This is a genomic window from Kocuria coralli (assembly GCF_008831305.1).
Taxonomy (GTDB): domain Bacteria; phylum Actinomycetota; class Actinomycetes; order Actinomycetales; family Micrococcaceae; genus Kocuria; species Kocuria coralli.
In genome coordinates this window covers 1-115343 of record NZ_ML708613.1, presented here as the reverse complement: position 1 = coordinate 115343, position 115343 = coordinate 1, and the positions used below count along the sequence as shown (strand labels likewise).

102 protein-coding genes, 3 tRNA genes and 2 pseudogenes (1 of these 107 running past the window's edge) are annotated in these 115343 nt (G+C 67.3%); 61 read left to right on the top strand and 46 right to left on the bottom strand.

Annotated elements, in window-relative coordinates; translation table 11 throughout:
- Positions 1–853: the 5' portion of an iron-siderophore ABC transporter substrate-binding protein gene (locus tag FCK90_RS04825; RefSeq protein ID WP_158033168.1), read on the bottom strand. It extends 146 nt beyond the left edge of the window; only the first 853 of its 999 coding nucleotides appear in the window; the start codon lies at positions 851–853; the stop codon falls past the left edge of the window.
- Positions 854–1005: 152 nt separating this feature from the next.
- On the opposite strand from FCK90_RS04825, the gene FCK90_RS04820 reads away from it, so the two are divergent.
- Genes FCK90_RS04820 through FCK90_RS04805 form a run of 4 tightly spaced genes read left to right on the top strand, consistent with a single transcriptional unit; the run spans position 1006 to position 4973 of the window.
- Entirely contained in the window at positions 1006–2052 is a 1047-nt protein-coding gene (locus FCK90_RS04820; protein ID WP_246179993.1) for an iron chelate uptake ABC transporter family permease subunit, read from the top strand.
- Positions 2049–3125: a FecCD family ABC transporter permease gene (locus FCK90_RS04815; RefSeq protein WP_158033167.1), complete on the top strand. Its 1077-nt coding sequence runs from the start codon at positions 2049–2051 to the stop codon at positions 3123–3125. Before FCK90_RS04820 ends, FCK90_RS04815 begins: the two co-directional genes overlap by 4 nt.
- Positions 3122–3961, top strand: coding sequence for an ABC transporter ATP-binding protein (locus FCK90_RS04810; RefSeq protein ID WP_158033166.1), 840 nt, complete (start codon positions 3122–3124; stop codon positions 3959–3961). Before FCK90_RS04815 ends, FCK90_RS04810 begins: the two co-directional genes overlap by 4 nt.
- A 28-nt stretch (positions 3962–3989) precedes the next feature.
- Positions 3990–4973, top strand: a complete 984-nt coding sequence (locus FCK90_RS04805; protein WP_158033165.1) for a siderophore-interacting protein — start codon at positions 3990–3992, stop codon at positions 4971–4973.
- Positions 4974–5032: 59 nt separating this feature from the next.
- Here FCK90_RS04805 and FCK90_RS04800 read toward each other — a convergent pair whose 3' ends face one another.
- Together FCK90_RS04800 and FCK90_RS04795 are read right to left on the bottom strand one after the other, a co-directional pair.
- Positions 5033–5974: a pyridoxal-phosphate dependent enzyme gene (locus FCK90_RS04800; RefSeq protein ID WP_158033164.1), complete on the bottom strand. Its 942-nt coding sequence runs from the start codon at positions 5972–5974 to the stop codon at positions 5033–5035.
- Positions 5975–6112: 138 nt separating this feature from the next.
- Complete coding sequence (locus tag FCK90_RS04795) at positions 6113–6640, bottom strand: GNAT family N-acetyltransferase (protein WP_220433276.1); 528 nt, start codon at positions 6638–6640, stop codon at positions 6113–6115.
- A 432-nt stretch (positions 6641–7072) separates the two neighbouring features.
- Here FCK90_RS04795 and FCK90_RS04790 point away from each other — a divergent pair, with 432 nt between their 5' ends.
- Positions 7073–8635: an ABC-F family ATP-binding cassette domain-containing protein gene (locus FCK90_RS04790; RefSeq protein WP_246179992.1), complete on the top strand. Its 1563-nt coding sequence runs from the start codon at positions 7073–7075 to the stop codon at positions 8633–8635.
- A gap of 12 nt (positions 8636–8647) precedes the next feature.
- Here the strand turns inward: FCK90_RS04790 and FCK90_RS04785 are convergent, their stop codons facing one another.
- Genes FCK90_RS04785 through FCK90_RS04770 form a run of 4 tightly spaced genes read right to left on the bottom strand, consistent with a single transcriptional unit; the run spans position 8648 to position 13802 of the window.
- Positions 8648–10270, bottom strand: coding sequence for an MFS transporter (locus FCK90_RS04785; protein WP_158033163.1), 1623 nt, complete (start codon positions 10268–10270; stop codon positions 8648–8650).
- 49 nt (positions 10271–10319) lie between these two features.
- Complete coding sequence (locus FCK90_RS04780) at positions 10320–11264, bottom strand: PfkB family carbohydrate kinase (protein WP_158033162.1); 945 nt, start codon at positions 11262–11264, stop codon at positions 10320–10322.
- Positions 11261–12757: a purine-cytosine permease family protein gene (locus tag FCK90_RS04775; protein ID WP_158033161.1), complete on the bottom strand. Its 1497-nt coding sequence runs from the start codon at positions 12755–12757 to the stop codon at positions 11261–11263. Before FCK90_RS04775 ends, FCK90_RS04780 begins: the two co-directional genes overlap by 4 nt.
- 31 nt (positions 12758–12788) lie before the next feature.
- Positions 12789–13802 (bottom strand): ADP-ribosylglycohydrolase family protein, encoded by a 1014-nt coding sequence (locus FCK90_RS04770; RefSeq protein ID WP_158033160.1) that lies wholly within the window; start codon positions 13800–13802, stop codon positions 12789–12791.
- Between the two features lie 157 nt (positions 13803–13959).
- Between FCK90_RS04770 and FCK90_RS04765 the strand changes: the two genes are divergently transcribed.
- On the top strand, positions 13960–14418 hold the full coding sequence (locus tag FCK90_RS04765) for a PTS sugar transporter subunit IIA (protein ID WP_158033159.1): 459 nt from the start codon (positions 13960–13962) through the stop codon (positions 14416–14418).
- A 19-nt stretch (positions 14419–14437) separates the two neighbouring features.
- On the opposite strand, the pseudogene FCK90_RS04760 reads toward FCK90_RS04765, so the two are convergent.
- Positions 14438–14902 (bottom strand): annotated as a pseudogene (locus FCK90_RS04760) (DNA/RNA helicase domain-containing protein); the annotation flags it as partial.
- Between the two features lie 1066 nt (positions 14903–15968).
- On the opposite strand from FCK90_RS04760, the gene FCK90_RS04755 reads away from it, so the two are divergent.
- The 3 genes from FCK90_RS04755 (at position 15969) to FCK90_RS04745 (ending at position 18501) form a co-directional block, all read left to right on the top strand.
- The gene (locus FCK90_RS04755) at positions 15969–16802 is read left to right on the top strand and encodes an alpha/beta fold hydrolase (RefSeq protein WP_158033157.1); all 834 of its coding nucleotides are present in this window, start codon (positions 15969–15971) and stop codon (positions 16800–16802) included.
- Between the two features lie 60 nt (positions 16803–16862).
- Entirely contained in the window at positions 16863–17993 is a 1131-nt protein-coding gene (locus FCK90_RS04750; RefSeq protein WP_158033156.1) for an AI-2E family transporter, read from the top strand.
- Between the two features lie 64 nt (positions 17994–18057).
- The gene (locus tag FCK90_RS04745) at positions 18058–18501 is read left to right on the top strand and encodes a PTS sugar transporter subunit IIA (protein ID WP_158033155.1); all 444 of its coding nucleotides are present in this window, start codon (positions 18058–18060) and stop codon (positions 18499–18501) included.
- 97 nt (positions 18502–18598) lie between these two features.
- Here FCK90_RS04745 and FCK90_RS04740 read toward each other — a convergent pair whose 3' ends face one another.
- Positions 18599–19792: a zinc-dependent alcohol dehydrogenase gene (locus FCK90_RS04740; protein ID WP_158033154.1), complete on the bottom strand. Its 1194-nt coding sequence runs from the start codon at positions 19790–19792 to the stop codon at positions 18599–18601.
- Positions 19793–19964: 172 nt separating this feature from the next.
- On the opposite strand from FCK90_RS04740, the gene FCK90_RS04735 reads away from it, so the two are divergent.
- The 5 genes from FCK90_RS04735 (at position 19965) to nrfD (ending at position 28024) form a co-directional block, all read left to right on the top strand.
- A complete protein-coding gene (locus tag FCK90_RS04735; RefSeq protein WP_158033153.1) occupies positions 19965–20786 on the top strand; it encodes a PTS sugar transporter subunit IIAB in 822 nt (273 codons plus the stop codon).
- 52 nt (positions 20787–20838) lie between these two features.
- Positions 20839–22368 carry a PTS ascorbate transporter subunit IIC gene (gene ulaA, locus FCK90_RS04730; protein ID WP_158033152.1) on the top strand — a complete coding sequence of 510 codons (1530 nt, stop codon included), beginning with the start codon at positions 20839–20841 and terminating at the stop codon, positions 22366–22368.
- Positions 22369–22503: 135 nt separating this feature from the next.
- A complete protein-coding gene (fdh, locus tag FCK90_RS04720; RefSeq protein WP_181954193.1) occupies positions 22504–25860 on the top strand; it encodes a formate dehydrogenase in 3357 nt (1118 codons plus the stop codon).
- Positions 25857–26912 carry a 4Fe-4S dicluster domain-containing protein gene (locus FCK90_RS04715; protein WP_158033149.1) on the top strand — a complete coding sequence of 352 codons (1056 nt, stop codon included), beginning with the start codon at positions 25857–25859 and terminating at the stop codon, positions 26910–26912. Before fdh ends, FCK90_RS04715 begins: the two co-directional genes overlap by 4 nt.
- The gene (nrfD, locus tag FCK90_RS04710) at positions 26909–28024 is read left to right on the top strand and encodes an NrfD/PsrC family molybdoenzyme membrane anchor subunit (protein ID WP_158033148.1); all 1116 of its coding nucleotides are present in this window, start codon (positions 26909–26911) and stop codon (positions 28022–28024) included. Before FCK90_RS04715 ends, nrfD begins: the two co-directional genes overlap by 4 nt.
- 38 nt (positions 28025–28062) lie before the next feature.
- Here the strand turns inward: nrfD and selD are convergent, their stop codons facing one another.
- Positions 28063–29091 (bottom strand): selenide, water dikinase SelD, encoded by a 1029-nt coding sequence (selD, locus tag FCK90_RS04705; RefSeq protein WP_158033147.1) that lies wholly within the window; start codon positions 29089–29091, stop codon positions 28063–28065.
- 156 nt (positions 29092–29247) lie between these two features.
- Between selD and FCK90_RS04700 the strand changes: the two genes are divergently transcribed.
- The 3 genes from FCK90_RS04700 to selB all read left to right on the top strand — a co-directional run bounded on the left by FCK90_RS04700 (position 29248) and on the right by selB (position 32699).
- A tRNA-Sec gene (locus tag FCK90_RS04700) sits at positions 29248–29343 on the top strand.
- A 66-nt stretch (positions 29344–29409) separates the two neighbouring features.
- Entirely contained in the window at positions 29410–30909 is a 1500-nt protein-coding gene (gene selA / locus FCK90_RS04695; protein ID WP_158033146.1) for an L-seryl-tRNA(Sec) selenium transferase, read from the top strand.
- Positions 30909–32699, top strand: coding sequence for a selenocysteine-specific translation elongation factor (gene selB / locus FCK90_RS04690; RefSeq protein WP_158033254.1), 1791 nt, complete (start codon positions 30909–30911; stop codon positions 32697–32699). Before selA ends, selB begins: the two co-directional genes overlap by 1 nt.
- Before the next feature lie 69 nt (positions 32700–32768).
- Here selB and FCK90_RS04685 read toward each other — a convergent pair whose 3' ends face one another.
- Positions 32769–33293 carry a TetR/AcrR family transcriptional regulator gene (locus FCK90_RS04685; protein WP_158033145.1) on the bottom strand — a complete coding sequence of 175 codons (525 nt, stop codon included), beginning with the start codon at positions 33291–33293 and terminating at the stop codon, positions 32769–32771.
- A 52-nt stretch (positions 33294–33345) separates the two neighbouring features.
- Here FCK90_RS04685 and FCK90_RS04680 point away from each other — a divergent pair, with 52 nt between their 5' ends.
- The gene (locus tag FCK90_RS04680; protein WP_220433275.1) at positions 33346–34182 is read left to right on the top strand and encodes an SDR family NAD(P)-dependent oxidoreductase; all 837 of its coding nucleotides are present in this window, start codon (positions 33346–33348) and stop codon (positions 34180–34182) included.
- A 93-nt stretch (positions 34183–34275) separates the two neighbouring features.
- Here FCK90_RS04680 and FCK90_RS04675 read toward each other — a convergent pair whose 3' ends face one another.
- Positions 34276–34776, bottom strand: coding sequence for an SRPBCC family protein (locus FCK90_RS04675; RefSeq protein ID WP_158033144.1), 501 nt, complete (start codon positions 34774–34776; stop codon positions 34276–34278).
- 237 nt (positions 34777–35013) lie between these two features.
- On the opposite strand from FCK90_RS04675, the gene FCK90_RS04670 reads away from it, so the two are divergent.
- Positions 35014–35544, top strand: coding sequence for a DUF4282 domain-containing protein (locus tag FCK90_RS04670; protein WP_181954192.1), 531 nt, complete (start codon positions 35014–35016; stop codon positions 35542–35544).
- A gap of 380 nt (positions 35545–35924) precedes the next feature.
- Complete coding sequence (locus FCK90_RS04665; RefSeq protein WP_246179991.1) at positions 35925–38003, top strand: catalase; 2079 nt, start codon at positions 35925–35927, stop codon at positions 38001–38003.
- Positions 38004–38108: 105 nt separating this feature from the next.
- Here the strand turns inward: FCK90_RS04665 and FCK90_RS04660 are convergent, their stop codons facing one another.
- Complete coding sequence (locus FCK90_RS04660; protein ID WP_158033141.1) at positions 38109–39617, bottom strand: protein adenylyltransferase SelO; 1509 nt, start codon at positions 39615–39617, stop codon at positions 38109–38111.
- A 305-nt stretch (positions 39618–39922) separates the two neighbouring features.
- Here FCK90_RS04660 and FCK90_RS04655 point away from each other — a divergent pair, with 305 nt between their 5' ends.
- The 3 genes from FCK90_RS04655 to FCK90_RS04645 are packed head-to-tail and all read left to right on the top strand — an operon-like array spanning position 39923 to position 41771.
- Positions 39923–40669 (top strand): ATP synthase F0 subunit B, encoded by a 747-nt coding sequence (locus tag FCK90_RS04655; RefSeq protein ID WP_158033140.1) that lies wholly within the window; start codon positions 39923–39925, stop codon positions 40667–40669.
- Positions 40666–41136 carry a phage holin family protein gene (locus tag FCK90_RS04650; RefSeq protein ID WP_158033139.1) on the top strand — a complete coding sequence of 157 codons (471 nt, stop codon included), beginning with the start codon at positions 40666–40668 and terminating at the stop codon, positions 41134–41136. Before FCK90_RS04655 ends, FCK90_RS04650 begins: the two co-directional genes overlap by 4 nt.
- The gene (locus FCK90_RS04645) at positions 41133–41771 is read left to right on the top strand and encodes a DUF3618 domain-containing protein (protein WP_158033138.1); all 639 of its coding nucleotides are present in this window, start codon (positions 41133–41135) and stop codon (positions 41769–41771) included. The genes FCK90_RS04650 and FCK90_RS04645 overlap by 4 nt, the downstream gene beginning before the upstream one ends.
- Before the next feature lie 224 nt (positions 41772–41995).
- Here FCK90_RS04645 and FCK90_RS04640 read toward each other — a convergent pair whose 3' ends face one another.
- Both FCK90_RS04640 and FCK90_RS04635 read right to left on the bottom strand, forming a co-directional pair.
- On the bottom strand, positions 41996–42802 hold the full coding sequence (locus FCK90_RS04640; protein WP_158033137.1) for a tryptophan-rich sensory protein: 807 nt from the start codon (positions 42800–42802) through the stop codon (positions 41996–41998).
- A gap of 28 nt (positions 42803–42830) precedes the next feature.
- Entirely contained in the window at positions 42831–43328 is a 498-nt protein-coding gene (locus FCK90_RS04635) for an FBP domain-containing protein (protein ID WP_158033136.1), read from the bottom strand.
- A gap of 221 nt (positions 43329–43549) precedes the next feature.
- On the opposite strand from FCK90_RS04635, the gene FCK90_RS04630 reads away from it, so the two are divergent.
- The gene (locus tag FCK90_RS04630; RefSeq protein WP_158033135.1) at positions 43550–44896 is read left to right on the top strand and encodes an FAD-dependent oxidoreductase; all 1347 of its coding nucleotides are present in this window, start codon (positions 43550–43552) and stop codon (positions 44894–44896) included.
- Positions 44897–44953: 57 nt separating this feature from the next.
- Here the strand turns inward: FCK90_RS04630 and FCK90_RS04625 are convergent, their stop codons facing one another.
- The 3 genes from FCK90_RS04625 to FCK90_RS04615 are packed head-to-tail and all read right to left on the bottom strand — an operon-like array spanning position 44954 to position 47704.
- On the bottom strand, positions 44954–45805 hold the full coding sequence (locus tag FCK90_RS04625) for a Rossmann-fold NAD(P)-binding domain-containing protein (RefSeq protein WP_158033134.1): 852 nt from the start codon (positions 45803–45805) through the stop codon (positions 44954–44956).
- Positions 45806–45854: 49 nt separating this feature from the next.
- Positions 45855–46352 (bottom strand): DUF3995 domain-containing protein, encoded by a 498-nt coding sequence (locus FCK90_RS04620; RefSeq protein ID WP_158033133.1) that lies wholly within the window; start codon positions 46350–46352, stop codon positions 45855–45857.
- Complete coding sequence (locus FCK90_RS04615) at positions 46352–47704, bottom strand: CYTH and CHAD domain-containing protein (protein WP_158033132.1); 1353 nt, start codon at positions 47702–47704, stop codon at positions 46352–46354. The genes FCK90_RS04620 and FCK90_RS04615 overlap by 1 nt, the downstream gene beginning before the upstream one ends.
- Before the next feature lie 126 nt (positions 47705–47830).
- Between FCK90_RS04615 and FCK90_RS04610 the strand changes: the two genes are divergently transcribed.
- The gene (locus FCK90_RS04610) at positions 47831–48223 is read left to right on the top strand and encodes a response regulator transcription factor (RefSeq protein WP_158033131.1); all 393 of its coding nucleotides are present in this window, start codon (positions 47831–47833) and stop codon (positions 48221–48223) included.
- Here the strand turns inward: FCK90_RS04610 and FCK90_RS04605 are convergent.
- From FCK90_RS04605 to erm, 6 genes are all read right to left on the bottom strand, one after another.
- Entirely contained in the window at positions 48164–50020 is a 1857-nt protein-coding gene (locus tag FCK90_RS04605; RefSeq protein ID WP_158033130.1) for an XrtP-associated glycosyltransferase, read from the bottom strand. The genes FCK90_RS04610 and FCK90_RS04605 overlap by 60 nt on opposite strands.
- Positions 50021–50196: 176 nt before the next feature.
- Positions 50197–51573 carry an FAD-binding oxidoreductase gene (locus tag FCK90_RS04600; protein WP_158033129.1) on the bottom strand — a complete coding sequence of 459 codons (1377 nt, stop codon included), beginning with the start codon at positions 51571–51573 and terminating at the stop codon, positions 50197–50199.
- Positions 51573–52928 (bottom strand): MFS transporter, encoded by a 1356-nt coding sequence (locus FCK90_RS04595; protein ID WP_158033128.1) that lies wholly within the window; start codon positions 52926–52928, stop codon positions 51573–51575. Before FCK90_RS04595 ends, FCK90_RS04600 begins: the two co-directional genes overlap by 1 nt.
- A gap of 136 nt (positions 52929–53064) precedes the next feature.
- Positions 53065–53751: an MOSC domain-containing protein gene (locus FCK90_RS04590; protein ID WP_158033127.1), complete on the bottom strand. Its 687-nt coding sequence runs from the start codon at positions 53749–53751 to the stop codon at positions 53065–53067.
- Positions 53748–54359 carry a flavin reductase family protein gene (locus FCK90_RS04585; RefSeq protein WP_246179990.1) on the bottom strand — a complete coding sequence of 204 codons (612 nt, stop codon included), beginning with the start codon at positions 54357–54359 and terminating at the stop codon, positions 53748–53750. The genes FCK90_RS04590 and FCK90_RS04585 overlap by 4 nt, the downstream gene beginning before the upstream one ends.
- A gap of 13 nt (positions 54360–54372) precedes the next feature.
- Positions 54373–55134 carry a 23S ribosomal RNA methyltransferase Erm gene (gene erm / locus FCK90_RS04580; RefSeq protein ID WP_158033126.1) on the bottom strand — a complete coding sequence of 254 codons (762 nt, stop codon included), beginning with the start codon at positions 55132–55134 and terminating at the stop codon, positions 54373–54375.
- Between the two features lie 351 nt (positions 55135–55485).
- Between erm and FCK90_RS04575 the strand changes: the two genes are divergently transcribed.
- The 4 genes from FCK90_RS04575 to FCK90_RS15680 are packed head-to-tail and all read left to right on the top strand — an operon-like array spanning position 55486 to position 59372.
- On the top strand, positions 55486–56463 hold the full coding sequence (locus tag FCK90_RS04575; protein WP_158033125.1) for an ABC transporter substrate-binding protein: 978 nt from the start codon (positions 55486–55488) through the stop codon (positions 56461–56463).
- Positions 56464–56470: 7 nt separating this feature from the next.
- On the top strand, positions 56471–57526 hold the full coding sequence (locus tag FCK90_RS04570; RefSeq protein ID WP_158033124.1) for an iron chelate uptake ABC transporter family permease subunit: 1056 nt from the start codon (positions 56471–56473) through the stop codon (positions 57524–57526).
- Positions 57523–58587 (top strand): FecCD family ABC transporter permease, encoded by a 1065-nt coding sequence (locus FCK90_RS15685; protein ID WP_246179988.1) that lies wholly within the window; start codon positions 57523–57525, stop codon positions 58585–58587. The genes FCK90_RS04570 and FCK90_RS15685 overlap by 4 nt, the downstream gene beginning before the upstream one ends.
- Positions 58584–59372, top strand: coding sequence for an ABC transporter ATP-binding protein (locus FCK90_RS15680; protein ID WP_343029886.1), 789 nt, complete (start codon positions 58584–58586; stop codon positions 59370–59372). The genes FCK90_RS15685 and FCK90_RS15680 overlap by 4 nt, the downstream gene beginning before the upstream one ends.
- A 73-nt stretch (positions 59373–59445) precedes the next feature.
- Here the strand turns inward: FCK90_RS15680 and FCK90_RS04560 are convergent, their stop codons facing one another.
- Both FCK90_RS04560 and FCK90_RS04555 read right to left on the bottom strand, forming a co-directional pair.
- On the bottom strand, positions 59446–62058 hold the full coding sequence (locus FCK90_RS04560) for a replicative DNA helicase (protein ID WP_246179987.1): 2613 nt from the start codon (positions 62056–62058) through the stop codon (positions 59446–59448).
- 414 nt (positions 62059–62472) lie between these two features.
- Positions 62473–62841 carry a hypothetical protein gene (locus tag FCK90_RS04555; protein WP_158033122.1) on the bottom strand — a complete coding sequence of 123 codons (369 nt, stop codon included), beginning with the start codon at positions 62839–62841 and terminating at the stop codon, positions 62473–62475.
- A 131-nt stretch (positions 62842–62972) separates the two neighbouring features.
- Between FCK90_RS04555 and FCK90_RS04550 the strand changes: the two genes are divergently transcribed.
- The 3 genes from FCK90_RS04550 (at position 62973) to FCK90_RS04540 (ending at position 65478) form a co-directional block, all read left to right on the top strand.
- Positions 62973–63488, top strand: coding sequence for a MarR family winged helix-turn-helix transcriptional regulator (locus FCK90_RS04550; protein ID WP_158033121.1), 516 nt, complete (start codon positions 62973–62975; stop codon positions 63486–63488).
- Between the two features lie 152 nt (positions 63489–63640).
- Positions 63641–64804, top strand: coding sequence for a CE1758 family FMN-dependent luciferase-like monooxygenase (locus FCK90_RS04545; protein ID WP_158033120.1), 1164 nt, complete (start codon positions 63641–63643; stop codon positions 64802–64804).
- Positions 64801–65478 carry an FMN reductase gene (locus FCK90_RS04540; RefSeq protein WP_158033119.1) on the top strand — a complete coding sequence of 226 codons (678 nt, stop codon included), beginning with the start codon at positions 64801–64803 and terminating at the stop codon, positions 65476–65478. The genes FCK90_RS04545 and FCK90_RS04540 overlap by 4 nt, the downstream gene beginning before the upstream one ends.
- A gap of 153 nt (positions 65479–65631) precedes the next feature.
- Here FCK90_RS04540 and rplI read toward each other — a convergent pair whose 3' ends face one another.
- The 8 genes from rplI to FCK90_RS04500 all read right to left on the bottom strand — a co-directional run bounded on the left by rplI (position 65632) and on the right by FCK90_RS04500 (position 73098).
- Positions 65632–66081 (bottom strand): 50S ribosomal protein L9, encoded by a 450-nt coding sequence (gene rplI, locus FCK90_RS04535; RefSeq protein WP_158033118.1) that lies wholly within the window; start codon positions 66079–66081, stop codon positions 65632–65634.
- A gap of 20 nt (positions 66082–66101) precedes the next feature.
- A complete protein-coding gene (gene rpsR, locus FCK90_RS04530) occupies positions 66102–66338 on the bottom strand; it encodes a 30S ribosomal protein S18 (protein ID WP_047688597.1) in 237 nt (78 codons plus the stop codon).
- Between the two features lie 148 nt (positions 66339–66486).
- Positions 66487–67098 carry a single-stranded DNA-binding protein gene (locus FCK90_RS04525; protein WP_158033117.1) on the bottom strand — a complete coding sequence of 204 codons (612 nt, stop codon included), beginning with the start codon at positions 67096–67098 and terminating at the stop codon, positions 66487–66489.
- A 101-nt stretch (positions 67099–67199) separates the two neighbouring features.
- Entirely contained in the window at positions 67200–67541 is a 342-nt protein-coding gene (rpsF, locus tag FCK90_RS04520; RefSeq protein ID WP_158033116.1) for a 30S ribosomal protein S6, read from the bottom strand.
- 136 nt (positions 67542–67677) lie between these two features.
- Positions 67678–68955 carry a hypothetical protein gene (locus tag FCK90_RS04515; RefSeq protein ID WP_158033115.1) on the bottom strand — a complete coding sequence of 426 codons (1278 nt, stop codon included), beginning with the start codon at positions 68953–68955 and terminating at the stop codon, positions 67678–67680.
- A 15-nt stretch (positions 68956–68970) separates the two neighbouring features.
- A complete protein-coding gene (locus tag FCK90_RS04510; RefSeq protein WP_158033114.1) occupies positions 68971–70227 on the bottom strand; it encodes a glycosyltransferase 87 family protein in 1257 nt (418 codons plus the stop codon).
- Entirely contained in the window at positions 70220–71524 is a 1305-nt protein-coding gene (locus FCK90_RS04505; protein WP_181954191.1) for a glycosyltransferase family 87 protein, read from the bottom strand. The genes FCK90_RS04510 and FCK90_RS04505 overlap by 8 nt, the downstream gene beginning before the upstream one ends.
- Positions 71525–71595: 71 nt before the next feature.
- The gene (locus FCK90_RS04500) at positions 71596–73098 is read right to left on the bottom strand and encodes a CCA tRNA nucleotidyltransferase (RefSeq protein WP_158033112.1); all 1503 of its coding nucleotides are present in this window, start codon (positions 73096–73098) and stop codon (positions 71596–71598) included.
- A 95-nt stretch (positions 73099–73193) separates the two neighbouring features.
- On the opposite strand from FCK90_RS04500, the gene FCK90_RS04495 reads away from it, so the two are divergent.
- The 6 genes from FCK90_RS04495 (at position 73194) to FCK90_RS04470 (ending at position 80063) form a co-directional block, all read left to right on the top strand.
- A complete protein-coding gene (locus FCK90_RS04495) occupies positions 73194–73700 on the top strand; it encodes an NUDIX hydrolase (protein ID WP_158033111.1) in 507 nt (168 codons plus the stop codon).
- Between the two features lie 62 nt (positions 73701–73762).
- On the top strand, positions 73763–75418 hold the full coding sequence (gene murJ, locus FCK90_RS04490) for a murein biosynthesis integral membrane protein MurJ (protein ID WP_158033110.1): 1656 nt from the start codon (positions 73763–73765) through the stop codon (positions 75416–75418).
- 152 nt (positions 75419–75570) lie between these two features.
- Positions 75571–76998: a hypothetical protein gene (locus FCK90_RS04485; RefSeq protein ID WP_158033109.1), complete on the top strand. Its 1428-nt coding sequence runs from the start codon at positions 75571–75573 to the stop codon at positions 76996–76998.
- Between the two features lie 198 nt (positions 76999–77196).
- Positions 77197–78225, top strand: a complete 1029-nt coding sequence (gene trxB / locus FCK90_RS04480) for a thioredoxin-disulfide reductase (protein ID WP_158033108.1) — start codon at positions 77197–77199, stop codon at positions 78223–78225.
- 31 nt (positions 78226–78256) lie between these two features.
- Positions 78257–78589: a thioredoxin gene (gene trxA, locus FCK90_RS04475; protein ID WP_158033107.1), complete on the top strand. Its 333-nt coding sequence runs from the start codon at positions 78257–78259 to the stop codon at positions 78587–78589.
- 256 nt (positions 78590–78845) lie between these two features.
- The gene (locus FCK90_RS04470; protein ID WP_158033106.1) at positions 78846–80063 is read left to right on the top strand and encodes a peptidoglycan-binding protein; all 1218 of its coding nucleotides are present in this window, start codon (positions 78846–78848) and stop codon (positions 80061–80063) included.
- 72 nt (positions 80064–80135) lie between these two features.
- Here FCK90_RS04470 and FCK90_RS04465 read toward each other — a convergent pair whose 3' ends face one another.
- From FCK90_RS04465 to rpmH, 8 genes and pseudogenes are all read right to left on the bottom strand, one after another.
- On the bottom strand, positions 80136–81380 hold the full coding sequence (locus tag FCK90_RS04465; protein ID WP_158033250.1) for a ParB/RepB/Spo0J family partition protein: 1245 nt from the start codon (positions 81378–81380) through the stop codon (positions 80136–80138).
- A 1140-nt stretch (positions 81381–82520) separates the two neighbouring features.
- Positions 82521–83429 carry a ParA family protein gene (locus tag FCK90_RS04460; protein WP_158033249.1) on the bottom strand — a complete coding sequence of 303 codons (909 nt, stop codon included), beginning with the start codon at positions 83427–83429 and terminating at the stop codon, positions 82521–82523.
- Positions 83430–83663: 234 nt separating this feature from the next.
- Positions 83664–84290: a 16S rRNA (guanine(527)-N(7))-methyltransferase RsmG gene (gene rsmG, locus FCK90_RS04455; protein WP_158033105.1), complete on the bottom strand. Its 627-nt coding sequence runs from the start codon at positions 84288–84290 to the stop codon at positions 83664–83666.
- Between the two features lie 60 nt (positions 84291–84350).
- The gene (locus FCK90_RS04450; protein ID WP_158033104.1) at positions 84351–85031 is read right to left on the bottom strand and encodes a Jag family protein; all 681 of its coding nucleotides are present in this window, start codon (positions 85029–85031) and stop codon (positions 84351–84353) included.
- Between the two features lie 322 nt (positions 85032–85353).
- Positions 85354–86337, bottom strand: a pseudogene (gene yidC, locus FCK90_RS04445) (membrane protein insertase YidC); the annotation flags it as partial.
- A gap of 12 nt (positions 86338–86349) precedes the next feature.
- The gene (yidD, locus tag FCK90_RS04440) at positions 86350–86877 is read right to left on the bottom strand and encodes a membrane protein insertion efficiency factor YidD (protein WP_158033102.1); all 528 of its coding nucleotides are present in this window, start codon (positions 86875–86877) and stop codon (positions 86350–86352) included.
- Positions 86874–87251 carry a ribonuclease P protein component gene (gene rnpA / locus FCK90_RS04435; RefSeq protein ID WP_158033101.1) on the bottom strand — a complete coding sequence of 126 codons (378 nt, stop codon included), beginning with the start codon at positions 87249–87251 and terminating at the stop codon, positions 86874–86876. The genes yidD and rnpA overlap by 4 nt, the downstream gene beginning before the upstream one ends.
- A 97-nt stretch (positions 87252–87348) precedes the next feature.
- Positions 87349–87486: a 50S ribosomal protein L34 gene (gene rpmH / locus FCK90_RS04430; RefSeq protein WP_123824324.1), complete on the bottom strand. Its 138-nt coding sequence runs from the start codon at positions 87484–87486 to the stop codon at positions 87349–87351.
- 540 nt (positions 87487–88026) lie between these two features.
- Between rpmH and dnaA the strand changes: the two genes are divergently transcribed.
- From dnaA to FCK90_RS04365, 14 genes are all read left to right on the top strand, one after another.
- Complete coding sequence (gene dnaA, locus FCK90_RS04425) at positions 88027–89640, top strand: chromosomal replication initiator protein DnaA (RefSeq protein ID WP_220433274.1); 1614 nt, start codon at positions 88027–88029, stop codon at positions 89638–89640.
- Positions 89641–90327: 687 nt separating this feature from the next.
- Entirely contained in the window at positions 90328–91452 is a 1125-nt protein-coding gene (gene dnaN / locus FCK90_RS04420; RefSeq protein ID WP_158033099.1) for a DNA polymerase III subunit beta, read from the top strand.
- A gap of 63 nt (positions 91453–91515) precedes the next feature.
- The gene (recF, locus tag FCK90_RS04415) at positions 91516–92733 is read left to right on the top strand and encodes a DNA replication/repair protein RecF (RefSeq protein WP_158033098.1); all 1218 of its coding nucleotides are present in this window, start codon (positions 91516–91518) and stop codon (positions 92731–92733) included.
- On the top strand, positions 92726–93346 hold the full coding sequence (locus FCK90_RS04410) for a DciA family protein (RefSeq protein ID WP_158033097.1): 621 nt from the start codon (positions 92726–92728) through the stop codon (positions 93344–93346). Before recF ends, FCK90_RS04410 begins: the two co-directional genes overlap by 8 nt.
- A gap of 347 nt (positions 93347–93693) precedes the next feature.
- Positions 93694–95826 carry a DNA topoisomerase (ATP-hydrolyzing) subunit B gene (gyrB, locus tag FCK90_RS04405; RefSeq protein ID WP_158033096.1) on the top strand — a complete coding sequence of 711 codons (2133 nt, stop codon included), beginning with the start codon at positions 93694–93696 and terminating at the stop codon, positions 95824–95826.
- 105 nt (positions 95827–95931) lie between these two features.
- A complete protein-coding gene (gyrA, locus tag FCK90_RS04400; RefSeq protein ID WP_158033095.1) occupies positions 95932–98613 on the top strand; it encodes a DNA gyrase subunit A in 2682 nt (893 codons plus the stop codon).
- Positions 98610–99302, top strand: coding sequence for a DUF3566 domain-containing protein (locus tag FCK90_RS04395; RefSeq protein ID WP_158033094.1), 693 nt, complete (start codon positions 98610–98612; stop codon positions 99300–99302). The genes gyrA and FCK90_RS04395 overlap by 4 nt, the downstream gene beginning before the upstream one ends.
- Before the next feature lie 106 nt (positions 99303–99408).
- Positions 99409–99482, top strand: a tRNA-Ile gene (locus FCK90_RS04390).
- 32 nt (positions 99483–99514) lie between these two features.
- Positions 99515–99646 carry a DLW-39 family protein gene (locus FCK90_RS15515; RefSeq protein WP_220433273.1) on the top strand — a complete coding sequence of 44 codons (132 nt, stop codon included), beginning with the start codon at positions 99515–99517 and terminating at the stop codon, positions 99644–99646.
- Between the two features lie 24 nt (positions 99647–99670).
- A tRNA-Ala gene (locus FCK90_RS04385) sits at positions 99671–99746 on the top strand.
- Between the two features lie 72 nt (positions 99747–99818).
- A complete protein-coding gene (locus tag FCK90_RS04380) occupies positions 99819–100922 on the top strand; it encodes a tyrosine-type recombinase/integrase (protein WP_158033093.1) in 1104 nt (367 codons plus the stop codon).
- 121 nt (positions 100923–101043) lie between these two features.
- Positions 101044–101541, top strand: a complete 498-nt coding sequence (locus FCK90_RS04375) for a hypothetical protein (RefSeq protein ID WP_158033092.1) — start codon at positions 101044–101046, stop codon at positions 101539–101541.
- Positions 101542–101705: 164 nt separating this feature from the next.
- Positions 101706–102077: a hypothetical protein gene (locus FCK90_RS04370; RefSeq protein WP_158033091.1), complete on the top strand. Its 372-nt coding sequence runs from the start codon at positions 101706–101708 to the stop codon at positions 102075–102077.
- Positions 102078–102105: 28 nt separating this feature from the next.
- A complete protein-coding gene (locus tag FCK90_RS04365; RefSeq protein ID WP_158033090.1) occupies positions 102106–102447 on the top strand; it encodes a hypothetical protein in 342 nt (113 codons plus the stop codon).
- An 85-nt stretch (positions 102448–102532) separates the two neighbouring features.
- Here the strand turns inward: FCK90_RS04365 and FCK90_RS04360 are convergent, their stop codons facing one another.
- Entirely contained in the window at positions 102533–102988 is a 456-nt protein-coding gene (locus FCK90_RS04360; protein ID WP_158033089.1) for a hypothetical protein, read from the bottom strand.
- Positions 102988–103368, bottom strand: coding sequence for a hypothetical protein (locus tag FCK90_RS04355; protein WP_158033088.1), 381 nt, complete (start codon positions 103366–103368; stop codon positions 102988–102990). Before FCK90_RS04355 ends, FCK90_RS04360 begins: the two co-directional genes overlap by 1 nt.
- A gap of 612 nt (positions 103369–103980) precedes the next feature.
- On the opposite strand from FCK90_RS04355, the gene FCK90_RS04350 reads away from it, so the two are divergent.
- From FCK90_RS04350 to FCK90_RS04335, 4 genes are all read left to right on the top strand, one after another.
- Positions 103981–104313, top strand: coding sequence for a hypothetical protein (locus FCK90_RS04350; RefSeq protein WP_158033087.1), 333 nt, complete (start codon positions 103981–103983; stop codon positions 104311–104313).
- Between the two features lie 169 nt (positions 104314–104482).
- A complete protein-coding gene (locus FCK90_RS04345) occupies positions 104483–104818 on the top strand; it encodes an ImmA/IrrE family metallo-endopeptidase (RefSeq protein WP_181954189.1) in 336 nt (111 codons plus the stop codon).
- 129 nt (positions 104819–104947) lie between these two features.
- The gene (locus FCK90_RS04340) at positions 104948–105163 is read left to right on the top strand and encodes a hypothetical protein (RefSeq protein ID WP_158033085.1); all 216 of its coding nucleotides are present in this window, start codon (positions 104948–104950) and stop codon (positions 105161–105163) included.
- Positions 105164–105254: 91 nt separating this feature from the next.
- Positions 105255–105443: a helix-turn-helix domain-containing protein gene (locus FCK90_RS04335; protein WP_158033084.1), complete on the top strand. Its 189-nt coding sequence runs from the start codon at positions 105255–105257 to the stop codon at positions 105441–105443.
- A gap of 290 nt (positions 105444–105733) precedes the next feature.
- Here FCK90_RS04335 and FCK90_RS04330 read toward each other — a convergent pair whose 3' ends face one another.
- A complete protein-coding gene (locus FCK90_RS04330; RefSeq protein ID WP_158033083.1) occupies positions 105734–106501 on the bottom strand; it encodes an endonuclease/exonuclease/phosphatase family protein in 768 nt (255 codons plus the stop codon).
- Between the two features lie 60 nt (positions 106502–106561).
- Positions 106562–106657: a twin-arginine translocation signal domain-containing protein gene (locus FCK90_RS15995; protein ID WP_181954188.1), complete on the bottom strand. Its 96-nt coding sequence runs from the start codon at positions 106655–106657 to the stop codon at positions 106562–106564.
- A 163-nt stretch (positions 106658–106820) separates the two neighbouring features.
- On the opposite strand from FCK90_RS15995, the gene FCK90_RS04320 reads away from it, so the two are divergent.
- From FCK90_RS04320 to FCK90_RS04300, 5 genes are all read left to right on the top strand, one after another.
- Positions 106821–107291 carry a MarR family winged helix-turn-helix transcriptional regulator gene (locus FCK90_RS04320; RefSeq protein WP_158033081.1) on the top strand — a complete coding sequence of 157 codons (471 nt, stop codon included), beginning with the start codon at positions 106821–106823 and terminating at the stop codon, positions 107289–107291.
- Between the two features lie 93 nt (positions 107292–107384).
- Positions 107385–108839, top strand: a complete 1455-nt coding sequence (locus tag FCK90_RS04315; RefSeq protein WP_158033080.1) for an MATE family efflux transporter — start codon at positions 107385–107387, stop codon at positions 108837–108839.
- A gap of 197 nt (positions 108840–109036) precedes the next feature.
- Complete coding sequence (locus FCK90_RS04310; protein WP_158033079.1) at positions 109037–110491, top strand: phosphatase PAP2 family protein; 1455 nt, start codon at positions 109037–109039, stop codon at positions 110489–110491.
- 295 nt (positions 110492–110786) lie between these two features.
- Positions 110787–113399 carry a phosphoenolpyruvate--protein phosphotransferase gene (gene ptsP, locus FCK90_RS04305; protein WP_158033078.1) on the top strand — a complete coding sequence of 871 codons (2613 nt, stop codon included), beginning with the start codon at positions 110787–110789 and terminating at the stop codon, positions 113397–113399.
- Positions 113400–113436: 37 nt separating this feature from the next.
- On the top strand, positions 113437–115296 hold the full coding sequence (locus tag FCK90_RS04300) for a PTS transporter subunit EIIB (RefSeq protein WP_158033077.1): 1860 nt from the start codon (positions 113437–113439) through the stop codon (positions 115294–115296).
- Positions 115297–115343: the final 47 nt, after the last annotated feature.

Sequence of the window (115343 nt, the reverse complement as noted above, 5' to 3'; positions counted from 1 at the left end):
TCCACTGCGGATCGTCGGTGATCTCCGTGGAATCGATGTAGATCGGGAAGGCCACGATCAGGTCGGCCTCCATCTTGTCGAGTTCCTCGCTGGAGATGTCGGCGGAGAATCCCAACGCGTCGACCGGGAGCTCCTGCACGACGGGGTTCTGCACGAATCCGAAGCCCTCGAGGGTATCCACCCGGTTGCTGCCCTCGATGTAGGCGCCCCAGCCCTCGCTGGTCTTCGTAGCCGCCGTGACGGTCTTCCCTTCCCAGCCGGGGTGCGACTCCGCCACCGCCGTATTGGCGTCCTCGACCTCCTGTCGCAGTTCCTCGCCCTTCTCGGGCACGCCCAGGGCGGTCGAGATCATCTCGACCTGCTGGTCCTGCGTCGTCAGGTAGCTCTCGCCGCCCTCCGGGATGCCGATGGTCGTGGCGATCTCGGACAGACGGTCGTAGCGGTCCTTGTCGCCGCTGCTGCGGACGTCGAGGATGAGGTCGGGCTCCAGCGCCGCGATGGCCTCGTAGGAGGGCTCGAGGGTCTCGATGATCTCGGGGGACTCGTCGTACGCGCCCTCGGCCCATGGCCCGACGCCGTCGCCGCCGAACGCCAGCCAGTCGGAGGCCCCCACAGGCTGTACGCCGAGCGCCAGGGCGGTTTCGGCATCGGCCCAGCCGAGAGCGACCACGCGCTCGGGGGCCTCATCGATCGTGACATCGCCGAACGCGGTCTCTACGGTCTGCGGGAAGGTTCCCTCCACGGCGGAGCCGGATTCCGCGCTCTGCGCGTCGCCGTCGCCTCCCGAGGCGCATCCGGTCAGCAGCAGTCCGAGCGCGGCGAATCCCGCCAGTGCCCTTAGGGTGAGTTTCATCATCAGGACCTTTCGTTGTCCACGCTATGTGGCGCTGCGACTTGGTACGGTGAGCCCGGCTTGCGCCGCCCCGGCCAGCTCTTGGCGTCTGTTCAGGCCGATACCAATCATCGCTTAGGTTAGTCTAAGCTAACCGGGTGATGGTGAATACGATGTCGCCGCCCGCTTCCGAGAAGGAGGCTGCCGCGGCAACGGAGCCGGCCGGAGTGCCACGGCGACTGGCCGGGCTCCTGGTCGCCCTGGCCTGCCTGGCGCTCGTGATCGTGCTGAGCCTCATGCTCGGCGCCCGGGATGTTCCCCCCGGAACCGTGTGGAGAGCGCTGACCGGAACCGCGACCGGCATGGATGCCGACGCAGTGGTCGATCTCCGATTGCCGCGCACCGTCCTGGGCCTGTGCGTGGGCATGGGCCTCGGTGTCGCCGGGGCGCTCATCCAGGCCGTCACCCGCAATCCACTCGCGGACCCCGGCATCCTCGGGGTCAACTACGGCTCCGCCTTCGCCGTGGCACTGGGAGTGGGCGTGCTCGGCGTCACCGCCCCGGCGGGATACGTCTGGTTCGCCTTCGGCGGCGCGCTCGTCACCACGGTGGTCGTCTACCTGATCGGCTCGGTGGGGCGGGGGTCGGCCAGCCCCGTCCGGATCACCCTGGCCGGGGTGGCGATCGGCGCGGTGCTCTCCGGGATCACCACCGCCCTCGTCCTGGCCGACCCGGTGGCATTCAACCGCATGCGCGCCTGGGAGGCCGGTTCATTCGCCGATCGCGGGTGGGAACCCGTCATCGCGGCCGCCCCGTTCGTGGTGATCGGGCTCGTCCTCGCCGTCTATCTGGGCTCCTCCCTCAATGCCGTCGCGCTGGGCGACGATCTGGCCCGCTCTCTGGGCGCGAAGGTCATCCGCACGCGCATCCTCTCGCTGATCGCGATCACGCTGCTCGCCGGCGCGGCCAGCGCCATGGCCGGGCCGATCGCATTCGTCGGCCTGATGATCCCCCACGTCGCCCGGTGGATCGTCGGGCCGGACCAGCGGTGGATCATCCTCTACTCCATCCTGTTCGCCCCCATCCTCACGGTGGCCGCCGATGTCCTCGGACGTCTCGTACTGCCCACCGGCGAGATGCAGGTGGGCATCGTGACCGCGTTCCTGGGCGCACCCGTCCTGATCGTCCTCGTACGCCGGCACCGGGTGAGTGCGCTATGACAGGACTTGCATCCCAGAACAGCCCCGAGGTCTCACCGCAGGCCGGCCGCGACGGGCATCTCAGCTTCCCGGTGCCCGGAGGGGCTTTCCGGGTCCACCGCCGTTCCTTCATCGTGGGCCTCGTCGTCACGGCGTTGACGCTGCTCCTGGCGCTGGTCGCACTGGGTAGCGGGGACTATCCGCTCAGCATCCCCGAAGTGCTCACCGCGGCGTTCACCGACCAGGGGTTCGCGAGCAAGATCGTCCTGGAGTGGCGCCTGCCGCGCGTGCTGGCCGCCGTCGCCTTCGGGGCGGCGCTGGCCGCCTCGGGGGCGCTCTTCCAGACGCTGACCCGCAATCCCCTGGGCTCCCCCGATGTGATCGGCTTCTCGACGGGCGCCTACACCGGGGCGATCGTGTCGATCACCCTGGTCGGCTCCACCTTCCTGAGTGAGTCCGTGGGTGTGCTGCTGGGCGGGCTGATCACCGCCCTGGTCGTCTACCTCCTCGCCTGGCGCGGAGGGGTCCAGGGCTTCCGGCTGATCATCGTGGGCATCGCGGTGACAGCGGCGCTCAGCGCCGTGAACACCTACCTGCTGCTGCTCGCGCAGACCGAGGTGGCCATGGCGGCCTCGATCTGGGGCGCCGGGTCCCTCTCCCTGGTCGGCTGGTCCGACCTGGCACCCGCCCTGCCCGCGCTGATCGTCCTCGGGGTCCTGACCGCCCTCGTCGTCCCTCCGCTGCGCCAGCTCGAGCTCGGCGACGACGCCGCGCATGCGCACGGCGTCAGGACCGAGCCCACCCGGCTCGCGGTGCTGGCCGTGGGCGTCGCCCTCATCGCGATCACCACCGCGATCTCGGGGCCCATCGCGTTCATCGCACTGGCCGCACCCCAGATCGCACGCCGGATCACGCACAGCCCGGGCACGCCCGTCGGCGCCGCCGCCACTGTCGGAGCACTGCTCCTGCTCGCCGCGGACACGGCCGCTCAGCACCTCATCCCGGGATCGGTCCCGGTCGGCGTCGTCACCGTCGTCATCGGCGGCGTGTACCTCGTCGCCGTTCTCGTCCAGGAAGCACGAAAACAACTATGACCCAGCATCTTGAGAATTCCGCCGTGACCCAGCCCCCGGCTGCGGAGCCGAGGCTGCGAGCCGACGACGTGACCCTCGCCTACGACAAGCGGGTGATCTCGGAGAACCTCTCCGTGGACGTCCCCGACGGATCCTTCACGGTGATCGTCGGGCCCAACGCCTGCGGCAAGTCGACGTTGCTGCGAGCGCTCTCGCGCCTGCTCCGCCCGGCTGCCGGAAGCGTGGTCCTCGACGGCAAGGCGATCTCGTCCTACGGTGCGAAAGAGACCGCCAAGATCGTGGGGCTGCTTCCGCAGAGCTCCATCGCTCCGGACGGCATCACCGTGGTCGATCTCGTCGCCCGCGGCCGCTACCCGCACCAGGGCCTCATCCGTCAGTGGAGCAGCGCGGACGAGGCCGCCGTGGAGAACGCCATGGAGGTCACCAACGTGGCAGCCCTGCGCAACAGGCTCGTGGACGAGCTCTCCGGCGGACAACGTCAGCGCGTCTGGGCGGCCATGGCACTCGCCCAGCAGACACCCATCCTGCTGCTGGACGAGCCCACGACCTTCCTGGACATCGCCCACCAGATCGACCTGCTCAACCTTTTCGAAGACCTGAACCAGGCCGGAAACACCCTGATCGCCGTGCTGCACGATCTGAACCAGGCCGCCCGGTACGCCACGAACATGATCGCGATGAAGGGCGGGCACGTCCTCGCGCACGGTGCGCCGAAGGACGTGGTGACCGCCGACCTGGTTCATGAAGTCTTCGGGCTGGAGTGCCTGGTGGTCGATGACCCCGCCACGGGCACGCCGCTCGTGATCCCGAAGGCACGCGTGCGCAGCGCACCCTGAACCACCCCTGTCGACCACAAGGAGCACTATGTCCCGCCCATCCACCGGCGCCTTCGAGGCCGAGGTGATCGCCGTCGAGGATCTCAGCCCCAGCTTCCGCCGCATCACGTTCGGCGGCGGGGGCATGGAGGACTTCGGCATCCCCCATCACCCTCGCGACCAGCGTTTAAAGATGATCATCCCGCCCCGGGGCGACAGCCCGGCCTTCGATCTTCCCGGTTTCCTCGCCGAGCAGGAGGAGAGCGGGATCTCCTGGTACCAGGCGTGGCTCCAGCTGGACCCCTCGGTCCGGGGGACCATGCGCACCTACACCGTGAGGGAGTGGCGCGATGCGCCGCGCGAGCTCGTCGTCGACATGGTCCTGCACACCGACGACGACGGCCACAGCGGGCCCGCCTCCCGCTGGGCGCTGGAGGCCGAGCCCGGGAGCAGGCTGCACGTCCTCGGCCCCTCCAGGCACGGAGAGCCCACCCTGGGAGGCATCGAGTTCGATCCCGGCAACGCCCGCCACATCCTCCTCGTCGGCGATGAGACGGCAGTGCCCGCCATCGCCTCGATCCTCGATCACATCCAGGACGCCGAGGTCACCGGGCAGGCCGTGCTGGAGGTTCCCACGGAGGCCGACATCCAGGAGCTCCCGGGCCCCGCCGGGTTGGAGGTAGTCTGGCTGCCTCGCGGAGACGCACCGGTCGGATCGCTGATCGAGCCGGCTGTCCGTCGCGCGGTCAGCGCCGAGCGCGTGTCCGCGCCCGGCAGCGACACCGCCACCGAGATCGAGGACGTCGACATCGACCGGGGGATCCTCTGGGAGGTGCCTGCAGCGCTCACCAACGCCGCCCACGACAGCGGGTCCGACGCCGAGGCCCGGGAACGTCCCTTCTACGCGTGGATCGCCGGCGAGGCCGCCGTCGTGAAGAGCCTCCGGCGCTATCTCGTCCGCGACATCGGCGTGGATCGCGGCCAGGTGGCCTTCATGGGCTACTGGCGCAGCGGTCGAGCCGAGGGCGAGTAGCCGGCGGGCTCCGCCAACGAGGCCACGGCGGGATCACGGGCATGATCGCGGGCGGGCGGTCAGCCGAGCAGTGCGGCGTACCGGTCGATGTCCACGTTTCCTCCGCTGAGCACGATGCCCGCGCGTTGGCCCGCGAGGTCCGGTGATTCCAGCACGCACGCCAGCCCGAGCGCGGCGGTGGGCTCGACCACCAGCTTCAGGTTGTGGGCGATCAGCCGCATCGCCTGGACGATCTGCTCCTCGGAGACGGTGCGGGCCTCCACTCCCTCCCGCCGCATGATGGCGAAGGTCAAGGGGGACAGCGCCGTCGTCTGAACGCCGTCGGCGATGGTCCTCGGGACGTCGATGCTCACGATCCGTCCTTCGGCCAGGGAGCGCTGGGCGTCGTTGCCGGTCTCGGGTTCGACGCCGATGATCGCCACCTCACGCCGATGGGCGTGGGCGGCCAGTGCCACCCCGGAGGTCAGGCCCCCGCCGCCCAGCGGGGTCACGACGACGTCGAGGTCCGGGACCTGCTCGCACAGCTCACGGCCGACCGTGGACTGGCCGGCGACGACGTCGGGGTGGTCGAACGGCGGGATCAGGACGGCGCCCTCCCGCTCCGCGATCTCCCGGGCGATGCGGACCCGGTCCTGGGTGTAGCGGTCATAGTCCACCACCCGCGCTCCATACCCCTCGGTGGCCGCCCGCTTGATCCGCGGGGCGTCCTCCGGCATCACGATCGTGGCCGGCACGCCGGCCAGCTGTGCGGCCAGGGAGATCGCCTGGGCGTGGTTTCCGGAGGAGAAGGCGACCACGCCGCCGGCTCCCGCCTCCTGGGCACGGCTCACGGCGTTGTACGCCCCGCGGAACTTGAAGGCACCGGCGCGCTGCAGATTCTCGCACTTGAAGAACAGCTGCGTGCCGGTCAGGGCGTCCAGCCGCGAGGAGGTCATGACCGGCGTGCGATGGGCCACCCCGTCGAGGCGAGCGGATGCGGCGTCGATATCGATCTCGATCATGCGTACGCACTCCTCCGTCTTGAGCCACCGTCTTTGAGACATCACCCTTGGGACACCACCGGACGGCCCCATTATCGCCGCCCGCTGCCGTGACGTGCTGATGACCGTCAACAGGCCCAGGAGATGGTCATCTGCACGTCAGCGGCGATGCATCTCCATCCGGATCAGCTTCGGTCCGGTGGAGGCCTGCGGCAGGACGGAGGACTCCTGGAAACCCGCCGTGCGGAGCAGCCTCATGGAACGGGTGTTGGCCCGGTCCACGTGCACCACCAGGGTGAGACGGCGCGGCAGGGTGTTCACGAGTTCCCTGAGCGCGCCCTTGGCCAGCCCTCTCCCCCACCAGCGCGGGTCCACCCAGATGCCGATTTCCAGGGCCCCCTGGCGGTCCTTCTCCGCCGTGACCAGGCCCGCTCTCGACGTCGTCGTCGCATGCCCCGACGGGGTGAGGATGACCCACCATCCACCGGCGGAAGCGGAGTTCGTGGCCCTGAGCCCCTGCGCGAATCTCCTGGAGGCCTTCTGCGGCGACCATGGGCGACCGTCACCCACATAGGCGACGACCGCGGGGTCGGCGGCCAGGGACTGGAACCAGGGTTCGTCTCCGGCGACCACCGGGCGCAAGGCGACCGGCGTGGACCCGCCGCTGCTCCAACGTGAAACTGACACGGTCACCCCTGAGACGCTCGGCGGACTACCGGCCGGCACGGGGCTACGGTCCCTGGCCGACCGTCGACACCTACGAAATTACCGAATCTCGGCGACGATCGGGAATGCATGACACGCCCGGGCGGCTGCGGATGGTCGGGCAACCAGTAGAATCGACGGCATGTCTTCTCCCATCGCGATGATGAAGCCCTGGACCGCCCGCTGACGGCGGCACGGTCCACTCCCCTTTCGATCTGACCTGCTCCGCCGTCCAGGAACCCTCCGGGCGGCGTTTCGTCATGCCCGGATCCGCAGACGAAGCGAAAGCGCAGATCCTTGGACAAGACTCACTCAGAAACAACGAACGCAGATCTCCGGCACGCTCAGCTCGATAACGGCGATGCGCCGGCCGCCGGTGCGGCTGCGCATGTCGGCGCGCGTGGCCTCACCGTCGTGCGCGGGGGCCGCGTGGTTCTCGACGGCGTGAACGTCACCATCGCGCAGGGCACCCGCTTGGCGGTGGTCGGCGAGAACGGCCGGGGCAAGACCTCGCTCCTCCACGCACTGGCGGGAGTTCTCAGCGCCGGATCCGGCTCCGTGACCCGGGCTGGAACCGTGGGGCTCTCCCAGCAGGTCCTGGAGGCCGGCAACGACGAGACGGTGGGAACCGTGATCGCCGCGGCGACCCGGGCCTCACGGGAGGCACTTCGCGCCCTCGACGAGACGGCCGAGCAGCTGGCCCGGGGGAACCCTGCAGCCGAAGGGCTCTACGCGGACGCCCTGGAGGCGTGCAACCGGCTCGAGGCCTGGGACACGGAGCGCCAGGTCGATATGGCCCTGCAGGGCCTGAACGCCTGCCGGGACCGGAGCACGCCCCTGGGGAGTCTCTCCGTGGGGCAGCGGTACCGGGTGCAGCTGGCGTGTCTCATGGCGGGCGACTACGAGACCCTGCTGCTCGATGAACCCACGAACCATCTCGACTCGGCCGCCCTGGAGTTCCTGGCGGACAGCCTCCGGCACCGCCGGGGCGGATTCGCGGTGGTGACCCACGACCGCCGGCTCCTGCGGGAGGTCGCCCGGACCTTCCTGGACCTGGATCCCAGCGCCGATGGGCGACCCCAGCTGTACTCGGGCGGCTACGAGGGGTGGCAGGAGGCGAAACGGGCGGCCCGCGCCCAATGGGTCCAGGCCTACGAGGCCCAGCAGGCCGAGCACCGGCGGCTGGCCGATGCGGTCGTCGAGGCGCAGGACCGCCTCAGCACCGGATGGCGGCCCGAGAAGGGTCACGGCAAGCACCAGCGGCAGTCTCGCGCACCGGGCGTCGTCCAGGCACTGCGCCGACGGCAGGCCGAGCTGGAGGCGCACCGGATCACCGTGCCCGAACCGCCGGTGCAACTCGCCTGGCCGGAGCTGACGACCCGGCGGGGCCTGCCCATCATCAGTGCCCGGGGCATCACCCGGGAAGACCGCACCCGTTCATCGGTAGACCTGAGCATTTCCGGCGGCGATCGCCTGCTGGTCACCGGCCCGAACGGGGCGGGCAAATCGACGCTCATGGCGATGCTCGCCCGGGACCTCGAACCGAGCACCGGAGAGGTCGGGCATCTTTCGGGGGCTCGCGTGACGCATCTCAGCCAGGAAGTGCCCCGCTGGGACCCGCGGCAGACGGCTCAGGAGGCGTTCACCGCTCACGTGCAGCGCCTTGTCGTGCACGGCCGCCTGAGGGAGAAGGAACGTATATCCCTGACGGCTCTGGGGTTGCTGGACTCCCGGGCCAGGGCGGCACCCATCGGCGGGTTGTCCCAGGGACAGCGACGCCGGCTGCACCTGGCGATGGGGCTGGCCGAACGGCCTGACCTGCTGATCCTGGACGAGCCCACCAACCATCTGTCGGCGAATCTGGTGGACGAGCTGACGCAGGGGTTGCTGACGACCCCTGCCGCCGTCGTCGTCGCGACCCACGACCGGCAGATGCTTGCCGACCTAGCGGCATGGGATCGGCTCGAACTGGGGTGAGCGGGAGTCGGGTCAATCGCCCGCCGGCGCCGGCTCCACGGTTCCCGCGAGGGCCTCCCCCTGTCTGCGCTGTGCTCGTCGCCGCTCCTCCTCACGGCTGGGAAGGCCCACGCGAACCGCGATCGCCCCGGCCAAGATCACGCCGGTGCCGATGAGGAACGCGACGAGGGAACCGTCGAGCAGGCTCGCCCGCGCTCCGGCGAGAATCTCTGCGGTGTACTGCGGATACTCCCCGGCGACTTGCACGGCCGATGCGAACGAGGTCTGCAGCGCGTGCGTGACCTGCTCGCTGAGGCCGGCGGCGTCGGGATCCGCGGAAATCCTCGCCGAGACGGCTGCCGAGAAACCGCTCGCGAGCACAGCGCCGAGCAGTGCCTGCATCACGGCGCCGCCGAGGTCGCTCTGCAGATCCGAGGTGGCCGAGGCCATCCCCGCCCGGTGCACGGGAGTGCTGCTCGTCAGCGCGCGGCGGGAGGCCGTCATCACGAATGTCACGCCGAGACCGATGACGAAGAAACTGGTCCCGACCAGGGCGTACGGCGAATGCTCGCGCCAGAACAGCATGCTGACCATGGCCAGCAGCAGGAAACCGTATCCGATCAGCATCGTGCTTCTCGTGCCGAGTCGCCCGACCGCCTTCGCCGACAGCTGCGCGGCGAGGAACAGGCTCAGGACGGCGGGGATCACCGCGAACCCGGCTTCCAGCGGGTTGTATCCCATCACGCTCTGCATGAACTGCTCGCCCACGAACAGCGCTCCTCCCAGCGTGCCGACGGCGATGAGCCCACCCACCGCCGGGAGCCAGAACAGGCGCTGCCGTGCCACCTTCAGGTCGAACAGCGGGAAACGGGCCCGCACCTCCCTCCATCCGAACAGCGCGAGCAGAACGACGGCGGCTGCGAGCAGCACCCCGCCCCGCACCGATCCGCCGGGGGCGAAGACCATGCTCACCCCGAGCACCAGGCAACCGAGTGCGGCAGCCGAGAGCAGGCCGCCGGCATGGTCGACGGGATCGCCCGACTCCCCCACGTGCGAGGGCACGAAGAGGAGGACGAGCACGAAGGCGACGACGGCCACCGGAACACTGAGCATGAACACCCACGGCCAGGACGCGAAGGTGAGCACCACGCCGGCGAGCACGGAGCCGGCGATGGTTGCCATGCTCGACACGCTGGACCAGAACGCGATCACGCCTGTGCGCCCCGGCCCCTCCGCCCAGAGCGCGGAGATGAGGGAGAGGGTGGTCGGATAGGCCATGCCGCCGGCGAGACCCACCAGGACCTGTGCCACGATGAGCGCCTCGACCGACCAGGACAGGCTCGAGAAGATGCCGGCAAGCACCGTGCAGGCGATGCCGGCCAGCAGCATCTGCTTACGGCCGTAACGATCGGCGAGAGCGCCGAGGTAGAGGACGGAGATCGACAGGCCGAGTCCCGTGGCGAGGGCGACCAGATTGAGTGCGGTCTGGGAGGCATCGAACCGCAGGCCGATCGAGGGCACGGCGATCCCTGCGACGACGGTGTTGATATTGCACACCACGGCCGCGACCAGCAAGGCGGCCAGGACCCAGCGCGCGCGGGGCGGGGTCTCAGCCCGAAGCGTCTCCATGGTGTCCTTCCGGAACTGATCACTCATTCCGGGGAAATCCTATAAGTGCCGTGGGCCGGGACCACAGCCCCCGCCGTCAACCGGTGAGGGCGGCATCGATCTCCGCGGTCGCTGGGGCGGTTGCCGGGCCGGATCGGGTGACGGCGAGGGCGGCAGCCGCGTTGGCCCGCCGTACCGCTTCCGTCAGAGGGGTCCCGGCCGCGAGCGCGGCGGCGAGCACCCCGGTATGGGCGTCACCGGCGCCGTTCGTATCCACGACGGCCACCGGGTAGCCGGGTACGAAGACCGGCTCGTCGCCGGAGATATAGGTGCCCTCGGCGCCGTTGCGCAGCAGCACGGTACCGCGGAGGTGCCCGGCCAGGAGGGACAGCAGCCCTGCCGGGTCAGCGGGGGGCCTGACGCCGAGTCGTCTCGCGGCCAGCCCGGCCTCCCGGGCATTCAGCGTCCAGATCGAGGCGTGCTCCTTCATGACCTGCCAGGCAGCGTCCGGGATGTCCGCGATCAGGGGCGAGGGATCGAAGACGATCGTCGCCTGCGGGTGCACGGTGGGCACCCATTCCTCCAATGCCGCACGATTGCACTCGTGCAGCAGCGAGTATCCCGACACGCAGATGACGTCAGTCGCGCGGGTTGGGGTGCTGCGCAGGTGCCTCGCTCCTGCGAGCCCTTCCGCACCGACCGAGGTGACGAAGGTGCGCTCCGCGTGCTCGTCGACCATCGCCACGCTGAAACCGGTGTCCGGTTCCGCCAGCGGGGCGGACGGCACCCTCACCCCTTCGGCTGCCAGCGCATCCGTCACGATACGGGCGAACGGCCCGCTGCCCACGGCGCCGAGGTAGAAGACCTCGGCGCCGTCGCGACGGGCTGCCGCCATCGCGTTGAACCCGCCGCCGGCGGTGATCCGGGATCCCGTCGCGAGCACGTCACCTCCGAGCGGAGGAAGCGCGGGAATCTGCATCACGACATCGACGATCGCCTGTCCCGCGTGCAGGACCCTGCCTTTCGCCGTCGTCGCGGTCATCGGCGCCGCCCCGCTTGCGCCGCATCCGGCGCCCGGCGTGCACCGCCGAGCGCGAGGTAGCCGAGGAACGCCACGGTGAAGGTGATCACCCAGCCCAGCCCGTTCTGCCCCGGCCACGTGCCGTGCAGGGGGCCGACGAACCACGGCGCGTCGGTCGGGCCCGCGAGGGTGAACAGATACCCGCTCACGATCGCGACGGCCCAGACTCCGGTGGCCCGCCATTCGACGCCACCCGTGTACCAGAAGGGCGAGCCCGGGGAGAGGTCGAGCAGATCGTCCCCGCCGTAGTCGCGCCGGCGGATCATGTCCGCGATGAAGACACCCACCCAGGCGGTGATCGGCACGGCGAGGAGGACGATGAAGGAGATGAACGGGTCGTAGAAGTTGTCGGCGATGAGCAGGAAGTACACGGCGCCGAGGGTGGTGATCACGACGTCCAGGAACACCGCGTACACCCGCTTGATGCGGATGCCGAGGGTCAGCGTGGTCAGGCCCGCCGAGTACACGGACATGTGGTTGCTGACCAGCAGGCCGCCGAACGCCGTGATCAGGTAGACGACGGCCAGCCAGCCGGGCATCACCTCGGTGACCGCCCCGACCGGCCCGTTGGCAGCCGCCGCGATCTTCGGATCCCCCGATCCCAGGATGCTTCCCAGCGAGATCAGCAGCACCAGCGGGATGCCGGCCCCTGCGGCAGCGCTCATCACCAGTCGCCCGGCGGGGACGCGGTCGCCCTGGTAGCGCGACATGTCAGCGCCGGCGTTGGCCCAGCCGATTCCCGTTCCGCCGGCGATCGTCCCGATGCCGACGATGAGCGCTGCGGTCGATCCGGCCGGCGCCGCGAAGACGGGCTGCCAGTCGATGCGGGTGAGCAGGTACACGGCGACGACGATGTTCAGCGCGCCGAAGACCCACGTCGCCCACTTCTGGATCACCATCAGCGTGGCATGCCCGAGTCCCGACACCAGCACGGTGCAGAAGACGAAGACCGCGATGCTGACGAGGGCGATGACCGGAACCTGCTTCGGGTCGCCGTCGGTGCCGAACAGCAGCGCGCTCATCGCGATGAGCGCGAATGAGGCTGTGGCGGTGTTGACCGTCTCCCAGCCGAGCCGGGAGGCCAGGGAGACCAGGGTCGGGCCGATGTTGCCTCGCACTCCGAAGACCGCCCGGGAGAGCGTGAGGCTGGGTGCATGTCCGCGACGCCCGGCGATCGAGATGACCCCAACGAGCGCGAACGAGCCGAAACCGCCGGCCGCCGCGGCGATGACCGCCTGCCACAGGTTGAGCCCGCCCTGGATGAGCGAGATGCCGAGCGGCAGCCCCAGGATCGAGATGTTCGCGGCGAACCAGGCCCAGAACAGCTGCATGGGGCGACCGGAGCGCTCGGCCGGGGGCACCGGCTCGATACCGCGCTGTTCGACTGCCCCCAGCCGGGCCGGCGCGATAGGAGGGGTGCCCTCGATGGGCTGAGCCGGGGCGGAGCCTGACATGGCGCTCTCCTTCGTTCAGGTGTTCAGTGCCTCAGGCGGCAGCGTGGCGCAATCCGAGCAGGCCGTCGACGAGCGTCCGCAGATCGAGATCGTTGATGGACAGCACCCGATCGGCGACCTCTCCGGGCCAGGCGTGCCGGCCGTGCAGGGCACCGAGCACGGCGCCGGCCATCGCGGCCATGGTGTCCGTGTCCCCGCCGAGCGCGGTGGCATGCAAGAGCGTGGCGTAGGGACCGTCACCGAAGCGGGAGATGAGCGCGAAGACCGCGGGCACGGACTCCTGCGAGGCGACCGAGGTGCCCACGACGTCCGCGACGAACTCCAGCGCCGCTGCCGCATCGAGGCCGGCGACCGCCTCGGCCGCCCAGCGGATGCGGGGGCCGACGGCGCCTCCGGCCGCCCAGTTGCCGGTCCCGGCGAGCGCGTCCGCAGCCTCAGCCGCCACGGCGACCACGTCGGGCATCGTGGCGTCCGGGTGCTCCAGGGCGTAGGAAACAGCCATCCCCACCGCGGCGGCCGCAGAGAGACCGAGGCCGGTGTTGTGGGTCAGCCGTGAGGCATCGGCCACCGCCGGGAGCAGCCTGTCGGGAGGAAAGGCGATCCCTACCGGCGTGATGCGCATCGCCGCTCCGTTGGTCGTCCCGCCGCGTCCCGGGTCGTCCTCCGGCGTGGCACCGCCCTGGATCGCCGCGATCGCGGCTTTGGTGGACGGGCCGAGCAGATCGCGGGAGCCCTTGGCCTCCATCCCGCGTTCCCAGTCCGCCAGCGCATCGGCGAACCCGCGGGGCTCGATCCGGCCGTCTCCGGCGATGAGCAGCTCTCCCAGCAGCAGTGCCTGCTCGGTGTCGTCGGTGATGGTGCCAGCGGGCATCAGGGGCGCGATCGGCTGGTCGGAGACCGCGTCCACAAGGCCGCGGATCGTGCCGTAGGTCCGCGCGATCTGCTCGCGGCTCATCGACTGGGTGGGCATCCCGAGAGCATCGCCGATCGCCAGCCCCAGTAACGCCGCCTCGGCGCGATCATGCAGTGACGGGAAACGACTCATGCGGGTGCTCCGGACCTGGTAGTGCGGCGGACGTGCTCCGGGTAATCCTATAAACGGCGCAGGCCGGCAGATAGCGGCCACGAGGCAGTCAGGACTCTTTCCCGTCCGTCCCCCGATCCGGGCCCTAAAAACCCTCCGTCTCACTTAGTGTGTAGCTATGGCGCAGCTGCATGAACTGGTGACTCCGGGGTCCATCCGACTCAATGTTCGCGCGCGTGACTGGCGAGAAGCGGTCCGGGTCGCGGGGAAGCTGCTGACGAACGCCGGCGCGGGGACGCCCGGGTATACGGATGCCATGATCGAGAACGTCCGCGACCACGGCCCTGCCATTGTGATCGCCCCGGGTTTCGCCTTCGCCCATGCCCAGGCCCCCGCCCTGGTCAAGCACACGGGTATGGCGTGGGTCCGGCTGAAGAAGCCCGTGAACTTCGGCAGCGACGTCAACGATCCCGTCGTCCTGATCGCGGCGCTCGCCTCGGCCGGCAGCACGGAGCACATCCAGGCCATGCGCCAGCTGGTCTCCGTGGTCGGCAACGAGTTCACTCGCACCCGTCTTGAGTCGGCGGTGGACGTCGAGGAGTTCCTCTCGGTGCTGGGCCGCGTCGACAAACGGTGACCTGAACGGTCCGTGCTTCTCAGGGCGCAACGGCGCCGGGGATGAACTGTGAGAGCCACCGCCGCAGGTCGGGATCGCACGCATAGACATAGGTGCCCCGCATCCCGCGGGTCAGCAGCACCGAGTAGATATTGGAGATGTAGCGCAGAAGGTCTTGATCGGTGGTGATCTGCTGCCGCATCCGGTTGTTGCGCTTGCCCACCTTGTCCTTGTAGTCGGCCCGATGAACGACGAGTTCCCCGGCATCCGGGTCGAAACCCAGATCCGGACCGATGACGACCCCGGCGTAGTTGAGGTCGTAACCCTGGACGGTATGGATCGACCCGACCTCCTCCACGGAATTCTTGGAATTGATCCAGTCGGTGTCCGTGGAATTCCATCTCAAAGCGACCCCATCGATCTCGATGTCGTATGCCTGGGGATCCTTCCGGCTGCGCCACTCCCAGGCGTGTCCGGCGACCACGCGTGCCAGGCCACCCTCCCGGTCCCGCGTCTTAAATCACTAGAGCATAATTGCAATGGACTCGGAGGCCTGTTACGGTTTTTTTGGCAAGCATCCCATTCGGAGCACTAGTGAGGAATAAATTCGAATCGCAAAACTTTCCAGCGCAGTCGCTGAATCCGTCCTTGTTGCCTAGTGACAGCACCCTCCGCCATGGCGAAAAATAACCAAGGGCATGGGGAGCTTGGAATCTCAACTCAAGATTTCAATTCCAATCTAGACCAGGATGGCCTAGAGACCTGGGGCAACCTCACACAGGGCAGCGGGACGAAATTATGAGGACCGTCAATGACCCTGAATTCACCGGCGTAGGCATGAGCCAGCTCAGGACGATCAACTTCCAGACTGATAAATGGATCGGCGAGGGAAGGGAACCGCATCTCCAACCGATGGTACTTCAAGAAGTGAAATGTTTTCCATATCACCAGTAGAACTGGCCCTAGTATCCTTCTGGATATTAGGGATAGTTCTCTTCGCAATCCTAATACTTCCAAACAGATTAATATCCAGGCCTCGAAAATTTATCACACTGTTTGCTGTACTTGCCCTCCCAGTCCTGGGTACCACCATAGTAATTATGATATGGATTTCATCCCCCACAGGTAGTCCGAATATAGACCTCGATAGTCCTGCCGACGATAAAACCTAAACCGAAAAATATACACCGCCCTAGTTGACGGCGCGAGGCCGAAGATCTTCTCGGTGATCTCCTTGAACCTCTTGGTCAGCGTCCCGTGCGCCTGGGCGGCCAGCTGATGATCCTCGGATCGCGGTCCCCGGCCCGGGTGATGTCCCCTTGGGTGAAGTCAAAGGACTCGACGCTAAAGCTGGTCATACTTGGTGCTCCTGCCCCGCGCCTTGTCCACGGGATACTTCTCCCGCGTGCGTTCGAGCTTCCTGAGGATGACCTCCTCCGGATCAACCGAGGACACGACCCGCAGCACTCATGTCCGTCTTCCACCCCGCCCCTTCCGGCGACCCCGCGGGCCCCGATAGGCTGCCGAACGGACTGACCATTCCGACTCACCCCAGGAAGCAGGCTCCTCACATGGCACAGGTAAAGACCTCGGACGGTGTCAATCTCCACGTCGACGACGCCGGCGGTGAGGGTCTGCCGGTGGTTCTCATCCACGGTTGGCCCCTCTCCGGCGCGGCCTGGGAGCACCAGGCCCAGGCGCTGAAAGCAGCCGGGTACCGTCCCATCACCTACGACCGCCGTGGTTTCGGCAACAGCGACAAACCCGCTGGGGGCTACGAGTACGAGACCCTGGCCGCCGACCTGAAGTCCGTGCTCGAGACTCTCGACCTCGACCGGGCCGTGCTGGTCGGCTTCTCCATGGGCGGAGGCGAAGTGGCGCGCTACATCGGCAACTACGGCACGGATCGCATCGCGGCCGCCGTGTTCGCCGCCGCCATCCCTCCGTACTTGGAGAACACGGAGGACAACCCCGACGGCCCGCTCACCCAGGACGTGGCCGAGGGGATGGAGAGCGGCCTCAGGGCCGACCGCGAATCGTTCTTCGACGAGTTCACCACCAACTTCTTCAGCGCCAACGGCACCCTGATGGTCGACGAGACCGCCCGCCAGGCCGCGATCGCCCTCGCCCGGCAGTCCGATCAGACGGCGGCCCTGGGGTGCATGGAGGCGTTCGGGACCACCGACTTCCGCGAGGATCTCCCCAAGATCGACGTACCCACCCTGATCGCCCACGGCGACGCCGATGCGATCGTGCCGCTCGAGGGTTCGGGGCAGCGGACCCACGAGGCGGTCGCGAACAGCCAGCTGCACGTGATCAAGGACGGGCCCCACGGCATCACCGACAGCCACGCGCCTGAATTCAACGAAGCCCTGATCGGCTTCCTGGACGGTCTCAACACCTGATCCGGTTACTCACAACAAAGGCACAGCCTCCTTACGGTTTGCCGGGCGTAGCATCAGCGCGTGAGCGCGGATGCGAAGACTTCTGGGTCCGGGCCCTGGTCTGACCGACTGGGCCGGGCTGCCACACGCGGACTCCAGTTCCTGATCCTGGCCGCGGTGGCGGCCCTGGTGGTCTACGCGCTCCTGGCGGTCAAGGTCGTCGTCCTCGCGCTGCTGATCGCCTTGATCCTCGCCTCTGCCGTCCGCCCGGTCGTCTCCTGGCTGGAGCGGCATGGCTGGCCGGGATGGGCATCGGCGATCCTGGTGTTCCTCGCCCTGATCGTGGTGCTCGGCGGGATCACCACGGGCGTCGTCTTCGGCATCCGGAACGGCTGGTCCGATCTGATCAGCGCCGCCTCCTCCGGATGGCAGCAGCTCCAGGACTTCGTCCACGACAGCCCTCTGCCCATCCCTGTGGATGCCGACACCGTGAACGCCGCGCTGTCCCAGCTGCAGGGTGCGCTCACCAGTCCCTCCGCGGAGCAGAGCGCCCTGACCGGCATCTCCGTGGCCTCGGAGGTGCTGGCGGGCACGCTCCTGATGCTGGTGACACTGTTCTTCTTCATCATGGACGGACCGCGTCTCTGGGCTTTCGTCCTCAGCTGGTTCCATGGTGACGTGCTCGAGAGGATCGCGGCCTCCGGTGAACGGACGGTGCGCACCCTGGGCGGCTACACCCGCGGTATCGCGCTGATCGCCACGGTGGACTCGCTCCTCATCGGCCTGGGCCTGTGGATCCTCCAGGTTCCCCTGGTGATCCCCCTGACGGTGATCATCTTCATCACCGCCTTCATCCCGATCGTGGGCGCGCTGGCAGCCGGGGCGCTGGCCGCGCTCGTCGCCCTGGTGGCCAACGGGCCCATCACGGCGTTGATCGTGGTGGCCATCCTGATCATCGTCCACCACCTCGACGGCTACTTCCTGCACCCCCTGGTCATGGGCAAGGCGGTCCACCTGCACGGACTGGTCATCCTTCTGGCGCTGTCGGCCGGGACCTTCCTGGGCGGGGTGGCCGGTGCCGTGCTCGCCGTGCCCCTGACCGCCGTCGCCTGGTCCGTGATCAAGATCTGGACCGGCCGCGATCACGATGAGCCCGGCACCGCCGTCGTGGAGAACGGGACCGACGACGAGGCAGGGCCGGCCCCTGCCTGAACACTCCTGCGTCTCAGGCCGTCACCGTCTCCTCACGAGCCCCGATACTCCGTAGGCTGTGACCATGGCGACGTTGCATGAACTCGTGACCCCTGACTCGATCCGTCTCGACGTGTCCGCGGGCGACTGGAGGGAGGCCATGCGCGCCGCCGGGGCGCTGCTGGTCTCCGCCGGGGTCAGCGACGACTCCTATACCGAATCGATGATCCGCAATGTCGAGGAGAACGGGCCGTACATCGTCGTCGCCCCCGGGATCGCCTTCTCCCACGCCCGGGATGAGGACAACGTGCACCGCACCGGGCTCTCCTGGGTCCGGCTCCAGGAACCGGTGAACTTCGGCCACGAGTCCAACGACCCCGTCGTCCTGGTCGCAGCCCTGGCCGCCAGGAACAGCTCGGCGCACATCATGGCCACCAAGCAGATGGCCGCCCTGCTGGATGATCCCGAGAAGCGCGAAGCCCTTCGATCCGCTGCCACGCCCGAGGACTTCCGGGCAGCCCTGCAGTAAAACCCTGCGGTGCCGGGCCGGTTCCCCACGCCCCCGGCGGCCGGGGTCCACCCGCCTCAGCTCGGCGAAAAGACCGGTGCTGTCTACCTATGCGCCGTCACCGCGTTGGATCCAAGACCACCTTGATGCAGCCGTCCTCCTTCTTCATGAATTTCTCATAAGCCGCGGGAGCTTCCGATAGCGGGATGCGATGGGTGGCCAGGTCTTCCAGGCCGAGCACGTCCTCGCCCTGGAAGACGATCTCAGAGAGTTCATCCGTCCACTGGCGGACGTGGCACTGCCCCATCGCGATACGCAGCCCCTTGTCGAAGATGTCCTTGAGGGGCATTGGATTGGCATTACCCGCGTAGACGCCGCTGACCGACACTGTCCCGGAGCGGCGGACGCCCTGGATGGCAGTGAGCAGGGCATCGAGGCGATCGACGCCCGCCTTCTCCATCATGGGCCGGGCCACCACGTCCGGAGCCTTGCTGACCGCCTTGACCACCGTTTCCGCCACTGGATTGCCGTGGGCCTCCATGCCGACCGCATCCAAGGTCGAATCAGCACCACGACCGTCCGTCAGGTCGAAGATCGCTTCCGACACGGAGTCGACCTTGCGCAGGTCGATCACCTCGGCTCCCCATTTCCTGGCAAGCTCCAGACGTTCGTCCACCATATCGACGGCGATGATCTTCCCGGCATTGCCCTGCTGACGAGCTGAACGTACGGACAGCTGGCCCACCGGCCCCAGGCCGATTACCGCCAGGGAGCCGCCTTCGGGGACATCGGCCCACTTCACTCCCTGCCAAGCAGTGGGCAGGATGTCCGAAAGATAGAGGGCTCGCTCGTCGGCGAAACCATCCGGGACCTTGACCGGACCGAAATCGGCATGCGGCACGCGCACGTACTCCGCCTGGCCACCGGGCACCTGCCCGTACATCTTGCTGAACCCGAAAAGAGAAGCACCGGCCTCGAAATCGGTATTCTGCGTTGTCTCGCACTGAGCGAAGAAGCCCCGCGCGCACATCCAGCACCGGCCGCACGAAATGTTGAAGGGGACCACCACCCGGTCGCCTTCCTTGAGAGTGCCCACGCCGGAACCGACCTGTTCCACGGTGCCCATGAACTCATGGCCCAGGACATCACCCTGATCCATGTACGGCCCGAAGACGTTGTACAGATGAAGGTCTGAGCCGCAGATCGCTGTAGAACTCACCCGGATGATCGCATCCGTGGATTCCTGGATCTGAGGGATGGGGACGTTGACTACCTCGACCTTGCCGGGGGCCTGCCAAGTCAGTGCACGCATGTCTGCCTCCTCGTGTCCGCCACGCTTTATAAGCGTGGCTTACTAGCGTGTCACAGCATGTTGTCGTGGTCCAGGTCTCCCTCCAGGCCGCGGTGACTGGCTGCTCCCTCCCTCTAGCCCACCGGGCGGCAATGTATGGCCCGGCCCCGGGGCGGGCCATACGATAAGAGGCATGGCGACGCTGCACGAACTCGTGACCCCTGACTCGATCCGCCTCGATGCTGAGGCGGGCAGTTGGCAGGAGGCCGTCCGCGCCTCCGGAGAACTGCTGGTCTCCGCCGGGGTCAGCGACGATTCCTATACCGAGTCGATGATCCGCAATGTCGAGGAAAACGGGCCGTACATCGTGGTCGCGCCCGGTTTCGCCTTCGCCCATGCCCGGGCCGAGGACGACATCCATCGCACCGGGATGTCCTGGGTCCGGCTCAGGGAACCGGTGGCCTTCGGCCACGAGTCCAACGATCCCGTCTCCTTGATCGCGGCGCTGGCGGCACCGGATTCCACGGAGCACATGCAGGCGATGCGCCAGCTGGCCACCCTTCTCGGCAAACGGGCATCCCGCCAGGCCCTCGACGAGGCCACGACGACCGAGCAGTTCCACGCCGCACTGGACACCGGGAAGGAGCCGGAGGCCCAGGCGGCGCGTCCCGCTCCCGCGACGGCGGCCGGTGCGGCCGGTGGCGAAAGCTCGCGGAGCGCTCGCAAGACCAAGGACCACATCCTGACCGTGTGCGGCAACGGGCTGGGCACCAGCCTGTTCCTGAAGAACACTCTCGAGCAGGTCCTGGACCAGTGGGGCTGGAGCCCGTACCTGACGGTCGAGGCCACGGACACCATCTCCGCGCGCGGCAAGTCCAAGGACGCCGATCTCATCATGACCTCGGGTGAGATCGCCCGGACCCTGGGCGATGTCGGCATCCCGGTGAAGGTGATCTCGAACTTCACCAGCACCGAAGAGCTCGACGCCGCTCTGCGCGACTCCTACGACGTCTGACTCCGCGCCCTTCTGATCCACCCTCCTCCGATCGACACGTGACAGGACAACGATGAACTGGTTAGTCGCGATCGCAGAATTCCTGGTCAACGAGATCCTCTCGGTGCCGGCTTTCCTGATCGGCATCATCACCGCCGTCGGGCTGATCGCACTGCGCAAGAGCACGGGGCAGGTGGTCGGCGGTGCCATCAAGGCCACGCTGGGGTTCCTGCTGATCGGGGCCGGCGCCACGCTGGTCGTGGCCTCGCTCGAACCGCTCGGCGTGATGATCCAGGGAGCCACGGGCGCCCAGGGCGTCGTCCCGACCAACGAGGCCATCGCGGGCATCGCCCAGGCCGAGTTCGGCGGGCAGGTGGCGTGGCTGATGATCCTGGGCTTCGTGGTCTCGCTGCTCCTGGCCCGGTTCACCCCGCTGCGGTACGTGTTCCTGACCGGCCACCACGTGCTGTTCATGGCCACCATGCTCACGATCATCCTGGCCACCGCGGGCTACAGCGGTGCACTCGTGGTGGGCGTGGGCGCGCTGCTGCTGGGCATCCTGATGGTCTCCCTGCCCGCCCTCGCCCACCCGTGGACCCGGCGCATCACGGGCGACGACAGCATCGCGATCGGGCACTTCGGCACGGCGGGGTACATCGCGGCCGGCGCCACGGGCCGGCTGGTGGGCGGCAAGAGCCCGTCCTCGGAAGACCTGAAGCTGCCCGAGGGACTCAGGTTCCTGCGTGACTCCATGGTGGCCACCGCCCTGTCCATGGCCCTGATGTACGTGGTGCTCGCCATCCTGTTCATGGCCCGGGCGGGGACCGAGGTCGCCTTCGAGGCCTTCGAGGGCGGCGCCGCCAACGTGGGGAACTACCTCATGACCTCGGTGACCTACGGCCTGCAGTTCGGCGTGGCGGTGGCGGTGATCCTCTTCGGCGTGCGCACCATCCTGGGCGAGCTCGTCCCCGCCTTCCAGGGGATCGCTGCCAAGGTGGTCCCGGGTGCGATCCCCGCGCTCGATGCGCCGATCGTGTTCCCCTACGCGCAGAACGCCGTGCTGCTGGGCTTCATCTCGAGTTTCGCGGGCGGTCTGGTCGGGCTCGTGGTGCTGTCCACCTGGCTGAACCCGGCCTATGGCATCGCCCTGATCCTGCCGGGGCTGGTGCCGCACTTCTTCACGGGTGGCGCAGCGGGTGTCTTCGGCAACGCGACGGGCGGACGGCGCGGCGCCGTGGCCGGCGGTTTCGTCAACGGCCTCATCATCACGTTCCTGCCGGCGTTCCTGCTCTCCGTCCTGGGCACCTTCGGCGGCGAGAACACCACGTTCGGCGACGCGGACTTCGGCTGGTTCGGCCTGGCGGTCGGCTCGGCCGCCCGGATCGGGGAGATCGGCGGGCTGATCCTGATCGTGCTGATCGGCCTGGTGGTCCTCTTCGCCGCGATCCTGGTCCAGCGCAAGCTGGTGGATCGGGGCTGGGACCCCTCGCCGGCCCGGCCGCGGCCCGGGGGCGACGACGAGCCCGCACCGGCAGTGCCGTCCCAGAGCTACGCCAAGATCCCGCCGCCGGCCGGCGCACCCGCGCCGCCTCCGCGCGAGTAGCGGGCGACGCCATCAGTGACGTGCGAATGACCGTGGTTCCCCGGTTCCAATGGTCATTCGCACGTCAGGGAGGCGCTGCGGACCTGTTGCCTCCGGCCGTCCCGCGGTGTCCGTGGTGTGGGTTACATTGACTGCATGGCTCGGTTCAGCTTCCTGGAATGGCCGGTGGTGCGGCAGCTGCGCACCGCCGATTCCACGGCACGCAGTTCCGCGACCGTCTCCGAGCACACCCGGGAACTGACCTCCCGCAACGCCACCGCCGACCGGGTGGTGCAGAGCGTATGCCCGTACTGCGCCGTGGGATGCGGGCAGAAGGTCTACGTCAAGGACGAGAAGGTCATCCAGATCGAGGGGGACCCGGACTCCCCCATCTCCCGCGGCCGTCTCTGCCCCAAAGGCGCCGCGAGCGAGCAGCTGGTCAACGCCCCGGGCCGGCAGTACCGGGTCCTCTACCGCGCACCCCGGGCCACTGAATGGCAGAAGCTGGACCTCAGCCAGGCCGTGGACATGGTGGCCGAGCGCTTCATCGAGTCCCGGCGCCGCAAGTGGCAGGACCAGGACGACGCCGGCCGGCGCCTCCATCGCACCATGGGCATCGCCTCCCTGGGCGGGGCCACCCTGGACAACGAAGAGAACTACCTGATCAAGAAGCTCTTCACCGCGGCCGGGGCGATCCAGATCGAGAACCAGGCCCGCATTTGACACTCCGCCACCGTTCCCAGTCTGGGAACCTCTTTCGGCCGCGGCGGCGCCACCCAGTCGCTGCAGGACATGGCGAATGCGGACTGCATCGTCATCCAGGGTTCCAACATGGCGGAGTGCCACCCGGTGGGATTCCAGTGGGTCTCGGAAGCCAAAGCCCGTGGTGCCCGGATCATTCACGTGGACCCGCGGTTCACCCGGACCACGGCCATCGCCGACAAGCACGTCCCGATCCGGGCCGGCTCCGACGTCGTGCTCCTGGGCGCCCTGATCAACTACGTCCTGACCCATGACCTGTGGTTCGAGGAGTACGTGCGCGCCTATACGAACGCCTCCTTCCTGATCAGTGAGCAGTTCCGCGACACCGAGGACCTCGAGGGCCTCTTCTCCGGCTACGATCCGTCGACCGGCAAGTACGACCCCGCCTCGTGGGCCTACCAGCGGGAGCGCCGGGACAGCGCGCCGGAGGACGCCCAGACGGACCGGCCCGGAGACGCCGGTGCGCCGTCGGACGCCTCTGCTCACGACGGCTACGGGGACGGCGAGGCCGAAGGGGAATCCCACGGAAGCGGCGGCCCGCCCGCGGCCTCCGAGCCACTGCGGGACGAGACCCTGCAGGACCCCAGCACCGTCTTCCAGATCCTCAAGCGCCACTACAGCCGCTACACCGCCGAGATGGTGAGGGAGGCGTGCGGCATCTCGGAAGCGGATTTCGAGTACCTCGCCCGGTCGATCACCGAGAACTCCGGGCGGGAGCGCACCACGTGCTTCGCCTACGCCGTGGGCTGGACCCAGCACACCCTGGGCGCGCAGTTCATCCGGACGGCCTCGATCCTGCAGCTGCTCCTGGGCAACATGGGGCGCCCGGGCGGCGGCATCATGGCCCTGCGCGGGCACGCGAGCATCCAGGGCTCCACCGACATCCCCACCCTGTTCAACCTGCTTCCCGGCTATCTGCCCATGCCCAAGGCGGAGCTGGAGACGGTCCAGGACTACATCGGCGCCATCGCTTCCAAGCAGCAGAAGGGTTTCTGGGCCAACGCCGATGCCTACACCGTCAGCCTGCTCAAGGCGTGGTGGGGCGATGCGGCGCAGCCGGACAACGACTGGGCCTACGACTACCTCCCGCGGCTCACGGGCGCCCACGGCACGTACCAGACGCTCACGGAGATGCTGGCCGATGAGGTCGAAGGCTACTTCATCCTGGGCCAGAACCCCGCCGTGGGATCGGCCAACGGGCGGATGCAGCGCATGGCGATGTCCCATCTGAAGTGGATGGTGGTCCGCGACTTCAGCCTGATCGAATCGGCCACCTGGTGGAAGGACGGCCCGGAGATCGACTCCGGAGAGCTGCGCACGGAGGAGATCGACACCGAGGTGTTCTTCTTCCCCGCCGCCACGCACGTCGAGAAGGCCGGGACCTTCACCCAGACCCAGCGGCTGCTGCAGTGGCGCCACCAGGCCGTCTCACCGCCGGGAGACTGCCAGAGCGAGCTGGCCTTCTTCTACGAGCTGGGCCTGCGCATCCGCGAGCGCCTGAAGGACTCGGGGGACCCCAGGGACCGTCCGCTGCTGGACCTCACCTGGGACTACCCGGTGGACGACGACGGCGACCCCGATGCCCTGGCCGTCCTGGCCGAGATCAACGGACGGCACCTGACCGGACCTGATCGGGGGAAGCCGCTGTCCTCCTACACGCAGATAAAGGCCGACGGATCGACGGAGGGCGGCTGCTGGATCTACACGGGCGTGTACGCCGACGGGGTCAACCACGCCGCGGACCGGGTTCCGGGACAGGAGCAGGACGAGATCGCCGCCAAGTGGGGGTGGGCCTGGCCCGCCAACCGGCGGATCCTCTACAACCGCGCCTCGGCGGACCCCCAGGGCAAGCCGTGGAGCGAACGCAAGAAGCTCGTCTGGTGGGATGAGGCCGCCCGCAAGTGGACCGGGGACGACATCCCGGACTTCCCCGTGGATCGCGCCCCGGGCACGGAGGCCCCCGACGGTTCGGGCGGACCCGACGCCCTGGACGGCGACGACCCGTTCATCATGCAGGCCGACGGCAAGGGCTGGCTGTTCGCGCCCAAGGGCATGGTGGACGGTCCGCTGCCCGCCCACTACGAACCTCAGGAGTCCCCGGTCCGCAACCCGCTCTACGCGCAGCAGCCCAACGCCACCCGCGAGCTGTTCCCCCGGTGGGACAACCTGACCGCCGCCAGCCGGGGCGTGCCGGGGGCCGAGGTGTACCCGTACATGTTCACCACCTACCGGCTCACCGAGCAGCACACGGCGGGCGGCATGAGTCGGTGGCTGCCCTACCTCGCGGAGCTCCAGCCGGAGATGTTCTGCGAGGTCTCCCCGGAGCTGGCGGCCGAGCGGGGCCTGGAGCAGAACGGATGGGCCACCCTGGTCTCCCCCCGGGCGGCCATCGAGGCGAAGGTGCTGATCACCGAGCGGATGACCCCCCTGGAAAGCGGTGGCCGCACCGTGCACCAGATCGGCCTCCCCTACCACTGGGGCGTGGGCCGGGAGGCCGTGGTCAGCGGCGACGCAGCCAACGATCTCCTGGGCATCACCCTGGATCCCAACGTGCACATTCAGGAGTCCAAGGTGGGACTGTGCGATATTCGTCCCGGAAGACGCCCCCGGGGAGCCGCACTGGTGGATATGGTCACGGAGTACCAGCAGCGCGCCGGCCTGACCCCGCAGACGGGCAACGAACGCGTCACGGACCCGGCGCGGGAGCTGCCGGGCAGAGAATTGCCGGCCGGAGAGGAGGGGCAGGGATGACCGCCCAGCCAGGACGACAGGTGGCGAACCCCACCGCCGACGCCCACTACGAGCACCCGCATTCGCGCCGGGGGTTCTTCACGGACACCTCGATCTGCATTGGCTGCAAGGCCTGCGAGGTCGCCTGCAAGGAGTGGAACCGCAACCCCGCCGACGGCGACTACGAGATCCTGGGCTCCTCCTACGACAACACCGGCGCGCTGGGCGCGAACACCTGGCGGCACGTCGCGTTCATCGAGCAGGATCGCGAGCGCATCGAGCAGGCGCGTTCTTCCGGGCGGGCTCTGGTGGATCTAGGAATGCCCGGGGTCGGCCCGCCACCGGCAAGAACGGGTTCGGCGAGGACAGCACCGAGCGCTACGGCCTCGACAGGGGAGACGGGAGGGGCGCCGTCGTCGGAGGGAACGGCTCCCCCTGACTCGCCCGAGTTCCGCTGGCTGATGTCCTCCGACGTGTGCAAGCACTGCACGAACGCGGGGTGCCTGGACGTATGCCCCACCGGTGCCCTGTTCCGCACCGAGTACGGGACCGTGGTTGTCCAGGAGGATGTCTGCAACGGGTGCGGGACCTGCGTGGCCGGCTGCCCGTTCGGGGTGATCGAGCGGCGCACCGACGGCCTGGTCACCACCCCGCCGAGCCGTGACCTGCCTGCCAGCGTCAAGCGCCCGCAGACCGGCATCGCCCAGAAGTGCACGCTGTGCTACGACCGGATGAAGGACGACGAGACCCCGGCGTGCGCCAAGACCTGCCCCACCACGTCGATCAAGTACGGTCGCCGGGAGGAGATGCTCTCCACCGCTCGTGAGCGGGTGGCGCAGCTGCACGAGCAGGGCATGACCGAGGCCAGGCTGTACGGCGCCAATCCTGACGACGGCGTGGGCGGCACCGGCTCGATCTTCCTGCTGCTGGACGAGCCCGAGGTCTACGGCCTGCCACCGGATCCCAGGGTCCCCACCGCCGACCTCCCGCGCATGTTCAAGCGCGCCGGCCTGGCCATGGCGGGGATGGTCGCCGCCACGGCCACCGCCTTCGCCCTCGGGGGCCGCCGGTGACCGCCTCCGAGTTCGACAGCTACCGGCCGCCGGAACCGCCGCGTCGCCGTCGTCGCGACCGGGACCGCCGCTCCAAAGGGGGCGCCGGGAGCTGGTTCAAGCGCGGCGGCGACGGCGCCCGGGAGATGCCCGTGGTCCCCGATGCCGAGGTGGAGCCGTATACGTCCTACTACGGGCGTCCGGTCGTCAAGGCGCCGCCGTGGAAGAAGGAGATCGCCCTCTACCTCTTCCTGGGCGGGGTGGCCGGAGGTTCCGCGTTGCTGGCCCTGGGCGGCCAGGTCACGGACCGCACGGCACTGCGCCGCAACGGCAGGCTGGCCGCCCTGGGTGCTGCCGGTGCGGGCAGCCTGGCGCTGATCACCGACCTGGGACGCCCGGAGCGGTTCCTGAACATGCTGCGCACCATCAAGCCGACATCACCCATGAGCCTGGGCTCCTGGGTGCTGGCCGCTTTCAGCACCTGCGCCGGCGTGGCTGCGGCGGCGGAGGTGGACGAGCTCACGGCCGAGCGCCTGCCCCTGGGTCCCCTGCGCGCCGTGCTGAGGACGACGGCCCCGGTGGCGGGCGCGGGAGCGGGCCTTCTGGGGGCACCGCTGGCCGGTTACACGGCCGTGCTGCTCTCGGACACCGCGGTCCCCACGTGGAACGCCGTGCGCGAGGACCTGCCGTTCGTCTTCGTCAGCTCCGCCTCGCTGGCCGCTTCGGGTCTGGCCATGATCACCACTCCGGTGGCGCAGGCGGGGCCGGCGCGCGCCCTTGCCGTCATGGGAGCGGTCGGCGAGCTCGTGGCGCAGAACGTGATGGAGCGGCGTGCGGATCACGTGGCGGCCGAGCCCCTGCACCAAGGCCGTCCCGGGCGGATGCTCTCCTGGAGCGAACGACTCGTGGTGGCCGGCGGGCTGGGGACGCTGCTGGCGGGACGCCGCCGCTGGGCCGCGGTGCTCTCCGGCGCGGCCTTGCTCACGTCATCGGCCCTGACCCGGTTCGGGGTGTTCTATGCGGGCCTGGAATCCGCCAAGGACCCGCGGTACACGGTCGAGCCCCAGCGGCGTCGTCTGGAAGCCCGCCGGGCCGCGGGACAGACCGGCGATTCGATCACGACGGCGGGTTGAGGGACGGGTACCGCTGCCACCGCCGTCTACCGGATCGCCTACCGGACGCGGATCGCGCCGGCCTCCGCACCCTCCGCGGCCACGGTCTCACCGATCACCGGATGCCCCGGCAGCTCACCGACCACCAGCAGGCCTCCGGAGGTCTGAGCGTCGGCCAGGAGGAGCAGGTCCTCCTCACTGATGCCCGGACCCGCCTCCAGGTGAGGGCGCACCCAGTCGAGATTGCGCCGGGTGCCGCCGGAGATGAACCCGTCGCGCAGGGCCTCGGCGGCGCCGTCGACCAGGGGGACCGCCGACCGGTCGATCACCGCGTTCACCCCCGAAGCCCGGGCCATCTTGAACAGGTGACCCAGGAGGCCGAATCCGGTGACGTCGGTCGCGGCGCAGACGCCTGCCGCCACCGCCGCCTGTGAGGCATCGCGGTTGAGCTGGGTCATGGTCTCGATCGCGGCCTCGAACACCTCACCCGTCTGCTTGTGCCTGTTGTTGAGCAGCCCCAGGCCGATGGGCTTCGTCAGCGTGATGGGCAGCCCGGGCGCAGCGGCGTCGTTGCGCAAGAGGTGATCCGGACGGGCCGTCCCGGTCACGGCCATGCCATACTTGGGCTCGGGGTCGTCGATGGAGTGCCCGCCGATCACGGGGCAGCCGGCCTGCTTACCGGCATCGAGGCCGCCGCGGAGCACCTCCGACATCAGCTCCATGGGCAGGACGCCCCGGGGCCAGCCCACCAGGTTGATCGCGACCACCGGCGTACCGCCCATGGCGTATATGTCGGAAAGGGCATTTACAGCGGCGATGCGCCCCCAGTCGTACGCGCTGTCCACCACCGGGGTGAAGAAGTCCGCGGTGGACAGGACGGCCAGATCGTCACGGACCCGCACCGCGGCGGCATCGTCGCCGTCGTCGAGCCCGACCAGGACGTCGGGGGCGGACTGCCCGGCCAGGCCCCGGACCGCATCCTCGAGCTCGCCGGGCGGGATCTTGCAAGCGCAGCCGCCCCCGTGGGCGTAGCTAGTCAGGCGGTTCGGCTGGACGACGGACTCGGCAGGTGATTCCCGGGGTGCCATATCGCCACGGTACCCCTCACGACTGCACCGGGGGAGCGCGACCTATGGCCGTCTCTTGGTGCGGCGCGCAGAGCCTCCGCTCAGGAGATCCCCTTCGGTAAAACGGGAAACCGCCCGAAGCTGCCCCGGTCCCGGTCCGGTGATAGATTCGCGCCCGGAGGCGTCCGTGTTCCTGGTGGGCACCCCGGTCTTCAAAACCGGTGAGACCGAGTAGCTCGGTCTGGCGGGTTCGATTCCCGTCCGCCTCCGCCAAGACCTCAGGCACCCCGGCCGGTTCGACCCGTGACGTGTGGTGACCGTGTTCCGGAAGGTGCGCCCGTGGCTCAGGCCGACCCCCGCCGCAGGATTCCGCGCACCGACCGCGTGCTCGACCTCCCGGAGGTCGTCGCGGCTCGTGAGCATCTCTCGGAGGCGACCGTCCGGGCGCTGATCCAGGCCGCCCAGGAGCGCGCACGGGCCGGGGAGATCGCCCCGGAGGACGTGATCCCCGTCGTCGTCGAGAAACTGTCGGCGCGCTCGGCGACCACGCTGTCCCCGGTGCTCAACGCCACCGGGATCGTGGTGCACACCAATCTGGGCCGGGCACCGCTATCCCCCGCGGCTCGCCAGGCGGTACGGGACGCAGCGGGCTACGTGGACGTGGAGATGGACCTGGTCTCCGGGCGGCGTTCCCGCCGTGGCTCCGGTGCGCGTGAGGCGCTCCTGGCGGCGTGCCCCGCCGCGGAGGACGCCCTGGTGGTCAACAACGGAGCGGCCGCGCTGGTGCTGGCCACCACGGCCCTGGCCGCCGGGCGGGAGGTACTGATCAGCCGCGGGGAGTTCGTGGAGATCGGGGCGGGGTTCCGGCTCTCGGACCTCATGGCCTCCACCGGCGCCGTGCTCCGCGAGGTCGGCACCACCAACCGGACGCACCTGAGCGACTACGAGCACGGCCTCAGCGAGCGGACGGGGTGCATCCTCAAGGTGCACACCAGCAACTTCCGGGTGGAGGGGTTCACGAGCGCCGTCGGCATCGCCGCGCTGCGGCCCCTGGCGGATCGGTCCGGCGTGCCGGTGGTGGCGGACGTGGGCAGCGGGCTGCTGCACCACGATCCCCTCCTGCCCGACGAACCCGATCTGACCACCGCGCTGGAAGCGGGCGCTGACCTGGTCATCGCCAGCGGCGACAAGCTGCTGGGCGGCCCCCAGACCGGGCTGCTGCTCGGCAGCCGTCAGATCATCCAGAAGCTGGCCCGCCACCCCCTGGCCCGTGCCGTCCGCTGCGACAAGCTCGCGCTGGCCGCGCTCGAAGCCACCCTGAGCGGCACTACGCCTCCCGTCACCCGGTACCTGCACGCCGACCCCACTCGCCTGCGCGAGCGCGCCGAGCGCCTTGCTTCCCTCGTCGGGGCCCGGATGGTCCCGCACGATGGCCGCGTGGGCGGCGGCGCCGCCCCCGGAGTTCCGCTGCCGGGCTGGGCCGTCGAACTGCCCGAGAGCCTCGCGCTGCCGCTGCGCACCGGGGCGCCCGCCGTCGTCGCCCGGGTGCACGACGGCTCCTGCCTGATCGACCTGCGCTGTATCCCCGAGGACGACGACGGACGACTCGCCGCGGCCGTGCTCGACGCCCTGACTGAGGTGGGTCTCCGCCCGCCGAGTGGGCGATCTGCTATCCCCACCCCACCGAGTGGGCGTTCCGATGCCCCCACCCCGTCGAGTGGTCAGTCTGATCGCCCATCGGAGCTGATGGGCGATCAGACTGACCGCTCGGGAGACGGAGCGGGTCGGCCAGACAGAGCAGACGGTCCGGAGGGCCGAGACCCCCGGGTGAACTCTTGATGCACGTCGTCGCCACCGCGGGGCACGTGGACCACGGCAAGAGCACCCTGGTCCGGGCGCTGACGGGAATGGAGCCGGACCGCTGGGCCGAGGAGAAGCGCCGCGGACTGACCATCGACCTGGGCTTCGCCTGGACCACGCTGGGCTCCGGGAGCACCGTCTCCTTCGTCGACGTCCCGGGGCACGAGCGCTTCCTGGGCAACATGCTGGCGGGGCTGGGGCCCTCGCCCGTGGTGTGCTTCGTGGTCGCCGTCGACGAAGGCTGGCAGCCGCAGTCCAGCGATCACCGGGATGCGGTCGCCGCGCTGGGGATCCGCAACGGGATGATCGTGCTGACCAAGGCCGACCTGGCACCGGAGAGGGTGCAAGCCGTCTCAGCGCAGGTCCGCACCGAGCTCGGAGGAACGGGGCTGGAGAACGCGCCGATCGCCGTCGTCTCCGCCACCACAGGGGCCGGGCTCGATGACTTCCGGGCCGCCCTGGACCACGTGCTGGCCGCGGCGCCCGCCCCCTCCGCATCCGATCGGCTGCGGCTGTGGGTGGATCGCGCCTTCTCGGCCCGCGGTGCGGGGACGATCGTCACCGGAACCCTGGGGGCGGGTGCCCTCCGGGTGGAGGATCAGCTGACGCTGCATCAGGCCGACGGCTCTGCGGCCGTCTCGATCCGGGGGCTGCAGAGCCACCACCAGGCCGTGGACCGGATCGGGCCGGTCACGCGCGCGGCCGTCAACCTCCGGGGCATCTCCTCCGACCGGATCCACCGCGGCGATGTGCTGCTCAGCCCCGGTGCCTGGCCGCTGACCCGTGAATTCGATGCCCGCCGCTCGACCGGCCCCGCATTCACCGACGTTCCCACCGAGGTGGTGGTGCACATCGGCTCGGCAGCGCTGCCGGCCCGGCTCCGGACCTTCGACGGCGACCACGCCCGCCTGCGCCTGGACCGCCCCATGCCCCTGGTGCCGGGCGACCGCGTGGTGCTGCGCTACCCCACCGGCGAGGTGGTCCTGGGCGGGGCGCACATCCTGGATGTCGAGCCGCAGGCGCTCACCCGCCGCGGTGACGGCACCCGGCACACCGCGTGGCTCGCAGCGCTTCCCGACGACGGCGACGCCCGCGCCCACGTCCTGCGACGCGGAGCTGTCACCCAGGATCGGCTCGAGCGCCTGGGCCTGACTATGACGCCGGACGCCCGGATCCGCCGGATCGGGGACTGGTGGGTGTCGGAAACGACATACGAGAGATGGGCAGCCGACCTGCGCGCAGCGGTCGAGAAGCTGCATGAACGGGATCCGCTGGCTCCGGGCATGAGCATGGGTGCCGCCGCGGACCTGCTGGGCATCGCGGACCATCGCCTCGTCCGCGCGGTCATCGACGCCACCGGTCTCACCCACGCCGCCGGTCGCATCGCGGTGCCCGGCCGGAACGGCGGGCTGGGAACGGCGGAGCGGGCCATCGGCGAACTCGAAGCCCGGTGCGCGGCGCATCCGTTCGAGGCGCCGGAAGCCTCGGACCTGCACGACCTGGGACTCGGACCCCGGGAGCTCGCCGCCGCCGAACGGGCGGGACGGCTCCTGCGGCTCGGAGGCGGCGTCGTGGTCGGGCCGAGGACCCCGGCACTGGCCATGCGGGAACTGTCCCGGCTGGAGCAGCCCTTCACCACCAGCCAGGCGCGCCAGGCCCTGGGAACCACCCGCCGGGTCGCCATCCCTCTCCTGGAGCACCTGGACACGAAAGGGTGGACCGTCCGGCTGGATGGAACGCATCGGAAGGTCGCCGGGGCACGGACCTGAGGACTGTCCTGGACGTACTGGTCCGACGGACTGGCCGATATACCGGCCCGGCGACGTCGACCATGAACGCTACCGATCCAGTGCCATGACGGCACGGACATGGCCGGTCAGCTCCTGACCCTGGAACTGCGGCAGCCGCATGAACCACCGGTAGAAGATCGGGGCCAGCAGCATCTCGGTGACTCGTGCGGGCTCACGGGCCCCCGCTTCACGTACCAGATCTCGGATTTCGGCGATCTGGGGCGCGAGAAGCCGCTCCCTGAACTCTTGCGCCACGGTCTCGTCGGTCTGGATCGAGGCCGCCAGGACGCGCAGGAGCGAGCATTGCGGTTCGGCCGAGATCTCCTCGATGGCCGCACCGAGCACGGCTTCGACCGAGTCGGCGCCCTGCTCATCAGTCGGCGGAGCCTCCTCGCCCTGGGCCAGTGCATCGAACAGAATCGCCGTCACGGAAGGCCAGCTCCGGTACAGGGTCTGCTTGCCGACCCCGGCCTCAGCGGCGATCCCCTCCATGGTCAATGCAGTCGGCCCTGCGCGCCGCGCAAGATCGAGGACTGCGGTGTGGACTCGCTTCACGGTACCGGGTCTGGCCATGTCTCATTGTATAAACGAGACGTACCGTCTTGTTTAGTGTTTGAATGGTCGCATGACGACCTCACAGACCTGGATGATCACCGGAGCCGGTCGCGGTCTCGGGTTGGCGCTCGTCGAACGAGCCCTGGCGGCCGGGCACAACGTAGTGGCTACGACACGCGGCGCCCGCTTCCCCATCGAGGACCCCCGGCTGACCGTTCTCCACCTGGACGTGACGGACAGGACGGCCTGTCTGGAGGCGGCCGATCAGGCCGTGCGGGTCTCCGGCCGTCTGGATGTACTGATCAACAACGCCGGCTACGGGCTGGTCGGGGCCATCGAGGAGGTGTCGGAGGACGAAGCGCGGGCCATCCTCGACACCGACCTGCTCGGCCCGCTGTGGATGAGCCAGGCGGTGCTGCCCATCATGCGATCCCAGGGAGGGGGCCACATCGCGCAGATCTCCTCCGTGGGCGGAGTGGGCGCCATGCCCTTCTTCGGTCTCTACAACGCCGCCAAATGGGGACTCGAGGCTTTCAGCGAGGCCCTTTCCGGGGAAGTGGCCTCCTCGGGCGTCCGGGTGACGATCGTCGAGGTCGGGGCCATGGACACCGAGTGGGCAACAGGAAGCATGCGGTTCGCCCGGCCCCGCCCCGACTACGACGGCATCCGGTCCGAGAAGCTCGGTGCCTCGGAGGTCCCCTGGCCCAGCGAACCCGGCTCCACGGGAGGCGGCACCCCGCCCGCCGAGGTTGCGGAACGACTGGTCCATCACATCGCGAGCCCTGAGCCGGGACCTCTCAGGCTGGTGATCGGCGATGATGCACCTTCGCAGATCGCGACGGTGCTCGACCAGCGTGCGCGCGACTATGCCCGTCAGGACCACTACACCGCGGCAACCAGGACGTGACGCGGCGTCCGAGCCGGGACCGGCATCTCTGCGACCGGCCCGTCTTCGGAGCGCCGCGGAGAAGCCCGCGTCCGCGGACGCGTCTAGAGGAATCTAGAGGAACAGCTCCCGGTAGTACTGGGCCTGCGCCGGGTAGTAGGCGTCGAACTGGACCTCCAGGGGGTCATTGCCCGACTCCGCGGCCACCAGCCGATCCAGGTAGAACTCCCAACCGGGCCCTACCTGACTCGCCATCTCCGGGTCGCTGAGCCGGTGCGACAGTTCCAGGGTGACTTCCGTGGGCTCGCGCTGGATCAGGTCGAGCTCCATATGCCAGCCGTCCGGATCCTGCCCTGTCTCGAGAACCAGCTGCCGGGGGGCGTCGCACTGCAGGATCCTGACCTTCTCCTGCGGGGCACCCTCCTCCGCGTTGAGCTGGACGTGGACAGTCCCCGAGGCGGGATCGCCCGTCCAGGGGCCGAACCATGCGGCGGTCCGGTCGGATTCGGTGATGGACGCCCAGACTTCCTCGATGGGTGAGCTGAAGGACCTGGAGACCACCAGGTAGCTCTGGTCTGCTCGGGAATGGCGACGTCCTGTGGGGTTCGGGGCCATGATCTCCTCTTGGTCGGTCGCGGTAGGTCCATGATCCCTAACCGCGCCCCGTCCTGACAACGGAACGCCGCGGGATTTTCCCGCTCAGGCGATCGACCGGCCGCAGTCTGAAGGTCGGCCTCCAGCCCAGAACAGAGGTTGCAGATTCATACGGCGGAACACACCGTGGCTCGCCTTGCTCCGCGGGCGCCCGGGAGCGTTGACTTGGAGGCACCTACCCCCGACCGAAAGATGATCATGTCCCATACTCCCCCCGAACCCTCTAACGAACCTTCCAACGGCAACGAAGAGAACCGGCCGGGCGACTCCACGCCTCCGAGCAACCAGCCGGGCCCGCCTCAGTACGGCTCCGCATCGCAGCCCGGGCAGCACTACCAGCCGGGGCAGGCCTCCGGAGGGTCCTACGGATACGTGCCGCCCCAGCAGCAGTCCGCTCCCGGTTACGGTGGCGCCCCCCAAGGACCGCGCGGCTCGGGTGACGCGGGCTTCTTCCAGGCCCTGTTCGACCTCACCTTCAAGAACTTCGTGACCATCCGCTTCGCCGGTGTGATCTACGTGGTCGGCATGGTGGCGCTGGTCGTGGCCTGGCTGATCATGACCATCGCCTCCTTCACCCAGTCGGCCGGAGTAGGCCTGCTCTTCTTCCTGCTGGGCGCGATCGTCACGTTCCTGTACATCGTGCTGTTCCGCGTGACCCTGGAGTTCTACGTCGCCATGGTGCGCACGGCGCAGAACACCTCGATCCTGGTGGACCAGCAGAAGCGCTAGGCATCGTCCCGCCCCGCTGAGATGCGAGTTGGCCCGCCCATCAAGGCTGATGGGCGGGCCAACTCGCATCTCAAGGTCTTCAGCACCGATACGGCGGGCAACCACGAGGGCGGAGGGCGAGGGGCGGGGAGAGTTCGTTGCAAAACAGCTGCGATCGCGCCGTATGTGTCGTACGGTAAAAAAGTCAGCAAGCTGATGTTTAATCGCATGAGCTGTACCTCCTCAAGCAACTGCCCGAGAACTGCTTCGAAGGATGACCGATGAACGACAGCAACACCTTCCCCGAATCCTCAGAGACGCGGACCGGCAGCACCGCCCCGCGTCGCGCGACCCCCTCAGGCCAGGCCCTCCCCGGAGCTCCGGCACCGGAGGAACCAGAGATGAACGAGCCGACTGAGCCCAGGCCGCCTCTGCCGTCAGATCCGGATCAGGCCGCACCTGCCGCCCGTACCGCCACCGGCAATCCCGCAGAGGGCGATCCCGCGGACCGAGCTCAGAAGTCCAGCTATCTGACGACGGCGCAGGGTGGACGCCTGACGACCACCGACCACTCCTTACGAGCAGGTGACCGCGGGCCCATCCTGCTCCAGGACCATCACCTCCGTGAGAAAATCACGCATTTCGACCACGAACGCGTCCCCGAACGGGTGGTCCATGCCCGCGGTGCAGCGGCACACGGCGTCTTCCGAGCGAACGGCGCAGCCAAGACAATCTGTCGCGCAGGGGTCTTCGATGAAGGCAAGGAGACGGAGGTTTTCGTCCGCTTCTCCACGGTCCTGGGCTCGCGGGGGTCAGCCGACACCGTCCGGGACACTCGCGGTTTCGCGGTGAAGTTCTATACCGATGAAGGCACGTGGGACCTGGTGGGCAACAACATCCCCGTGTTCTTCATCCAGGACGCCATCAAGTTCCCGGACATCGTCCACGCCGCCAAGCCGCACCCCGACCGCGAGATCCCGCAGGCGCAGAGCGCGCACGATACCTTCTGGGATTTCGTGACCCTGCACACCGAGGCCACCGCGCACACGATGTGGAACATGTCCGACCGCGGCATTCCGCGCTCCTACCGCATGATGGAGGGCTTCGGCATCCACACCTTCCGGGTGAGCAATGACAAGGGTGAGACGAGCCTGGTGAAGTTTCACTGGAAGCCGCGCCTTGGCGTCCACTCCTTGGTCTGGGAAGAGGCCCAGATCGCCAACGGCATGGACCCGGACTTCCACCGCAGGGATCTCGCGGACGCCATCGAATCCGGCGCCTACCCGGAATGGGATCTCGGCGTCCAGGTGCTTCCCGATAGCAAGGACGAGACATTCGAGGGCATCGATCTCCTGGATCCCACCAAGATCGTTCCCGAGGAACTCGCACCCGTACAGATCATCGGCACCATGAAGCTGACCAAGAACCCCACGAACTACTTCGCGGAGACAGAGCAGGTGGCTTTTCACCCCGGTCACCTGGCGCCAGGTATCGATGTAACGGCCGATCCATTGCTGCAGGGCCGGCTGTTCTCCTACCTGGATACTCAGATCAGCCGCCTGGGAGGCCCCAACTTCGCTCAACTCCCCATCAACCGGCCTCACGCTCCGGTCAACGACATGCACCGTGACGGCATGCACCAGACCGCCGTGCATTCGGGGGTCGCCCCCTACAAGCCGAACTCGCTGGACGGTGGCTGTCCGTTCTTCGCGGGCTCTGACGACGCGGCTCTGATCGACGTACCCGTCCACGTCGAGGGCCAGGCCACCCGGGAGAAGCCGGCGAGTTTCGAGGACCACTACTCTCAACCCCGAATGTTCTACCGCAGCCTTTCGCCCGTGGAGCAGGAGCACACCGCCTCTGCCTACGCCTTCGAACTCGCGAAATGCTACGAACCGGTGATCCGCGAACGCGCGGTCAAGGTCCTGGGGAACGTCGATCAGGGGCTCGCCGAGTCCGTGGCCGCCAAGCTGGGGCTTCCCGCCCCCGACCCCGTCGACCTCGACCCGGTCACGGAGAGCCCTGCCCTGTCACAGGTGGGCCGCGAATGGCCCACGGACGGACGGCAGGTCGCGATCCTGACCTGCGCGGAATCGGACGCAGCGGCCGTAGCCTCACTCGCCGAGCAGATTTTCGACGTCGGCATGGTGCCGCTGGTCGTCGCTCCCACCGGACAGCCGCTGGGCAAGGGAGATTCCGCCGTCGCGATTGCACGAACCTATTTCACCGCTCGTTCGATCGAGTTCGACGCCGCCGTGCTGGCGGACCTCCCGGCTGAGCCTGAACCCGCCGTGGGTGTCATGCTCGGGGAGTTGCAGCGTCAAGGCAAGGTGGTCGCCGTCGTCGACTCCGCTGTGGCGGCCGCCGAAGCCGTGGGGCTGGATCGCGACTATGAGGGCACGCTCGAGGTGAATGGGCTGTCCGCAGTTCTGCCGAGCCTGCTCAACGAGCTCGCTCATCATCGCGTGTGGGCGAAGTAGCCGTCCGCTGACCAGCCCCTCCACTGAGATGCGAGTTGGCCCGCCCATCAAGGCTGATGGGCGGGCCAACTCGCATCTCGGCGCATGAGCCGCATCAGGAGAGGCTTACGTGCCGCAGAAGGTCACGAACGCCGACGACGCCTCGCCGGGCCCTTCCAGCCCCGCCCACTCCGGCCGCTGGCGGAACGGGTCCCTGACCGCCGCCAGAAGGCGGTGGAAATCGTCCAGGTCGCCGCCCTCAGCACGTTGCAGTGCGCTCTCCAGATGGTGGTTGCGGGGGATGTACACCGGGTTGCTGCGCTGCATCAACGCGACATCCGCCGCACCGCCCGACCACCGCTGCAGCAGCTCGTCCCGCTCGGCCGACCAGGACCCGAGGGCGTCGTCGTCGTGGATCAGCTCTTCCGGCGTGCCCGCGGTAAGGGCGCGGAAGAACAGCGTGAAGTCCGCCTCCTGCGCTTCGAGCAGATCCAGGGTCCGTTCCGTGAACGCGCGGATCTGCCCCAGCGCCTCGCTGCCGTTCTCAGCCTCGGGCTCCGGCAGACCGATCCCGAGTTTGGCGGCCATTCCGCGGGCCACCGCAGCGTCGTAGGCAGGCTCGAACTCGTAGAGCACCTGCGTGAGCGACTCGACCGCGGCATCGGGGTCCGAGGCATCGATGAGATCGACCAGGGTCTCGGCGAAGCGGGAGAGGTTCCACAGACCGATCGCCGGCTGATTGCGGTATGCGTACCGGCCGGTCTGGTCGATGGAGCTGAACACCGAGGCCCGCCGGAAGGTGTCGATGAACGCGCACGGTCCGTAGTCGATGCCCTCCCCCGAGATCGTCATATTGTCCGTGTTCATCACGCCGTGGACGAAGCCGACCAGCATCCACTGGGCGATGAGTTCCGCCTGGGCATGCGTGACACTGCGCAGCAGTTCCAGATAGGGGTTCTCCGCATCGGCCGCTGCGGGCCAGTGCCGTGCGATGGCGTAGTCGGCCAGTGCCCTGCGGACCTCCATGGGGCGGTGGACCGCGGCGAACTGGAAGGTGCCGACCCGCAGGTGACTCGCGGCCACCCGCGTGAAGATCGCCCCCGGTTCACGCCCGCGGCGCATCACCTCCTGCCCGGTGAGGACCACGCCCAGGCCGCGGGTGGTCGGGATGCCCAGGGCGTGCATGGCTTCCCCCACCAGATACTCGCGCAGCATGGGGCCCAGCGGGGCCTTGCCGTCGCCGCTGCGGGAGAACGGGGTGCGTCCCGTGCCCTTGAGGTGCAGGTCCCGGCGGTCGCCGGCACGGTCGATGACCTCTCCGATCAGCAGTGCGCGACCGTCGCCGAGCTGCGGGTTGAACTGCCCGAACTGATGCCCGGAGTAGGCCTGAGCGTACGTTGCCGCACCGCCGTCGGCGGCATCGGGTAGCTGGCCGGAGAGGAAGCTCAGCCCCTCCGGCGAGCGCAGGAAACCGGGCTCTATCCCCAGCTCACCGGCCAGGGCGTCATTGGTCGCCACCAGGAACGGCGACGGCGCCTGCTCGGCCCGCCAGCGCACCGACAGCTGGGGGATGTCTTCAGCGTAGGAGTGTTCGAGTTCCGGTCGAACCACTCGTTCGATCGTGGTGTCCGTCATGACTCCACCTCCCGATTGATGCGAAACCCTCTAGTTTCAGGTCTCTTCTCTTACCGCCGACCGCCCCGCTCCAGTTGATTGTGGCGCGGGCCATGCGATGAGCAGTCTGATATCGCTTGGCGCATTCGTCTGCATGACATGCGGGAGATGTAAAACCACGGGCACCGTGGGAGTTGTTCCCAACTATGTGGATGAACCGCCGCAGGTCCTCGGCGGTTGCTCACCAAGGGCAGGGCATTAGAGCCATCTGAGAGCGATCATCTGTATGCTTACTATTACTTCTCGCGGTTCAGAAAGGACTCACCATGAGCAACGATCCCAACGCTCGTCCCGTTCACGGAGGCGCCGGAGCCACTCGCACGGATGGCGCCCCCGACAAGAAGGACATCGTCGCTGAAAAGGGCAAAGACGAAGCCCAACAACTCAAGGAACAGACAGCCGGGTCCGGTGAGCGCATGGCCGACACCGCCAAGGACAAGGCTGCCGACGTCAAGAACGAGGCATCCCACCAGGCCCAGGACCTCCTGGGACAGCTCAAGGATGACGCCCAGGGTTACGTCGGTCCGCAGCAGGAGCGCGCGGCTTCCACCGTCCGGTCCATCAGTGACGAGATCTCCGCCCTGTCGAGGGGGGAACAGCCCCAGTCCAATTACGTGGCCGGTTTGCTTGGCAGCGTATCGGGCCAGGTGGACTCCCTCGCTTCCTCACTGGAGAACAAAGACGCCCAGGAATTGTTGGGTGACGTACGCCGGTTCGCCGCCCGGCGCCCCGGAACGTTCTTGGCGATCGCTGCGGGTATCGGTTTCGTCGCCGGGCGAGTAACCCGCGGCGCCAAGGACAGCGACGACGTGGCCACCGATCGTGAGGGGGTCAAGGAGTACTTTGGCGCCGCTGACCAGCACGACCGAACGGGCGGGCCCGCTTCCGGCTCACAGGCCGGGCAAACCAGCGAGTCTGCATTCACCACGCCCGGTCAGCCAGAGCCCACACGTACCTATACCGATCGCGTTCCGGGCACCGTTTACCCGGATCAGGAGGGAGACCGTCGATGAGCCACCCCCTTCCCCCATCCGAATCGGAACGTCGCGCCGAGCGCGAGTCGCTGGGCGAGATGTTCAAGTCGCTCAGCACCAACCTCACCACGCTGATCCAGCAGGAGATCGCCCTGGCCAAAGCGGAAGTATCGCAGGCCACCGACAAGACCAAGGATTCTGCCAAGGCCGTGGGTAAGGGCGCAGGGTTGTTGGGCGGTGCGGGCGTAGCCGGCCACTTCGTCCTGCTCTTCCTCTCCCTGACCGCTATGTGGGCACTGGGTAACGTGATGAATCTGGCATGGGCGGCCCTGATCGTCACGCTGCTGTGGGCAATCATCGCCGCTGTCCTGGCCCTTCTGGGCAAGAAGAATCTTGACCGAGCTCAGAAGAAGCTGCAGCAGGCCACCCAGGATCCCATGCATCACACCCGCGAAACCGTCACTGAAATTCCGGACACTGTGAACCCGTCTAAGGAGACCCCATGAGCCAGCAAAGCCCTGAAGAGATCCGCGCCGAGATCGAAGCCACCCGAGCGCGCTTGAGTTCCGACGTCGACGCCGTGGCAGAGAAGGTCACGCCTGAGAACGTGGTGGATCGGCAGAAGAACAAGGTGCGCGGCAAACTGCAGGACGCGCGTGAGCGCGTCATGGGGTCAGCTCAGGACGCACGTTCCTCCGCTGAAGGCACCCTCGACGGTCTAAGCACCGCCGCGGGCGACCGCGCCGACCAAGCTCGTGAGGCCCTGGGCAATGCCCCGGCCGCAGCCAAAGCCAAGACCCGCGGCAACCCGATGGCCGCAGGCTTGATCGCCTTGGGCGCAGGGTGGCTCATCGGCTCCTTGCTGCCGTCTAGTTCGAAGGAGCAGGAACTGGTGGCCCGGTCCGCCGACCGTATCCAGCCACACGCACAGCAGGCGACAGAATCCATCAAGGACGCCGCTCAGAGCATGGCCGAGAACCTCAAGGAACCGGCCCAGGAGGCTGCGGAGTCCGTCAAGCAGACTGCTCAGTCCGGCGCTCAGGACGTGAAGGCGCAGGGCCAATCCGAAGCCGAGTATCTGAAGGATTCGGCCAAGGATTCCGCGCAGTCAGTGCGGGCCGAGGCGACCGACGAACGGTGAAGTGATCTTGCACTGAGTTGTGCGCACACCTTCGAATAGCCCGCCCCATGTCATAGAGCATGGGGCGGGTTGTTCATGCGCCGGTCAGGAGACCCGATAAATCATGAGCGCAATCGGACATGGCTACCCCACCCTGCTCACCCCTCCCGAGTGTCCGATTGCGTGCCGAAAATCTTGAAAATCCGGTAGGGAATCGGACACTCGGCGGGGGGTGTGCAGCCAGGTCATGGCCGACTCCGGGACACCAGGCGGGCGGCAACCGCCGTCGCCAGGACCACCGCCGCGGCGATCCCAGCGGTCCAGACCAGCAGGCTCGACTCCCACTGCCCTTCCGTACGGGCCACGGCGATCCACGCGATGCCCCAGGAGGTGGCCAGAGCCGGAGCGATCCGGCCGCGGGTGAACACCGCGAGCCCCACGCCGGTCGCGGCAGCCACGGCGATCACCGCAGCGGCGGCCCAGCGCCATCCGCCGAACCCCTCGGCTCCCGCCGCGGCGAGCCAGGCGGCGATATTGGCCACCGTCGCCACGCTGACCCATCCGAGGTACAGGCCGAAGGTGCCGTCGGTCAGTACTGCCTCGACCCAGCCCGAGGGATGGTCGGAGATCATGATCAGCAGCATGCGGAGGAGCACCGCCAGCAGGGCCAGTATCACCAGGACGCTCACGAACAGCAGGTCCAGCTGGACGGCACCGAGCCACAGCGCGTTCAGCAGCGCCGAGGCCACCGCCCACGGTCGCAGCCAGCGCTGGCGCCCGGAGCCCCGGGCCGAGCGTGTCAGCTGCCAGATGGCGTAGAGGGCCAGGCCCGCGTAGATGACGCTCCAGATGCTGAACGCGCTTCCGCCCGGGGCGACCGGGGTGGCATCAGCGGACAGCCATCCGTCCGCGGCCTCGGTCACGGAGGTGCCCCCGATGGCGCCACTGCCCAGGAAGGCCCCGAGGATCGCGACGACCACCGCGCCCAGGGTGAGCGCCGCCGGAAGGATCGATGCGGTCGGCGAGCGCGTGGCCCCTGGCGACGATGACATGAAAGTACCTCCAGAACCGGTTCGGTGATCAGTCGCGGCTGTGGGCCACCCTCTGGACCAGACCCCGGATGTTCTCCAGGGTCCGGTCCGACCGCTGTTCGGCGGTGAGGGTCTCGTCCATCTGCCGGATGCCCTCGGGCTTCCTCTTGCCGAGCGTGTAGTCGCTGCACGCCAGATCGGCGCAGATGTAGGTGCCCAGCGAGTTGTAGTGGTCCTTCTTGGCCTTCGGCCGCTGGATGGAGACCAGCGAGATGCCGCTGCCCGGGTGCAGCGTCATGCAGATCTGGCACATCTGGGCGTTGCCCCGGCCCTTCCCGGCCTTCTTCTGCACCGCGATGCCCTTCAGGCCCTCGTCCGTTTCCGCGACGAGGTAGCCGTGCTGCGGCGACTTGGGGTCGATCCATCCCAGGAAGATGCGGGACTCCCAGTCCTGCAGGACGTCTTTCGGGAGATTGATCCTCTGGGCTTCGCCCTTGGAGCAGTTGATGAAGCTCTTCCGGATCTCTTGTTCGGTGTGTTCGTGCATGGTCAATCCTCGTGAAGTCAGGGCCCTGAACGAGCTGGGCAGAACAAAATGGCCAGTCGGCCCGGGAACTCACGGTCCGGCTGGCTGATTCGGTTCTGTCATCTATCGGCGGTGAACAAGCCGCCAACCTCCTGACGCCCTTGGGCTCATCTAGCACTTGCGAGGATGATGGGACGCAATCGAGGGTACACCTCAACGATTCCCGACGACGGGGAGGGGCCATGTCCAGCGCATCACCTCATACGCCCGGAGGCGGTGGCCGGCCGGCGGACCGGACCACGTGCGCCGTCGTCGGCGGCGGGCCCGCGGGGATGGTCCTGGGCCTGCTGCTGGCCCGCGCCGGGGTGAAGGTCACCGTGCTGGAGAAGCACGCGGATTTCCTGCGCGACTTCCGCGGGGACACCGTGCACCCCACCACCATGATCCTGCTGGAGGACCTCGGTCTCTTCGAGCAGTTCGACGCCCTGCCCCACAGCAGGATCTCGCGCATCCAGGTTCCCCTGGACGACGGCACCCAGGTGACCGTCGGCGACTTCGAGCACCTGCCCCTGCGCCACCCCTATATCGCCATGGTCCCGCAATGGGATCTCCTCGACCTCCTGGCCGGCGCCGGTCGGCTCGAACCGGCGTTCGAGCTGCGGATGGAGCACGAGGTCACCGGCGTGGTCCGCGACGGCGAGCGGGTGACCGGCGTGGAGTACCGGTCTCCGGAGGGCGATGGCCGGCTGCTGGCCGACCTGGTGGTGGCAGCGGACGGCCGATGGTCCCTGCTGCGCCGGGAAGCGGGCCTGGAGGCGAAGGACTTCCCCGTCAACGTCGACGTGTGGTGGTTCCGGGTCCCCACCGGGCGGGACCTGCAGGAGTCCCTGCTGCCGCGGTCCCGACCCGGCAGGGCCGTGGTCGTGATCCCCCGGAGGGGATACGCCCAGGTGGCCTACATCGGCCCCAAGGGTTCGGACGCAGAGCTGCGCTCCCGCGGCATCGAGTCGTTCCGCGCCGACGTGGCCGAGGCGGTGCCCGAGCTAGCGGACGATGTCCACGGCATCGAGACCCTCGACGACGTCAAGCATCTGGACGTGCGGGTGAACCGGCTGCGCCGATGGCACGCCCCGGGGATCGTATGCATCGGCGACGCCGCGCATGCCATGTCACCGATCGGCGGCGTGGGGATCAATCTGGCGGTCCAGGACGCCGTGGCGGCAGCGCGGTTGCTGGCCCGGCCGCTGCTGATCGGTGATTTCGCCGCGACCATGGATGCCGGCGGGCCGTCGCGGCAGGACCGGGTGCTCGGCAGGCTGCGCCGGCGGCGCCTGCTGCCCACCGTCCTGACCCAGAGCCTGCAGCGCCTCATGCACGCCCAGCTCCTGGACCGGGTGATCGAGGGCCGGATCTCGCAGCTGCCGAGGATCGTCCCGTGGGCGGTCCGCCGGATTCCCGCGCTCTCGGCCGTGCCCGCCTTCCTGGTCGGCGTGGGCGCCCGCCCCGAGCGAGCTCCGCGATGGGCCCGCCAGGACCCTCCCCGGGATTCTCACGGACGTCGTCGTCATCGGGGCCGGGCCCGTCGGTGAGGTGGTCGCCCAGTACGCGACCGAAGGCGGGCGCTGCGATCTCCCGTTGGGGTCGGTTCACCCCAGGTCGGCCAGGACGGCGTCGTAGCCCTCCCGATACGTGGGGTATCTCAGGGCGCCGACGACCTCGCGCAGCCTGGTGCCGTCCAGGACCTTGCCGGCGGGCTCCGCTCCCGGCCTCGAGCTGTCCGGGGGAACCGGGACGCCGAGGCGGCCGGCCAGGTAGGTGGCCACGTCCCCCAGCCGGGCGGGTTCGCGATCCACGGCATGCAGCAACGACGGCGGGCGGGGCGCGTCCAGCACGGCGTGCAACGCCGCGACCAGATCGTCGCGATGGATGCGGTTGGTGATCCTGGTGTGGTCGAGGGCCTCGCCCCTGCGGACCCGGTTGATCAACGAGGTCCGGCCCGGGCCGTAGATGCCGGCGGGACGCACGATGATCGCTCCGGGGAACAGCTCCTCCGCCAGATGTTCGGCCCGCAGCAGCACCTTGGCCGTCTCACGGACGGGACGGGGAACGGCCTCCTCCGTGAGCACGCCGGTCTTCCGTCCCTCCGGCAGGCCGGAGGCCTCTCCGAGCACGCTCGTGGAGGAGACCAGGACCACCCGGCCGGGGATGCCGCCACCCGCCTGGAACCCCCGGTGCAGGCCGCGGAGAGCACCCAGGTAGGTGCGCTCATAGTCCGCGGCTGTCCTGCCGTCGGCGGTCAGCGTGATGACGACGGCCTCGGCTGCGGGAAGCGGGAAGCCTCCCGGCTCCGTGAGGTCGAGCTGCAACGGAGAGATCGGGCCGGGAAGCCCGTCGGTCCGGCGGCGGATCCCGGTGGCGTGCCAACCGTCACGGGCAGCCCGTTCCCCCAGAGCAGTCCCGATATCCCCGCATCCGGCCAGCAGCAGGTGGTGAGTCATGGTCCCAGGGTGCCATGCGAGGCCACCGGGCGGCCCGGGGCCGAGGGCCTCATCGGATGCCGCGCCGCCGTCTGCGGGACCGGAGCAACGCGAGGAGCAAGGCCACGCCCCAGAGCAGGAACAACGGATCCCAGATCCACGCGTGCCCGATCATCCCGGCGCGGTCGTACCCGGAGTCGGGGACGACAACACCCGCCAGCACCAGGTTGCCCACGACCGTATTGACCCCGCCCCAGAGGATCAGCAGGACCGCGCCCGCCCAGGACACGGCGCGCACGATGCCGCGCCACGGTCCCCGCCAGCCCCGGCTCAGCCAGGGCACCACCGCGGCGACGATCTTGACCAGGCCGACCAGCACGAGCACGCCCCTGATCCCGGCGAAAGCCTCCACGAGGCTCTCGCCGACGGTGCGCAGAAGCCAGTCCCCGCCGAGACCCCAGTAGACGCTGAAGGCGCCGTGCACGGTGCCCGCCGCTGCCGCTATCAGAAAGCAGGCGCTTCCGCCCGCAGGCGTCGTCACCTCCTCGGGCGGCCGGGTAGAAGCCATCAGTTCTGGTCCTGGCCCGAATCGGGCAGGAGCTCGCGGATCACATCCGCTCCCTGCTCCACGCCAGCCCGGACCCGTTCCATCTCGGCGCCGTGCAGCATCCCCAGGGCGTAGTGATCGGACCGGCTGCCGTGCAGCTTCACCGCCCGCCGCCTCAACCAGGTCTCCAGCACCATGGCATCCATGGTCTCCCCCAGCGCCTTCTGCACCCGTTTGGCCTCCTCCCCGGCACTCCGCACCCAGGCGCCGGGGACGACCCCAGCACGGTCCACGGCCGCCGCCACGTACCGCACCCGTTTGGCGGCCTTGCGGACGCTGTGGAGGTGGACGAGGCGGGCGGTCGTATCCGCGGCCTCCCCGGTACGTTCGAATTCCGCGCTCCGGGCCGCCGCCTTGCGGGTCTTCTTGAGCGACCTCTTCAGCAGCTTGTTCGCCGTCTTCCGGGCGGAGAGTTTCCCGGCCTTTTCGCTCAGCGGGAGGTCCGCAGCGAAGGACCGCACCCGCGCCAGGCCCGCGATGTGCTCGGATCGCCCCACGTGCCGCCGGGCCGCCGCCGAGGTGGTCCGCAGATGCGCTTCCGCCTCGGCGAGCTCACGGTCCGCGAATGCGGTTCCGACCGCGTCGCCGCAGGCCTCCAGCCGATCGGGGAGCATCTCCAGGGCGACCTCGGCGTCACGGGCCTCGGACAGGCTGCGCCCCAGCTCCCGCAACCAGGACTCGATCTCGGCGACCACATCATCGTCGAAGAACCGCTTCCCCGCCTTGAGGACGCTGCGCAGAGACCTGGCCGTGACCCGCATCTGATGCACGGCGTCCGGCACGTCCAGCCGGACCTTGAGATCCCAGCGCACCAGCTCGCCGGTCAGCTGGGCGATCATGCGGGTCAGCAGCTCGGCGCCGGTCTCCAGCGCTGGACCCGGCTCTTCCGGGAGTTCTGACGGGGCCGGCACCGCGCTGAGTTCCGAGCCGGCGCTCACGCCTTCCAGGAGCCTGAGCAGAGCCGCGGGAATTCGCTCCGGCGCGGTCTTGAGCAGCGGCATGGTCGTCTCCCACGCCCCGTCGCCCTCCAGCACGAGCAGCCGCCAGCCGCCGTCGTCACCCGCACGACGGCGGAGCACGACGCCGTACCGGGCCAGCGCGTGGTCCTCGGTGTCGAAGAAGGCGGTCGGGTCAGACTCGGAGGAGCTCTCCGCTTCCTCTGCCTCGCCCGTCTCCGGAGCCCGGCCCGAGGGGTCGAGGCCGGGTGCTTGGTCGATGTATTTGACGCTGCCGTGGGTCTGGACGGACATGGTCTCCCCGAGCTGGTTCTGGCAGGGCTGGTTCTGGTGGGACGGCGATGCCTTCTGCAGCACCAGTTTATCCAGCCGCCCACTCGGGACCGGGGCGTTGTGCAACGGTGGCCAGCGCCACGTCGCCCGCTGACCGGAGTTGATAAGCTCAATGTCGATGCAATATCAACATGATCCGGAGGGGCGACCATGGCACCCAGCAACCGCACAGCGCTGATCGTCGAGGACGACGACGATATCCGCCGCCTCCTGGAGATCGTGCTCAAGCAGAGCGGGTACACGACGACCAGCGTGGCGTCCGGCTCCGAGGCGTTGCAGGCTGCCGAGGGGCTCTCGACGGATCTGATCACCGTGGACGTCGGCCTGCCGGACATCGACGGCCACGAGGTGGTCCGCAGGCTCCGCCCCGGCTACACCGGGACGATCGTGATGATCAGCGCCCGGTCCGCGGAGGGCGACCGCAAGACGGGGCTGGAGGCCGGCGCCGATGCCTACCTGACCAAGCCGTTCCGTCCCCGCGAGCTACGCCAGTCCCTCGACCAGATACTCCCGGCGGAAGTCGGCAACGGTCCGCTCGCCTGAGGCCTCGAGTGCCGAGACCATGACGCGGGCGCCGTCGTAGTCCCCGGCCTCGATGAGGCCGCCCACGGTGATCGCCATCGACTCCAGCTGCCAGGCACCCACCATGGCCGCGGAGACCCTGATGCTGGCGATGGCATCCCGCGACGGCACGGGCGCCGCGGCAGCCACCGCCTCGTACAGGTTGGCGACGCGCGCCGGCCACCGGAGTACGAATCCGGCCAGGACCTCCCGGACGTATTCCTTGCTGCCGAGGTCCTCGGCCAGCTCGACGAGCACCTGAGGATCCAGGACGGGCAGGTGCCGGATCTCGGCTTCCAGGTCCGCGGCGAACGACGGCAGCACCTGCAGGTCGTCGGCGTTCCGCTTGGTCTTGGCCCAGGAGTTGCGTCCCGTGAGCTGCCGCCCGATGGCCCGCGGGTAGTACAGGTACGTGAAGTAGACGTAGAGCAGATATCCGGCGCCCAGCAGGGTCGAGGCCATCAGCCCGATCCTCTCCCCGCCCCAGTGCCGGTAGAGGGGAGCCCAGAGAACGTAGGGGAGGACCAGGAACACGAGGGCCGCCGCTGCCACCACCCCTGTGTCAGCGCTCCCCAGGAAACCCGCCTGACCGCCCTCCAAGGCCATGCCCAGCAGAAGGGGCACGAAGGCCAGGTTCATGACCATGATCCACGGCAGAAACATGAAGTAGTGGATCTCCAGCAGCCCGCTGGCCCCCAGGCTCTTGCTGCGCCGCAACGACGGAAGCATGCGAGAGCACTGCAGGTTGCCCTGGGACCACCGGGTGCGCTGGGTCAGCAACCGGCGGAAGTAGGGCAAGGCCTCCTGGGAGACGTGGGCCTCGCGCACGTAGTGGTTCTTGTGCTTGAGGGAGATGATGTTCAGTCCGAGCTCGTAGTCCTCGCAGAGGCTGTTGCCCCACGGCTTCCCGTGCACCTCGGAGAGGTCTTCCAGCACCGTCAGCCGCGTGAACTGCCCGTTGCCCCCCATACCCACCGTGCCCGTCTGGACCCGGAGGAGCTGCATGGCCGAGTTCGAGGTCCGGAACTCCATGTCCTGCATCCGGATCAGATAACGTCCGACTGCGTTGAGCCAGCGCCCCGCCTGGGGCCGGGGTTTGCGGTCATTGCGGTTCTTCATCCAGACCTCGATCTGGATGGCACCCACCGTGGAGTCGCCGAAGGCGTCGGGGCCGGCGAGCAGTTCCAGGGTGTTGTCCGAGAGGTAGCCGTCGGCGTCCAGCACGCCGATGACCGCCTGCCTACGCGCCTGTTCGTCGGCGCCCACGAACTCGGCGACCTGCAGGTAGGCGGCGTTGAGCGCATCCCCCTTGCCCGTGCGGGCTTCGGGACGCACGCGGGAGATCAGGTGGATCCGGTCGTCGATGTCCATCAGGTCGTGCACGATCCGCGCCGTGGAGTCCTCGCTGTCGTCGTCGATGACCCAGACGTGACATCCGGGGAAGGTCGCCCGGGCCGCGGACACGGTCGCACCGATCACGCTCTCCTCGTCGCGGCAGGGGATCATGAGGTGCCAGCTGAACCGGTCCGGGTCCCCTGACCGGGTAGCGGGCCTGAGGGAGTAGACCCGCAGCAGGAGGGTGATGTAGGTCAGCGCTATGGCCGCCGTGATGGTCACCAGCACGAGTGCCGCATCCCGCCACGGGTGCTGGCCGAACGTGCCGAAGGTCCCGGAGAAGCAGAACACGAAGGACGCGAGCGCCCCGTACAGGATGGCCAGGATCAGCGTGAAGGGCCCGATCCTTGCGGGCCGCTGGTTCTTGTGACGTGCTCGGCTCACGGGCGCTCCTCATGTACGGAGCGCGGGGAGGGGGGATCCAGGGTGGTCACCCGTCCATCTTAGATGTATGTATTTGAACTGAAATAATCCATGCTCGTCCGTGACCCGTCGCTGTTGTCCCCGATCAGAGCATGATCGGGGACAACAGCGACGGGTCGAGCCGCGAGTCGCAGGTTCTAGTCGAAGACCTTGCCCGGATTCATGATGCCGTTCGGGTCGAACACCGCCTTGACCTCCGCCTGCAGGCGGTAGGAGTCCTCCCCGAGCTCGCCCTTCAGCCAGCGTCGCTTGAGAAGGCCGACGCCATGCTCCCCGGTGAGGGTCCCCCCGAACTCGGTCGAGGCCTCGAACATCTCGTCGGCGGCCGCCCATACCTCCGGCGGCACGTCCGGGCCGTCGAAGATGAAGGTGGGGTGCAGATTGCCATCGCCCGCATGCGCGATGGTGGGGATCCGCACGTCGTGGCGGCGGGCGATCTCTTCGATCCGGGCGAACATCTCCGGCATCCGCGAACGCGGCACCGCAACGTCCTCGACCAGCATCGTCCCGGCTGCCGTCAGCGCGGGGTTCGCGCTGCCGCGGATCCTGAGCAGCCCCTCGGCCTCGGCCGGGTCGTGGGAGAGCGTTCCCGTTCCTCCGTTCTCCTCGACCAGCTGCAGGGCACGTGTCCCCGCGAGGGCGCCGGTGCCGGCATCGAACTGGACCAGGAAGTAGCTCCCGCCGGCGCTCGTGCCGAGCAGATTCTCGAACACCTCATGGCCGAGGTAGTCGCGGATGAGGTTCAAGGTGGCGGCGTCGATGAGTTCCATCACGGAGGGCCGCAGGCCGGCCGCGGTGATCGCGGCAGAGGCCGAGGCCGCCGCCTTCACATCGGAGAACAGGGCGCCGAGCGTCATCGTCTCGCCCTTCGGTGCGGGCAGCGCCCGCACCGTGGCACCGACGACGATCCCGAGCGTCCCCTCGGACCCGACGAAGAGCGCCGTGAGGTCGTATCCGGTGACGCCCTTGATGGTCCGGCGCCCCGTCCGCAGGAGCGTCCCGCCGGGGAGGACCACGTCCAGGGCCAGCACGGCCTCCCTGGTGACCCCGTACTTGGTGCACACCAGCCCTCCGGCGTTGGTGGCGATGTTGCCCCCGATGGTGGAGATGTTCTTGCTGACCGGGTCGGGGGCGTACCAGAGACCGTGCTCTTCGAGCGCCCGGTTCAGATCCGCGGTGATCACGCCGGGCTCGACGACGGCGTATTCGTCCTCGGCCGAGATCTCGAGGATCCGGTTCATGCGCTCGACGCTGACCACGATGGATCCCTCGGTGCCGACGGCGCCTCCCGCCAGCCCGGTTCCGGCCCCGCGCGGTACGACCGGGGTCCGTGCGGCGTCGGCGATGCGCATCGCCTCCTGGACCTCCTCCACGGTCCTGGCCTCGACGAGCGCCAGCGGGCTGCCCTCGGCCACCCAGCCGGAGCGGTCGGTGCGCATGGCCTCCAGCCGGTCCGGTGCGGTGGTGACGACGTCCTCGCCCAGGGCGTCGAGGAGGGTCTGGACGACGCCCATCAGTGCCTGACCTCCTGGAGCTCGGGGGAACCGCCGACGTCATCGGCGTGCAGCATGCTGCGACCGGCCGTCTCCGGCATCTTGAGCGCGATCACGACGAGCAGCACGACGACCGCCAGGACCACCATGTAGATCGCCGGCGCGAAGAGCAGGCCGGTCTGCGTGATCAGCCAGGTGGAGATCAGCGGCGCGGTGCCGCCGAAGACGGTATAGGAGACGTTGAAGCAGATCACGGTCCCGCTGACGCGGTTATGGGTGGAGAAGGACTCCAGGATCCGCACGGCGAAGACCCCGTAGAACATGCCGAAGATGACCCCGATGACGCTCTGGCCGGTCAACGCGCCCCAGAAGGTGGCGTTGCCGGCGAGCCAGAAGGCGGGCAGGTAGAGCACGATCGCGGCGGCGATCATCGCGAAGAGCACGGGACGGCGGCCGAACCGGTCGCCGAGCGCCCCGCCGAGCCAGAAGCTCACGAACGCGATGGTCAGCGCGATCCCGTTGCTGATCAGGGCCTGGTCCTGGGGCAGCTCGACCGTCGTCGTGAGGTAGCTGACCATGTAGCCGCTGAGGGTGTAGAACCCGAGGGCGCCGACGGCGGAGAGCGCGAGCGCCTGGATGATGGCCTTCTTCGACGAGGACCTGGCGACCTGGGTCTCGTCCTCGGCGGCCTTCGCCGCCTCGAAGACCGGTGACTCGCTGATCTTCGAGCGGATGTAGAGCCCGACCAGGGCCATGGGGCCGCCGATCAGGAAGGCGATCCGCCATCCCCAGGACTCGTAGGCCTCGGTGCCCAGGCCCGCGATCAGTGCCCACACGATGATCGCCGCGGCCACGGAGGGAAGGGTGGTGAAGCTGTAGGTGAAGGACACGTACAGCCCGCGCTTGCCGCGCGGCGAGTGCTCGGCGACGAAGGCGTTCGAGGTCATCGTCTCGCCGGCGGCGGAGAAGCCCTGCAGCAGCCGGCAGAGCACCAGGAGAACGGGGGCGAGGATGCCGATCTGCTCGTAGGTCGGCAGCAGCCCGATCGCCATCGTCCCGGCGCCCATCATCACGATCACCAGCACGAGGACGCGGCGCCGCCCGATCTTGTCCCCGAGGAGACCGAAGACGATGCCGCCGATCGGCCGGATCGCGAAGCCCACGGCGTACACGGCGAAGACGGAGAGCACCCCGGCCACGGGATCCTCGGATGGGAAGAAGAGCTTGGCGAGGACGGCGGCCGAATAGGCGTAGATGACGAAGTCGTAGAACTCGACGAACTGCCCGATGGCCGAAGAGGTGATCACCCGTTTCAGCGAGGGGGCGGCGCCGTGATCGCCGGGCGCCGGTGCCTCTTCGCGCGATATCGAGGTCATGGTGATTCCAATCAGTCAGGTCGTGGCAGCCCGAGGCGGCCACGGCGATTCCGGTGAAGTGCCGCGTCATCGGGGCGTGGGCGCCCAGGGGACCTGAGCACCGGGTGCATGCGGCGGACCGGTGACGGATCGGGCCTCAGCTCATCGTGGCCGGTGCTCCCACGCCCAACGGTCCTGCCCGGAGCACCTTACAGCCATAGCCCAGCAGGGCTCCCGGTCGGAGCCGCTTGAGCAGGGAGGCGTCTCGATGCCCCGTCACCGGGTGGTGGTTGATGACCACGCAGCGATCCAGTTCCCGTTCGAAGCGGAGCACGACCTCGCCCAGCACCAGCCGGCTGCCCGGGACGGCCTTGAGCGGAGCGTCCCGGTCGTCGATCACCACGTTGGCGCGGTAACGGTCGACATCTCCGGGCAGCCCCGGGAGCTCCGAGCGCAGCAGGACGCTGACGGGCGAGGACCAGAGGAAGCTCCCCGGTTCCCCGGCGCGGGCGAGCAGGAGCCGCTGCCCCGCCGCCTCCGACAGGTGCTCGGCCAGCCTGCCGCCGAAGATCCTCGCCGGGACCCTGCGCGTGTAGTAGTGGACGATCTGCTCGGCGCCCTGGAACAGCACGTCCCGCTCCACGGTCGGCAGGTCCTCGGATCCCGCTCCCACACCGACCATCGAGGGGTGATCGGTGGCCCGGATGCAGCGGAGGTCCGAGGTGACGGGCGACCACAGGCGGTCGCCCGTCACGCCCCCGGCCTGCACCTCGATGCGGTCGGGGGAATTCCAGGACAGGCCTTTGACGGGCACGAGCCCCAGGCGCTCCACGGCGGGGGTCATGATGTCGTGCCCGGCACGCCGGGCCGGCCGAGGTTCACGGTCCGCCCGTAGGTGACATACCGGGAGCCGCTCAGGCGCCCTACCGGATCCAGCCGTTCCTCGGCGGGCCGGTCGCCGTCGAGCATGGCTTCGTCGACGACGGCGGCCACCACCCTGCCGAGCACCAGGACGGAATCACCGACCGGGATCACCTCGTGCACCGTGCACTCCAGGGCCGCCGGCGTCTCGGCCACCCGGGGCGGACGGACCTGTTGCGACGGTGCCGGCGTCAGGCCGGCCAGCCCGAACTCATCGACCTCCGGGCCCACCCTGGCCGCCGTCGCATTCATCGGCTCCAGCAGCGCATGCGGCACGAGATTCACGACGAACTCCCCCGTCGCCTCAACATTGCGCAACGTATCCTTCCGCCCCACGGACGTGAACTGGACGATGGGCGGATCTCCCGAGGCCACCGTGAAGAACGAGTGCGGGGCCAGGTTGGCCCTGCCCTGCTCGTCCACGGTGCTCACCCACGCGATCGGCCGCGGGATCACCAAGCCCGTGAGCAACCGGTACGGCGCACGACCTTCGAGCTCGGTCATGACGAAGGTGCGATGGGTCGGCGTCATGGGGCGAGTGTAGCTAGGGCAACCGGCGCCAGAGTTCCGCCCACTGCTCCGCCGCCAGGTCACGCGGGAGGGCCCGGCGGGGGCAGCCGACGTCGTCCAGGAGCAGGCGAGCCTCACGGACCGATAGCGACGACGCCGCCGCGAGGATCCGGGCGAGGTCCGCCCCGCGACCGGTGAAGACCCTCTTTACGAAGGCCTCATAGGCCGCGCGCTCGGCAATCGGGATGAGAGGCGGGCCACGACGGACGATCTCCAGGATGCCGCCGTCGACGCTGGGCATCGGCCGGAAGCCCGACGCCGGCACGCGGCCGTGCAGCGTGAAGCCGAACCAGGGGGCCGCCTGGGCGGTCATCATCGTGGCCCCGCCGACGCCTGCGCGTTTACGCGCGACTTCCCACTGGGTCATGACGACCGCATGCGTCCAATTGCGACTGCGCAGAAGCCGCCGAAGCAGAGGGGTCGTGAGGTGGAACGGGAGGTTGCCGACGATCACGGGAGCGGAGGCGAGATCGGCTCGCAGGGCGTCCTCGTGGAGGATCCGTGCACCAGGGAATGCCTTGCGCAGGCGCCTGACCCGGTGCTCGTCGATCTCGACGGCGGTGAGGGGCCGGCCCAGCCGTGAGAGCGGGCCTGTCAGGGCGCCGTCGCCGGGGCCGATCTCGAGGATCGCCCCGTCCGTGGCAGCGGTGATCTCGACGATGCGCTTGATCGTGGGCTTGTGGGTGAGGAAGTTCTGGCCGAGTTCGTGTCGGCCACCGGAATGGGATCGGGGCATGAGTGCGCTCCAAGAAGTAAGAGGAGCACCTCGGCATGCCGGAGCACCGTGCATTCAATGATTCAGCTGCGCGTACTCGACCGAGGTGCAGGACATCTCGGGAGTGACGGCGCGCTCACGCCAGGCAGTAGAGAACGGGTGACCGCGCCGTCAGCGGCGGCGGTCGCGCTCTACGTAGGAGCGCCCCATCACGAGCGCGTAGTTCGTATATGTAGCCATGGGGATCAGGGTATACGACAGACCGCGGGGCCGGGACAAGGGCTGATGCCAAATCAACTAAGGTTTTCCTAACCTAAGTTATCCTGCTACCGTCTCGGGCGAACAATCCGCACTCATGAAAGGGGTGTCGCTGTGAAGCGTGGAGCCCTGCTGTCCCTAGGTGCTGGCGCCCTCCTGCTGTTGTCGGCCTGCTCGAATTCCCAAGGCGGGTCCGAGGCCGAAGGCGCTGACGGCGGGGCATCCGCTGGCGACTCGGGAGCCGTCACCCTCTCCCACCCGAGCATCGACGGTCTCGAGATCGAGTTCGAGCAGCAGCCGGAGACCCTGGTGATGGACTGCTACGCGTACAGCTCGCTCCACGAATACGGCCTGGAACCCGACGCCCTCTTCGGCTTCGGCTGCGACGACCCCACCATCATGGGCGATGCAGATGTCTCCGGTATCGAGAAGGTCGGCTCCGACGGCGAGATCGATATGGAGAAGCTAGCGCAGCTCCGTCCGGATGCAGTGATCGGAAACGGCAGTGAGGACGGCTGGTCCTGGTTCGACGAGGACGTCAATGCACAGCTGAAGCGCGTCGCGCCCTTCGTGCCCCTTCCCTCCACGGACACCGTGGACGAGAACATCTCCGCCACCCGTGAGATCGCCGAGTTCCTCGGAGCGGACGTCGAGACGGACGCCATCGTCCAGGCCGACGACGATCTCGCGCAGGCCAAGGAAGACTTCACCGCGGTCCTCGGCGACAAGGATCTCGACTTCCTGCTCGCCAGCCCCACCAAGGAGGCGCTCTACACCGGCGTGGGCTTCCCGCAGGCCGACCTGCTCCAGGAACTCGGCGCCAACATCATCGGCCCCGACAAGCCCGCCGAGGGCAACCCATGGGGCGAAGTCGCCTGGGAGGAGGCTTCCACCTACCCGGCCGACGTCATCCTGATCGAGTCCTACGACCCGGAGGCCCCCTTCAGCGCCGAGCTCTGGGACACCCTCCCGGCGGTGGAGGCCGATCAGGTCTCCGGCTGGTACTCCAAGGGCGCCATGACCAGCCGCAACTACGCCGACTGGCTCTCGGATCTGGCGGAGAAGACCGAAAACTACACCTCGGTCTCCTAAGCCGCCGATGTCGGCTCCGCCCATCAGCCGAACGCCACCCGCCTCAGAGCCAACCCGCCTCCGCGATCATCGCAGCGCCCGATTCTGGGGAGCACTGATCATCGGGGCGCTGTGCCTGATAGCGCTCACGCTCAGCATGCTCGTGGGGTCGCGCGCGATCTCGCCGGCAGAGGTCTGGCACTTCCTCATCAATCCGGATGCGGGTGATCCCGTCTCCCAGGTGGTGTGGCAGTCACGTGTCCCCCGCACCGCGCTCGTCCTCGTGGCGGGCGCGGCGCTGGGGGTCGCGGGAGGCCTCATGCAGGCCGTCACCCGCAATCCGATGACGGATCCAGGCATCCTCGGCGTCAACTCGGGCGCCTCCCTGTTCGTCGTGGTCGGGATCGCCTTCTTCGACGTCACCGTGATCGCGCAGTACATGTGGTGGTCATTCGCCGGCGCCGTCATAACATCCTTCGCCGTGTTCATCATCGGCAACACCGGCCCCCTGCGCGGCAACCCCATCCGGATGACCCTGTCCGGGGTCGCCCTGGGCGCGGTCCTGAGCGGCTTCACCTCCGCGGTCCTGCTGACCAACCCGGCTACCTACGAACGCATGCGCGGCTGGTCGGCGGGTACGACGGCGTCCCAGCCTCTCGATTCCGTCCTCGCCATCGCGCCCTTCGTCGTCATCGGACTGGTGATCGCCCTGACGAGCACCCGGGCCCTCGACGTGCTCGCCCTGGGAGAGGCCAATGCCGTGGCCATGGGGGCCAACCCCAACCGGACCCGCCTCGTCGCGCTCATCGCCATCGCCCTGCTCGCCGGAGGAGCCACAGCCGCGGCGGGGCCCATCGGCTTCATCGGGCTCATGGCACCGCATGTCTCCCGCATGTTCGTCGGACCGCACCAGGGCTGGATCATGTGCTACTCCATCCTGCTCGCCCCGGCGATCCTCGGCTTCTCCGATGTGCTCGGACGCGTCATGACGGAGGGCGAGGTGCCGGTCGGCGTGGTCACCGCGTTCATCGGTGCCCCCTTGCTGATCTACATGGTCCGCCGATTCCGCGTTCCGGAGGTGTGACGATCACGAACACCGACCTCGACTTCGGCCGCCGCATCCTCCGTGTCGGCCCCCGCGACCGACCGTTCCTGCTGGTCGGCGCCCGTCCCGCCGTCATCACCGCTTGTATCTGCGCGGCCGCCGTAGTCCTCGCGATCTATGGTGCGCTGTCCGGATCAGCGGAGATCACGGTGGCGGAGGGAATCGCCGCACTGCGGGGGCAAGGCGACAGCTTCACGACGATGATCGTCCTCGAATGGCGCGCCCCGCGTATCCTCATCGCCTTGGTCCTCGGGGCCTCCCTGGCCATCAGCGGGGCGATCTTCCAGAACCTCACCTCCAACCCGCTGGGCTCCCCCGATGTCATCGGCTTCCAGACGGGTTCGTACACGGGCGCGCTCATCGTCATGCTGGTGCTCGGCGGGGGGTCTATCGCCACGATGACCGGTGCTCTGGCCGGGGGCATCGTCACCGCCTTCGCCGTTTTCTTCCTGGCTTCGAAACGCGGATTCGCCGGAGGCGTGCGCCTGATCATCGTGGGCATCGGCGTCAGCGCCATGCTGGCGTCCCTCAACGTGTGGCTGCTTCTGACCGCCACCGTGGAGGACGCCATCATGGCCAGCCTGTGGGGCGCGGGCAATCTGTCGGGCACTTCCTGGTCCACGTTCGCGCTCGCCTCATCCGGATCGGTCCTGTTCATGGTGGTGGCAGTGCTCTTGGCCCGCCCCATGCGGCTTCAGCAGATCGGCATCCCCTTCGCCACGGCCCTGGGACAGAATGTCCGGATCGTCCAGATCGTCGCCATCGTCGCCGGTATCGGGCTGACGGCACTGTCCACCGCGACGGTCGGCCCCATCTCGTTCATCGCCCTGGCGGCGCCCCAGATCGCGCGGAGGCTGACGAAGACGGATGGCCTGGCCTTGGCCCCCACCGCGGCGGTCGGCGCCTTCCTGCTGCTGCTCGCCGACGTCGTCGCCCAGCGCATCAACCCCGATTCGCCGCTCCCCGTCGGTATCGTCACGGTGTCCATAGGCGGGGCGTATTTCCTCTGGCTGCTGATGAGAGAAGGTCGAAAGAAGTGACCCGCCTGACGAGCCATCACGTGGAGCTTGCCTACGGCGAGAAAGTCGTCTGCTCCGATGTATCCATCGAGATTCCGGATGGCGAATTCACCGTGATCGTCGGCCCGAACGCGTGCGGGAAGTCAACGCTGCTGAAGAGCCTCACCCGGTTGATCAAGCCATCCAAAGGCTCCGTGGTGCTCGACGGGCGGGCGTTGCATGAGATGCCGACGCGTGCTGTGGCGAAGCAGGTGGGTCTGCTGCCGCAGGGCCCCGTCGCTCCCGACGGCATCCGCGTCATCGATCTGGTCTCGCGCGGGCGTTACCCGCACCAGAGCCTTCTCAAGCCTTGGTCTCCCGAGGATGAGGCGACGGTCGCCGCCGCGATGGAGGCGACCGGCGTGCGTTCCCTGTCGGGCAGGCTCGTCGACGAGCTCTCCGGTGGTCAGCGCCAGCGCGTGTGGATGGCCGTCGCCCTGGCGCAGGACACACCGATCCTGCTCCTGGACGAGCCCACCACGTTCCTCGACGTCTCGTACCAGATCGATCTGCTCGAGCTCTGCCGCAACCTCAATCGCACCCGGAGCCACACGCTCGTCGCCGTACTCCACGATCTCAACCAAGCCGCCCGCTACGCCGATCACATCATCGCGATGAAGGACGGAGAGGTCATCGCCACCGGGACGCCCCATGACGTCATCACCGAGGAGCTCGTCAGTACGGTTTTCGGCGTGAACGCCCGCATCATCGACGACCCGGAATCAGGGAGCCCTCTGATGATCCCGCGGTGGCCCCATCTCTCGTAGGGGCGGTTCAGCAACTCAAACGCTTCGTCTGCTGGATGGCTCGACTGTCGTTTAGGGGGTCGGTTCTCCGGATTTAGAATCCCTCGTGCGCCATGTTCGCGAAACGTGAGTAGTGCCCCTGGAATGCCACAACGATGGTCTTGGTCGGGCCGTTACGGTGTTTTGCCACGATCACATCCGCCTCGCCCGCCCGGGGCGACTCTTTGTCATAGACGTCGTCCCGGTGCAGCAGGATCACCATATCCGCATCCTGCTCGATCGAGTTGTGAACGGTAATCCCATTGGCCACGAAGTTATGAGTACCCACCACGGTGGCGTCGAACACTTCTTCTTCGCCGTCTAGCTCAATGCTCTTGATTCGATCCCAGAAGACGTCATTAGTAGCCTCGAGATCCAGCTCCTTGGAGTCCAGAATCTCGGCGATTCGTGCAAGCCGCTGCCTTGAGGGAGCGGACTTGTAGAGAGTTGACCCGCAGTACTGATTCCCCAGTGCCGCCTGGAAAGCCCGCGCCGTCATCCCGGTCGCCGTCATGACCCCGCGGACCTTGTCCCATACCTCGATGGGCACAGTATCCACATTGGTATTAGGTCGCTTACTAGACAGCACTTCAGACAGACGTTCGGCCTGTACAGCACGTTCGCCGAAGACCCCGACCTCCTGCAAAAAACGCCTCTGATCATCCACTCCGTTAATGTCCAGAGTATATCCCTGTCGATACATTTCTTTGAGGTTCGAATAACGAATACGGCTCATGATTCCAAACCTCAACAATAACTGAGACACATCATTGATGAGTTGAAGTGAGGTCGAAGCGTAGTATACTCTGCCCTTCTGCTGGCTTTTATCAAGAGTCACTGATCCGTCGGTAGCCCATAGGTGGCTCAAGAACAATGCAATCTGACGCTTGGGCAAGGCAAATACATCGGCGGGAACGAATTTCTGCCAGCTACGCTTGTCGAACAGCCCAAGCTCGTCCATCCATTTGGCAATCGGGTTACGCCTCCCATGAGTCAACCTGAACGGTGCTGGGAAGCGAATAGTCGTGCATCTCGCCACGGAATAGTCATCACGCACGGTGGTGATACCGAAGTGCCGCGCTGCGTCCGTCACGGCGGCAATGTTCAGTTCATCCCTCGTGGCGTAACGCACAGGCTGACGCTTTATACAGGAACCATCCCCGATGAGATGCGCCAGAAGAATGATCTCCTGGTCCTCCCAATGGACCCGTTTACTAGGCCCGTTGACATGCCGAGGTGCTGCCAGCCGGGCCCCCTCCGTCAGCTCAGAGAGTGGCATCCAGCCCTCATAGGTAAAGAACTTGTGGTTCGCCGTCGCCCTGATCTCACGCCCGGAGGTGAGCTTCAAGCGATAGACGGGTTTCACTCCGGTGGAGAACACATGAGTTAGCGGCCTTTCTACATACCGCATGCTTTCATCGAGAGTCCAGACTGGAACGTCACGAGCTCCGGATGCATACAGCTCACCCATGGTGGTCTCCGCACCCGTATCAGCGCGCAGAATCCTCGTGTCGGCGGGGAGGCATCCTGATTCACGAAGGTCCGAGACCATTGGCCTCTTATCCGTGCGCTGCTCAGAACCACGGTTCAGCTGCGAAAGTGCGATCACCGGGACATCCAGTTCCTTGGCGAGCAGCTTCAGGGCACGCGAGAACTCCGAGACCTCCTGCTGACGCGATTCCACCTTTTTGCCGGAACTCATCAGCTGCAGGTAATCCAGTACCACCAGCTGCAGGTCATTCTTCTGCTTCAGCCGCCGGCACTTGGCGCGGATCTCCATCAGAGACATGTTCGGCGAGTCGTCGATGAACAGCGGCGCGGAGTCCAGCTTGCCCATGGTAGATGCGATCTTCTGCCATTGCTCATCCCGCAGGACGCCTTTGCGCAGGTCCTGCAGGTTCAACGTGGCCTCTGCGGAGAGAATCTTCAGCGCGATCTCGTTGCGCGCCATCTCGAGCGAGAAGATCGCCGTCGTCATGTTGTGCTTGATCGCCGCTGAACGTGCAATATCAATGGCGAACGTAGATTTGCCCATCGCCGGGCGGGCGGCGACGACGATCATCTGGCCGCCTTGCAGGCCGTGGGTAAGCTCGTCGAACTCCACGAATCCGGTGGGCACGCCCTGCATCCCCGACTTGCCGCCGGCGGCCTCGATCTCCTCGACCGTGGCCTCCACAACGTCCTTGAGCGCCACGTAGTCCTCGGCATTGCGGCGCTCGGCCACGGTCATGATCTCGGACTGCGCCTCGTTGACCAGGGTCTCCACCTCGCCGTCCTGCGAGTACCCCAGCTGCACGATCTTGGTCCCGGCGCCCACGAGGCGGCGCAGCACAGCGCGTTCTTGGACGATCTCCGCATAGAAGCCCGCGTTGGCCGCGGTGGGGACGGAGGAGATGAGCGAGTGCAGATAAGCCGCGCCGCCCACATGGTCGAGTTCGCCGCGCTTGGTCAGTTCGTCGGCGACCGTGATGGCGTCCGCAGGCTCGCCCTTGCCGTAGAGGCTGATGATCGCCTCGTAGATCGACTCGTGCGCGGGCTTGTAGAAGTCCGCGCCCATCACCACCTCGACCACATCTGCGATGGCGTCCTTGGACAGCATCATCCCGCCCAGCACGGACTGCTCGGCAACGTTGTCATGCGGGGGTGTGCGCACGAGATCTTCGGCCACGCTCAACCTTTCGAGGGTTCCAGGACGACGGTCGCTGTCGTCCTGACCACCATTGTCACCCATGGGTCAGACGTGCCAGTCCGCGAGGGCCACCGACGGCGGACCAATTCCCACAGCCTGTGGATAACGTGTGGAATACGTGTGGGGATCGCCGGGCGCGGATGTGGGTAGAAAGTGCACAACTTCCACAGCCCTGTGGATAGAGTGCACTCTCAAGCATGACTTGACCTTTACATTTTCCCTAGTCAGGCAAGTTCATGCGCGAAAATCACACGCTGAGCGGAGTTTTCCACAGGTCTTGTCCACACCCATTCTGGAAATGTGCACAGACCCGCAACCCCAGCTTCCTACTGACCAGGGATCGCCGTTCCACCGAGCATCCACAGCCCCCTGACCACCGGGGATCGGGCAGCCTCAGAGCGTCAGCAGCGCCTGCAGCAGGAGCAGCAGGGTGGCGGGAGAGACCAGCACCGTCCCCAGCAGCACCAGCACGTTCCACGGCCGGTGCCGGCGATACGTGATGCTGCTGGCGAGCGCCGTCAGGAACGCCCCGACGTCTGCCAGCGTGGCCAACAGCAGCCCTCCGATGAAGCTGATGCTCATCGCGGCACCGGATCCCGTGTTGCCCAGCACGAAGGCCAGCACGAAGCTCACCAGCGACAGTGCCCATAGACCCAGGGCCACCGGAAGGAGGCGGTGTTCAGCTCGGCGCCGGCGGCGCGGGCTCTCATCGGCATTGCCACCGCGGTCGCTGGATCGGGAGTTGATTCGGGACGGACTCACGCCCAGCATCCTGACACACCCCTCTGGAAACCCGTCACCGCACCCGCCTGATCCAGGGTTCTCGCGACATCTATTGAGTCACCTGTCATACATACTTGAGTGACATGTCACCTGATACCTAGACTCGAGGTATGACCACAGCGGCAACCGGGGACTTAGCGGCCGACAATGATCCATCAGACCATCAGCCACACTGGCTCAGCGACGAACAGCAGTGCATCTGGCGCAACTGGCTCGCCGCGAGTTCCCGTGTTCCCGCACGCCTGGGACAGCAGCTGCAGCAGGATTCGGGACTGTCCCTGCAGGACTACGAGGTCCTGGTGACGCTCGACGAGGCCCGTAACAGCTCGTGTCGCATCACCCAGCTGGCCGGGATGCTCGAATGGGAGCGCTCGCGCATGTCCCACCACCTCACCCGCATGCAGAAGAGGGGTCTCATCCGCCGTGGAGCCTGTCCTGACGACGGCCGCGCCCAGCTGGTGGAGCTGACCGACGTCGGCCGGGCGGCCCTGGAGAACGCCGCCCCCGGTCACGTGCGCGCCGTCCGCTCGGTGCTCTTCGAGGCCCTCAGTGACGACGACGCCGCCGAACTCGGCCGGATCACCGCGCTCATCTCGGCCCACCTGGACGCGCAGGAATGCCCCTGACCTGACTGGATGGACGGCGGGACCGCAAGCCGACCCCTGAATCAGGAAGGTACTTGACGTGTCACCCAGTCTGCCGCATAATAATAGGTGATACGTCACGTAAATGGTCCAGAAGACTCACTCCCGTGACAGCCTGAGCAAGGAGCGACACCATGCAGTTCGGCATTTTCAGCGTCGGCGACGTCACCACGGACCCGACCACCGACACCACGCCCAGCGAGGCCCAGCGCATCCGGTCGATGACCAGGTATGCGCTCAAGGCGGAGGAGGTGGGCCTGGACGTCTTCGCCACCGGTGAGCACCACAACCCGCCGTTCGTTCCGTCGTCGCCCACCACGCACCTGGCCTACCTGGCCGCCCAGACCAATAGGCTCACGTTCTCCACGGCCACCACGCTGATCACCACCAACGATCCCGTCAAGATCGCGGAGGACTACTCGTTCCTGCAGCACCTCTCCGGCGGGCGTATCGACCTGACCATGGGCCGGGGCAATACCGGACCGGTCTACCCGTGGTTCGGCCAGGACATCCGCAACGGCATTCCCCTGGCCATCGAGAACTACCATCTGCTGCGCAGGCTGTGGCGCGAGCCGGTGGTCAATTGGTCCGGCAAGTTCCGCACGCCCCTGAACAACTTCACGCTGGCTCCCGCCCCGCTGGACGGCGTGCCTCCGTTCGTCTGGCAGGGCTCGATCCGTTCCACGGAGATCGCGGAACAGGCCGCGTATTACGGCGACGGCTTCTTCCACAACAACATCTTCTGGAATATCGAGCACACCGCCGCCATGGTCGGCCTCTACCGCCGTCGTTTCGAGCACTACGGCCACGGCACCGCCGACCAGGCGATCGTGGGGCTGGGCGGGCAGTTCTTCGCCGCGGATACCGAGGCGGAGGCCAAGCGGATCTTCCGCCCCTACTTCGACGACGCCCCGGTCTACGGTCACGGCCCGTCCCTCGAGGACTTCTCCCGTGCCACCCCGCTCACCGTCGGCACCACGGAGCAGATCATCGAGCGGTACCTGGGCTATGCCGACGACGTCGGGGACTTCCAGCGTCTGATGTTCATCGTCGATCACGCCGGGCTGCCCGAGTCGATAGTCCTGGAGCAGATCGAGATCCTGGGCCGGGAGATCGTGCCGGTCCTGCGAGCGGAGTTCGAGCGCCGTCGTCCCGCGCACGTGCCCTCGGACCCGCCCACCCACGCCTCCCTGGTCGCCGAGGGCCCCGACTCGCCCCACCGCAAGGTGATCAACGCCGTGGTGCCGGAGGCTCAGGACGAGGCCGCCGGCTCCGGGGCCTCCAGGACGTCACGATGAGCCGCCGCCTCGTCGTCGTCACCGCGGGACTTTCCAACCCCTCCACCACGTCCCTGGTCGGCGAGCGCCTCGCCGATGCCGTGAGCACTCAGGTGGCGGGGCGGGGCGAGAACGTCGACGTGGAGTACATCGAGCTGCGCGAGCTTGCGGTCGGCCTGGCGCACGCGCTGACGACGGGCGGGCTGCCGGACCCCGCACTCGACGAGGTCAAGCGCAGGATCTCCTCCGCCGACGGCATGATCGCGGTGACCCCGGTCTTCAATGCCTCCTACTCGGGGCTCTTCAAGACGTTCTTCGACGTGCTGGACCAGGACGCCCTGGTGGGGATGCCCGTCCTGATCGCGGCCACGGCCGGGACGCCGCGGCACAGCCTGGTACTGGACTACGCCCTGCGCCCTCTGTTCGCCTATATGCGCGCCACGGTCCTCCCGACGGGCGTCTTCGCGGCCACGGAGGACTTCGGCTCGGCGGACGGCGCGGACCTCGAGCAGCGCATCAACCGCGCCGCTGCGGAAATGGCCACGGCCCTGGTCTCCACCCGGACGGGCGTGGAAGGGCTTCTGCAGGAGCACCTGGATCAGGACGGGGCATCCGGTCGGTCCCGCGACGGAGTCGGCCTCCAGCCGCCGGTCAACGATTTCGCCGCACTGCTGCACGGTCACGACGGCTCCTAGCCCGCCCCGCAGCGCCGAGTAGTGAGTTGGGCCGCCCATCGAAGCTGATGGGCGGCCCAACTCACTACTCGGCGGAGGGAAGAGAAAAAAGCAGAAGCACCCCCGGCCACATGTGGCCGGGGGTGCTTCTGCTCGATCAGCTATTGCCTGGGATCAGGCGGAGACGACCTCGAACTGGACGGTCGCGTTGACGTCCTCGTGCAGACGCACGTTGGCGGAGTAGGTGCCAACGGTCTTGATCTGCTCGCGGATCTCCACGCGGCGCTTGTCGATCGAGCCCAGGCCCGCGGTCTCGACGGCGGTGGCGACCTGGTCGGCCTTGATGGAGCCGAACAGACGGCCCTCGGCACCGGTCTTGGCCGGGACCTGCACGGTGGTGCTGCTCAGCTTGGCTGCCAGCTCCTGAGCGTCCTCCAGGGAAGCCAGTTCGCGGGCGGCACGGGCGGCCTTGATCGATTCGATCTGCTTCTCAGCGCCCTTGGTCCACTGGGTTGCGAACCCGCGGGGGAACAGGAAGTTACGGGCGTAGCCGTTCTTGACCTCGACGACGTCACCGGCCGAACCGAGGCCGGAGACCTCGTGAGTCAGGATGATCTTTGCCATGAGTTCTGGTTCCTTTCCGATCAGCGGCCGGAGCCGGCGTAGGGAAGCAGAGCGACCTCACGGGCGTTCTTGATCGCCTGGGCGATCTTGCGCTGCTCCTGGACGGACACGCCGGTCACACGGCGGGCGCGGATCTTGCCGCGATCGGAGATGAACTTGCGCAGCAGCGCAACGTCCTTGTAGTCGATCTCGGTCACGCCTGCAGCCTTGAGGGGGTTAGCCTTCGGCTTGGGCTTGCGAATTTCGTTCTTCGCCATCGTGGTGCTCCTTCTGAAGCGTGGAGCCCGCAGCTGGACTGCGGGATGGATATTGTCTGCGGATCTGCGATCCGGAGGGTCAGCGGGCGCCCCTCTGCGAGGGCACCGCATCGGACCGGGTGGTAAGGCCCTGTCAGCGGGCCACCGATCAGAACGGCGGTTCGTCGTCCTGGCTGGTCCCCCAGTCGTAGTTGCCGCCCGAGGACTGGCCCCAGGGGTCGTTATGGCCTCCGCCGCCCTGCTGGCGGCCACGGCCGCCTTGGTTGCCGCCGAAGCCACCGCCCTGCTGGTTGCCGCCCTGGCCGCCGCGGTTTCCACCGAAGCCGCCGTCGTCGTAGCCGCCGCCACCCTGGTTGCCACCGCCGCCGAAGTTGCCTCCGCCGCCACCGCCACCACGGGAGTTGCGGTTGACCTTGGCCGAGGCGAAGCGCAGCGAGGGGCCGACCTCTTCGACGTCGAGCTCCATGACCGTGCGCCGCTCGCCTTCCTTCGTGTCGAAGGAGCGCGAGCGCAGACGGCCCTGGCAGATCACGCGGGTGCCCTTCTGCAAGGACTCGGCCACGTTCTCCGCCGCCTCCCGCCAGACCGAGCAGCGCAGGAACAGGGTCTCCCCGTCCTTCCACTCGTTGGACTGACGGTCGAACTGGCGCGGGGTCGAGGCGATCGTGAAGTTCGCGACGGCCGCACCCGACGGGGTGAAGCGCAGTTCGGGGTCTGCGGTCAGATTGCCGATAACGGTGATGACTGTGTCGCCAGCCATGGGGTTCCTCCGGATCGAGTCGCGGTCAGGTGGTGATGATCCCTGGTTCGGAGACCATCATCACACCGGGGTCCGACGCCGCAAGGGCGTCAGTCGAAACCTCAGGCCTCGGCGGGAACGGGCTCGCCGTTGACGTCGTGCTTGGGGTGGATGCGCTGCTCCTCAGGGCGGATGATCTTGGTGCGCATGATGGCCTCGTTGAGGTTCAGCACACGATCGAGCTCCTGAGCGGTATCGGGCTCGGAGTGGAAGCGCGCGACGGCGTAGATGCCCTCGGACTTCTTCTGGATTTCGTAGGCCAGGCGACGACGGCCCCAGATGTCGACGTTGTCGACGGTGCCGTTCTCACGGGTGACGACCTCGAGGAACTTCTTCAGGGTCGGCTCGACCGCGCGGTCGTCAACCTCGGGGTTGATGATGACCATCAGCTCATACTCACGCATGTAAGAACCCACCTCCTTCGGGCTGAGCGGCTGTGGCATTTCCACAGCAGGAGGTTCAATGCGAGTCTGCGGACGGGCCCCGGAAACAGGAGCTGCCATCGCACAGACCTGTCAACGTTACTACAGGAGGCGGAGGTCAGTCGAGGCGGACCTCGATGTCCGCGCTGTTTCCGTCGGAGGTCACATCGACGTGCACGGGAAAGTCGATCAGCTCCTCGATGCGCCGGCCGTCCTCCAGGTAGGTGAGCCGGGCCTGGGCGGTGTTGTGCTCGGAGGCCTTCCAGTCCAGCCGGCTGGCCGTGTCGTCGTCCGGTATCAGCCACAGGGAGGGGCGACTGACCAGCTCCCACTCCACATCCTCGATCGATGCCCCGCGGGTCGGCGAACCCGCGGGCGTCGGGGTGGCAGTGGCGGCGGATGGGGTGACCATGGCCCCGGAGGGCACCTCCGCCATGGGCACCTCACCCTCGGCCCACCGCTGCGACGAGGGGCAGCCCTCCGGGGCCACCGAGGTCTTGGACATGCAGTCGTCGACCTCGTCCCGGATCGCATCGTCGACTTCCTCCCACAACGCCGGGGATGGCTCGAGTTCGATGGCGACCTCGTGCACTGCCGGATCCTCCAGCCCCACCACCACGGGTTCGACCGGCTGGGCCAGGACGTAGTGGCTGCCCTCGGGCAGGTCCACGGTGAACCGCCCGGGCATGGCCTCCCAGGACCAGACGCCCCCGTTGCCGTCGGCCACGGCCCGGTCGCGCGGTTTGAGCCGCTGGTTGACCCCGTTGATCGCGATGCTCGACACCGCGGGCGCCCGCACGGACAGGACGTCGGGCTGGTGCTTGCTCAGCACCCAGTGGTCGTTGAAGGGGCCCGTGCGGCGCTCCTTGACCGCCGTCCAGGTGTGCTCCTCGCCCTGGACGCCGCCCTCGGGGATCTCGCCGTCGGCCCACCAGACCCTGGCGGTGATCTCCGCGGTGGTGCCGGCCGCCTGCACGCCGGTGATCTCGAACCGGTCGATACGCCCCTCGGCGGCCCGGTAGGCGCGGTTGGGCAGCGCCGAGGACCCCATATAGCCCGATCCCCCGGTGGAGAAGGTGGCCAGTCCTTGCCGGGAGCGGCCGTCCACCATGGACTGGAGCCAGTTCTCCACGGGGTCCTGGGGGTCGCGGTCCACCGTCATGAGATTCACCACCGTGCCCACGGCGGTGACCACCACCACGACGACGATCAGCCACAGCCAGAGGGACCTCCGCAGTTTCCTGGCCCGCTCCCGGTCACCCATGGCGACTAGTTTGGGCAGCACGGTCCAGACGTTCTTGTCTTTGGCCTCCGCCACGGGCCTGGCCCCTGCCTCGGAACCTGCCTCCGGCGGATCGTGCTCGCCACGCTCATCCTGACGGCGGTCAGCGTCCATCACCGGCCGGTCCGCTCACATGTTCCTGGCGTGGACGCCGATCAGCAATGCCCTCTTGCCCCGCTGGATGTCGATGATCACCACGACCAGGAACCAGATCAGGACCAGGAAGCGGGCCACGGCCAGGATGTCCTGCGGGGTCCAGCTGCCCTGGGGGAAGAGCGGCTGCGTCTCCCACGAGCCCCCGGGCGCGTTGAGGGTGGCCCAGTAGCCGATCTCCACCGCCTGCCAGACGAAGAACTCGATCCAGCTCCGCCGTGCCAGCACCACCAGGGGCACCATCCACACGGACTGCAGCAGCGACCACTCCCGTCCGAACAGGATGTAGACGATCAGCAGGAGCAGCAGCACCTGGACGATGCTGGGATCCTTGCCGGCCAGCACGGTCACCAGCAGCACGACGACGACGGCCAGCAGCACCACGAAGAGCGAGAGGGTCTCCAGCGATCCGGTGTTCAGCTCCAGGCCGGCCCGCGGGGCGACCACGGAGTTCCAGACATCCCACAGGGTGCTGTTCTGCACGGACTCGGTCATCAGTTCCGAGAACTGCTCGCGCCAGCGCCCGAACTCGGTGACCATGAACGGGCCGTTGACCGCGGCGAAGAAGATGGCGGAGGACAGCAGTGCGACGAAGAAGTCCCCGATATAGCGGTATCTCGCGGCCATGAACAGAATGGCCACCAGGGCCAGGACGGGCAAGAAGTTGACCGTGGCGCCCAGGCCTATCCAGAACCCGGCGATTCCCGGCGAGCCGCGGATGTAGGAGGCGACCGCGAGCATCATGAACATGACGGCCCACAGGTCCCACGAGGTGAAGCCGACCAGCAGGACCGTGGGCGCGAAGGCCATCACCACGGGGTCCGACGGCTGCTTGCCGGACAGCCCGGCCACGGTGGCGATGACCACCACCCAGACCATCGCCGTGAGCACCACGGTCAGGTCCAGGACGGTGTTGCTGCTCAGGTCGAGGTTGAACGCCTGGGCCAGGCCCGTGGTCATCCAGCCGAGCACCGAGGTGAACATGCCCACGACGATCGGCTGGTCGCCGGACGGCCCGCCCGTGAAGAACCCCTCGAGCATCGTGCCGGGCGTGATGCTCAGGTCCCCGGGATCCACCTGCGCGGAGCACAGGCCCGGGAAACGCCCCGCGACGTCCCATTCCGGGACCCGGCACGGCACCCGCAGCAGGAAGGAGAGCAGGACTGCGAGAATGCCGATCACGAAGACGACGAGGCCGTTGGCCCCGCGCCTGCCCTTCTTGGCCTCAGGCATTCGTCGATTCCCTTCGCTCGGCCGCGGTGCTCGCCGGCCCCTGGTGCTCGGGGCCTAGATTAGCCGCATCCGGGGCCAGATCACGGGGAGCGCGTCCGCTCAGCACGTCACGGATGACCAGGGCGCATATCCCCGCGACGGCGACGACGTGCGCGAGCACCGCGATGACGTAGGTCGTCGTCCACGCCGGAAGCGACTCGTCACTCCACGACACGGCGTTGAGCCAGGAGAAGATCGCCACCCAGTGGAAGACCTCGATCGCCTGCCAGATCAGGAACTCGACCACTCGGGGCCGCGCCAGCAGGACCAGCGGCACCAGCCACAGCACGAACTGCGGCGAATAGACCTTGTTGGTCAGCACGAAAGCCGCCACGATCAGCAGGCTCAGCTGCTCGATGCTCGGCTCCCGGCGGGCCAGCAGGCCCAGTGCCAAGATCCCCGCGCACAGCACCGCGAAACCGCCGTAGGCGATCACGTTGATGGTCCCGGCACCGAGTTCGCCGTACCCCAGGGCCGGCCCGATGGCCACGTCCCAGACGTGGTAGATCGACGAGAATCCGGCGGACCGGTCGGAGGAGAAACCCCAGAAGTAACCCCACTGCTCGCGGTCCCACAGGTAGAAGGGGACGTTGACCACCAGCCACGTGGCCACCAGCGATACGGCGGTGGTCACCACAGGCCTGAGCTCACGACGGCGGATGCCGAGCACGATCACGGCACCCAGCAGCACGAAGGGCCAGAGCTTGAGGGCGGTCCCCAGGCCCAGGAACACCCCGGCCGGCACCCATCGCTCGCGGCGCAGGAAGTACAGCGCGACCACCGTCACGCAGACCACCCACAGGTCCCAGTTGATCAGGGCGGTCGCGGCCACCGCCGGCGCCAGGGCGAGGGCCAGGAGCACCCGGGGGCTGGCGATCATCTTGGAGGCCACCAGGACCGTGACCGCCCATAGCGCCGCAATAGTCACCGCATTGACGTCAAAGTATATGCCTTGTGCAACATGCACACTTGTCACCGGGGTAATGGCCCAGGAAAACACTCCGGTGACCGTGGCGATGACGGACTGCAGGACCGGATACTCCAAGAGAGCGTCGGGAACCAGGTACGGGAAATGTCCATCCACCATGCCCACCCGGGCATACAAGAAGGGGATGTCCGAGTAGCAGGCTCCGCCATAGGGCAGCCGGCCGTCCCACTGCAGCTGATGGCAGGGCAGCCGGACCAGCCAGGAGACCCCGATCGTCCACACCGCGCACGCGACCAGGACCCACCGCCAGGCGGAGGCGGAGAAGCTCACCCGGGAATGCTCCCCGGTCTGCCCCTGTCCTCCGGCGCTATCTAGAGGCCGGCCCGGTCCGCGCGCGGTGCTCACGGGCCCTCGCCGCGACCGGCGTTCCGCCCGGAGCTCTGCTCCGCCGCGGTGCCACCGGGCGTCCCGTCCTGCGTATCGTCCGGGCTCTCCGCCTGCTGGCCAGCCCACCATTCGCGCAGCCGTGCTTCGGCGGCCTCGGCGCCGATCGCGCCCTCGTCCAGCCGGAGTTCCAGCAGGAACGCGTACGCCTGGCCCACGGTCCTGGACGGCCCGATGTCCAGGATCCGCATGATCTCCTGGCCGTCCAGCTCCGGGCGGACCGCCTCCAGCTCCTCGCGTTCGGCCAGTTCGGCGATCCTGCGCTCCAGATCGTCATAGGAACGAGCCAGCCGTGAGGCTTTTCGCTTGTTGCGGGTGGTGACGTCGGACCTGGTCAGAAGGTGCAGCCGTTCGAGCTGGTCGCCGGCGTCGCGGACGTAGCGGCGCACGGCCGAGTCGGTCCAGCCGGCCTCCCCGTAGCCGTAGAAGCGCATGTGCAGTTCCACCAGGCGCGTCACGGTCTTGATCGTGTCGTTGTCGAACCGCAGGGCCTTCATGCGCTTGCGCACCAGCTTGGCCCCGACCACCTCGTGGTGCCGGAAGCTCACGGCGCCGTCGCTGCCGAAACGACGGGTCGCGGGTTTCCCGACGTCGTGCATCAGAGCGGCGAAGCGGAGGCCGAAGTCGGGTCCGGGCACCGGTCCGTCCGGGCTCTCGTAGCCCGCTGCCTGCTCCATGACCGTCAGGGAGTGCTGATAGACGTCCTTGTGGTGATGCGCCGAGTCCGTCTCCAGTCGCAGGGCGGGGACCTCCGGCAGGACGATGTCCGCCAGGCCCGTGTCCACCATGATCTCCACGCCCCGCCGGGGCAGGGCGCCGTTGATCAGCTTGACCAGTTCGTCCCGGATCCGCTCGGCGGAGACGATCTCCAGCCGTCCCGCCATGTTCTTCATGGCCTCCAGCACCTCGGGGGCGACCTCCATCCTCAGCTGGGAGGCGAACCGGGCCGCCCGCATCATCCGCAGAGGATCGTCGTCGAACGACGATTCCGGCGTCCCGGGGGTGCGCAGCACGCCGGCGTGCAGATCCCGCACACCACCGTGCGGGTCCACGAGCTCCAGGGACGGCAGGCGCAGGGCCATCGCGTTGACCGTGAAGTCCCGGCGGACCAGGTCCTCGGAGAGCTCACGGCCGAAGGCCACCACGGGCTTGCGGGAGGCCGGGTCATAGGCCTCGGCCCGGTAGGTGGTGATCTCCAGCTGCATATCGCCCCGGCGCAGGCCGATGGTGCCGAAGTCCCGCCCGATCTCCCAGACGGCATCCGCCCAGCCCTTGATCACGGCGAGGGTCTGGTCCGGGGTGGCATCCGTGGTGAAGTCCAGGTCGGTGGCCGTCCGGCCCAGGAAGAGGTCGCGCACGGGCCCGCCCACCAGGGACAGGTCATGGCCGGCCGCCTCGAAGAGGCGCCCGGCTTCCAGCACGACGGGGGACACGGCTGAGGTATCGAGCAACTGGGTCATCGCGGCCCATCATTCCAGACCTGACGGCCGGCGTCCGCGCGGCCGTGCTCACACCTTCGGGAGCCCGGCGCCCAAGTGCGGCTAGGCTGGTTCGCATGACTTTCCCCGTTCCCAGCGCTCCCAAGAAGCGGCCGGCTACCCCGGCCGCGGCGCTGCCCACGGTGGAAGAGGTCTCAGCCGGCGGGGTCGTCGTCGACCTCGAAACCCCTGGTCATCCCGTGGCCATCATCGCCCGGATCAACCGGGGCGGCCGCCTCGAATGGTGCCTGCCCAAGGGCCACCCGGAGGGTGAGGAGACGGACGCGCAGGCCGCCGTCCGGGAGATCGAGGAGGAGACCGGGATCGCCGGTGAGGTCCTGTCGCCGCTGGGCAGCATCGACTACTGGTTCTCCGTGTCCGGTCACCGGGTGCACAAGACCGTGCATCATTTCCTGCTCGAGGCCTCCGGCGGCTACCTGACCACCGAGAACGACCCCGATCACGAGGCTGTGGACGTCGCCTGGGTCAATATCGACGACCTCGGGCGCAAGCTGTCCTTCCCCAACGAACGGCGCATCGCGGACATCGCCCGCGAGTACATCATCCATCAACTACGGGCTTGACCCTCCGCCCCGCCCTCCGAGAACGGGCCGGGGCGGATCTCACGGCATATAAAGGAGTGCTCATGGCACGCTCAGGTGCGGTCTCGAGCGCCATCATGGCCTCAGGCACCCTGGTCTCCCGCATCCTGGGCTTCGTCAAAGCCATCCTGCTCGCGGTCGCGATCGGCAGCACCACCAACCTCGCCAATATCTTCGAGATGGCCAACAACCTGCCCAACCTGCTCTACGTGCTGATCGCCGCGGGCATCTTCAACTCCATCCTGGTTCCGCAGGTGATCAAGGCCTCCAAGAACTCCCAGGACGACGGCGCCGACTACATCTCACGGCTCATCACCCTGGCGGTCCTCGCCCTGGCCGTCGTCACGCTGGTGGTGGTGGCGCTGACCGTCCCGATCATCACCGTCATGACCCCGGACTGGGGGGAGGGCCAGCGCGCACTAGCGGTCACCTTCGCACTGTTCACCCTGCCGCAGATCTTCTTCTACGGGATCTACACGGTGCTGGGACAGGTGCTCAACGCCAAGGGCGCCTTCGGCTGGTTCATGTGGACACCCGCGCTGAACAATGTCATCGCGATCGGCGCGCTGCTGGTCTTCATCCAGCAGTTCGGCAGCTATGCCGCCAATCCCCACGAACTCGACAACTGGTCCGCCGGGCAGACCTTCTGGATCGCCGCCATGGCGACTGTCGGGGTCGCGGCGCAGGCGATCGTGCTGATCTGGCCGCTGCGCCGACTGGGCCTGGACATCCGCCCCAAGTTCGGCTGGCGCGGCATCGGCCTCTCCGCCGCCGCCAGGCTCTCCGGGTGGGCCCTGGCGACGGGCATCATCGCCAACCTGGCATTCCTGGCCCTGGCCCGCACGGCGAACATCCCCAACGCCTACACGGAGCAGTATCTCCAGGCCAATCCGCCGGAGGTCATCGCCGGCAACTACGCCCTGACGCAGTCGACCATGCTCTACTCGCTGCCGCACGGCGTGATCGGCCTGTCCATCGCCACGGTGCTGTTCAACACGATGGCCGCGGCAGCGGCCGACAAGAACACCGCCGGCGTCAACGCAGCCCTGTCCAAGGCCCTGCGGTACTCGGGGATCGCCAACGTCTTCTTCACCGCGTGCCTCATCGCCTTCGCGGGACCGCTGGGGATGTTGTTCTCGGGGGGCATGCCCGAGTCGGGCGCCGTGGTCGGGCAGGTCGTCGTCGTCATCGCGATCGGGGCGCCCTTCCTGACCACGGCCTTCCTGTTCGGCCGGATCTTCTACGCCCAGGAGGACGCCCGTACCCCGTTCCTGGTGCAGCTGGTGACCTCGGCGCTCACCGTGGTGGCCGCCTTCGTCATCCAGCACTCGGTGGAGCCGAACCGGATGATCTTCGCCATCGCGGCCTGCTACGCGGCGCAGAACATCCTCTCCACCCTGATCTACCACTTCCTGACCGTCCGGCGGATCGGCGACTACGGGCTGGCCCAGGTGCTGGACACCCATGTGCGTTCCCTCGCGGCGGCCATGGTGGCCGGCGTCGGGGGAAGCGGCGCGCTCTACCTCATGGGCGGGTGGAGCGCCGAAGGGTGGCCCTGGAGCAGCCTGCTGACCGCCCTGCTGACCCTGGCCGTGTGCGGCATCGTGACCGGCGTGCTCTACCTGATCTTCCTCACGGTCTTCCGCCTCAAGGAACTGCCGGAGCTGACCCGCCCGGTGCTCGCACGTCTCAAGCGCTGACGGCACGGAGGGAGCGAGGCAGCAGCGCGCCGGACCACCTCTGGGGCCGCCTGCGCCGGGTACACTGCGAAAGTCCCCCTACTCCTCCTCACCCCCATCGCCGATCGTCCGTCGGGGTCTCCCGCGACGGCACGCAACACTCAGGAGAACAAGTGCCCCAGCCCATCAGCCTCGGGACCGTACTGGGCGGTCGTTACAAGGTGCTGGACGAGGTGCTCACAACACCCGAGCAGGATCACGTTCTGGGCGGTCAGGATCAGATCCTGGGCCGTGAAGTCACCATTCTTGTCCCCTCCGAACGGCATACCTCCCGTGTCGTGGAGAACGCCCGCGCCATGGCCATCGGCGCCGTGGACGCGGATCTGCACATCCTGGACCTCGGCCAGTCCGGGAAGACCACGTACCTGGTCACGTCCTTCGCCGCGCCCTCCGTGCTGATCGAGGAGCTGCTGGCAGAACCGGGAACCATCGACGACGACACCCTCTCGGACGACATCTTTGGCCGGCCCCGCTCGGCGAGCTCGGCCGGAGCCTACGTCGTGGACGACGGCGAGCCGGACACCGCCGGTGAGGAGACCTCCGAGGAGTTCTTCGACCAGTGGGACGACGACGACATCGGCACTGCTCCGGCCGCCCCGGCCGTCGAGCGCCATCTGGGGCGGATCAGGCGCGCCCCGGAGTCCTCGACCCGGGCCACCCTGTTCGACCGGGCTGCCGCCGGACGCGGGAACGCCTCCGGCAAGGCGCCCGTCCGCGACGCCCACCGGATCGACCCGACCTATGACGGGGACAACCGGTACGACTCCTACGAATACGAGTACACCTCAGGTGCCAAAGGCCGCGCCGCCGCGGGTGACTCCACCGAGACGCTGGACCGCGGTGCGGTTCGAGACCACCCCAAGGCCTCCGCATCCCGGTCCGCCCCTGCCGAGCCGAAGGAGAAGAAGTCCCGCAAAGGCGGCCTCATCATCCTCCTGCTCGCGCTCTTGGCGGTGCTGGCGGTATGCGCCGGGTTGATCTTCGGCGGTCTGGGGAGCCTGTTCGACGACGACGAAGGTACGGGGTCCCCCAGCGCCAACGGCTCCAGCGCCCCCGCCGAAGAAGCCACCCCGGTGGCCGAGGTCGCGGCGGCGGCTTCGGCCGTGCGCCTGGTCCCCGACAACCCCACCTTCATGGCCGATCAGGACGGCACCCTGCCCAACGTGATCGATGAGGACACGGAGACTGCCTGGACCAGCTATGGCTTCTCGTCCGCCGAATTCGGCCAGCTGGTCTCCGGGGTGGCGCTCGCCGTGCGCTTCGAGGAGCCCACGGTGATGAACCAGATCGCCATCACGCAGGAATCCGGCACCGGAGGCGCGTTCACGGTGTACGTCGCGGACGAGCCGTCGCTCGAGGGCGCCGTCGAGGTCGGGCAAGGGTCTTTCCAGGGTCCGCAGACGACGGTTCAGCTGGGTGAGGCCGCGCAGTCGGAGGAGCACTCCTACCTGATCGTCGAGTGGACCGAACTGCCGACGCTGACCCAGCCGATCGCCGGTTACAATTACGGCTTGCGCATCTCCGACGTCAACGTGTCCTGAGACACTGTATGACGCCCCGCGACCTGCGGAGACGCCCCTGGAATACCTGCCCGCGATCCACCGTTGATCCCCACGGAAGCGTCCCCTGGCCATACCGGGGCCGGCGCGGCAAGATGGCATGCGCTACCCGAACACGGCGCGCCGGATACGACCAGACATCCGAACATCCCGGATGAGCACGGAAGAAGGCCTATACACGTGAGCCCCGACTTCACCCCGGCCCTGAGCCTCGACCTCGGCGCCACTCCTCCCGGCCGGCCCGATCACGGGCAGCGACCGGCGGAGACCGGCGATACCGCGGTGCACGACGTCGTCATCGTCGGCTCGGGCCCCGCTGGATACACCGCCGCGATCTACACCGCCCGGGCGGACCTCAACCCGATCGTCCTGGCCGGCTCCGTGACCGCCGGCGGGGACCTGATGAACACCACCGACGTGGAGAACTACCCCGGTTTCACCGACGGGATCATGGGCCCCGAGCTGATGGCCACCATGCAGGCGCAGGCCGAGCGTTTCGGCGCCGATGTCCGCTACGAGGATGCCATCAAGCTCGAGCTGGAAGGCCCGATCAAGGAGATCACCGTGGAAGGCGGGGAGGTCCTTCGGGCCCGGACCGTCATCCTGGCCACGGGTTCGGCATACCGGGAGCTGGGGCTCGAGGACGAGAAGCGTCTCTCCGGCCACGGCGTGTCCTGGTGCGCCACCTGCGACGGTTTCTTCTTCAAGGGCCAGAACATCGCCGTGGTGGGCGGAGGCGACTCGGCCATCGAGGAAGCCACGTTCCTGACCAAGTTCGCCGACAAGGTGACGCTGATCCACCGCCGCGACGAGTTCCGTGCCTCGGAGATCATGCAGAAGCGCGCCTTCGACGATCCCAAGATCGAGATCCTGTGGAACAAGCGGGTCATCGGGATCTCGGGCGAGGCCAAGGTCGAGGAGCTGAGCCTCGAGGACACGGTGACGGGCGAGGTCGGCGCCCTGCCGGTCACCGGGTTGTTCGTGGCCATCGGCTCGGACCCGCGGACCCACCTCTTCAAGGATCAGGTGGAGATCACCGCAGAAGGTACGGTCGCGGTGGACGCCCGCTCCTCCCGTACCTCCCTCCCCGGGGTCTTCGCCGCCGGGGACGTGCTGGACTCCACCTACCGCCAGGCCGTCACCGCCGCCGGTTCGGGCTGCGTGGCAGCCATCGACGTCGAGCACTACCTGGCCACTGTCAAAGCCTGAACCCAGACGTAGCACCGCCGAAAGGAACACCATGAGCAACGCAATCGATGTCAATACCTCCGAGTTCGAGACCGAGGTCCTGCAGGCCGACAAGCCTGTCATCGTGGACTTCTGGGCCGAGTGGTGCGGCCCCTGCCGCATGGTCGGTCCCGTGCTCGACGCCATCGCCAGCGAGCACGCCGGATCCGTCAAGGTGGTCAAGGTCAACGTGGACGACAACCAGGAGATCGCCGCCAAGTACGGCATCACCTCCATCCCGGCCGTGTACCTGTTCAACGACGGCGAAGTGCAGAAGCAGAGCATCGGCGCCAAGCCCAAGTCGGCCCTGGAGAAGGAGTTCGCCCCGTACCTGGGCGCTCAGTGAGCTGTGCTCGGTTGCGGGTGTTCAGGGCCCCGCCCCGGAGCCCCGACTTCGTCCCTGATCATCCAGTAACCTGTGGAACCCCGGTCCCGTTCGACGTTTCGGGCCGGGGTGTCCCATTGCCGGACGCCCTCATTAATCAGGATGCTTAGTTTTTGGAGGGGAGTAGAGTATCTACTCCCTGACCTTCTTCTTCCCGCCTGACGCTTTCTCCCTTGTCCCACGCCCCCAGCTTGTTCGACACGAGGCATCACTCCCTATGTCCGAAGACATCACCCAGCCCATGCAACGCGGCACCAATGACCGCCGGGTTGTAGGACTGCGCGAACGGCTCGTGCGCGCTGGAACCGTCAATCTGCGTCTAGACCCCCGTGACGCCGGAAGTCCGACACTCTTCGACGACGCCGTCGAGGCCGCGGTCCTGGAGTTCCAGCAGAATCACGGTCTCCTGGTCGACGGGGTCGTCGGTCCGGAGACCGAGCGGCGCCTCAACGAGGCCCAGTACGTCCTGGGTGACCGCCGGCTGTACTGGGATCCCGATGGGCCCCTGCGCGGCGACGACGTCGAACGCCTCCAGAACAATCTCTCCCTGCTGGGCCTCTACTACGGTCACCTCACGGGAGTCTTCGACCAGAAGACCCACTACGCCGTCGTGGAACTGCAGCAGAGTCTCGGACTCGAGCCCACGGGAGTGGTCAATACGCAGACGATCGCTGCTCTGGCCAGGGTGAATAAGAAGATCTCCGATGCCAAGGCCTTCTCCCTCCGGGACTACCACCGCCTCGAACAGGCCACTGACGCCATCCGTTCGCAGAAAGTGGTCCTGGTACCGGCCGTATTCACCGACAATCCGGTCATCCCTGGTGGCGCACCCCATGATTACTCATCGGTAGCTGAAGCCATCACCACCGACATCGCCGTCCGCACCCATGAGCTCCTGCGCGAAGTGGGTGCTACGCCTCTCCTGGTCGCGACCCGTCCGGTCAAGGACCGGCACGGGACCCTGATCGACGTGCATCCCTCCATCGCCGATGCGGTGGCAGGGTCCAGGGAGTCGATCGTGGTCGTCGTCGACTGCGACTGGAACCACTCACCGTCGGCGCACGGCGTCGCGGTCTTCTATTGGGGTGACGACACCTCCAGCGTCACTCTCTCGCCCATCGGCCAGCGCGCCGCTACGCTGACGCTGCGCGAGATCGTCGCCCGCACGGGCTCCCTGGATCTCGGTACCCACGGTCGGCAGTGGGGCGTCTTGCGCCTCAACAGCGCCCCGACCCTGTCCATCGATGTCGGATATATCTCCAACCAGTCAGAGTTGGCGCACCTGGAAGACCCCGAGTTCCGCTCTCATCTCGCCAATGCGATCGTTGTCGGCTTGCAGCGGATGTACCTGCAGACCTCCGAGGACATGCCCACCGGCACCATGAGCGCCATCGACGTGGCACGAGAAATCGCACGTCGTCCGCACGCCGGCTGACCTGTTTCACGTGAAACGGCCCGTACGCCATATGGCGTACGGGCCGTTGTTCTTCCTATTCCCCGGGCGATCTCACCCCTGGCTCTCGGGAAGCCCCTGCGGGTCCAGGACGGTGATGATCCGGTTCAGGTCGTCGACGGAAGCGAACTCGATAGTCATCCGCCCCTTCCTCGCCCCCAGGTTGATCTTGACACTCGTATCCAGCTTGTCCGAGAAGGCATCCGCGATGTAGTCCAGCCGCTCACGATGCCGTTCCTGAGTGGCCGCGCTGCGTCGCACGGTGGGCTTCCGGCTCTTCGAGACGGTTACCGCCTCCTCGGTGGCCCGCACGGACAGGCCTTCCGCGACGATACGCTGCGCAAGACGCTCCATCTCCGCGGGATCCTCCAATCCCAGGAGCGCCCGCGCATGCCCGGCGGAGAGAACCCCGGCGGCGACCCTGCGCTGCACCAGTGCGGGGAGCCGAAGCAGCCGGAGAGTATTGCTGATCTGGGGACGCGAACGCCCGATGCGACGGGACAGCTCCTCCTGCGAGGCCCCGAACTCCTCCATCAGCTGCTGATAGGCCGCCGCTTCCTCCAAGGGGTTCAGCTGCGACCTGTGCAGGTTCTCCAGCAGGGCATCGCGCAAGAGGTCATCATCACCCGTGTCCCGCACGATGGCCGGGATGACCTCCAGTCCGGCACGCTGCGTGGCGCGCCAGCGACGCTCACCCATCACCAGCTCATAATCTGGCCCGTCCGCTTCACGTGACCGGCGGACGACCACAGGCTGGAGAACTCCGAGCTCACCGATCGAATAGGCCAGTTCTGCCAGTTCATCTTCATCGAAGACCTGACGGGGCTGCTTCCGGTTGGGGTGAATGTCATGAACATCCAGCTCCAGGAGCCTGGCGCCGGGCACGGCACTCAATTCAGCAGGGTCCGCATGCTCATCATCCGACGGGCGGGCCTCTGGAGATGCAGCATCGATGCCCTTCTTGTGATCGGATGCGGTTTGTACCGCATCATTCGATGATTCGGGAGCGGCCTCCTCAGTCTTGTCGACTTCTTTCTCTTCCTGCTGCGAACTAACGGAGGGTTCATGATGAACCTCGGGAACTTCCTGGGGCTCCGTAGCGGCTGGCTTCTCCACCGTTTCACGTGAAACAACAGCGGTGTCTGCCTTGTCCACGTCCTTTGAATTCACACTGGACTGCTGGGGTGAACTCGCCTCCTCGGCTTCGTCAGCCGAGGGGGTGGGTGTGAAGAACATGTCCGATGGGCGATGCACGGACGACGAGCGAGCGCTGACACCCAAATCCATCCGCGCCTTCATCGCCTTTTGCCTGGCTTCAGCAGAAATGGTGCGCTTACGCGCCTTGGGCGTTTCACGTGAAACAACGGTGGAAGAACCGTCGGTGCCAGACTGCTGATCACCGGGTTCCTTCACATCGGGCTTGACCGTTGTGTTGGTCTTGCCTACGCCGTCCTTGCTCTTCTTGGAGCCGCCGCTCTTCTTCTTGGCGCTGGAGGAGCCACTGCCTTTGGATGACTTGGCACCAGAGGACGATTTTTCCTCTTGGATAGTTTCCGTCGGTTCCGAGGGCGATTTTCCCGACGTCTTGGATTGGTCGACCCGATCTTCCGAGGTCGTCAACGATGTTTCACGTGAAACGTTGCGGTCCGAATTGACCGCTTCGGCGTCACGCTTCTCATTTTGACTTGACTCGACATCGGGGGCCGGTCCGCTGGGAATCAAAGCTCCAAGTCCTCGTCCAAGCCCTCTACGCCGCTCCGCCATTCGACACACTCCTCATCTCGGCAACTTGGCCAAGTCTACTTCCACGCGCGTATGTTTTCTCCGTTTCACGTGAAACGGCTTCACTTTCGCCTCGGTTCTCCTGAGACTCCCCAGGTGACGGTTCTACTTCGTGACCCGTGGGCTATCACTACACGCGTTTCACGTGAAATATCAGCCTGGCCATCCGAATGTCTCCGCCTCATTACACCCCTGCGTGGGGAGCTAGCCGCCGATATGGGTGCTCGTTGACTCGACGGCTGGGTTCAGACTGGCTGGGTATGACCGACCCGAAGGGTCCATCGAACCCTCTTGGTCAGAATGCATCGCATCGAGCCAGGCCACTCAGGATCCTCCTGTCAGAAGGCCGATGGCTCTTGTCTGGGCGGGATGCTTTACGTTCCGGAACCAGATGAGGCACTTGATGCACTCCGGATCCTCGATGTTTCACGTGAAACGTCAGTAGTTGCTGCCTGCCTGCTACACAAGCACGGCGAAGTCTGACAGCCGCTTCCTTCAATCCCCTCAAGAATCGTCATGGCGGCAAGTCATTGCCGGAGCCATCTCCCCGCCCGTACGCGACGATCATTCGCACCAAGCCCTTGCCGTTGGGCTGGCATAAAAAAGATCGCCCTGGGTTTCACGTGAAACACAGGGCGATCCAAGAGGGACGAGCGGCTAGGACACTACCTCGGTCCGGGAAGCGATCTCCGCCGCTGCCTCAAGGTAGGCCAGCGCACCGGTTGACTGAGGGTCGTAGTTGATGACCGACTGCTGATAGCTCGGAGCCTCCGAGATCCGCACCGAGCGGGGGATCATGGTCTCCAGTACTTGGTCGGGGAAGTGCGTGCGGACTTCCTCCGCGACCTGGGAGGCCAGGTTGGTACGGCCGTCGTACATCGTCAACATGATCGTGGAGACCTGCAGTACCGGATTCAGGTGCTTCTGGATCATCTGGATGTTGTTGAGCAGCTGGCTCAGACCCTCCAGGGCGTAGTACTCGCACTGAATGGGGATCAGTACCTCGGTCGCTGCCACAAAGGCATTGATGGTCAGCAGACCCAGGCTCGGCGGGCAATCGATGAAGATGTAGTCCAGGCGCTCCAGGCCCGATTCCTCACGATCCTCCTGGTACTGCGCGATGGCGCGAGACAGGCGCTGTTCACGGGCGACCATGGAGACCAGCTCGATCTCGGCACCGGCCAGATCGATCGTGGCCGGAGCAACGAACAATCGTTCGCTTTCAGTTGAAGGAACCACCACATCTTTCAACGGCATCTCATCCACCAGGACGTCGTAGACGCTGTCGACTTCCGAGCTGTGGGGGACACCCAGCGCGGTGGAGGCATTGCCCTGGGGATCGTTGTCGATCACCAGCACGTTCTGCCCGTGTTTGGCCAAGGCCACGGCGATGTTGACCGACGTGCTGGTCTTGCCCACGCCGCCCTTCTGATTACTGATGGTGAAGATGCGAGTGCTCTGCGGGCTGGCCACGTGCATCTGACGCAGACGCTGCCGTCGCTGGTTCTCTTCCACGAGCTTCCTCCCGAGCGGGCCGTCCCCCGCACTTCGCTGCACTGCTTCCATGGTGGTGTTCGATTCGGGCACGGTCATCCTGGCACGATCCGGGACGATCCGTTCCGGTGAACCGGCGGGATCAGGCGGCATTCCGATGTCGTGAGCCCCGGGGACGTCGTGCAGCGGCATCGATAAGCCTCCATCGGTAGTCGGTGATCCATGTCGCGACCAGGTCGATTGAACCAGTTCTGACCGGGATCCACCCTACCCGCTGGCAGTGCTGCCGCCTGCAGGGGCGTGGGTTCAGAGACTGAGCCTGACCACGGTGGTCGGCTCCTCCAGGAGATCCTGTCCCACGGTGAGCACCTCGGCGTCCTGCACCTTCCACCGCTTGAGCTTCTTCCCGGCCTTGTCGAGCTCGGCCTGCACGTTCCGGCCCTTCAGGGCCAGTAATTGGCCACTGCCATCGAGCAGGGGGAGGGTGATGTCCACGAGGCCCGTGAGGGCCGAGACCGCTCGGGCCGTGACGACATCGAGTTCGCCCGCCTCCTCCTTGGCCTGCTCACCGCGCATCCGCAGGATCCTGACGTTGCTCAGCCCGAGGTCCGCGACGACTTCGTGGAGCCATGTGACCCGCCGCTCCAGGGGCTCGATCAGGGTGACGGAGATGTCGGGGCGGGCCAGCGCGAGGCACAGCCCCGGCAGGCCCGCACCCGAGCCGACGTCGCCGACACGCGCTCCATCGGGGATGAGGGACTCCACCACCGCGCAGTTGAGCACGTGGCGCTCCCACAGCCGGGGGACCTCCCGGGGCCCGATCAGGCCGCGGACGATTCCCGACGAGGCCAGGTGCGCGACGTACTGCTCCGCAGCACCCAGCCGGGACCCGAAGACCGTCTGCGCGGCCTCGAGGAGAGCCCCCTCCAGCACCGGAGGCTGTTGCGGCTCGGGCGCGGGACGCTCGGTCTGCCCATGAGCTCCCACGAGGCCTCAGCCCTCGACGGAGACCACGATATGGCGGCCGGAGCCTTCACCCTCGGACTCCGAGTGCAGCCCGCCCTCGGCGACGACGTCGTGCACGATCTTCCGCTCGTACGGGGACAGCGGATCCAGGTGGACGGCTTCCCCGGTCGAACGCGCTTCCTCCATGGCCTTCAGCGCCATCTCACGCAGGGCGCCGGCACGTCGCTCACGATGCCCGGCGATGTCCAGCACCAGCCGGCTGCGATGGTCCGTGCTGGCCAGCACAGCCAGGCGCACCAGCTCCTGCAAGGAGTCCAGCACCTCCCCGTCCTTGCCGACCAGCAGCTCCAGGTCCTCGGAGGAGGTCTCCTCGTTCAGGACGGAGAGGTAGGTGCGCCCGTTGCGGACCTCGATGTCGATATCGCCGTCCAGATCCGCCAGGTCCAGCAGCTCCTCGAGGTAGTCGGCGGCCACCTCGCCTTCGTCGACGAGGGGATCCCCGTCGTCGCCGGCCTCCGCGGAACTGTCCGTCTCAGAATCGGAGATCTCGGAGCCGTCCGTGCCGGCTTCAGAGGTCTCGTCGTCAGAGGTCTCGTCGGCCGGGACCTCGACGCCGGCCGCCACAGCGGCGGCGTCGACCTGCTCGCCGGGCTGGAGGTCCTCGACCTCGACAGCCTCCTCGATGTTCTCGTTCGCCTGGTTGCTCATGGAAGCTCCTTACAAGCCTGTGGATACGGTCGCCCTCCGGCAGCGACGGCGACCGGGAGAGGGACGGGAGAAGAGTGCGGGACAAGCAGCCGGCCCGCCCCGGTTCCTGGCCGGCGGGCCGTGACGGCTACTTCTTCTTGATCGCGGAGGATTTCGACGAGCTGCCCTGCTTACGGCTCGCCTTCTTCTGCGTGCTCCCCTGCTGTTGCGGGGGCTTCGGATCGGCCTGACCGTCCGGCTGCTGGCCGTCCTGGTCCTGGGTGCCCTGATCCTGAGCGTCCTGGTCCTGCTCGGCAGGCTGCTCCTCGGCCTCCTGGCTCTGCTGACCCTGGTCCTTCTTGGCCTGCGCCTTCTGGCGTTTCTTGCTCATGGGCTGCTGGCGCTGTCCGGCAGCGGCCTTGGCACGGGCCTCCTCGATCTCGGCCTCGTGCTCCTCCTTGGACTTGCCGACGGGGGGCAGACCCTTGGCGGCGCGGCGCTCGTTGAGCTCGCGCTCGGCCTGCGAGCCCGGGGTGGGGTTGCGGCGGATCATCCAGTACTGCTGGCCCATGGACCACAGGTTGGACACGGTCCAGTAGATCAGCACGCCGATCGGGAAGTTGATGCCGGTGACGGCGAAGATGATCGGGAAGATGTAGATGATCATCTGCTGCTGGCGGTACATGGGCGACTGCTTGGTCGCCTCCGAGACGTTCTTGGCCGCCAGCTGCTTCTGGGAGATGAACATGGTCACCGTCATGGCGATGACCAGGATGACGGCGATGGTGATGGTGGCGGCGTGGTTGCCGTCGCCCGGGTTGCGCAGGGTCGAGAACAGCGGGGCGCCGAACAGGGTGCCGTCGTTGAACTGATGGATCATCTCGGGGCTGAGCACCAAGATGCCTTCGTTGTTCTCCGCGGCACGCACCACGCCGTTGAGCACTTGGAACAGGCCGAAGAAGATCGGCATCTGCGCCAGGATCGGCAGGCAGGAGGCCAACGGGTTGACGTTGTGCTCCTTGTACAGAGCCATCTGCTCCTGCGCCATGGCCTGGCGGGAGACCTGGTCGGTCTTGCCCTTGTACTTGGCCTGCAGCTTGGCCATCTCCGGCTGGATGACCTGCATACCGCGCATGGAGCGGATCTGCTTCATGAACAGCGGGATGGTCAGGGTACGCATCACCAGGGTCAGGCCCACGATGGCCAGCACCCAGGTCCAGCCGCTGGCCGGATCCAGGCCGACGGCGGTGAACAGCGAGTGGAAGACCCACAGCACCGCGGAAACGGCCCATTTGAAGGGCCAGAGGATCAGATCGAAAAAGTTCACGGGTCTATCTCCTTACGCCGCGTCCGTCATGCCCGGTGAGGACCTGGGCTTGAGCGGGCTCTCCCGGTGCGCGTCGCGCGCGGAACCGGGGATCGCGGTCGGGGCGAATGAGGACAGCAGTCGGGCTCGGTCCTCGGGGGTGGGGTGGTTGAGCAACAGGATTCTCGGCAGGTCGGCGACGGATTCGAACCGCCGTCCGCCGTCGGGAACTCTGTCGATCCCACCGGCCGCCCAAGGGTGGCAGCGCAGAAGACGCCGGACCGTCAGGCCCAGGCCCCGGACCGCCCCGTGCCGGGTGACCGACTCCAGGCCGTAGGCCGAGCAGGTCGGAAAATGCTTGCAGACATCGCCGTAGAGCGGGGAGATCAGCGCCCGGTAGACCTTGAGGCCGGCGATCAGCAGGTTCTGGGGAAGGAGCCAGAGCACCTGGAAGGCGCTGCTGGCATGCACGAATTCCGAAGGCGCCTCGTCGAACAGTTCCTGTGAGGAGCCCTGCTCCGCCCCGGCAGCCGGGTGATCCTCATGAAGGGCGTGGCTCATGATGCTCGCCCTGACGATGGATCCTGCTCCGCCCCGGCCTTGGACAGAGCCTTCTTCCAGGCGGAGTTCCAATCGCGGCCGAGCTGGTCGAACGTGGCCAGGGCCGCCGGCGGGAGGGCCCGCACCACGACGTCGCAGCCGGAGGGGTGGGTCCGGACGGTGCTCTCCACCAGGGCGCGCAGGCGGCGCTTGACGCGGTTGCGCGTCACGGCGTTGCCGACGGCCTTGGACACGACGAAACCCGCCCGGACCGGCTGGTCCGCAGCGGTGGGCCGGACGTATACGACAACGTTCCGGCGGCCCTGACGGGTCCCGGAACGTGTGGTCGCTGCGAAGAGCGTGGACGTGCGCATCCTGTGCTGTGAAGGAAGCACGCGCTCACCCCTCATGGGTTGTGGTCGAACACCGCACCTCGAGGTCCTCAGGCGGCTGGGGCCTGAGGACCTCAAGGATGCGGGTGCGCGAAAGATCTCAGGCCGAGAGGGAAGCGCGGCCCTTGGAACGGCGGGCCGAGAGGATGGCGCGGCCGGCGCGGGTGCGCATGCGGGCGCGGAAGCCGTGCTTCTTGGCGCGGCGGCGGTTGTTCGGCTGAAAAGTACGCTTGCTCATGTGTTTCTCCCGGAGAAGGAAGGGCGGATCGGCGCATCCGGATGCTCGGGGCACGCAGCCACATACGGGCGCGCGGCGACCCGCTCAGGCGATGAGCCGGTCCACCTTTGCGGTGGTCAATGGGATGTGTCCTGGGCTACCGCGGAACACGAGGTGCGGGTGCAATACAGACACAAGACTGACCAAGTCTAGGCAGCACGAAGGATCCGGTCAACTGCTGAGGGTCTGATCGCCGAACAGTGTCCAGATGTTCAACCAGTTGCCCACAGGTGTGCACGGTCTGGAAAAAATCTTGTGGATAACTCCGATCGCCTGCTTCCCAGCGACGGCGCGGGAGCACACGTGTAACTACAGAACTGTAGTTCCTTCTGGCCGCGGAATGACACTATGAGCACCCGCAAAACGTGTTCTAGGCTGACGTTCGCGTTCCGCCCCCCACGCGATATCCACCGCTGTGAACAACTCTGTGGAAAATCGGGGGCTCCCGCCCCGGCCGGCACGTCCGGTGACCACGACGAGAGATTCCCGGAGCCCGTAACAGTGAGTCTTCAGCAAAACCAGGCGCTCGACGCGCAGTGGGCGCAGTGCCTGGACGCTCTGAACGCGGATCCGGACATCAGCCCTCGTCACCGCGGCTTTCTCGGCCTGGCCCAGCCCCGCGGGCTGATGGGCACCACCTTGCTGATGGCCGTCCCCAACGAGCTCACCCGCGAGGTCTTCCAGTCGACCATCGCCACGGCCGTGAACAGGGCGGTCACCAGGACCTTCGGAGCGGACACCCTGATCGCGGTAGTGGTGGACACCGATCTGGGCAAGGTCGTGGAGGCCCCCGAGCCGGCCTCCACCCTGCCTCCCCTCGAGGAGCTCGAGGCCGAGCGCGGCCATTCGGCCGCTCCGCCACGGAGGGACGCGCAGCCTCCGGCCGATGACTACCAGGGTCCCGCGGACTCCGCAGGCGGCCGTGCCCGCGGCGGCTCCTTGCCCAAGCCGGCGGCGGCCTCGTCCGCCGCGCAGATCCTGGATACGAAGCCGACCCCGCCCGTCGAACGGCCGGCGCCTGAACCGCCCGTCGAGGACCATGGCACCGCCACGGCGGAGACCGCCGAATGGAACTCCTCGGCCCGGCTGAACCCCAAGTACATCTTCGAGTCCTTCGTGATCGGGCAGTCGAACCGCTTCGCCCACGCCGCGGCCTTCGCGGTGGCGGAGACCCCGGCCAAGGCCTACAACCCCCTGTTCATCTACGGTGATTCGGGACTGGGCAAGACCCATCTGCTGCACGCGATCGGCCACTACGGCAAGCGGCTGTACCCCGGCATGCGCGTGCGCTACGTGAACTCGGAGGAGTTCACCAACGACTTCATCAACTCCATCCGCGACGACGAGGGCTCCTCCTTCAAGGAGATCTACCGCAACGTGGACATGCTGCTGATCGACGACATCCAGTTCCTGGCCGGCAAGGAGCACACGCAGGAGGAGTTCTTCCACACCTTCAACTCCCTGCACAATCACGAGAAGCAGATCGTGATCACCTCCGACATGCCGCCCAAGCAGCTCACGGGCTTCGCCAACCGGATGCGGTCGCGCTTCGAGTGGGGCCTGATCACGGACGTGCAGCCGCCGGAGCTGGAGACCCGCATCGCGATTCTGCGCAAGAAGGCCGATGCGGACGGGATGAAGGCCTCTCCGGAGGTCCTCGAGTACATCGCCTCGCATATCTCCACCAATATCCGCGAGCTCGAAGGCGCCCTGATCCGCGTCACGGCCTTCGCCTCCCTGAACCAGCAGGAGGTCGACCTGCCCCTGGCCGAGCTGGTGCTCAAGGACCTGATCACCGACGACGACGGCGGCGAGATCACCGCTGCCACGATCCTCGGGCAGACCGCGGCGTACTTCGACATCTCCCTGGACGAACTGAAGTCCAAGTCCCGCACCCGCACCCTGGTCACCGCCCGGCAGATCGCCATGTACCTGCTGCGGGAGCTCACGGACATGTCCCTGCCGAAGATCGGCCAGGAACTGGGCGGCCGCGACCACACCACCGTCATGCACGCCGACCGGAAGATCCGCACCCTGATGGCCGAGCGCCGGCAGATCTTCAACCAGGTCACCGAGCTGACCAACCGGATCAAGCAGCAGCAGCGCACCGGCTGATCCGGCATTCCCCTCTCGCCCCTGGTGGCGAGCTGCGTCGATCGGCGTCTTCGCCGCTCGGGATTCGCCCCTTCAGATTCGCCGCTTCAGACGAGACCCCATGAGGCACCCGGACGGGTGGCCCATGGGGTTTTCCACAACCCTGACCCCCGTGCCGCCTGGGCGCAGACTTCTGTAATCACAAGAATCGGCGGCCTGTGGAGGCCCTGTGCACGGCACGAAATCACCAGCTGTGGATAACTCTGTGGAGAAGTGATCATGCCCCGTGGAGAACTCCACGGCGGAGGTGGACTCGATGTGGAGAGGCCCGGAATCACAGGGATGTGCTTTCACAAGGAGGCGGCAGCCCGGTGGACCCAGAACCACAGGAAACCCACAGGACGAACACGGTAACGACGCCTCGGCAGGCGGTTTTCCACATCTTCCACAGGGGTTATTAACACTCCTACCTACCTTCTTCTTGGCCAAGCAACGTCTGCGACTCGTCCGCCGGGCACGTGTAATTACACGAATCCGCAGCGCCTGGGGGCGCTGCCCGAGCCGAGGTGTAATTACAGGTTCCAGGGATCCTTGACGCACAGGAAGAGGACTGCTGGATGGATTAGAGCCACGAGCGCCGATAGCATGCTGTCGTTGTGCGCGCGGGCATAGGGCGCATGGCATCTGCAAACGAAAGGCTGCCACCCCGTGAAGTTCTCCGTGGAACGCGACGTCCTGGCCGAAGCCGTGACCTGGACCGCTCGGTCGTTGTCCCCCCGCCCTCCGGTACCGGTGCTCTCGGGTCTGCTCCTGAAGGCGGAAGGCGACCAGGTCTCCCTGGCGGGCTTCGACTACGAGATCTCGTCCAGGGTGTCCATCGACGCCGACATCGAGGAAGAGGGAACCACCCTGGTCTCCGGCCGCCTCCTGGCCGACATCTGCCGGTCCCTGCCTTCAGCGCGGGTCGACGTCGTCGCCGAGGAAGGCAAGCTGACGCTGACCTGCCGTTCCTCCCGGTTCAACCTGGCAGCCATGCCCGTCGAGGAGTACCCCGAGCTCCCCGGCCTGCCCGATGTCTCCGGCGTGGTCGACGGCACCGAGTTCGCCCAGGCCGTGGCTCAGGTCAATATCGCGGCCTCCAAGGACGACACCCTGCCGATCCTCACCGGCGTGCGCGTGGAGATCGACGGCGAGCGGATGACCCTGCTGGCCACCGACCGCTACCGGCTGGCCATGCGGGAGCTGACCTGGCGGCCGGGGACCTCCTCGATGCAGACCTCCGCGCTGGTCAAGGCCAAGACCCTCAACGACATCGCCAAGACCCTCGGGCCGGCCGGCGATCTGAACATCGCCCTCTCGGAGTCCGCGGAGCTGGTGGGTTTCGAGTCGGGCGGGCGCCGCACGACGTCGTTGCTGATCGACGGCGAATACCCCAAGATCCGGTCCTTGTTCCCCGAGTCCACCCCGATCACGGCATCGGTCAGGACCGCGGAGCTGGTCGAGGCGGTCCGGCGCGTGTCCCTGGTCGCAGAGCGCAATACGCCCGTGCGGCTGGCCTTCACAGAGGGCAAGGTCTCCCTGGACGCCGGCACCGGCGAGGACGCCCAGGCCTCCGAGATCATCGAGGCGAACCTGCAGGGCGATGACATCACCGTGGCCTTCAACCCCACCTACCTCTCCGAGGGGCTGCACGCGTTCTCCTCCGACTACGTCCGCTTCTCCTTCACCGCTCCGCCCAAGCCCGCCGTACTCTCGGCGCAGGAAGAATCCGACGGGGATGACAAGGACGATTACCGCTACCTGCTGATGCCCGTGCGCCTGCCGAACTCCTGATGACCACGAGGGCGGGTCGACGGGATCGGATCGCCGGAACGACCCTGCCCACCGGGAGGCGCTATGCACCTTGAGAGCCTCTCGCTCATGGACTTCCGGACGTACCGGTCCCTCGATCTGGCGCTGACCCCCGGGATCACGGTGTTCCTGGGCCCCAACGGGGTGGGCAAGACCAACATCGTGGAGGCTGTGGACTTCACCGCCACCCTGGGCTCGCACCGGGTCTCCTCCACGGCGCCGATGATCCGGGCCGGTGCCGAGCGGGCCGTGATCCGGGCCGGGGTGCGCCGTGCCGGCCATCGGACCACCCTCGAGTTCGTCCTGGAGACGGGCAAGAGCAACACGGTGCGGATCAACAGGGGCTCCCCCACCCGGGCACGGCAAGCCCTGGGGACCGTGCACACGGTGCTGTTCTCACCGGAGGATCTGACCCTCATCAAGGGCGATCCCTCCAGCCGGCGGGCCTTCCTGGACGAGTTGGCCACCTCGATGCGGCCCGTCCTGGCAGGCGTCCGCGCGGACTACGAGAAGACCGTCAGGCAGCGCAACGCCCTGCTGCGGTCGGCGCGCACCAGCGGACGGATCACCGAGGCCCATACGGCCACGCTCGCGGTGTGGGACGAGCAGCTGGCGACGGCGGGCGCTCAGCTGCTGCACGCCAGGATCCAGCTCATCAAGGCGCTCGAGCCCGAGGTGCACCGGGCCTACGCCCAGCTGGCCGACGGACCGAGACTGCCGTCCCTGAGCTACCGGTCCTCCGTGCTGCCCGAGGCCGCCGACGGCCGGATCGCCCAGCTGGAGCACTTCTCCGTGGCGGATCTGCGGCAGCTGATCCTGGAGGCCTGCGAGCGGAAGCAGGCTCAGGAGGTCGAACGCGGCGTATCGCTCGTGGGCCCGCACCGGGATGAGCTCGAGCTGAGCCTGGGGGAGCTTCCGGCGCGCGGATACGCCTCGCACGGCGAGATGTGGTCCTATGCGCTCGCCCTGCGGCTGGGGTCCTGGTACGTCCACCTCGACGACGATCGCAGCGAGGGGGCGTCCCCGGTGCTGATCCTGGACGACGTCTTCGCGGAGCTGGACGCCCGGCGCCGGGACCGGCTGGCTCATGCCGTGCTCAGCGCCGAGCAGGTTCTGGTGACCGCCGCGGTCGACGACGACGTCCCGCAGGTGCTGCGCGAGGGCCGCTCGGCGATCACGGTCGTCCGGGTCGCGCCGGGCGAGGCCGTCTCCACGGGGGCCTCCTCGCAGACCGGTGCTCCTGCGGAGGCCGGCCATGAGTGAGCACGGCGACGAGCGGGACGAGCCGGTCAACGTGGTCCACATCGCCGACGAGGTCGATGCCGCCGCCGCTGCCCTGACCCGGGTGCGTTTCGCCGCCGAGTCCCGGGGTGAGGGCCGGCTCTACGGTGCGGCCGCCAAGGCGAACCTGCGCAATTTCGGGGCCGCCATGGACTCGCCCTCCGCCACCCCGGTGCGCAAACGCGACGAGCAGACGGATCCCCGCCAGCTCGGCGGTTTCAGCGGGGCCGGCGCCTCGCCGCGTGATCCCCAGGGGGTGGGGTCGGTGATGCAGCGCTTCGTCTCGGGCCGCGGCTGGCGCACCCCCGTGGCCGTGGGATCGGTCATGAACATGTGGCCGGAGATCGTGGGCCCCTACATCGCCGAGAACTGCGTGCCCGAGGCCTTCGAGGACACCGTGCTGAAGGTCCGGTGCTCCTCCACGGCGCAGGCCACCAACCTGCGGATGCTCGAGTCCCAGATCCTCAAGCGGATCGAGACGAAGCTGGGCACCGGGATCGTCACCCGCCTGGAGATCCACGGCCCTGTGGCACCCAGCTGGAAGCGGGGCCGGCGCACCGTGCGCGGACGCGGCCCCCGGGACACCTACGGCTGACAGGCAACCGACCGGTACCCGATCCGGGGTCGGTCGGAGTGGACAAGCCGTGAGCGGCTGGCAGGCCGCCTCGGGCCCTCGGGGACGACAAGGGGCACATCTACCGGTATCCCAGGCGCTCCTACCCCCGGTTTCTGCCCGATAGGACCCACTTTCGGTCCCGATTGACGGTCACGCGCGCGCTGGTCCGGTAGGATGGACGGCAGACAGACAATCCAGCGCATATCGCACGCGGAGCCTCAGCCACCCCCGTGACCGGGCCCTCGTGCGCTCTTTGTGCCGCCTTGGGCGAGGCTAGAGCCATCGACGATGATCGTGTGATTACCGTCGTGCAGGCTGCTCCGCCCATGGCCGCAAACAGGAGGAACCTAGAGCTCGTGGCAGAAGAGCAGAGCCCGGACACCGGTTACGGCGCCAGCGACATCACCGTCCTGGAGGGCCTGGAAGCGGTTCGCAAACGCCCCGGCATGTACATCGGGTCCACCGGCCCGCGCGGCCTCCACCACCTGGTGTACGAAGTCATCGACAACTCCGTGGACGAGGCGCTGGCCGGCTACTGCGACCACATCGAGGTCGTGCTCCGGGCCGACGGCGGCGTGAGCGTGGTGGACAACGGCCGCGGCATCCCCGTGGACATGCACCCCAAGGAGGGCAAGCCCACGGTCGAGGTGGTCATGACCATCCTGCACGCCGGCGGCAAGTTCGGCGGCAGCGGCTACGCCGTCTCCGGCGGCCTGCACGGCGTGGGCATCTCCGTGGTCAACGCGCTGTCCGCGCGCGTGGACACCGAGGTACGCCGTCAAGGGCATGCGTGGCGGATGAGCTTCGCCGCCGGCGGCGTCCCCCAGGGCGAGCTGGTCCAGGGCGAGGCCACGGAGGCCACCGGCACCACCCAGACCTTCTGGCCGGACCCCGAGATCTTCGAGACCGTGGAGTTCGACTTCGAGACCCTGCGGGCACGGTTCCAGCAGATGGCCTTCCTGAACAAGGGCCTGCGGATCACCCTGACGGACGAGCGCGCACTCGACGAGTCCGGCGACGAGGTGGCCGGTGAGAAGCGCGTGGAGATCACAGCCGATGACGCCGAGGCGCAGGATTCGGCCGGCACCTCCGCCGAGGGGGCCAAGGCCGAGGAGGCCGTGGCGCTGAACAAGGTCGGGGTCACCGAGGACGGGCACCGCAAGGTGGTCTACCAGTACGATCGCGGCCTGCTGGACTACGTCAACTTCATCAACGACGCCAAGAAGGCCGAGCGGGTGCACGACGACGTCATCGCCTTCGAGGTCGAGAACTCCGAGCGCAAGCTCTCGCTGGAGATCGCGATGCAGTGGACGACCGCTTACAGCGAGTCCGTGCACACGTACGCGAACACGATCAACACCCACGAGGGCGGCACTCACGAAGAGGGCTTCCGCACGGCGCTGACCACGCTGGTCAACCGCAAGGCCCGCGAGTTCAAGCTGCTGCGGGACAAGGACGACAACCTGACCGGCGACGACGTCCGCGAGGGCCTGACCGCCGTCATCTCCGTCAAGCTGGGCGAGCCCCAGTTCGAGGGCCAGACCAAGACGAAGCTGGGCAACTCGGAGGCCAAGCCGTTCGTGCAGCGGGTGGTGACCGAGGAGTTCGGCGACTGGCTCGAGCGCAACCCCCAGGCGGGCAAGGACATCATCCGGAAGGCCATCAACGCCTCGCAGGCGCGGATGGCGGCCCGGAAGGCCCGGGAGACCACGCGCCGCAAGGGTCTGCTGGAGTCCGGCGGGATGCCCGGCAAGCTCAAGGACTGCTCGTCCAAGGACCCCTCCAAGTCCGAGATCTACCTGGTGGAGGGCGACTCCGCGGGCGGCTCGGCCGTCCAGGGCCGCGATCCGGCGCATCAGGCGATCCTGCCGCTGCGCGGCAAGATCCTCAACGTGGAGCGGGCCAGGCTGGACCGGGCGCTGTCCAACAACGAGGTCCAGTCCATGATCACGGCCTTCGGATCGGGCATCGGCGACGACTTCGACATCGAGAAGGCGCGCTATCACAAGATCGTGCTCATGGCCGATGCCGACGTGGACGGCCAGCACATCACCACGCTGCTGCTGACGTTGCTGTTCCGCTTCATGCGCCCGCTCATCGAGCACGGCTACGTCTACCTGGCGCAGCCCCCGCTCTACCGCCTGAAGTGGTCCAACGCCCCGCACGACTACGTCTTCTCGGATGCCGAACGGGACGAGGCGCTGCGGCGCGGACAGGCCAACAACCAGCGCATGCCCAAGGAGAACGGCATCCAGCGTTACAAGGGTCTGGGCGAGATGTCCTACACCGAGCTGTGGGAGACCACCATGGACCCGGGTACCCGCACGCTGCTGCAGGTGACCATGGAGGACGCCGCGGCGGCCGAGCAGGTCTTCTCCGTGCTGATGGGCGAGGACGTGGAGTCCCGCAAGGAATTCATCCAGCAGAACGCCAAGGACATACGTTTCCTGGACATCTGATCCTGTATGCCTCTGGCGACATATGTTCAGGTGAGCATGGCCGGCTGAGGCGATCGGAATCCGGAAGCTGAGGACCCTAAGCAGACAAGGACGGAAACGGCACCGATGAGTGACGAGACTCAGGGAACGCCCGAGGAAGCCACCCCCGGCACGGAGGTGGAGGCCACCACGGTCGATGGCACCACCATCGCGGAGCGGGTGGAGCAGGTCGACCTGCAGACCGAGATGCAGCGGTCCTACTTGGACTACGCCATGGCGGTCATCGTGGGTCGCGCGCTGCCGGATGTGCGCGACGGCCTGAAGCCCGTGCACCGGCGCGTGATCTACACGATGTACGACGGCGGGTTCCGGCCCGATCGCGCCTTCAACAAGTGCGCGCGCGTGGTGGGCGATGTCATGGGTCACTACCACCCCCACGGCGACAGCGCGATCTACGACGCCCTGGTGCGCCTGATCCAGCAGTGGGTCATGCGCTACCCGCTGGCCCTCGGCCAGGGCAACTTCGGCTCCCCCGGCAACGACGGCGCCGCGGCCCCCCGGTACACCGAGACCAAGATGGCCCCGCTGGCCATGGAGATGGTCCGGGACATCCACGAGGAGACCGTCGACTTCCAGGACAACTACGACGGCAAGAACCAGGAGCCGGTGGTCCTGCCGGCCCGGTTCCCCAACCTGCTGGCCAACGGCTCCTCGGGCATCGCCGTCGGGATGGCCACGAACATCCCGCCGCACAACCTGCGGGAGCTGGCCGACGGTGTGCAGTGGGCGCTGCAGAATCCCCAGGCCTCCCGCGAGGAGCTGCTGGAGGCGCTGCTCAAGCGCATCAAGGGCCCGGACTTCCCGACCGGCGCCCAGATCCTGGGCCATCGCGGCATCGAGGACGCCTACCGGACCGGCCGCGGCTCGATCAAGATGCGCGCCGTGGTCAACGTGGAGGAGATCCAGGGCCGTACCTGCCTGGTGGTCACCGAGCTGCCGTACATGGTCAACCCGGACAACCTGGCCGTGAAGATCGCGGACCTGGTCAAGGACGGCAGGATCCCGGGCATCGCCGACATGCGCGACGAGACCTCGGGCCGGACCGGCCAGCGCCTCGTGATCGTGCTCAAGCGCGACGCCATCCCCAAGGTGGTGCTCAACAACCTCTACAAGCACACCTCGCTGCAGGAGAACTTCTCCGCCAACATGCTGGCCCTGGTGGACGGGGTGCCGCGCACCCTGTCCCTGGACGCCTTCATTCGGCACTGGGTCAAGCACCAGATCGATGTCATCGTGCGCCGGACCCAGTACCGGCTGCGCCAGGCCGAGCAGGAGGCTCATATCCTGCGCGGCCTGCTCAAGGCCCTGGACGCCCTGGACGAGGTCATCGCCCTGATCCGCCGTTCGCCCACCCCGGATGAGGCGCGCAACGGCCTGATGGAGCTGCTGGCGATCGACGAGGAGCAGGCCCAGGCCATCCTCAACATGCAGCTGCGCCGCCTGGCGGCCCTGGAGAGGCAGAAGATCCAGGACCGGTTCGCCGAGCTGGAGCAGATGATCAACGACTACCAGGCGATCCTGGCCTCGGAGGACCGTCAGCGCGAGATCGTCTCCGACGAGCTCAACGAGGTCGTGCAGCGCTACGGCGACGACCGGCGCACCGAGATCCTGATGGGCTACGACGGCGATATGTCCGTCGAGGACCTCATCCCGGAGGAGGACGTCGTCGTCACCATCACCCGCGGCGGCTACGTCAAGCGCACCCGCTCGGACGAGTACCGCGCCCAGCGCCGCGGCGGCAAGGGCGTGCGCGGGGCCACGCTGCGCGGGGACGACGTGGTGGAGCACTTCTTCACCACCACCACGCACCGGTGGATCCTGTTCTTCACCAACTTCGGCCGGGTCTACCGGACTAAGGCCTATGAGCTGCAGGAAGCCGGCCGCGATGCCAAGGGTCAGCACGTCGCCAACATCATGGCCTTCCAGCCCGATGAGCACATCGCCCAGGTCATGGAGCTGGAGTCCTACCAGGACGCTCCCTACCTGGTGCTGGCCACGCGCCGCGGGCTGATCAAGAAGACCAGGCTCGAGGACTACGACACCAACCGCGCGGCCGGCGTGATCGCCATCAACCTGCGCGACGGGGACGAGCTGGTCTCGGCCAAGCTGGTCTCCGTGGCCGACGACCTGCTGCTGGTCAGCCGGAACGGCCAGTCCCTGCGGTTCAGCGCCACCGACGAGGCCCTGCGGCCCATGGGGCGTGCGACCTCCGGGGTGACCGGCATGAAGTTCCGCGGCGACGACGAGCTGCTGGCGGCGCAGGTGGTGCGCGACGGCACCGAGAGCTTCGTGTTCGTGGTGACCGAGGGCGGCTACGCCAAGCGGACCACCGTGGAGCAGTACCGCGTGCAGGGCCGCGGCGGGCTTGGCATCAAGGTGGCCAAGCTCGACGACGACCGCGGCAAGCTGGCCGGTGCGCTGATCGTGGGCGAGAATGACGAGGTCATGGTGGTCATGTCCTCCGGCAAGGTGGTGCGCTCGGCGGTGTCCGAGGTTCCCGCCAAGGGCCGGGACACCATGGGCGTCATCTTCGCCAAGCCCGCCCCGGGCGACTCCATCGTGGGTGTGGCCTGGAACGCGGACCGGCATATCGAGGAAGAGGTCGAGGAGGAAGACGCCGCCAAGGATGACGCGGCCGCTGATCCCTCGATATCAGATGAAAATGCAGCCGATCCCACGGCTGTGACATCATCAGCTGATCCGGATGACGTAACGTTGGATGAAGGAATCAACGGAGGTGACGCATGAGCCCGGAGGCACGTTCGAGCACGAGCGGTCGAAGCACGTCTAAATCGACCTCTGGTGCCAAGGGCCAGAAGTCCTCGGAGCCCTCTTCGCCTGCCAAGAGCGGTAAGGGTTCCTCTGCTGCCGCGTCCCAGGGCCCCAAGGGCGCCCAGGCGGCCAAGAGCTCGCAGACCTCCGCGTCCAAGAGCCAGGCCAAGCCGACTGGTGCTGCCAAGCCCGCTGCTCCCGCGAAGGCCCCGGCCTCTGGTTCCGGCAAGGCTCAGGAAAAGCCCAAGGGCCCCTCAGGCCGGCCCTCGACCAGGGGTCTGGTGCGTCCCGCGCCGCGGGCCAAGGTGCGCCGTGCGCGCCTGGTGGTCTCCAAAATCGATACCTGGTCCGTTCTCAAGCTCTCGTTCCTGCTGTCCGTGGCGCTGGGCATTATCACCCTGGTGGTGGCCATCCTGGTGTGGATCCTCATGGACATCACCGGGCTGTTCAACGGCATCAACGAGCTGACCGGCATGCTGGCCGGCCCCGAGGGCGCACCGGATATCCGCGAGGTGATCTCTCTGGGGCAGGTGGCGATCATGGCCACGGTGCTGTCCGTGGTCAACGTGATCCTGCTGACCCTGATCTCCGTGCTGGCCACCGTGCTCTACAACCTCGCCGCCGGCCTGGTCGGCGGCATCGGAGTGACCCTCACCGACGACTGACCAGCGGTCCCTCGGGTCGAACCGATCCGGGAGCCGGCCAGTTTGTCGGGGCGGTAGCCCATCGTGTAAGGTCTTTTCTCGGTCCAAGCCACAAGCGAGGACCCCCGGGCGTATAGCTCAGACGGTTAGAGCGCTTCGCTGATAACGAAGAGGTCCCAGGTTCAATTCCTGGTACGCCCACGAAATCGACGTCCAGGACGGAGGTCCGCACCGTGAAGAAGCTCCTTCTCACTGCCGCGGTCATCGTCACTGGCGCGATCGCCGTCGGAGTCGCCAACCAGCGATTCCAGGCGCAGGAAGCCGACCGCCAGGCATGGCGGGAAGCAACCGACCCGGTCGAGTAGCCCCATAAGGGCCGCTCACCCCACGGGGGCATGGCGCAATTGGTAGCGCATCTGCTTTGCAAGCAGAGGGTTAGGGGTTCGAGTCCCCTTGCCTCCACCATGTGACTAGGGACGACGCTTTTGCTACTGGCAGGAGCGTCGTTTTCACTGGCACGGGGACTAAGTTCTCTTCATGGCGTTCATCCGTAAGAGGCTCCGCAAGGACGGCAGCGTGGCTTTCACCGTGCAGTGGGTCGATCCGGACACCGGCAAGCAGACCACCCGCACCCTGGCCACTGAGCAGGACGCGAAGGAACTGGCGGACTTCCTCAACGCCAACGGACAGAGCTTCGCGCTGGCCGCACAGGCGGCATCCAAGCTGCGATCCACCGCACCACCGCTGAGCGTCGTTATCGATGACCACATCACTCAGCTCACCCAGATCAGCGACCAGACCCGAGCCAAGTACCGCCGGGACGCCGCCCGACACATCACCTCCGTCCTCGGATCCATCCCCGTCGACACCCTCACCCGCCGGGATGCCGCCGCATGGCTCAACGGGCTGAGCCTGTCCTCGAAGAGCAAGAAGAACATCCACTCCATCCTCTCCGCAGCGCTGAGCACTGCCATGTCCGAGAAGCTCATCACCGAGAACGTCGCCCGCGGGCTCAAACCGCCCCGTGCAGAACGTCGAGAGCCGGTCTTCCTCACCGAAATCGAAACCGACCTCATCATGTCCACGCTGCCCCGGCACTACCAGCCGTTCATCTCACTCCTGCTCGACACCGGCCTCAGATGGGGTGAAGCAGCCGCCCTGGAAGTCCGCGACATCACCTTCACCGGCGAAGGCGACGAGCTCCGCGGCGTCGTCTCCGTCACCAAGGCATGGAGGGACTCGCCCACAGGGCGTGTCAAAGGGCCACCCAAGACCAAGCGCGGCCGACGCAACGTCACTATGCCCAAAGCGCTGACCGCCACCATCCATGACCACATCCAGACCAGCGGCAAAGCACCCAGCGACGCCCTGTTCACCAACACCGCCGGATCCACCATCCTCGCCAGCGGATTCCACGAAGACATCTGGCGGCCCACCATGAAAACGCTCGAGCACAAGCTCCGCCGACGCCCATGGGTCCACGACCTACGCCACACCCACGCCTCCCGACTCATCGCCGCCGGCGTACCCCTGACCGTCATCCAACGCCGCCTCGGCCACGAATCCATCAAGACCACCAGCGACCTCTACGGCCACCTCGCAGACGACGCCGACGCCCAAGCCGCAGCCGCGCTCGACTGAACGTCACAGAGCCTTCACGTAGCACCCTCATGCGGGCGAGATCATGCGCATTCGTATACTTACGGGGAGCTGAGCGTCCGCTGAGTACATAACCTGACCCCCTTGGAAGGGCCGCACCACCATGAGCTACAACACCACCCCCGCGCCCAAACGACGCACCCCCTGGAAGATCGGATGTCTCGCCCTGGTGGTCGTCGCCGTCCTAATCCTCGGCGGGTGCGGCATCCTCGTCGCCGTCGTCGGCAGCGGAGACAGCGGCAACGACACAAGCGCCAGCACTAGTCCCACGCAGGAAGAGAACCAGGACTCCAGGAGCACACCGGCCACTGAAGAGTCAGAATCCGCTGAGGGGGCCATCACCCTGGGGGCAAACACGACCGGCACTACGGCCTCAGTCGGCTGGGGCGAGCTCGGCTCCCTCAGCACCGTAGACATCACAGGGGAATGGACCCAAGACGTCACAGAAGGTGACAGCACCTACAGCGTCACCGTCCAAGACATGTCCATGGACGAATCAGCGGAAGTCTCCTGCAGCATCATCATCGACGGCGAGACCGTCGACGAGCAAAGCGCCACCGGCGCAGCATCCATCGCCACCTGCACTCAACCCCTGTTCTGATCTCCCGCCCCTGCTTGTAGACGACAAGAAGGCCCCCACTATCACGGTGGGGGCCTTCTGGTTTCCGGGCTCGGGGAACTTTTTTGGTCTAGGTCTGGACCAATCGTCTACCTGTGGTCTACACTTAGACCAACAGCAAGGATCGCTTGAAAGGACCACCCACCATGGAAACCACGATCACCACCACCACCTACATCAGCCCCTACACCGGCCGCGAGGAAATCGGCGGCTACCAGGTCACCACCGACACCGGAATCAAGTTTGGTTCCGGGGACCGCCAGCAGGCCGAGGACTGGGCCACCGGGATCAAAGCAGGATTCCCCGCCCCGCAGGCCATGCGCGAAGGCGCCCGCATCCGGGCCGAGAAGGCCGGCGGCCAGCTGGCCACTGACTCCCAGGTCGCATTCATCATCGACCTGCTCGACGGGCGCACCCCGGAGGAAGCCACCGACCTCGAAGGATCCATCACCCTCCCCGCACCCCACCAGATGACCAAGACCGACGCGGCCTGGCTCATCGGACTCCTGACCCGCTGACCCGCTGGCACCGAAAGGACCACCCACCATGGACTACACCGACTGGCTCGGCTCCGCTCAGCTCACCACCGAGCAGGCCGAAGCCTTCACCGCAGCAGCCGACGCCTACTACGCACTGCCCTTCCACACAGACCGCGACCCCGAGGACGCAGCAGCGGACCAGGCCGAGGATGACGCAGCGCTCACCGCGATCCTGCAAACCGTCCTCGAAGAAGACACCCTCACCGCCACAGCAAGCCGCGCCCGGCAAGCACAGCTTGAGCTCACCGCCTGGGTCCGTGCCGCCGCCGCCCTCGGGGCACCAGAGCGAGACATCGCAGACCAGGCGCGGATGGCCCGGGCAACTGTCAGGAAGCGCCTCGGGCGATGAAAAACCCCAGGCACGACAAAAAGGCCCCCGCACCGAGGTTGATTCCTCGGTGCGGGGGCCTTCTCGCGTCCGGCGAGCGCAGTGGTCAGTCTTCGTTACCTGGGCTGTAGCCCAGGCGCTTCCAGGCGTCCTCCACGGACTCCCCGGGCGCGGTCTCCTCGGCTGGGGCCTCGTCCGTGATGGGGTCCGTGATGGGCTCCTCACCGGGTGAGGCGGTGTACTCCATGGGCCCGGTGGCCTGCGCGGCCGCGGCCCGCTCAGCCAGCAGGTGAACCTCCTCCAGGGCCTGCTGGGCGTAGACCGCGTCCCCCTCGGAGGTCGGGGAAAGCTTCCCGCCGACGAGCGCACCCACACCGGAGAGGATCGTGATGACCGCCCCGGCCAGGATCACGGCGACCTCCGGGTCGGTTTCCAGGCCGGTCTTGACCAGCACGTAGCCGACGATGGTACCGGCCGCCGCGGCGAGAGAGCCGCCGACAGTCGCGCCCTTGGTGGTGGACCCGATTTTGTTGCCGGTCTTGATGTCAGTCGTGGATGCCATCAGGCGTCCCCCTTCACAGTGTGCTTGCCGGTGGACTCGGTGGCGATGGCCACGGCGAGGGCATCCAGCTTGGCCTCGATGCGCTTGGCCTGGGCCTCGCTGACAGCCCTGTAGTTGCGGCCCCAGCCCTCAGAATCCCCCAAGGTCATGTTTCCCTTGGCGACTCCCTTGGCGGGGATCACCGCGGAGAGCACGGCCTGAGCGATGCGCCCCAGGACGGTCTTGCCCTCCTTCGTGCTGGGGCTGAGCATGTGGTTCACGGAGCCGCGCACCACCCAGCCAATGCCGTCGAGGAAAATCTTGGACTCCTTGTTGCCGGGGGTGGTGTGGTGCCGGAGCTCCGCCCCCACCACATCGTGCAAATCCTGCTTAGTTGCCATGTCGAACCAATCTCCTACGTTCGTGGGGGTCGCCCAGAAGGTCCTCCCCCGGGCGGTGGGCAGTACGATGTTCAGATCGAGATTCGCGGTATGCCCGGTCAGGCGGCCCCGCTCGGTGTACTGCCAGGCACCGACATGCCACCCGGGAGCGGTCGGGGCGCCAGCGGTCTGCGATCGACGACGCTGGGGAGGAGTCACAGGCTCCTCCGGAGGATGATGACGGTGCGTGACCGAGGTGCGTAGCGGGGGCGGTGAATGGTGCCGGTCTATGCTTTACGATCTACCCACTAGATTAGGAGCACCCCCATGCGCAAACCCCTCACCCTTTCAGCCCTGGCTATCTCGGCAGCACTAGCTCTGAGCGCTTGTGGTAACAGCGAGCCCGAGAGTGACACCAGCCCCTCACCGTCCGCGAGCGCGACGGAGACATCGACGGCTACGGCTTCGGCAGCGCCTACGGCCACGGAGACCGCCACGTCGACGCCTGAGCCGGTGAGCTCCACGTCCGCGCCGGCGGAGCCTGTTGAGCAGGAGCCCGCGCCGGCGGCGGAGGTTCCTGCTGCAGCTCAGGCTCCGACCCTTGATGACTACTTGGCTACAGGTGGGACCTGCATGGCCGATGTCTGGGATTCCTCGCTGCCTTATGACGATGGGATTGCGGCGGAGAAGCGTGCCTACTGCGACGCGAACGATCTGGGGGACTGGGCTAATGGTGTTGACCCGTGGGATCTTTCCCAGTACGGCGGACCTACCTACGAGGAGCATGACTATCCGACTCAGAACTACGGGGATGATTTCTACAACTCGAGGGATGAGGCTGGTCTGATCATGCCGGATGGATCTAACGCTGATGGCCCCACCGATTTGGACACGGTCTGCTCGATGCAGGATCAGGGCGTGCTCACCAGCGGTGAAATGCAGCTGTGCCACATGGAGGGGTACTGAGGATCGCGGCGCTTGATGCGCAGCCTATGAGTCGTGGTGGCGAGCGCGTTACCTGGGTTTGTGACGTGTCATTGGTCTGGTTGCTTCCGGTGTCGTGGTTACTGCTTAGTATCTGTGCATGTTCGACCCATGGGAAATCATCCATGAGACTCCCCAGCTGAGTGTGCACGTGACCCGCCTCGAGGGGATGGCCGGCTGCACGGATGGGCGTGGCCGGATCTGGCTGGATGATCGTCTGACTGAGATCGAGAAGCGCTGCGCTCTGACTCATGAGCTGCTACATATTCTGCGGCGGCACGATGGCCACCAGGATGATGCGGCCGAGGCTCAGATCCGCGAGGAGACTGCGAGAGTGCTCGTTCCCATGGCCGCGCTGCAGGAGCACGCTGGCGAGCAGATCAGTCTCTGGGCGCTGGCCGAAGACCTCCACGTCACCGAAGCCGTTCTACGCGATCGTCTCAACACCGCGAGCGCGGGGGAGTGGGAAGTGCTGCGCGTGGCCTGATCCGGATGCTTCGGGTTGTTTGTGAAGCAGGGTGGTGGTGTGGGCTTGCACCCGGTGTTTACCTGGTATACACTTTTCATATCAGGAGGGCAGGACCAAGGCCCACATCACCGGAAGGAAACAGGAACCATGGATTACGACACCTACACCACCCGCGGCGAAGCCATCGAGCGCACCATCATCACCCCCATCGAAGCCAGCGAAGCAGTCAAGGACGCCCGCGCCGAGTACGACATCGACGCCATCGCGGACAACATCATCGGCTACGACCCCGACACGCAGATCTACTGGCAGGTCTGCGACGAGGCCGAGTTCTGGACCATCGTCGAAGAGCGCGCACTGTGACAACGCAGAAAGAGGCCCGCCCCATGCGACCAAGCGGGGGCGGGTCTCTCGTATCCCCGCCAGTGCGGGGAATACACCGGAAGGAACCGGCATGACCGATTCTACTCTTACGCAGCTGCGTGACCGCCTGGTATGCCTAGCCGACGAAGCCGAGAAGATCCGCGCCGAGCGAGACGATGCGATCCGGGAAGCCGTGGAAGATGGCACCCCCATCGCTCAGGTCGCGAGGGACGCCGGCGTTACCCGCCGGATCATCTACAAGATCATCGATACCCGCTGAGCCACAGGATCAGCTCGAGCAGACAGGCCCACTGGCGCTGCCAGTGGGCCTGAGTTTCTGGGCTGGTCCAGCGAGCGCCCGCCCGCGTGATTACAGGCTCGGCGGGTGACCTGTGATGGTGGTTGTGACAGGTTGAGGCAGTTCGAGTCCCCTTGCCTCCACAATTTGATGCTTTGCACAATATAAAGGGAATCCCAGGCTTAAGGCCTGGGATTCCTTTTATATATTGGACAGTCGTCAGGTTGGTTGTCCTGCTCTCGGCAGATCGAACTCGTTCGATCTTTGGATGATCAGCTCAGGGATATAACCACCGGATAATGGTCGGATATCTGGTCCGTCGTGTCATTCTTCTCGACAACGGCTGATTGCACGATGGGCAGGGCCTTGTCGTTTGCAAGGACGTAGTCCAGGCGCAGACGTGCCGCGTGGTCTTCGTCGTCGTTCACCGGAGTCGGCACCGACCAGTCGGCTGTTCCTTGTTCCTGTGCCACGTCCGTCATCCCACCGCTGGAGAAGTTCTCCATGACGTCGAATCGAAGCTCGTCTTCCCCGAACTTCGTGACGCCCTGGGCCAAGAGATCTTCGAGAAGATCATCCGGATAGTCATCTCGCGGGCTCAGACTGTTGAAGTCGCCCATCGCAAGGACCTGCTGGTCCTGATCCGGGTCCATGAGGGAGAGCAGCAGGTCGGACTCCTTGAGCCGGTCATCCTCTGTGCGGGGGTCGAGGTGGACGTTCCAGAGATGCAGCACGTCCTCACCGTGATGCACGGAGGCATGAATGGCGCAGTGGAGGATTCCGTCGGTATGAACTTCTGTATCGATGAAGGGCTCTCGAGAATAGATCGCTAAGTGATAGGGCGTATTGCTCACGCCGAAGACCAGGTTCGGGAGCCCGATCTCTTCACCGAACTCCTTGGCTATCTGCTGATCGTTTTCCTCCCACCCGTTCGCCTCCTGAAGGCAGAGGACATCAGGAGCCTGTTCGATGATGTAGTCGGTGAGTTCGGTACGAGTGTTGGCCACACCCTCGAAGATGCTGTAGCTGATGATCTTCATCCCGTCGGCACCTGTGCCAGACGGTGTCGGGCTGGTTTCATCAGATGTCCCCTCGGTGGATCAGGCGGAGAGTGCGCCGACGAGGGTGACGACGGCGCCAATACCTCCGACGTGCTTGAGGAAGGAACGGCGTGATGCATTTGAGTGTGTCTTCATTGACTCCTCCTGGGATGGTCGGGCCATCTGGACTCTACCTGTGGACTACCGGTCGGAGGTGGTGCGCATCACAGCGGCCCCGGGGGTACTGGCCTCCAGCTCTTGAGGCGAGAGGCCTGCTCCGCTGTTGACAGTTAGAACTCTAACCATTAGGTTTCTAACTATGACTGATCGAGTCGAGCGCTTCTCCGCCGCCATCCGTACCATCGGCTTCGCAGAACGAGCCGTTGCCGACGAGTGGGTGCGCCAGAGCGGGCTCACACGCCAGCAGGCGTTCACGATCGGTTACATCGAGGAGCATCAGGACCGCGGAGTGATCGCCCGCGAGATCTCCGAGATGTCGGGTACCACCCCGGCCTCTGTCGCGAGCCTCATCCAGGGGCTCGAGGACCGTGGCCTGATCACGCGTACGCCCTCTCCGGAGGACTCACGCGTGAAGCTGCTCGCCGTCACCGACGAGGGAGTACGCCTCACCGAGGGCTTCGACGACGCCGTTCGCCAGGCTCAGGCACAAGTGCTGGCTTCGCTGTCGGACGAGGAGCAGGAACAGCTGGTCGCATTGCTCGACCGCGTGGTCGCATCCATCGACACCGGCTCTGCGCTGCAGTACCGGCGCCGTCGTCGCGATACCTGATCGCCCCGGCCCCGTCCGCCTGCCTGCACGCCGCCTTTTCCCCGCCTTTTTCTCACCGCTTTTATAGGCCGTTCATGCAACGGAGGATCACCCATGTCCGAAAACACCCTGACCCCTGCCCCGGGAGATATCTCGCAAGTCCCCGCCCCTGGCCCTGACCCCGTCCAGGAGGAGACCAAGAACCGGTTCATCCTGGCTTCGGCGCCCATCTGGCGGGCCCTGGTCCATCTCTGCATCCCGATGATCGCCGCCTTCTCGGTCGGCTCCATCTACAACATCATCAACGCGGGTTTCATCGGCTCGCTGCACTCCACCTCGCTGCTAGCAGCGCTCACCTTCTCCCTGCCCGTCTTCTCCCTGATCATGGCCATCGGCGGCGTCTTCGGCGTGGGCGGCGGTACCTATATCTCCCGTCTGCTCGGCTCGCAGGAAGGAGCTGCTGGGGATGCCGAGGCCACCGGGCGGCGCATCAAGCAGATCTCCTCCTTCACCCTGTGGGGAGCGCTCGCAGGCGGCGCCGTCGTCGGAGTGATCGGACTGTCCTTCGCGACCCCGATCTCCGCGCTGGTCGGAGCCTCGGGTGCGTCGCTGGCACCCACGGCGCAGTACATCGGTGCGATGTTCGCGTTCGCGCCTATATATGTGGCCGTCTTCGCCCTGGAACAGATCGTGCGCGCCGAAGGGGCCGCCGTCGCCTCCATGAACGGGCTGATCCTCTCGACCGTGGCCAATCTGGTGTTCGACGTGCTGTTCATCATCGTGCTGCCCTGGGGTGTCCTGGGTGCCGGGCTGGCACTGGGCCTGTCCAACGTGGTGGCCGTGGCCTACTACGCCTGGTGGCTCACCAACCGCAGCTCGGTGGTCTCACTCGCCCCGCGCTGGTTCCGGGCAGATCCGGAGATGCTCAAAACGGTCTTCGGCGTCGGGGTCTCCGAGCTCCTGCAGTCCTCCTTCCTGATCGTCACCACCCTGCTGATGAACTGGATCGCGATCAGCTACGGCGAGGCCCTGCTCGCCTCGATGGGCGTTGCCCTGCGCATCTCCCAGCTGCCCGAGATGATCTGCATGGGAGTGTTCATGGGTGCCATCCCGCTGTTCGCCTATGCCTTCGGCGCCGGCAACCACGCCCGGCTGGCCAGCGCGATCAAGGGCGCGGTCGTGGCGATCCTGGGCATCACCCTGGTGTTCTCGGGACTCGTGTTCGTCTTCCGCGACCAGGTGTTCGCGCTCTTCAGCGCGGATCCCGCCGTGATCGCCGACGGCACGCAGATCCTCACCGCCATGCTGGTGGCCACGATCTTCAACGGCATCACCGGACTGGTGATCGCGGTCTTCCAGGCCACCCAGCAGATGCGCAACGCCACGATCATGGCCGTCGCCCAAGGCGTGCTGTTCATCCCGGTGCTGCTGCTCGGCAACGCCCTCCTGGGGATGACGGGCGTGATCTGGTCGATGACCGTGACGGAACTGATCACCTTCGGCCTCGGGATGCTGCTCTTCTGGACCTCCCGCCAGGCGCTCGACGCCGAACCGGAGCTGCGACCCTGACCACCCCTACGCTCATGACGCCCCTAGCGAGCGCATGTTTTCTCCCATGGGGCCACGGGCCGTTCATCCCCGGTTCCGCAGGCATTGCGCCCGCCGTCATATGGGCTCCTTACCTTGAGATTCGTATCCGCGCCACACCGGCCTTTGCGCCATCACATTCCCGTTCCTGGCCGCGGATGGATCGCAAAGGACACCCCATGGCAATCACCTCGCCTGGACGAACGTCGCGTTTGATCTACACAGCCCTGGCCTCCAGCCTGGCAATCGCACTGGGCACCGTGACGTCCGCGACGGCCAGCATGGCGCCCGCCGACCCGGCGACTGACCCGCACACGCAGCTGCTGGGGGAGTACGCCACCTACTGGAGCGCGGACCACTACGACCAGACCAGCCCCGAGACCCAGGCGGCATCGGCCTGGCGTGGTGAGGTCACGGACGCGGGCCGCAGCATCCTCTGGGAAAACGACGAGCGCCTCCAGGCCATCAACGCCAAGGGTGCTGCGGACCCCGTCCAGTCCAAGCGGGCCCTCGTCGACGCTGATCTCGACTGGAAGCAGACCTTCCCCGATGCCCTCGGCCCGGTCCTCGGCGAGTACTTCGTCGAGGGTCTCGCCGATGGGTCGCTCCAGGCGACCACCGACCTCTACGAGGATCTCGACCTCTCCATGGCCTCGACCGGAGAGGCCAAGCACGAGTTCAACTACCCGCGGCCGTTCCTCGAGGATCGCTCGTTCGGCCAGCCCGAACGACTCAACGGCCTGGCCACGAACCTGGACATCACCCGCATCGATCCCTGGACCGACCCCGAGACCGGCCTGACGCACGACGGCACCTATGACCTGGTGATCGACTCGTTCTCCCAGGCCTTCCCGTCCGGCCACACCGCCTACGCCTACGGCGAGGGGATCGTGCTCGCGTCGCTGCTCCCGGAGCTCGGCCCGGAGATCATGACTCGTGCCTCGGAGGCGGGTCTTGCCCGTAACGTCCTCGGGGTGCACTACCCGCTCGACGTCGTGGGCGGACGGATCTCGGGTCACCTCAACGCCGCGACCGCCTACAGCGACCCCGCCTACCTCGCGGACACCATCATGCCCGCACGGGAGGAGCTCACCGCCTACCTCACCGAGCAGTGCGCGGCCGATGGTCACGGTGACACCCTGGCCACGTGCATCGACAACGTCGGTGCCAACTCCGACCGCGGCTACACCAACGAGTTCACCGACGTGGTCTCGACCGATCCGGTGACCGACCGGACCTCCGCTCTCGCGGCATACGAGGCCCGTATGACCTACGGATTCGGTCAGGTGGGCCCCGCTTACCAGGCACCGGTCGTCCCCGAGGGCGCTGAGGCGCTCATCGCGACGGCGTTCCCGGAGCTCACCGGCGAGCAGCGCCGCGTGGTGCTGGCCGCGACCCAGATCGACTCGGGATACCCGCTCGATTCCACCTCCCAGGGCTGGCAGCGCATCAACCTGGCCGCCGCCCTGAGCTCCAAAGTGACGGTCAACGAGTGGGGCGAGGTCATCTCGGTCGAGCCCGGTCAGCCGGCCGCCTCCGTGGTCATGCCTGCCTACAACGATGACCCCGAGGGAACGGATTCGGACTGCTGGTGGGCTACCGAGGCACCGGCTCCGGAGCATGCCACCTCCTGAACCACCTCCTGAACTGCAGATGAGTCGAACGCCGGCTGTGTTCAACACCGTCTGGCCATAGTGAATGTGCCCCGTAGAGATACGGGGCACATTTGCATGGGCAAGGACCTCCAATGGCCCATGAGGTCGCTGCCCCGAGAAATCTGGGGCAACCGACCCCCTCGGGGAGCCCGGAAGGTCTACTGTTCAATCGCGCCTGCATTTACGGGTCGCAGGTGCCCCGTACGGAACTAAGATCTACCTAACCTGTGCGCCCTGGCGCATGCCCCTGATCAACGAAGAGAAGAGGGACGCTATGAGTGAGCCGACCACGGCCACCAGGATCGATTTCATCGCTCCCCTGACCGGCATTCTGGTGCCGATCGAGCAGGTACCGGACCCCGTGTTCGCCCAGAAGATGATGGGCGAGGGGTTCTCGATCGATCCGCTGGCGGGGCAGCTGGTCGCTCCGGTGGCGGGCGAGGTGGTGGATCTCCAGCAGTCCGGCCACGCCGTCACGATCCGTTCCGCGGACGGGCTGGAAATCCTCATGCACATCGGCCTGGACACCGTGCAGCTGCAGGGCCAGGGCTTCACCCCGCTGGTCGCCGAGGGCCAGCAGGTCACGGCGGGGGAGCCCCTCATCGACTTCGAGCTGGACTTCCTGGCCACCCGGGCCAAGAGCCTGCTGACCCAGATCGTGATCGCCAACTCGGATCTGATCGACTCGCTGACCCCCAAGTCCGGCCTGGTCAACGCGGGCCAGGACGTCGCGGCACAGGTCACCCTCGCGGCGGCTTCCGACGACGACGGCGCGGCCGCCGCTCCCGGCGCTCCCGCCGGCGGCGGGACGACCGCGATCGGCGAGGTTCTGATCCCGAACCCGACGGGCATGCACGCCCGCCCGGCGGCGAACCTGGTCAACGTGGCCAAGGGGTTCGACTCCGACATCCAGCTGGAGAAGGACGACGAATCCGGCAGCGCCAAGAGCATCGTCTCCATCCTGGCCCTCGCCCTGGCTTTCGGCGACAAGATGACCATCACCGCCACCGGCCCCGATGCGCAGGAAGCCGTGGAGGCGCTGACCCGGGCGATCAACGACGGCCTGGGTGAAGACGTCTCGACCATGCCGTCGGGCACCGAGGACACCCTGGCCACTGCCGCGGTCGCTGAGGACGCGTCCCTGCAAGAGCCGGAGGAGTCCTTCAACCAGCCGAAGTCGGAGGACCCCAACGTCCTCCTGGGCGTGACCGCCTCGCCCGGGCTGGGCATCGGACAGGTCGTCCAGCTGCGCCACGAGGAGATCGAGGTCCAGGAGACCGCCGAGGACCCCGCGCAGGAACGAGCCAACCTGGACGCCTCGGTCGAGCGCTCGATCGGCGAGCTGAACGAACTGCAGCAGCGCCTGGAGGCCGAAGGCTCGGAGGAGAAGGCCGCGATCTTCGGCGCCCACCAGGAGATCCTGCGCGATCCCGAACTGCTCGACCGTGCCTACAAGGGTATCGAGCAGGGCAAGAGCGCCGCCTTCGCCTGGCGCGCCTCCTACACGGGCTTCGCCACCACGCTTGAGGGCCTGGACAACGAGGTCCTGGCCGGCCGTGCGGCCGACATGAGGGACGTCGGCCAGCGGGTCCTGGGCGAGCTGACCGGTCAGCGCCAGGAGAAGGCCGAACTGGCCGCGGGCACCATCCTGATCGCGGAGGACCTCTCCCCGTCGGACACCGCCCAGCTGGACCGTTCCAAGGTGGTCGGCTTCGCCACCACGCAGGGCGGCGCCTCCTCCCACGTGGCGATCATCGCCCGGTCCATGGACATCCCCGCCGTCGCCGGCATCGAGAACCGCGCCCTGGACATCCCCGAGGGCGCTCGCGTGGTGCTCGACGGCACCGCGGGCAAGCTGCAGATGAACCTCTCCGACGAGGAGATCTCCGGCATCGAGGCCCGCCAGCGGCGCATCGCCGAGCGCAAGGCCGTCGAGGACGCGGCCAAGGACGAGCCCGCCGTGACCACGGACGGCCACCAGGTCGCCGTCGTCGCCAATATCGGCGGAGCCGACGACGCCCGCGACGCCATGCAGCACGGTGCCGAGGGCGTGGGCCTGCTGCGCTCCGAGTTCGTGTTCATGGAGCGTGCCACCGCCCCGAGCGAGCAGGAGCAGGTCGACGTCTACGCCGAATGCTCCCGCGCGCTCAAGCCGGGCCAGCCGCTGGTGCTGCGCACGCTCGACGTCGGCGGCGACAAGCCCCTGAGCTACCTGCCGATCCCCACGGAGGAGAACCCGTTCCTGGGAATCCGCGGCGTCCGCGTGGGCCTGGAGCAGCCGCAGGTCCTGCGCACCCAGCTGCGGGCCATCTTCGCGGCCGCCGATACCGGCGCTGAACTGCAGGTCATGTTCCCCATGATCGCCACGATCGACGACTGGCGCCGGGCCAAGGCCATCTTCGACGAGGAGAGGGCGGCCTCCGGGGTCACCACCAATGTCCCGTGCGGGATCATGATGGAGGTGCCCTCCGTGGCCGTCATGGCCCAGCAGTTCGCCGCCGAGGAGGGCTGCGACTTCTTCAGCGTCGGCACCAACGACCTCACCAGCTACACGCTGGCCATGGACCGTGGCCACCCCAAGCTGGCCGCCCAGGTCGACCCGTGCAACCCGGCCGTGCTGACCCTGATCGGCAATGCCGCCGCGGCCCTGCACGCCCAGGGCAAGTGGCTCGGGGTGTGCGGCGGCGTGGCCTCCGACCCCCAGGCCGTCCCGATCCTGGTGGGCCTGGGCGTCGACGAGCTCAGCTGTTCCATCCCGGCGATCCCGTCCGTCAAGGCGAAGGTCCGGGCGTATTCCCTCGAGCAGTGCAAGCACCTGGCCGCCCAGGCCGTGACCTGCTCCACCCCTGAAGAGGTTCGCTCTCTCGTCCCCATGGACGAGGACTGACACGTCGCTTCCGCGAGAACGGACAAGGACCCCTCCCATGAGCAATTCAGCACAACAGATCGTCGACGCCGTCGGTGGCGCCGGCAACATCGCGAGCCTCTCGCACTGCGCCACTCGGCTGCGTTTCCAGCTCAACGACGCGAGCGTCGTCGACGCCAAGACCGTGGACTCCATCGACGGGGTCATGGGCTCGGTGCCCCAGGCGGGTGAGCGCTATCAGGTGATCATCGGTGGCGCCGTGCAGAGCGTGTACAACCAGATCAACGACCTGCCCGAGATGGCCAGCCGCGGCGGCGGAGGCGGCCAGTCGGCCGACGACGTCAAGGCCGCTGCCCGGGCCCAGGGTCCGCGAGGCAAGTTCGCCTGGCTGGATAACTTCTTCGAGTTCCTCTCGGACTCGTTCCGCCCGATCCTGGGCGCGCTGCTCGGCGCGTCCCTGTTCATCACGTTCATGGCCCTGATGGGCACCCTGGGCGTGATCGGCAACTGGGCCGACCCGCGGACCGACCTGCCGCCGTCGTGGCAGTTCATCAACTTCATGTGGCAGTCGGTGTTCATCTTCCTGCCGCTGATGGTGGCGTACAACGCGGCCAAGAAGGTGGGTGCGGACCCGTGGGTGGGCTTCGCCGTCATGGCGCTGGTCATGCTGCCCGGCTTCTCGGCCATGGTGGACTCCCCGGCGGCCTACCAGGCGAATATCGCCGGCTCGGACGTGACGCTGGTGGACATCTTCGGCATCCCGCTGACGATCTTCAACTACGGTTCGCAGGTCTTCCCGCCGCTGCTGATGGCCGGCGTGCTCGGGCCCCTGTACAAGCTGCTCAAGCACCTCATCCCGGAGAACGTGCAGCTGATCTTCGTGCCCTTCTTGTCCATGCTGATCATGCTGCCGCTGACGGCGTTCCTGCTCGGCCCCATCGGCGTGTTCGCCGGCGCGGGCGTGGCCAATATCCTGCAGACCGTCAACGAATTCTCGCCGTTCATCTTCGCGATCATCATCCCGCTGGCCTACCCCTTCATGGTGCCGCTGGGCCTGCACTGGCCGATCAACGCGATCATGCTGCTGAACATTCAGACCCTCGGCTTCGACTACATCCAGGGCCCCATGGGCGTGTGGAACTTTGCCTGCTTCGGCGCCACCGCCGGTGTGCTGTTCCTGGCCATGAGGGACAAGGAGATGCAGATGCGCCAGACGGCAACCGGTGCGCTCGCGGCCGGCCTGCTGGGCGGTATCTCGGAGCCGTCCCTGTACGGTATCCACCTGCGGTTCAAACGCATCTACCCGCTGCTGCTCGTGGGCTGTCTGGTCGGCGGCCTGATCATGGGCATCGGCGGCGGCCAGGTGCACACCAACGCGTTCGTGTTCACCTCCCTGCTGACCATCCCGGCCTTCGACCGCCTGGGTCTCTACACCCTGTCGATCGGTGCCGCGTTCGTGGTGGCCATGCTCCTGGTGATCTTCTTCGACTACCGCACTCCGGAGCAGCGTGCCGAGGCCAAGGCGGCTGCTGCCGGCCAGGTCGAGGGCGGCGATCCCGCCAAGCCGCAGGACGACACCGCGGCTGCTGCGACCAGCGTTGCCGCAGGCGGCGCGGGGGCGGCTCCGGCCGATCCCAAGGCCGCCGTCTCCGACGCGGAGCAGGCCAAGGCCAGCCAGTGGCTGGCTGCCCTGGGCGGTCCGGAGAACGTCAGTCAGGTTGACGCCGTGGCGGAGACCCGCTTGCGCGTGGAGGTCAAGGACTCGGCCAAGGTCGACGAGGCGGCGCTGAAGAGCGCCGGTCTGCCCGGGGTCGTGCAGGTCTCGCCGGGCCTGTGGCACCTGGTGGTGGGTTCGGACGCCTCCCAGTACGCAACGGCTATGGCGGCCAAGCTGGGAGCCCAGCCGGTAGGAGGCTGACCCCCATTCCCCATTCCGCCCCTCCGCCGAGTGTCCGATTGCGTACC

Bases quoted from the DNA above. Each gene is read 5' to 3' on its own strand.
- FCK90_RS04785 (WP_158033163.1), bottom strand. From the start codon at position 10,270: ATGAGTGATCAGTTCCGGAAGGACACCATGGAGACGCTTCGGGCTGAG.
- FCK90_RS04620 (WP_158033133.1), bottom strand. From the start codon at position 46,352: ATGGCTTCTACCCGGCCGCCCGAGGAGGTGACGACGCCTGCGGGCGGA.
- recF (WP_158033098.1), top strand. From the start codon at position 91,516: ATGCACCTTGAGAGCCTCTCGCTCATGGACTTCCGGACGTACCGGTCC.
- FCK90_RS04640 (WP_158033137.1), bottom strand. From the start codon at position 42,802: ATGTCATCGTCGCCAGGGGCCACGCGCTCGCCGACCGCATCGATCCTT.
- FCK90_RS04525 (WP_158033117.1), bottom strand. From the start codon at position 67,098: ATGGCTGGCGACACAGTCATCACCGTTATCGGCAATCTGACCGCAGAC.
- FCK90_RS04630 (WP_158033135.1), top strand. From the start codon at position 43,550: ATGTCCAGCGCATCACCTCATACGCCCGGAGGCGGTGGCCGGCCGGCG.
- yidD (WP_158033102.1), bottom strand. From the start codon at position 86,877: ATGAGCCACGCCCTTCATGAGGATCACCCGGCTGCCGGGGCGGAGCAG.
- FCK90_RS04380 (WP_158033093.1), top strand. From the start codon at position 99,819: ATGGCGTTCATCCGTAAGAGGCTCCGCAAGGACGGCAGCGTGGCTTTC.
- FCK90_RS04800 (WP_158033164.1), bottom strand. From the start codon at position 5,974: ATGATCGAGATCGATATCGACGCCGCATCCGCTCGCCTCGACGGGGTG.
- FCK90_RS04335 (WP_158033084.1), top strand. From the start codon at position 105,255: ATGACCGATTCTACTCTTACGCAGCTGCGTGACCGCCTGGTATGCCTA.
- FCK90_RS04330 (WP_158033083.1), bottom strand. From the start codon at position 106,501: ATGAAGATCATCAGCTACAGCATCTTCGAGGGTGTGGCCAACACTCGT.
- FCK90_RS04510 (WP_158033114.1), bottom strand. From the start codon at position 70,227: ATGCCTGAGGCCAAGAAGGGCAGGCGCGGGGCCAACGGCCTCGTCGTC.
- FCK90_RS04775 (WP_158033161.1), bottom strand. From the start codon at position 12,757: ATGTCAGGCTCCGCCCCGGCTCAGCCCATCGAGGGCACCCCTCCTATC.
- selD (WP_158033147.1), bottom strand. From the start codon at position 29,091: ATGGCACCCCGGGAATCACCTGCCGAGTCCGTCGTCCAGCCGAACCGC.
- FCK90_RS04585 (WP_246179990.1), bottom strand. From the start codon at position 54,359: ATGACGCCGACCCATCGCACCTTCGTCATGACCGAGCTCGAAGGTCGT.
- FCK90_RS15995 (WP_181954188.1), bottom strand. From the start codon at position 106,657: ATGAAGACACACTCAAATGCATCACGCCGTTCCTTCCTCAAGCACGTC.
- FCK90_RS04355 (WP_158033088.1), bottom strand. From the start codon at position 103,368: ATGGCAACTAAGCAGGATTTGCACGATGTGGTGGGGGCGGAGCTCCGG.
- gyrB (WP_158033096.1), top strand. From the start codon at position 93,694: ATGGCCGCAAACAGGAGGAACCTAGAGCTCGTGGCAGAAGAGCAGAGC.
- FCK90_RS04715 (WP_158033149.1), top strand. From the start codon at position 25,857: ATGACCGCCCAGCCAGGACGACAGGTGGCGAACCCCACCGCCGACGCC.
- FCK90_RS04550 (WP_158033121.1), top strand. From the start codon at position 62,973: ATGACCACAGCGGCAACCGGGGACTTAGCGGCCGACAATGATCCATCA.
- FCK90_RS04655 (WP_158033140.1), top strand. From the start codon at position 39,923: ATGAGCAACGATCCCAACGCTCGTCCCGTTCACGGAGGCGCCGGAGCC.
- FCK90_RS04570 (WP_158033124.1), top strand. From the start codon at position 56,471: ATGTCGGCTCCGCCCATCAGCCGAACGCCACCCGCCTCAGAGCCAACC.
- FCK90_RS04590 (WP_158033127.1), bottom strand. From the start codon at position 53,751: ATGACCCCCGCCGTGGAGCGCCTGGGGCTCGTGCCCGTCAAAGGCCTG.
- FCK90_RS04320 (WP_158033081.1), top strand. From the start codon at position 106,821: ATGACTGATCGAGTCGAGCGCTTCTCCGCCGCCATCCGTACCATCGGC.
- FCK90_RS04805 (WP_158033165.1), top strand. From the start codon at position 3,990: ATGTCCCGCCCATCCACCGGCGCCTTCGAGGCCGAGGTGATCGCCGTC.
- trxA (WP_158033107.1), top strand. From the start codon at position 78,257: ATGAGCAACGCAATCGATGTCAATACCTCCGAGTTCGAGACCGAGGTC.
- FCK90_RS04780 (WP_158033162.1), bottom strand. From the start codon at position 11,264: ATGACCGCGACGACGGCGAAAGGCAGGGTCCTGCACGCGGGACAGGCG.
- FCK90_RS04410 (WP_158033097.1), top strand. From the start codon at position 92,726: ATGAGTGAGCACGGCGACGAGCGGGACGAGCCGGTCAACGTGGTCCAC.
- FCK90_RS04340 (WP_158033085.1), top strand. From the start codon at position 104,948: ATGGATTACGACACCTACACCACCCGCGGCGAAGCCATCGAGCGCACC.
- FCK90_RS04675 (WP_158033144.1), bottom strand. From the start codon at position 34,776: ATGGCCCCGAACCCCACAGGACGTCGCCATTCCCGAGCAGACCAGAGC.
- FCK90_RS04360 (WP_158033089.1), bottom strand. From the start codon at position 102,988: ATGGCATCCACGACTGACATCAAGACCGGCAACAAAATCGGGTCCACC.
- FCK90_RS04540 (WP_158033119.1), top strand. From the start codon at position 64,801: ATGAGCCGCCGCCTCGTCGTCGTCACCGCGGGACTTTCCAACCCCTCC.
- rpsR (WP_047688597.1), bottom strand. From the start codon at position 66,338: ATGGCGAAGAACGAAATTCGCAAGCCCAAGCCGAAGGCTAACCCCCTC.
- FCK90_RS04680 (WP_220433275.1), top strand. From the start codon at position 33,346: ATGACGACCTCACAGACCTGGATGATCACCGGAGCCGGTCGCGGTCTC.
- FCK90_RS04395 (WP_158033094.1), top strand. From the start codon at position 98,610: ATGAGCCCGGAGGCACGTTCGAGCACGAGCGGTCGAAGCACGTCTAAA.
- FCK90_RS04610 (WP_158033131.1), top strand. From the start codon at position 47,831: ATGGCACCCAGCAACCGCACAGCGCTGATCGTCGAGGACGACGACGAT.
- FCK90_RS04495 (WP_158033111.1), top strand. From the start codon at position 73,194: ATGACTTTCCCCGTTCCCAGCGCTCCCAAGAAGCGGCCGGCTACCCCG.
- rpmH (WP_123824324.1), bottom strand. From the start codon at position 87,486: ATGAGCAAGCGTACTTTTCAGCCGAACAACCGCCGCCGCGCCAAGAAG.
- rpsF (WP_158033116.1), bottom strand. From the start codon at position 67,541: ATGCGTGAGTATGAGCTGATGGTCATCATCAACCCCGAGGTTGACGAC.
- FCK90_RS04820 (WP_246179993.1), top strand. From the start codon at position 1,006: ATGTCGCCGCCCGCTTCCGAGAAGGAGGCTGCCGCGGCAACGGAGCCG.
- ptsP (WP_158033078.1), top strand. From the start codon at position 110,787: ATGAGTGAGCCGACCACGGCCACCAGGATCGATTTCATCGCTCCCCTG.
- FCK90_RS04645 (WP_158033138.1), top strand. From the start codon at position 41,133: ATGAGCCAGCAAAGCCCTGAAGAGATCCGCGCCGAGATCGAAGCCACC.
- murJ (WP_158033110.1), top strand. From the start codon at position 73,763: ATGGCACGCTCAGGTGCGGTCTCGAGCGCCATCATGGCCTCAGGCACC.
- FCK90_RS04635 (WP_158033136.1), bottom strand. From the start codon at position 43,328: ATGCACGAACACACCGAACAAGAGATCCGGAAGAGCTTCATCAACTGC.
- FCK90_RS04595 (WP_158033128.1), bottom strand. From the start codon at position 52,928: ATGACCTCGATATCGCGCGAAGAGGCACCGGCGCCCGGCGATCACGGC.
- FCK90_RS04665 (WP_246179991.1), top strand. From the start codon at position 35,925: ATGAACGAGCCGACTGAGCCCAGGCCGCCTCTGCCGTCAGATCCGGAT.
- FCK90_RS04350 (WP_158033087.1), top strand. From the start codon at position 103,981: ATGGCCGATGTCTGGGATTCCTCGCTGCCTTATGACGATGGGATTGCG.
- FCK90_RS04660 (WP_158033141.1), bottom strand. From the start codon at position 39,617: ATGACGGACACCACGATCGAACGAGTGGTTCGACCGGAACTCGAACAC.
- FCK90_RS04465 (WP_158033250.1), bottom strand. From the start codon at position 81,380: ATGAAGGCGCGGATGGATTTGGGTGTCAGCGCTCGCTCGTCGTCCGTG.
- FCK90_RS04625 (WP_158033134.1), bottom strand. From the start codon at position 45,805: ATGACTCACCACCTGCTGCTGGCCGGATGCGGGGATATCGGGACTGCT.
- FCK90_RS04500 (WP_158033112.1), bottom strand. From the start codon at position 73,098: ATGACCCAGTTGCTCGATACCTCAGCCGTGTCCCCCGTCGTGCTGGAA.
- FCK90_RS04300 (WP_158033077.1), top strand. From the start codon at position 113,437: ATGAGCAATTCAGCACAACAGATCGTCGACGCCGTCGGTGGCGCCGGC.
- gyrA (WP_158033095.1), top strand. From the start codon at position 95,932: ATGAGTGACGAGACTCAGGGAACGCCCGAGGAAGCCACCCCCGGCACG.
- selB (WP_158033254.1), top strand. From the start codon at position 30,909: ATGCACGTCGTCGCCACCGCGGGGCACGTGGACCACGGCAAGAGCACC.
- FCK90_RS04375 (WP_158033092.1), top strand. From the start codon at position 101,044: ATGAGCTACAACACCACCCCCGCGCCCAAACGACGCACCCCCTGGAAG.
- erm (WP_158033126.1), bottom strand. From the start codon at position 55,134: ATGCCCCGATCCCATTCCGGTGGCCGACACGAACTCGGCCAGAACTTC.
- FCK90_RS04765 (WP_158033159.1), top strand. From the start codon at position 13,960: ATGGCGCAGCTGCATGAACTGGTGACTCCGGGGTCCATCCGACTCAAT.
- FCK90_RS04650 (WP_158033139.1), top strand. From the start codon at position 40,666: ATGAGCCACCCCCTTCCCCCATCCGAATCGGAACGTCGCGCCGAGCGC.
- FCK90_RS04685 (WP_158033145.1), bottom strand. From the start codon at position 33,293: ATGGCCAGACCCGGTACCGTGAAGCGAGTCCACACCGCAGTCCTCGAT.
- FCK90_RS04310 (WP_158033079.1), top strand. From the start codon at position 109,037: ATGGCAATCACCTCGCCTGGACGAACGTCGCGTTTGATCTACACAGCC.
- FCK90_RS04365 (WP_158033090.1), top strand. From the start codon at position 102,106: ATGGACTACACCGACTGGCTCGGCTCCGCTCAGCTCACCACCGAGCAG.
- FCK90_RS04545 (WP_158033120.1), top strand. From the start codon at position 63,641: ATGCAGTTCGGCATTTTCAGCGTCGGCGACGTCACCACGGACCCGACC.
- FCK90_RS04735 (WP_158033153.1), top strand. From the start codon at position 19,965: ATGGCGACGCTGCACGAACTCGTGACCCCTGACTCGATCCGCCTCGAT.
- FCK90_RS04515 (WP_158033115.1), bottom strand. From the start codon at position 68,955: ATGGACGCTGACCGCCGTCAGGATGAGCGTGGCGAGCACGATCCGCCG.
- FCK90_RS04450 (WP_158033104.1), bottom strand. From the start codon at position 85,031: ATGAGCAACCAGGCGAACGAGAACATCGAGGAGGCTGTCGAGGTCGAG.
- FCK90_RS04810 (WP_158033166.1), top strand. From the start codon at position 3,122: ATGACCCAGCATCTTGAGAATTCCGCCGTGACCCAGCCCCCGGCTGCG.
- FCK90_RS04670 (WP_181954192.1), top strand. From the start codon at position 35,014: ATGTCCCATACTCCCCCCGAACCCTCTAACGAACCTTCCAACGGCAAC.
- FCK90_RS04815 (WP_158033167.1), top strand. From the start codon at position 2,049: ATGACAGGACTTGCATCCCAGAACAGCCCCGAGGTCTCACCGCAGGCC.
- FCK90_RS04315 (WP_158033080.1), top strand. From the start codon at position 107,385: ATGTCCGAAAACACCCTGACCCCTGCCCCGGGAGATATCTCGCAAGTC.
- FCK90_RS04470 (WP_158033106.1), top strand. From the start codon at position 78,846: ATGTCCGAAGACATCACCCAGCCCATGCAACGCGGCACCAATGACCGC.
- FCK90_RS04745 (WP_158033155.1), top strand. From the start codon at position 18,058: ATGGCGACGTTGCATGAACTCGTGACCCCTGACTCGATCCGTCTCGAC.
- FCK90_RS04770 (WP_158033160.1), bottom strand. From the start codon at position 13,802: ATGAGTCGTTTCCCGTCACTGCATGATCGCGCCGAGGCGGCGTTACTG.
- FCK90_RS04460 (WP_158033249.1), bottom strand. From the start codon at position 83,429: ATGGAAGCAGTGCAGCGAAGTGCGGGGGACGGCCCGCTCGGGAGGAAG.
- FCK90_RS04370 (WP_158033091.1), top strand. From the start codon at position 101,706: ATGGAAACCACGATCACCACCACCACCTACATCAGCCCCTACACCGGC.
- FCK90_RS04740 (WP_158033154.1), bottom strand. From the start codon at position 19,792: ATGCGTGCACTGACTTGGCAGGCCCCCGGCAAGGTCGAGGTAGTCAAC.
- FCK90_RS04600 (WP_158033129.1), bottom strand. From the start codon at position 51,573: ATGGGCGTCGTCCAGACCCTCCTCGACGCCCTGGGCGAGGACGTCGTC.
- ulaA (WP_158033152.1), top strand. From the start codon at position 20,839: ATGAACTGGTTAGTCGCGATCGCAGAATTCCTGGTCAACGAGATCCTC.
- rplI (WP_158033118.1), bottom strand. From the start codon at position 66,081: ATGGCAAAGATCATCCTGACTCACGAGGTCTCCGGCCTCGGTTCGGCC.
- FCK90_RS04755 (WP_158033157.1), top strand. From the start codon at position 15,969: ATGGCACAGGTAAAGACCTCGGACGGTGTCAATCTCCACGTCGACGAC.